This window comes from Paraburkholderia fungorum, from assembly GCF_902833645.1.
In the GTDB taxonomy this organism is placed as follows: domain Bacteria; phylum Pseudomonadota; class Gammaproteobacteria; order Burkholderiales; family Burkholderiaceae; genus Paraburkholderia; species Paraburkholderia fungorum.
In genome coordinates this window covers 1-115,343 of sequence record NZ_CADFGE010000017.1, presented here as the reverse complement: position 1 = coordinate 115,343, position 115,343 = coordinate 1, and the positions used below count along the sequence as shown (strand labels likewise).

At 62.5% G+C, this 115,343-nt stretch carries 94 protein-coding genes, 2 tRNA genes and 1 pseudogene (1 of these 97 running past the window's edge); 35 read left to right on the top strand and 62 right to left on the bottom strand.

Going from position 1 to position 115,343, the window contains the following annotated elements:
• The 5 genes from HWX91_RS36590 to HWX91_RS36570 all read right to left on the bottom strand — a co-directional run.
• On the bottom strand, positions 1-2,255 hold the 5' portion of the coding sequence (locus HWX91_RS36590) for a DNA internalization-related competence protein ComEC/Rec2 (protein WP_028199508.1). It extends 466 nt beyond the left edge of the window; the window shows 2,255 of its 2,721 coding nt (coding positions 1-2,255); its start codon is at positions 2,253-2,255; its stop codon lies beyond the left edge, outside the window.
• Positions 2,256-2,376: 121 nt separating this feature from the next.
• Positions 2,377-3,165: a TatD family hydrolase gene (locus tag HWX91_RS36585; RefSeq protein ID WP_028199507.1), complete on the bottom strand. Its 789-nt coding sequence runs from the start codon at positions 3,163-3,165 to the stop codon at positions 2,377-2,379.
• A 49-nt stretch (positions 3,166-3,214) separates the two neighbouring features.
• Positions 3,215-3,958: a lipoprotein-releasing ABC transporter ATP-binding protein LolD gene (gene lolD / locus HWX91_RS36580; RefSeq protein ID WP_028199506.1), complete on the bottom strand. Its 744-nt coding sequence runs from the start codon at positions 3,956-3,958 to the stop codon at positions 3,215-3,217.
• Positions 3,951-5,204: a lipoprotein-releasing ABC transporter permease subunit gene (locus tag HWX91_RS36575; RefSeq protein ID WP_028199505.1), complete on the bottom strand. Its 1,254-nt coding sequence runs from the start codon at positions 5,202-5,204 to the stop codon at positions 3,951-3,953. The genes lolD and HWX91_RS36575 overlap by 8 nt, the downstream gene beginning before the upstream one ends.
• A gap of 298 nt (positions 5,205-5,502) precedes the next feature.
• A complete protein-coding gene (locus HWX91_RS36570) occupies positions 5,503-5,799 on the bottom strand; it encodes a hypothetical protein (RefSeq protein WP_028199504.1) in 297 nt (98 codons plus the stop codon).
• Between the two features lie 68 nt (positions 5,800-5,867).
• Between HWX91_RS36570 and HWX91_RS36565 the strand changes: the two genes are divergently transcribed.
• The 5 genes from HWX91_RS36565 to HWX91_RS36545 all read left to right on the top strand — a co-directional run bounded on the left by HWX91_RS36565 (position 5,868) and on the right by HWX91_RS36545 (position 12,736).
• Positions 5,868-7,007 carry a hypothetical protein gene (locus HWX91_RS36565; protein ID WP_028199503.1) on the top strand — a complete coding sequence of 380 codons (1,140 nt, stop codon included), beginning with the start codon at positions 5,868-5,870 and terminating at the stop codon, positions 7,005-7,007.
• A gap of 52 nt (positions 7,008-7,059) precedes the next feature.
• Positions 7,060-8,766, top strand: a complete 1,707-nt coding sequence (gene recJ, locus HWX91_RS36560; RefSeq protein ID WP_028199502.1) for a single-stranded-DNA-specific exonuclease RecJ — start codon at positions 7,060-7,062, stop codon at positions 8,764-8,766.
• 148 nt (positions 8,767-8,914) lie between these two features.
• A protein-coding gene (gene prfB / locus HWX91_RS36555; RefSeq protein WP_096335780.1) for a peptide chain release factor 2 occupies positions 8,915-10,019 on the top strand; the annotation gives its coding sequence in 2 pieces (ribosomal slippage) (positions 8,915-8,995 and positions 8,997-10,019; 1,104 coding nt in all).
• A 141-nt stretch (positions 10,020-10,160) separates the two neighbouring features.
• Entirely contained in the window at positions 10,161-11,699 is a 1,539-nt protein-coding gene (gene lysS / locus HWX91_RS36550) for a lysine--tRNA ligase (protein ID WP_028199500.1), read from the top strand.
• A 329-nt stretch (positions 11,700-12,028) separates the two neighbouring features.
• Positions 12,029-12,736: a glycine zipper 2TM domain-containing protein gene (locus HWX91_RS36545; RefSeq protein WP_028199499.1), complete on the top strand. Its 708-nt coding sequence runs from the start codon at positions 12,029-12,031 to the stop codon at positions 12,734-12,736.
• A 126-nt stretch (positions 12,737-12,862) separates the two neighbouring features.
• Here the strand turns inward: HWX91_RS36545 and iscX are convergent, their stop codons facing one another.
• From iscX to HWX91_RS36495, 10 genes are all read right to left on the bottom strand, one after another.
• Positions 12,863-13,060, bottom strand: coding sequence for a Fe-S cluster assembly protein IscX (iscX, locus tag HWX91_RS36540; RefSeq protein WP_028199498.1), 198 nt, complete (start codon positions 13,058-13,060; stop codon positions 12,863-12,865).
• 15 nt (positions 13,061-13,075) lie between these two features.
• Positions 13,076-13,417: an ISC system 2Fe-2S type ferredoxin gene (gene fdx / locus HWX91_RS36535; protein WP_028199497.1), complete on the bottom strand. Its 342-nt coding sequence runs from the start codon at positions 13,415-13,417 to the stop codon at positions 13,076-13,078.
• A gap of 143 nt (positions 13,418-13,560) precedes the next feature.
• Entirely contained in the window at positions 13,561-15,432 is a 1,872-nt protein-coding gene (gene hscA / locus HWX91_RS36530; RefSeq protein WP_028199496.1) for a Fe-S protein assembly chaperone HscA, read from the bottom strand.
• Between the two features lie 139 nt (positions 15,433-15,571).
• Entirely contained in the window at positions 15,572-16,099 is a 528-nt protein-coding gene (gene hscB / locus HWX91_RS36525) for a Fe-S protein assembly co-chaperone HscB (RefSeq protein WP_028199495.1), read from the bottom strand.
• A gap of 114 nt (positions 16,100-16,213) precedes the next feature.
• Positions 16,214-16,537, bottom strand: a complete 324-nt coding sequence (iscA, locus tag HWX91_RS36520; RefSeq protein WP_028199494.1) for an iron-sulfur cluster assembly protein IscA — start codon at positions 16,535-16,537, stop codon at positions 16,214-16,216.
• A gap of 137 nt (positions 16,538-16,674) precedes the next feature.
• Entirely contained in the window at positions 16,675-17,088 is a 414-nt protein-coding gene (iscU, locus tag HWX91_RS36515; RefSeq protein ID WP_028199493.1) for a Fe-S cluster assembly scaffold IscU, read from the bottom strand.
• Positions 17,089-17,160: 72 nt separating this feature from the next.
• Entirely contained in the window at positions 17,161-18,384 is a 1,224-nt protein-coding gene (locus HWX91_RS36510) for an IscS subfamily cysteine desulfurase (protein WP_028199492.1), read from the bottom strand.
• Positions 18,385-18,457: 73 nt separating this feature from the next.
• Positions 18,458-18,988, bottom strand: coding sequence for a Fe-S cluster assembly transcriptional regulator IscR (iscR, locus tag HWX91_RS36505; RefSeq protein ID WP_028199491.1), 531 nt, complete (start codon positions 18,986-18,988; stop codon positions 18,458-18,460).
• Positions 18,989-19,128: 140 nt separating this feature from the next.
• Positions 19,129-19,626, bottom strand: coding sequence for a low molecular weight protein-tyrosine-phosphatase (locus HWX91_RS36500; protein WP_028199490.1), 498 nt, complete (start codon positions 19,624-19,626; stop codon positions 19,129-19,131).
• A 112-nt stretch (positions 19,627-19,738) separates the two neighbouring features.
• Positions 19,739-19,978 carry a hypothetical protein gene (locus HWX91_RS36495; protein WP_028199489.1) on the bottom strand — a complete coding sequence of 80 codons (240 nt, stop codon included), beginning with the start codon at positions 19,976-19,978 and terminating at the stop codon, positions 19,739-19,741.
• 268 nt (positions 19,979-20,246) lie between these two features.
• Between HWX91_RS36495 and HWX91_RS36490 the strand changes: the two genes are divergently transcribed.
• Positions 20,247-20,825, top strand: a complete 579-nt coding sequence (locus HWX91_RS36490; RefSeq protein ID WP_081833214.1) for a hypothetical protein — start codon at positions 20,247-20,249, stop codon at positions 20,823-20,825.
• A 54-nt stretch (positions 20,826-20,879) separates the two neighbouring features.
• On the opposite strand, the gene HWX91_RS36485 is transcribed toward HWX91_RS36490, so the two are convergent.
• Positions 20,880-22,304: a lactate utilization protein B gene (locus tag HWX91_RS36485; RefSeq protein ID WP_028199488.1), complete on the bottom strand. Its 1,425-nt coding sequence runs from the start codon at positions 22,302-22,304 to the stop codon at positions 20,880-20,882.
• Positions 22,305-22,398: 94 nt separating this feature from the next.
• The gene (locus HWX91_RS36480) at positions 22,399-23,121 is read right to left on the bottom strand and encodes a (Fe-S)-binding protein (protein WP_028199487.1); all 723 of its coding nucleotides are present in this window, start codon (positions 23,119-23,121) and stop codon (positions 22,399-22,401) included.
• Between the two features lie 179 nt (positions 23,122-23,300).
• On the opposite strand from HWX91_RS36480, the gene HWX91_RS36475 reads away from it, so the two are divergent.
• Entirely contained in the window at positions 23,301-24,101 is an 801-nt protein-coding gene (locus tag HWX91_RS36475; RefSeq protein ID WP_028199486.1) for an IclR family transcriptional regulator, read from the top strand.
• Between the two features lie 104 nt (positions 24,102-24,205).
• Here the strand turns inward: HWX91_RS36475 and pbpG are convergent, their stop codons facing one another.
• Positions 24,206-25,399: a D-alanyl-D-alanine endopeptidase gene (gene pbpG, locus HWX91_RS36470; protein WP_028199485.1), complete on the bottom strand. Its 1,194-nt coding sequence runs from the start codon at positions 25,397-25,399 to the stop codon at positions 24,206-24,208.
• Positions 25,400-26,202: 803 nt separating this feature from the next.
• Here pbpG and HWX91_RS36465 point away from each other — a divergent pair.
• The gene (locus tag HWX91_RS36465; RefSeq protein ID WP_028199484.1) at positions 26,203-26,775 is read left to right on the top strand and encodes a phasin family protein; all 573 of its coding nucleotides are present in this window, start codon (positions 26,203-26,205) and stop codon (positions 26,773-26,775) included.
• A 316-nt stretch (positions 26,776-27,091) separates the two neighbouring features.
• On the opposite strand, the gene lpdA is transcribed toward HWX91_RS36465, so the two are convergent.
• From lpdA to aceE, 3 genes are all read right to left on the bottom strand, one after another.
• Complete coding sequence (gene lpdA / locus HWX91_RS36460; protein ID WP_028199483.1) at positions 27,092-28,882, bottom strand: dihydrolipoyl dehydrogenase; 1,791 nt, start codon at positions 28,880-28,882, stop codon at positions 27,092-27,094.
• Positions 28,883-29,144: 262 nt separating this feature from the next.
• Entirely contained in the window at positions 29,145-30,812 is a 1,668-nt protein-coding gene (aceF, locus tag HWX91_RS36455) for a dihydrolipoyllysine-residue acetyltransferase (RefSeq protein ID WP_028199482.1), read from the bottom strand.
• An 86-nt stretch (positions 30,813-30,898) separates the two neighbouring features.
• A complete protein-coding gene (gene aceE, locus HWX91_RS36450; protein ID WP_028199481.1) occupies positions 30,899-33,595 on the bottom strand; it encodes a pyruvate dehydrogenase (acetyl-transferring), homodimeric type in 2,697 nt (898 codons plus the stop codon).
• A 275-nt stretch (positions 33,596-33,870) separates the two neighbouring features.
• Here aceE and fixL point away from each other — a divergent pair, with 275 nt between their 5' ends.
• The 6 genes from fixL to HWX91_RS36420 all read left to right on the top strand — a co-directional run bounded on the left by fixL (position 33,871) and on the right by HWX91_RS36420 (position 43,547).
• Positions 33,871-36,387, top strand: coding sequence for an oxygen sensor histidine kinase FixL (fixL, locus tag HWX91_RS36445; protein ID WP_035520180.1), 2,517 nt, complete (start codon positions 33,871-33,873; stop codon positions 36,385-36,387).
• Positions 36,384-37,028, top strand: a complete 645-nt coding sequence (fixJ, locus tag HWX91_RS36440) for an oxygen response regulator transcription factor FixJ (protein ID WP_028199479.1) — start codon at positions 36,384-36,386, stop codon at positions 37,026-37,028. The genes fixL and fixJ overlap by 4 nt, the downstream gene beginning before the upstream one ends.
• A 549-nt stretch (positions 37,029-37,577) precedes the next feature.
• Complete coding sequence (locus HWX91_RS36435; protein ID WP_028199478.1) at positions 37,578-38,888, top strand: DUF3300 domain-containing protein; 1,311 nt, start codon at positions 37,578-37,580, stop codon at positions 38,886-38,888.
• 20 nt (positions 38,889-38,908) lie between these two features.
• On the top strand, positions 38,909-39,850 hold the full coding sequence (locus HWX91_RS36430) for a DUF2950 domain-containing protein (RefSeq protein WP_028199477.1): 942 nt from the start codon (positions 38,909-38,911) through the stop codon (positions 39,848-39,850).
• 393 nt (positions 39,851-40,243) lie between these two features.
• A complete protein-coding gene (gene folD / locus HWX91_RS36425; protein ID WP_028199475.1) occupies positions 40,244-41,104 on the top strand; it encodes a bifunctional methylenetetrahydrofolate dehydrogenase/methenyltetrahydrofolate cyclohydrolase FolD in 861 nt (286 codons plus the stop codon).
• A gap of 334 nt (positions 41,105-41,438) precedes the next feature.
• Entirely contained in the window at positions 41,439-43,547 is a 2,109-nt protein-coding gene (locus HWX91_RS36420; RefSeq protein WP_028199474.1) for a M3 family metallopeptidase, read from the top strand.
• 126 nt (positions 43,548-43,673) lie between these two features.
• On the opposite strand, the gene HWX91_RS36415 is transcribed toward HWX91_RS36420, so the two are convergent.
• Positions 43,674-44,966 carry an amidohydrolase family protein gene (locus tag HWX91_RS36415; RefSeq protein ID WP_028199473.1) on the bottom strand — a complete coding sequence of 431 codons (1,293 nt, stop codon included), beginning with the start codon at positions 44,964-44,966 and terminating at the stop codon, positions 43,674-43,676.
• A 201-nt stretch (positions 44,967-45,167) separates the two neighbouring features.
• Between HWX91_RS36415 and HWX91_RS36410 the strand changes: the two genes are divergently transcribed.
• Complete coding sequence (locus tag HWX91_RS36410) at positions 45,168-45,866, top strand: aspartate/glutamate racemase family protein (protein ID WP_028199472.1); 699 nt, start codon at positions 45,168-45,170, stop codon at positions 45,864-45,866.
• A gap of 101 nt (positions 45,867-45,967) precedes the next feature.
• Here the strand turns inward: HWX91_RS36410 and HWX91_RS36405 are convergent.
• Positions 45,968-46,044, bottom strand: a tRNA-Met gene (locus HWX91_RS36405).
• A 136-nt stretch (positions 46,045-46,180) separates the two neighbouring features.
• Positions 46,181-46,468 carry a hypothetical protein gene (locus HWX91_RS36400; protein WP_028199471.1) on the bottom strand — a complete coding sequence of 96 codons (288 nt, stop codon included), beginning with the start codon at positions 46,466-46,468 and terminating at the stop codon, positions 46,181-46,183.
• Positions 46,469-46,731: 263 nt separating this feature from the next.
• On the opposite strand from HWX91_RS36400, the gene xth reads away from it, so the two are divergent.
• A complete protein-coding gene (gene xth, locus HWX91_RS36395; RefSeq protein WP_028199470.1) occupies positions 46,732-47,508 on the top strand; it encodes an exodeoxyribonuclease III in 777 nt (258 codons plus the stop codon).
• Positions 47,509-47,548: 40 nt separating this feature from the next.
• Here xth and HWX91_RS36390 read toward each other — a convergent pair whose 3' ends face one another.
• From HWX91_RS36390 to glnA, 4 genes are all read right to left on the bottom strand, one after another.
• On the bottom strand, positions 47,549-49,675 hold the full coding sequence (locus HWX91_RS36390; RefSeq protein ID WP_028199469.1) for a prolyl oligopeptidase family serine peptidase: 2,127 nt from the start codon (positions 49,673-49,675) through the stop codon (positions 47,549-47,551).
• A 106-nt stretch (positions 49,676-49,781) separates the two neighbouring features.
• On the bottom strand, positions 49,782-51,299 hold the full coding sequence (gene ntrC / locus HWX91_RS36385; protein ID WP_028199468.1) for a nitrogen regulation protein NR(I): 1,518 nt from the start codon (positions 51,297-51,299) through the stop codon (positions 49,782-49,784).
• A 112-nt stretch (positions 51,300-51,411) separates the two neighbouring features.
• A complete protein-coding gene (gene glnL, locus HWX91_RS36380) occupies positions 51,412-52,554 on the bottom strand; it encodes a nitrogen regulation protein NR(II) (protein ID WP_028199467.1) in 1,143 nt (380 codons plus the stop codon).
• A 200-nt stretch (positions 52,555-52,754) separates the two neighbouring features.
• Positions 52,755-54,170: a type I glutamate--ammonia ligase gene (gene glnA / locus HWX91_RS36375; RefSeq protein WP_028199466.1), complete on the bottom strand. Its 1,416-nt coding sequence runs from the start codon at positions 54,168-54,170 to the stop codon at positions 52,755-52,757.
• A 438-nt stretch (positions 54,171-54,608) separates the two neighbouring features.
• Here glnA and HWX91_RS36370 point away from each other — a divergent pair, with 438 nt between their 5' ends.
• Positions 54,609-55,073, top strand: coding sequence for a rhodanese-like domain-containing protein (locus tag HWX91_RS36370; protein ID WP_028199465.1), 465 nt, complete (start codon positions 54,609-54,611; stop codon positions 55,071-55,073).
• A gap of 155 nt (positions 55,074-55,228) precedes the next feature.
• Here the strand turns inward: HWX91_RS36370 and HWX91_RS36365 are convergent, their stop codons facing one another.
• The 4 genes from HWX91_RS36365 to HWX91_RS36350 form a co-directional block, all read right to left on the bottom strand.
• The gene (locus tag HWX91_RS36365) at positions 55,229-56,059 is read right to left on the bottom strand and encodes a competence/damage-inducible protein A (protein ID WP_028199464.1); all 831 of its coding nucleotides are present in this window, start codon (positions 56,057-56,059) and stop codon (positions 55,229-55,231) included.
• A gap of 19 nt (positions 56,060-56,078) precedes the next feature.
• Entirely contained in the window at positions 56,079-56,906 is an 828-nt protein-coding gene (locus HWX91_RS36360) for an EI24 domain-containing protein (RefSeq protein ID WP_028199463.1), read from the bottom strand.
• Between the two features lie 275 nt (positions 56,907-57,181).
• Entirely contained in the window at positions 57,182-58,180 is a 999-nt protein-coding gene (locus tag HWX91_RS36355) for a sterol desaturase family protein (RefSeq protein ID WP_028199462.1), read from the bottom strand.
• 40 nt (positions 58,181-58,220) lie between these two features.
• A complete protein-coding gene (locus tag HWX91_RS36350) occupies positions 58,221-59,240 on the bottom strand; it encodes a YVTN family beta-propeller repeat protein (protein ID WP_028199461.1) in 1,020 nt (339 codons plus the stop codon).
• 569 nt (positions 59,241-59,809) lie between these two features.
• On the opposite strand from HWX91_RS36350, the gene HWX91_RS36345 reads away from it, so the two are divergent.
• A complete protein-coding gene (locus HWX91_RS36345; protein ID WP_028199460.1) occupies positions 59,810-61,975 on the top strand; it encodes a YadA family autotransporter adhesin in 2,166 nt (721 codons plus the stop codon).
• Between the two features lie 217 nt (positions 61,976-62,192).
• Here HWX91_RS36345 and hrpA read toward each other — a convergent pair whose 3' ends face one another.
• Positions 62,193-66,461: an ATP-dependent RNA helicase HrpA gene (gene hrpA, locus HWX91_RS36340; RefSeq protein ID WP_028199459.1), complete on the bottom strand. Its 4,269-nt coding sequence runs from the start codon at positions 66,459-66,461 to the stop codon at positions 62,193-62,195.
• A gap of 23 nt (positions 66,462-66,484) precedes the next feature.
• On the opposite strand from hrpA, the gene argA reads away from it, so the two are divergent.
• The gene (argA, locus tag HWX91_RS36335; protein ID WP_028199458.1) at positions 66,485-67,873 is read left to right on the top strand and encodes an amino-acid N-acetyltransferase; all 1,389 of its coding nucleotides are present in this window, start codon (positions 66,485-66,487) and stop codon (positions 67,871-67,873) included.
• A gap of 100 nt (positions 67,874-67,973) precedes the next feature.
• A complete protein-coding gene (locus tag HWX91_RS36330; RefSeq protein ID WP_027775455.1) occupies positions 67,974-68,249 on the top strand; it encodes an oxidative damage protection protein in 276 nt (91 codons plus the stop codon).
• Between the two features lie 276 nt (positions 68,250-68,525).
• Here the strand turns inward: HWX91_RS36330 and HWX91_RS36325 are convergent, their stop codons facing one another.
• Positions 68,526-68,759, bottom strand: coding sequence for a hypothetical protein (locus tag HWX91_RS36325; RefSeq protein WP_127837937.1), 234 nt, complete (start codon positions 68,757-68,759; stop codon positions 68,526-68,528).
• Positions 68,760-68,967: 208 nt separating this feature from the next.
• Here HWX91_RS36325 and proP point away from each other — a divergent pair, with 208 nt between their 5' ends.
• A complete protein-coding gene (gene proP, locus HWX91_RS36320) occupies positions 68,968-70,470 on the top strand; it encodes a glycine betaine/L-proline transporter ProP (protein ID WP_244144184.1) in 1,503 nt (500 codons plus the stop codon).
• 87 nt (positions 70,471-70,557) lie between these two features.
• Here the strand turns inward: proP and HWX91_RS36315 are convergent, their stop codons facing one another.
• From HWX91_RS36315 to HWX91_RS36275, 9 genes are all read right to left on the bottom strand, one after another.
• Positions 70,558-71,046, bottom strand: a complete 489-nt coding sequence (locus HWX91_RS36315) for a metallophosphoesterase family protein (protein ID WP_028199456.1) — start codon at positions 71,044-71,046, stop codon at positions 70,558-70,560.
• Between the two features lie 28 nt (positions 71,047-71,074).
• On the bottom strand, positions 71,075-71,650 hold the full coding sequence (locus HWX91_RS36310; RefSeq protein WP_028199455.1) for a TMEM175 family protein: 576 nt from the start codon (positions 71,648-71,650) through the stop codon (positions 71,075-71,077).
• 112 nt (positions 71,651-71,762) lie between these two features.
• The gene (locus HWX91_RS36305; protein WP_028199454.1) at positions 71,763-72,149 is read right to left on the bottom strand and encodes a DUF488 domain-containing protein; all 387 of its coding nucleotides are present in this window, start codon (positions 72,147-72,149) and stop codon (positions 71,763-71,765) included.
• A gap of 158 nt (positions 72,150-72,307) precedes the next feature.
• On the bottom strand, positions 72,308-72,625 hold the full coding sequence (locus HWX91_RS36300; RefSeq protein WP_028199453.1) for a hypothetical protein: 318 nt from the start codon (positions 72,623-72,625) through the stop codon (positions 72,308-72,310).
• Between the two features lie 128 nt (positions 72,626-72,753).
• Positions 72,754-73,110 (bottom strand): cupin domain-containing protein, encoded by a 357-nt coding sequence (locus HWX91_RS36295; protein ID WP_028199452.1) that lies wholly within the window; start codon positions 73,108-73,110, stop codon positions 72,754-72,756.
• Positions 73,111-73,182: 72 nt separating this feature from the next.
• The gene (locus HWX91_RS36290) at positions 73,183-74,583 is read right to left on the bottom strand and encodes an FAD-containing oxidoreductase (protein WP_028199451.1); all 1,401 of its coding nucleotides are present in this window, start codon (positions 74,581-74,583) and stop codon (positions 73,183-73,185) included.
• A gap of 153 nt (positions 74,584-74,736) precedes the next feature.
• Positions 74,737-74,937, bottom strand: a complete 201-nt coding sequence (locus HWX91_RS36285; RefSeq protein WP_028199450.1) for a hypothetical protein — start codon at positions 74,935-74,937, stop codon at positions 74,737-74,739.
• Between the two features lie 238 nt (positions 74,938-75,175).
• The gene (locus HWX91_RS36280; RefSeq protein WP_028199449.1) at positions 75,176-77,485 is read right to left on the bottom strand and encodes a putative bifunctional diguanylate cyclase/phosphodiesterase; all 2,310 of its coding nucleotides are present in this window, start codon (positions 77,483-77,485) and stop codon (positions 75,176-75,178) included.
• A 348-nt stretch (positions 77,486-77,833) separates the two neighbouring features.
• The gene (locus HWX91_RS36275; protein ID WP_028199447.1) at positions 77,834-78,400 is read right to left on the bottom strand and encodes a DUF4865 family protein; all 567 of its coding nucleotides are present in this window, start codon (positions 78,398-78,400) and stop codon (positions 77,834-77,836) included.
• Positions 78,401-78,501: 101 nt separating this feature from the next.
• Between HWX91_RS36275 and HWX91_RS36270 the strand changes: the two genes are divergently transcribed.
• Positions 78,502-79,362: a LysR family transcriptional regulator gene (locus HWX91_RS36270; RefSeq protein WP_200898848.1), complete on the top strand. Its 861-nt coding sequence runs from the start codon at positions 78,502-78,504 to the stop codon at positions 79,360-79,362.
• A gap of 38 nt (positions 79,363-79,400) precedes the next feature.
• Here HWX91_RS36270 and HWX91_RS36265 read toward each other — a convergent pair whose 3' ends face one another.
• Positions 79,401-80,246 carry an SH3 domain-containing protein gene (locus HWX91_RS36265; RefSeq protein ID WP_042276591.1) on the bottom strand — a complete coding sequence of 282 codons (846 nt, stop codon included), beginning with the start codon at positions 80,244-80,246 and terminating at the stop codon, positions 79,401-79,403.
• Positions 80,247-80,417: 171 nt separating this feature from the next.
• Here HWX91_RS36265 and HWX91_RS36260 point away from each other — a divergent pair, with 171 nt between their 5' ends.
• Positions 80,418-80,972 carry a lysozyme inhibitor LprI family protein gene (locus HWX91_RS36260; RefSeq protein ID WP_028199444.1) on the top strand — a complete coding sequence of 185 codons (555 nt, stop codon included), beginning with the start codon at positions 80,418-80,420 and terminating at the stop codon, positions 80,970-80,972.
• Between the two features lie 2 nt (positions 80,973-80,974).
• Here HWX91_RS36260 and HWX91_RS36255 read toward each other — a convergent pair whose 3' ends face one another.
• The 4 genes from HWX91_RS36255 to HWX91_RS36240 form a co-directional block, all read right to left on the bottom strand.
• The gene (locus tag HWX91_RS36255; RefSeq protein ID WP_028199443.1) at positions 80,975-81,523 is read right to left on the bottom strand and encodes a nucleoside deaminase; all 549 of its coding nucleotides are present in this window, start codon (positions 81,521-81,523) and stop codon (positions 80,975-80,977) included.
• A 46-nt stretch (positions 81,524-81,569) separates the two neighbouring features.
• Positions 81,570-82,700 (bottom strand): BMP family ABC transporter substrate-binding protein, encoded by a 1,131-nt coding sequence (locus tag HWX91_RS36250; protein WP_028199442.1) that lies wholly within the window; start codon positions 82,698-82,700, stop codon positions 81,570-81,572.
• Between the two features lie 218 nt (positions 82,701-82,918).
• A complete protein-coding gene (locus HWX91_RS36245; RefSeq protein ID WP_028199441.1) occupies positions 82,919-83,257 on the bottom strand; it encodes a helix-turn-helix domain-containing protein in 339 nt (112 codons plus the stop codon).
• A 131-nt stretch (positions 83,258-83,388) separates the two neighbouring features.
• On the bottom strand, positions 83,389-84,825 hold the full coding sequence (locus HWX91_RS36240; protein WP_028199440.1) for an aminotransferase-like domain-containing protein: 1,437 nt from the start codon (positions 84,823-84,825) through the stop codon (positions 83,389-83,391).
• Between the two features lie 170 nt (positions 84,826-84,995).
• Between HWX91_RS36240 and HWX91_RS36235 the strand changes: the two genes are divergently transcribed.
• Entirely contained in the window at positions 84,996-87,314 is a 2,319-nt protein-coding gene (locus HWX91_RS36235; RefSeq protein ID WP_028199439.1) for an FdhF/YdeP family oxidoreductase, read from the top strand.
• Between the two features lie 71 nt (positions 87,315-87,385).
• Here the strand turns inward: HWX91_RS36235 and HWX91_RS36230 are convergent, their stop codons facing one another.
• From HWX91_RS36230 to HWX91_RS36190, 9 genes are all read right to left on the bottom strand, one after another.
• Complete coding sequence (locus tag HWX91_RS36230) at positions 87,386-87,889, bottom strand: M48 metallopeptidase family protein (RefSeq protein ID WP_028199438.1); 504 nt, start codon at positions 87,887-87,889, stop codon at positions 87,386-87,388.
• A 67-nt stretch (positions 87,890-87,956) separates the two neighbouring features.
• Positions 87,957-88,601 carry a hypothetical protein gene (locus tag HWX91_RS36225; RefSeq protein WP_028199437.1) on the bottom strand — a complete coding sequence of 215 codons (645 nt, stop codon included), beginning with the start codon at positions 88,599-88,601 and terminating at the stop codon, positions 87,957-87,959.
• A gap of 486 nt (positions 88,602-89,087) precedes the next feature.
• The gene (locus HWX91_RS36220; RefSeq protein ID WP_063627893.1) at positions 89,088-90,275 is read right to left on the bottom strand and encodes a glycosyltransferase; all 1,188 of its coding nucleotides are present in this window, start codon (positions 90,273-90,275) and stop codon (positions 89,088-89,090) included.
• Between the two features lie 81 nt (positions 90,276-90,356).
• Positions 90,357-91,565 (bottom strand): family 8 glycosyl hydrolase, encoded by a 1,209-nt coding sequence (locus HWX91_RS36215; protein WP_102857501.1) that lies wholly within the window; start codon positions 91,563-91,565, stop codon positions 90,357-90,359.
• A gap of 264 nt (positions 91,566-91,829) precedes the next feature.
• Positions 91,830-93,125 carry a sensor histidine kinase gene (locus HWX91_RS36210; protein WP_028199436.1) on the bottom strand — a complete coding sequence of 432 codons (1,296 nt, stop codon included), beginning with the start codon at positions 93,123-93,125 and terminating at the stop codon, positions 91,830-91,832.
• Positions 93,126-93,128: 3 nt separating this feature from the next.
• Entirely contained in the window at positions 93,129-93,827 is a 699-nt protein-coding gene (locus tag HWX91_RS36205) for a response regulator (RefSeq protein ID WP_028199435.1), read from the bottom strand.
• A 31-nt stretch (positions 93,828-93,858) separates the two neighbouring features.
• Entirely contained in the window at positions 93,859-94,719 is an 861-nt protein-coding gene (locus HWX91_RS36200) for a polysaccharide deacetylase family protein (RefSeq protein WP_028199434.1), read from the bottom strand.
• Positions 94,720-95,037: 318 nt separating this feature from the next.
• Positions 95,038-95,520, bottom strand: coding sequence for a MarR family winged helix-turn-helix transcriptional regulator (locus tag HWX91_RS36195; RefSeq protein WP_052660809.1), 483 nt, complete (start codon positions 95,518-95,520; stop codon positions 95,038-95,040).
• A 370-nt stretch (positions 95,521-95,890) separates the two neighbouring features.
• Positions 95,891-97,435, bottom strand: a complete 1,545-nt coding sequence (locus HWX91_RS36190; protein WP_028199433.1) for a tannase/feruloyl esterase family alpha/beta hydrolase — start codon at positions 97,433-97,435, stop codon at positions 95,891-95,893.
• Positions 97,436-98,549: 1,114 nt separating this feature from the next.
• Here HWX91_RS36190 and HWX91_RS36185 point away from each other — a divergent pair.
• Both HWX91_RS36185 and HWX91_RS36180 read left to right on the top strand, forming a co-directional pair.
• Positions 98,550-99,206 carry a peroxiredoxin gene (locus HWX91_RS36185; protein WP_028199432.1) on the top strand — a complete coding sequence of 219 codons (657 nt, stop codon included), beginning with the start codon at positions 98,550-98,552 and terminating at the stop codon, positions 99,204-99,206.
• A gap of 36 nt (positions 99,207-99,242) precedes the next feature.
• Positions 99,243-100,313, top strand: a complete 1,071-nt coding sequence (locus HWX91_RS36180; RefSeq protein ID WP_028199431.1) for a rhodanese-like domain-containing protein — start codon at positions 99,243-99,245, stop codon at positions 100,311-100,313.
• 101 nt (positions 100,314-100,414) lie between these two features.
• Here the strand turns inward: HWX91_RS36180 and HWX91_RS36175 are convergent, their stop codons facing one another.
• A complete protein-coding gene (locus tag HWX91_RS36175; protein WP_028199430.1) occupies positions 100,415-101,320 on the bottom strand; it encodes a LysR family transcriptional regulator in 906 nt (301 codons plus the stop codon).
• A gap of 97 nt (positions 101,321-101,417) precedes the next feature.
• Here HWX91_RS36175 and HWX91_RS36170 point away from each other — a divergent pair, with 97 nt between their 5' ends.
• Complete coding sequence (locus HWX91_RS36170) at positions 101,418-105,014, top strand: indolepyruvate ferredoxin oxidoreductase family protein (protein WP_028199429.1); 3,597 nt, start codon at positions 101,418-101,420, stop codon at positions 105,012-105,014.
• Here HWX91_RS36170 and HWX91_RS36165 read toward each other — a convergent pair.
• Positions 104,961-105,851 carry a LysR family transcriptional regulator gene (locus HWX91_RS36165; RefSeq protein ID WP_042276584.1) on the bottom strand — a complete coding sequence of 297 codons (891 nt, stop codon included), beginning with the start codon at positions 105,849-105,851 and terminating at the stop codon, positions 104,961-104,963. The genes HWX91_RS36170 and HWX91_RS36165 overlap by 54 nt on opposite strands.
• A gap of 8 nt (positions 105,852-105,859) precedes the next feature.
• The gene (locus HWX91_RS36160) at positions 105,860-106,015 is read right to left on the bottom strand and encodes a hypothetical protein (RefSeq protein WP_156034548.1); all 156 of its coding nucleotides are present in this window, start codon (positions 106,013-106,015) and stop codon (positions 105,860-105,862) included.
• A gap of 138 nt (positions 106,016-106,153) precedes the next feature.
• Here HWX91_RS36160 and HWX91_RS41005 point away from each other — a divergent pair.
• Positions 106,154-106,318, top strand: a pseudogene (locus tag HWX91_RS41005) (tyrosine-type recombinase/integrase); the annotation flags it as partial.
• Between the two features lie 216 nt (positions 106,319-106,534).
• Here the strand turns inward: HWX91_RS41005 and HWX91_RS36150 are convergent.
• A tRNA-Leu gene (locus HWX91_RS36150) sits at positions 106,535-106,619 on the bottom strand.
• A gap of 194 nt (positions 106,620-106,813) precedes the next feature.
• Between HWX91_RS36150 and HWX91_RS36145 the strand changes: the two genes are divergently transcribed.
• The 6 genes from HWX91_RS36145 (at position 106,814) to HWX91_RS36120 (ending at position 112,706) form a co-directional block, all read left to right on the top strand.
• Positions 106,814-107,863, top strand: coding sequence for a LacI family DNA-binding transcriptional regulator (locus tag HWX91_RS36145; RefSeq protein ID WP_028199428.1), 1,050 nt, complete (start codon positions 106,814-106,816; stop codon positions 107,861-107,863).
• Between the two features lie 80 nt (positions 107,864-107,943).
• The gene (locus HWX91_RS36140) at positions 107,944-109,023 is read left to right on the top strand and encodes an ABC transporter substrate-binding protein (protein WP_028199427.1); all 1,080 of its coding nucleotides are present in this window, start codon (positions 107,944-107,946) and stop codon (positions 109,021-109,023) included.
• Positions 109,020-109,844, top strand: coding sequence for an ABC transporter permease (locus HWX91_RS36135; protein ID WP_028199426.1), 825 nt, complete (start codon positions 109,020-109,022; stop codon positions 109,842-109,844). The genes HWX91_RS36140 and HWX91_RS36135 overlap by 4 nt, the downstream gene beginning before the upstream one ends.
• Before the next feature lie 32 nt (positions 109,845-109,876).
• On the top strand, positions 109,877-110,788 hold the full coding sequence (locus tag HWX91_RS36130) for an ABC transporter permease (protein ID WP_028199425.1): 912 nt from the start codon (positions 109,877-109,879) through the stop codon (positions 110,786-110,788).
• Positions 110,785-111,831 carry an ABC transporter ATP-binding protein gene (locus HWX91_RS36125; RefSeq protein WP_028199424.1) on the top strand — a complete coding sequence of 349 codons (1,047 nt, stop codon included), beginning with the start codon at positions 110,785-110,787 and terminating at the stop codon, positions 111,829-111,831. Before HWX91_RS36130 ends, HWX91_RS36125 begins: the two co-directional genes overlap by 4 nt.
• A 47-nt stretch (positions 111,832-111,878) precedes the next feature.
• Positions 111,879-112,706 carry a phosphodiesterase gene (locus tag HWX91_RS36120; protein ID WP_028199423.1) on the top strand — a complete coding sequence of 276 codons (828 nt, stop codon included), beginning with the start codon at positions 111,879-111,881 and terminating at the stop codon, positions 112,704-112,706.
• Between the two features lie 18 nt (positions 112,707-112,724).
• On the opposite strand, the gene HWX91_RS36115 is transcribed toward HWX91_RS36120, so the two are convergent.
• Positions 112,725-113,210 carry a DUF2569 domain-containing protein gene (locus HWX91_RS36115; RefSeq protein WP_028199422.1) on the bottom strand — a complete coding sequence of 162 codons (486 nt, stop codon included), beginning with the start codon at positions 113,208-113,210 and terminating at the stop codon, positions 112,725-112,727.
• A 281-nt stretch (positions 113,211-113,491) separates the two neighbouring features.
• On the opposite strand from HWX91_RS36115, the gene HWX91_RS36110 reads away from it, so the two are divergent.
• Entirely contained in the window at positions 113,492-114,685 is a 1,194-nt protein-coding gene (locus HWX91_RS36110) for an MFS transporter (protein WP_028199421.1), read from the top strand.
• The last annotated feature ends 658 nt before the right edge of the window (positions 114,686-115,343 follow it).

The following is a 115,343-nucleotide window of genomic DNA, read 5'->3' as shown; positions in this document are numbered from 1 at the left end:
GCCACGGTTTGAACATTAGCGGCCGGCGGGCTCGCCGCGGTCGGCAGATTCGTGCGGGCCGGCGCCGTACTCACCCGCAACACGCAGCAATGGGCATTCGGCTTGCCTTGCAGCGGTCCGGCATCCGGCCACAGTATCGCGAACTCCACGCCGTCCCATTGCCAACGCTGGCCAGCCGCACAGGGCAACGTAGCCGCGCCGCGCTCCCTCGCGTTCGACCACAACGGATTGGCGGGCGCCAATGCCGCCATCATTTGACGTACCTCGATCGCCTCCAGTACAGCCGGCGCGCCGCCCGAATGGTCGGAATCGGCATGGCTGATAAGCAGTGTATCGAGCGCTCTAACGCCGTGTGCCTGCAAAAACGGCACGACAACCCGTTCACCCGCATGCGTCGATTCCGGTCCCGGTCCGGCGTCGAATAACAGCGTGTGATGCGCGGTTTCGACCAGCACCGAGGTGCCTTGACCGATATCCAGCGCCGTCAGGCGAAAGCTGCCGTGCGGCGGCCCGGCTGGCGCCGGCATCAGCAGCGGCAGCCACGTGATCGGTGCGGCCCAGCGCAGCGGCCAGCCACGCGGCGCCAGACACCAGCAAACGCCAAGCGCCGCCGCGGTGAGCGCCCATGGGTCCGGCTGGGGCAGCCGCCAAAGCGTCCATGCCGGACCGGACAGCATTTGCAGGCCTGTCGCCAGCAGGTCGAGCAAGCTGTGCGCGGCGCGAAAAGCGTAGGCGTCGAACGGCGCGGGCAACACGACGCCTGCCAATACGGCCGGCGTCACCAGCAGACTCACCCACGGAATCGCGAAGGCATTCGCGAGCGGGCCGATCAACGGAATCTGGGCGAACCAATAGACGGTGAGCGGTGCAAGCGCGACGGTCACCGCGAACTGCACATGCGCGGCACCGCGCGCCCGTTCGCCGAAAGCCCGGGCGCGGCGGCATACGACAGACCACAGGCGCGCAAATCTCGTTGGCGTCACGCTGCCTTCACTCTCTTCGTCGCGGCGCTGCTCGTGGTCCTGCACCCGCGGCCGTCCCGACATCGCGAACAGAATCGCCGCCACCGCGCAGAACGACAGCCAGAATCCCGCCGCCACCACGGCCCACGGATCGATCAGCAGCACGAGGCCCAACGCCCACGCCAGCACCACCGATCGCGCGAGGTTGCGCCCGCTGATAAAGGCGAGCGCCACCACCCCCGCCATCCACAGCGCGCGCTGGGCCGGCACGTTGAAACCCGCCAAGGCTGCATGCAGCCCGGCGAACAACGCGCCACCCATCACCGCGACAACCTGCGCGGGCAGCAGCAGCGGCCAGTTGCGGCCGACGAATCCCGAGCGCCGCCACACTGCCCCGGTGAGCCACGCCGCGAGGCCGGCGGCAAAGCCGATGTGCAAACCCGAGATCGCCACCAGATGACTGGTGCCCGTGCCGCGCATCAACAGCCAGTCGGACGGGCTGACTTCGTCCTGCGCGCCGATGGCGAGCGCCACCACGATCCCGCGATGCGCCGCGTCGGCGAGCACGCTGTCAATGCGCGCACGCAGCGCGGCGCGCCAGCGATCGACCGTCACGCTTATGCCACGCGACATGCCATGCAGGCGCACAGCTTGAGCCGGCGCGCTCACATAGCCGGTGGCGCGCACATTGCGCGCCAGCAAACTGGCTTCCACATCGCGCACGCCGAAGTTCGCATTGCCATGCGGGCGTTTGAGCCGCACCGTCAGACGCCAGCGCGTGCCCGGTTCGAGCGGCGGCGCAGGCGCATCTGCGGCAATCCACGAGAGTTGAAGCACGCGCGGAAAAGCGGCGATCGGCGCATTCGCCGACTCGACTTCAAAAAGGAAGCGCGCACCCTTATCGTCGCGTGACGGCAGTCCCTTGATACTGCCTACAACCTCGATGTCGCGCCCTTCCCAGGCGTTCGGCAAGCTCACCGCGAGCCGGACTTCCGCACGCCAGGCGGCATAGCCGAAACCCACACAAAGAGCCGCGATCCACAGCGCGCCCCAGCCGACGCAAGAACGAGCGCGCGTGCCGGACAAGGCACGGCCAATGGATGATTTCGCGGCAGCGGCAGCCGCATGCGCATCGGCGGCTACTGAAACCGGCCAGCGCAAGCCCCACACCGCGACCAGAATCGCAACGCACCCAAGGGAAAGCAGCGCACACCACCCACGCCAATCCGGCAATGCCGCCTGCCGCTGCAGCCCAATCACCCCCAACGCAAACCCGCACCACCATGCCCGCATCCGCCCTCCGCGCCATCCGTTCAGCCTTCGCCTGACCACATGACGCTCAGCGAACAGACGTCAGCAGACCCGCCGGGCATGTGTTCCGCCCGACGCGAACCACTCAGACCATCGCGTTCAATTATGCAGAGGAAAGTGCCAGCCGCGGCAGCGCGGCGAGCGCGTTAGCCGTTGTGCCTAGGGCGGCTTCGTCGGCGCTCATGCCGCGCAGTTGCGCGAGGCCCGCGCCGATAGCCGGAATCTGATCCGGCGAGTTGCGCTGTTTGTAGATCCAGGATGGGGCGATGTCCGGCGCGTCGGTCTCGACGACCAGCGCCTCGAACGGCAGCTGTTCCGCCAGGCGCCGGATTTGCCGCGCCCGCTCGAAGGTCAGATTGCCGCCAAAACCGAGATGCATGCCCTGGTCGATATACGCCTCGGCCTGCTGAAAACTACCGTTGAAGGCGTGCGCGATGCCGCGATGAATCTGATGCCGCCGCAGCCCTTTGATCACCTGATCCTGCGATTTGCGCACGTGGCAAATCACCGGCAGATCGAATTCGCGCGCCAGTTGAAGTTGACCGTTGTAGAAGAACTGCTGGCGCGCATCGTCGAGACCCTCGACGAAATAGTCGAGGCCGATTTCGCCTATGCCGACAAACCGTGGATCGTCGAGACTCGCCTCGATTTCCATGCGCAGCAGTTCGAGATCGCTCTCCTGCGCACCCGGCGTGAAGAGCGGATGAATGCCGAGCGCATACGCGCCGCCGTCGATACGGTGCGCGAGCTCACGCACCGCCGTAAAGTTCTCGCGGCCGATCGCCGGAATCACGATACGCCCGACACCGGCCTGACGCGCCGCATCGGCGACCGCCTCGCGGTCGGCGTTGAATTCGGAAGCGTCGAGATGGCAGTGCGTATCGATCCACATGGCGCGCTCCTCGTTAGCGGCAGAGCCTCGCTCGCGTTGTGCGCGGCGCTTAAACCGGCACGGGTGGCTCTTCGTGCAAGACGCCGTCGCGCAGCCGCATGATCCGGTCGCAACGTCCGGCCAGCTCCGGATCGTGCGTGACGATCACGAAGCTGGTGTCGAGTGTTTGCGAAAGTTCGAGCATCAGGTTGAAGACCGTGTCGGCCGTGCCGCCGTCCAGATTGCCCGTGGGTTCGTCGGCGAGCACGCAAGCGGGCTTGGTCACCAGCGCCCGGGCGATGGCCACGCGCTGACGCTCGCCGCCCGACAGCTCACCTGGACGATGCTTCGCGCGATGCCCCATGCCGACCCGTTCCAGCACCGCGAGCGCCTCGCGCCGCGCGGCTTCGGTGGTCATGCGGCGAATCCGCAGCGGCATCGCGACATTGTCGAGCGCGGTGAATTCCGGCAACAGATGGTGAAACTGGTACACGAAACCGAGCGCGCGATTGCGCAGGTCGTTACGTTTGCGCTCGGAGAGTTTCGTAAACGGCTTGCCCATCACCGAGACATGACCCGCGCTCGGATCGTCGAGCCCGCCGAGCACATGCAGCAGCGTGCTCTTGCCGGAACCCGACGCGCCGACGATCGCCAGCTTTTCACCGCGCCGCACGCTCAATTGCGCGTTGTTGAGCACCTGCACATTGAGACCGCCCTGCACGAACGACTTCGAAATGCCGGTTGCTTCCAGCACATAGGGATGCAACGCGTTGTCGCCAGAAACCATGGATACGCTAGTGGAACGGTCATTCATAGCGCAGTGCCTCCGCAGGACGGACTTTCGCACCACGCCAGCTCGGATAAAGGGTCGCCAGCGCCGACATCAGGAACGCGATGATGCCGATCCGCGCCACGTCGGCGGGAATCAGTTCGGACGGCAGTTCGCTGATGAAATACACCGACGGCGGCAGGAACTGCACACCGAGCAGATGCTCGATCATCGGCACGAGCCACGGAATGCTCCACGCAATCAGGCAACCGAGCGCCACGCCGGTCGCCGTGCCGATAAAGCCGATCGTCACGCCCTGCACCACGAAAATCTTCATGATCGAGCCGGGCTGCGCGCCGAGCGTGCGCAGAATCGCGATGTCAGCCTGTTTGTTGGTCACAGTCATTACCAGCGACGACACCAGATTGAACGCCGCCACCGCGATGATCAGCGTGAGGATGATGAACATCATGCGTTTTTCGATCTGCACCGCCGAGAACCACGTCTTGTTCTGCTGGGTCCAGTCGCGGATATACAGATCGCCCGACAACGTGCGCGCCAACTGATGCGCGACCTCCGGCGCGCGCTGCATGTCGGTGACGCGCAGCCGCACTCCCGTCGGCGCGGACAGCCGGAACAGCGCCTCGGCGTCCTTGATGTTGATCAGCGCGAGCGTGCTGTCGTACTCGTAATGCCCGGACTCGAAGATGCCCACCACCGTGAACTGTTTCAGCCGTGGCAGCATGCCGGCGGGCGTGATGGTGCCTTCGGGCGCGACCAGCGTGATCTTGTCGTTGACCGTCACGCCGAGATTGGAGGCGAGGTCCGCCCCCAGCACGATACCGAAGTCGCCCGGCACGAGGTCGGTCAGCTTGCCGCCCTTCATTTCCTTGCCGATATCGGACACTTCAGGTTCCAGCGACGGTTCGACGCCGCGCAGTGCCACGCCGCTCACGGCGTCCTGGCGCGTGAGCAGCGCCTGCGCGTCGACGTACGGCGCCGCGCCGATCACTTCCTTGTTCTGGCGCGCTTCCTGGGCGGTCAGTTGCCAGTTGGGCATCGAACCGGTCGGCGAAAAGATCTCGACGTGCGCCAGCACCGACAGCATCCGGTCGCGCACCTCTTTCTGGAAACCGTTCATCACGGACAACACGACGATCAGCGCCGCGACGCCGAGCGCGATGCCCGACATCGACACGAGTGCGATGAAGGAAATGAAGCCGTTACCGGTCGTGCGTTTGCCGGCGCGGGTGTAGCGCCAGCCAATCTGCCATTCGTAGGGAAATTTCAAGCGAATCCTTTTCTGCGTTCTTCGTCTGCTTCCGGCCTTCTGCTGCACACGACGGCGCCAACCTGCCTCCGTCGCGCCTGTCATGCGGCCTGAGCGTCGTGATCTATTGGTGTCGCGGCAACCCGGATGGTTCCGGTAAAACGTTCCGGTGCCGTCCGGCGCGCCCCTCGCAAACCCCCGCGCCGCCGAAGCCGGCGCCCCGTCGCTGCTGCTACCGCCGTCAATCAAGCGCGAAGTTTGCCATACAATGCCGCGCATTCGCGCAATGACCCGGTGCACGGGGCGCGCGGCCCCGCCCCTAACGCAGGTTGTAGCGGCTCCTCAGCCCATTGATGATCCCGGCCGCCTGGCTGACCGCCATGTCGCGCAGTTCCGCGTCCTTGCGGTCCCGATGCAGATGGGTGATATCCCAGTTGCAACCGTCTTCGTCGTCGACGGTCTCGTGGAACCCGGTTGGAATCCAGCCGGCCGTGGCCGGATTGGCGTCGAGCGCTTTCACGACCAGTTCCAGCAACTCCTGCTCGGTTTTCAGTTCACGCGACATGTCGGTCTCCGGCGTCATGGGCGCGGTGCCGCCGCGCTCGGCTGCTGCCATCGGCGGGATCCGGGCACGCTGCCCGAATCCGCCGATATGGTCTGAATACTCGCACTCTTTGCCCTACAATGCGCAGCATCATGCACGCCAACCGTCTTCATCTTCTCCTGCCCTTCGCGCTGCCCGCCGCAGCGGACGCCTCCACCGCTCTACACGACATCCGAAGTCCGGCCCTCGACCGGCTGATCGCGCGCGCGACGCTGGTCGAACGGGTGATCGGCGAAGATTTTCAGCGCACGCTGCCGCATGAGCGCTGGGTGGCGCGCCAGTTCGGCGCACTGCCGGGCGGCGCGGCGGCCGCCGATGAAGCACCGCTCGCGCCGTATATGCTGCGTGCCGACGGCGGCGACCCCGGCAACGCCACGTGGGCCTGCGTGCAACCGGTGCACGTGCGCATCGCGCATGACCATCTGGTGCTGATCGATCCGGCCTCGCTCGAGCTATCCGACGACGAAGCCAGCGTCCTGCTGGCGGTCGCCCGGCCCTTGATCGAAGAACTCGGCGTGCGGATCGAAGCGCCCAGGCCCGCGCGCTGGTACTTGTCGGGAGACGGTTTCGGCACGCTGGCGGGGGCGTCGCCGTTGCGTGCGAGCGGTCGCAACATCGAAATCTGGCTGCCGCACGAAGCGCATTCCGGCGAGCGCTCGCGCGCCTGGATGAAATTGCAGAACGAAGTGCAAATGGCGTGGTTCGAGCATCCGGTCAACGAAGCGCGCGAGGCGCGTGGTCTGCCGGCCGTCAACTCGATCTGGTTTCACGCGCAGGGAACGGCGCAGGCAGTGACGAGCCCGTTCGCGCGGGTATTGTCCGACGCGGCAGCCACGCGCGGTCTCGCGATGACCGCAGGCGTCGAGACCGGCGCACCGCCGGCGTCCTTCGCCGCACTGACAGCGCGTGGCGCTGCGGGCGGCACGCAAGCCGGCGCGTCCGCCGGCACGAATGCCCATGCCAACGGCACTACGCTGGTCGAACTCGATCCGTTCTCCGCACCCTACATCGAGCAGGACTGGGCACGCTGGAACGACGCCTTCGCCGCGTTGCAAACCGACTGGTTCGAACCGGCGTTGGCCGCGCTGCAAGCGGGCCGGCTCGATGAACTCGGCATGACGCTATGCGGTGACACCGGCTCGGTGACGCTCACGGTGACACGCGGCGACCTGCGCAAATTCTGGCGGCGGCGCGTGTTCGCCTCGCTGTTTATCGAATGACACACCGAATGATCCACCGAATGAAACATCGAATGACCCACGGCCTTTCCGAATGACTCGAATCGTTACGCGCGCCGCGTCACCTGTCGACGCCGAAATCCTCACCCGCCACGGCCTGCATCCGGTGCTCGCGCGCCTGTATGCCGCGCGCGGCGTGTGCATGCCCGACGAAATCGAAACCGGCCTCGCGCGGCTCGTGCCGCCTGCGGCGCTCAAGGGCTGCGAAGACGCGGCGGTGCTGCTCGCCGATGCGATCCAGAACCAGCGCCGCATGCTGGTCGTAGCCGACTACGACTGCGACGGCGCTACCGCCTGCGCGGTCGCGGTGCGCGGCCTGCGCATGTTCGGCGGCCGGATCGAGTATCTGGTGCCGAACCGCTTCGAGTACGGCTATGGCCTCACGCCCGAGATCGTGGCGCTGGCCGCCCGCAGCGCGTCGGGCAAGCCGGAACTGCTGATTACAGTCGATAACGGCATCGCCAGCGTCGACGGCGTGGAAGCGGCCAATGCGCTCGGCATCGACGTGCTGGTCACCGACCATCACCTCCCCGGCGACGAACTGCCGGCTGCCCGCGCCATCGTCAATCCAAACCAGCCGGGCTGCACGTTTCCGAGCAAGTGCATCGCCGGGGTCGGCGTGATGTTTTATGTGCTGCTGGCGTTGCGCGCGGAATTGCGCCGCCGCGGCGCTTTCAGCGACGATTTCCCCGAACCTCGTCTGGACGGCCTGCTCGATCTGGTCGCGCTCGGCACGGTCGCCGACGTGGTCAAGCTCGACGGCAATAACCGCGTGCTGGTCGCGCAGGGCTTGCAGCGGATTCGCAAAGGCAAGATGCAACCGGGCATCGCCGCCCTGTTCCGCGCCGCCGCACGCGACGCTCGCAGCGCGTCGGGTTTCGACCTCGGGTTCGCGCTCGGCCCGCGCCTGAATGCGGCCGGCCGCCTGTCGGATATGTCGCTCGGCATCGAGTGCCTGACCACCGACGACATCGGCCGCGCATGGGATCTCGCGCAACAACTCGACACGATGAACCGCGAGCGCCGCGAAATCGAAGCCGGCATGCAGCAGCAGGCGCTGGAAGACCTGTCGGCAATCGATCCGGAGGGCGCGAGCACCATCACGCTGTTCAACCCGAGCTGGCATCAAGGTGTGATCGGTATCGTCGCCGGACGGCTGAAGGAGAAATTCCACCGGCCGTCGTTCACCTTCGCGCTCGCCGACGACAGCGGCCAGCTCGTCAAAGGCTCGGGCCGTTCGATTCCGGGCTTCCACCTGCGTGACGCGCTCGATCTGATCTCGAAGCGCGAGCCGGGCCTGATCGTCAAATTTGGCGGCCACGCGATGGCCGCGGGCCTGACGATCGCCGCGGCCGACGTGCCGCGCTTCACCGCCGCGTTCGAGGCGGTGGGCCGCGAATGGCTCTCCGAAGAGGCGTTGTCGCGCACGGTCGAAACCGACGGCGAACTCGAAGACGCCTATTTCACGCCGCAATTCGTCGAAATGCTCGACGCCGCCGTGTGGGGCCAGGGTTTTCCGGCTCCGGTGTTTTCCGGCGAATTCGACATCGCGTCGCAGGCGCTGGTCAAAGACAAACATCTGAAACTGCAACTGGTGCGCGGCCGTCAGCGCTTCAACGCGATCTGGTTCAATCACACCGACACGCTGCCCGCGCGGACCACCGTCGCCTACCGTCTGGCGAGCGACACGTGGAATGGCGTGTCGCGGGTGCAATTGATCGTCGAGCACGCGGCGAGCTGAAACGGCCCGCGGGTCGCGAAGCGCGCGACAAGCGCCAAAAATCACCGCAAAATCAGTCCCAAACCCGCGCCGGATCGCTCAAGAGCCTCCGGCGCGGGGCGCCGATCGGCTATAATTTCTCCTTTTTACGAAGCTATAAAAGATCGACATGGAAGCGGAACGTCTCAACGCGATCGAAGCCTCACTGGCGGACCTGCGCACGCGCGCGGACTCGCTACGGGGGTATCTTTGACTACGACGACAAAGCACTGCGTCTAATCGAAGTCAACCGGGAACTCGAAGACCCGGACGTCTGGAACGACTCGAAGCACGCCCAGGCCCTCGGCCGGGAAAAGAAGCTGCTCGACGACACCGTCGGCAAACTCACGTCGCTCGATAACGACCTGCGCGACGCGCAGGACCTGTTCGACATGGCCCGCGAAGAAGGCGACGAGGAAACCCTCATCGCCTGCGAAGCAGACGCGCAAGGCATCGAACAACGCGTGGCGGACATGGAATTCCGCCGTATGTTCGCGAATCCAGCCGATCCGAACAACGCCTTCCTGGACATCCAGGCCGGCGCCGGCGGCACCGAGGCGTGCGACTGGGCGTCCATGCTGCTGCGCCAGTACCTGCGCTACTGCGAGCGCAAGGGCTTCAAGACCGAAGTGCTGGAACAGACCGACGGCGACGTCGCGGGCATCAAGAACGCCACGATCAAGATCGAAGGCGAATACGCGTACGGCTTTCTGCGTACCGAAACCGGCGTGCACCGCCTCGTGCGCAAGTCGCCGTTCGATTCGTCGGGCGGCCGCCATACGTCGTTCTCGTCGGTGTTCGTGTACCCGGAAATCGACGATTCGATCGAAGTCGACATCAACCCGGCCGATCTGCGTATCGACACCTACCGCGCGTCCGGCGCGGGCGGTCAGCACATCAACAAGACCGATTCGGCCGTGCGGATTACGCACATTCCGTCGGGCATCGTCGTGCAGTGCCAGAACGACCGTTCGCAGCACCGCAACCGTGCCGAAGCCATGGCCATGCTGAAATCGCGCCTGTACGAAGCGGAAATCCGCAAACGTCAGGAAGAGCAGGACAAGCTCGAAGCCGGCAAGACCGATGTGGGCTGGGGTCATCAGATCCGCTCGTACGTGCTGGACAACAGCCGTATCAAGGACCTGCGCACCAACGTCGAAATCAGCAATACCAAGAGCGTGCTCGACGGCGACCTCGACCCGTTCATCAGCGCGAGCCTGAAACAGGGCGTCTAAGCGCAACCGGCGCGGCATGCCTGACAGCGCCGCGCCGTATCTTTGCATCTTGTGCATCTTTGTTATAGCGCCTGAGGTTTTTACTGACTGGCCACCCGCATGCGGACCATCCTGGTGCGGGCCACCGAATACCAAACCATCATGACCGAACCGACCCAGCCTAATGCGGCCCAGAATGTCGCGCCCGAGGTAGACGACAACAAGATCATGGCCGAACGCCGCGAAAAGCTGCGCGAGCTGCGTGAGCAAGGCGTCGCCTATCCGAACGATTTCCGCCCCACGCATCACGCCGAAGATCTGCAAACGCAGTACGCCGGAACCGACAAGGAAGCACTCGAAGCCAATCCGCTCGAAGTCGCGATCGCCGGCCGCATGATGCTCAAGCGCGTGATGGGCAAGGCAAGCTTTGCGACCGTGCGCGACGGGTCGGGTCAGATCCAGTTCTTCATCACGCCCGCAGACGTCGGCCAGGAAACGTACGACGCCTTCAAGAAGTGGGACATGGGCGACATCGTCGCCGCGCGCGGCGTGCTGTTCCGTACCAACAAGGGTGAACTCTCGGTGCGCTGTACCGAGCTGCGTTTGCTGTCGAAGTCGCTGCGCCCGCTGCCGGACAAGTTCCATGGTCTCGCCGATCAGGAAATGAAGTACCGCCAGCGCTACGTCGACCTGATCGTCACGCCGGAAACGCGCAAGACCTTCATCGCGCGCACCAAGGCGATGTCGTCGATCCGCAAGTTCATGGCGGACGCCGATTTCATGGAAGTCGAAACGCCGATGCTGCACCCGATTCCGGGCGGCGCGGCGGCCAAGCCCTTCACCACGCACCACAACGCGCTCGACATGCAGATGTTCCTGCGCATCGCGCCGGAACTGTATCTGAAGCGCCTCGTGGTCGGCGGCTTCGAGCGTGTGTTCGAGATCAACCGTAACTTCCGCAATGAGGGCGTGTCGGTACGCCACAATCCGGAATTCACGATGATCGAGTTCTACGCGGCGTACACCGATTACAAGTGGATCATGGACTTCACCGAGCAGTTGATCCGCCAGGCGGCGGTCGACGCGCTCGGCAGCGCCACGATCACCTATCAGGGCCGTGAACTCGATCTGGCCAAGCCGTTCCATCGTCTGACGATCAGCCAGGCGATTCAGAAATACGCACCACAATACACGGACGCACAACTCAGCGACGACGCATTCCTGCGCACGGAACTGAAGAAGTTCGGCGTGGATGCATCGCAGCCGCAGTTCCTGAACGCGGGCGTGGGCGCACTGCAACTGGCGCTGTTCGAAGAGACCGCCGAATCGCAGCTGTGGGAGCCGACTTTCATCATCGATTACCCGATCGAAGTGTCGCCGCTGGCGCGCGCGTCGGACAAGTTCGATGGCATCACCGAGCGCTTCGAGTTGTTCATCACGGGCCGTGAAATCGCCAACGGCTTCTCCGAGCTGAACGATCCGGAAGACCAGGCTGCCCGCTTCAAGAAGCAGGTCGACCAGAAAGACGCCGGCGACGAAGAAGCGATGTTCTACGACGCCGACTACATCCGCGCGCTGGAATACGGCATGCCGCCGGCCGGCGGTTGCGGCATCGGCATCGACCGGCTGGTGATGATGCTGACCGACAGCCCGAGCATTCGCGACGTGATCCTGTTCCCGCATCTGCGCCGCGAAGACTGATCGCCGCGTCGTTCGCGGTAACGGCTCGCAAAAGAGAAACGCCCGGCTCGATACCGGGCGTTTTTTATTGCAGCTGCGAAAAAACGTAGGGCCGTAACCTGACAGTTTGTAACCGTCGGTAAAAGGTGCGTATGCTCTACCAGTCCGCCGCTTTTCCAGCCTCCCGCGGACCCGCAAGAAATCAGGCACGCCGCCGTACTGGGCGGACTTTGACGCGTACGGGACGCGATGATTGCCCGGAAATCGTTACAAATTGAAACCCTCCGGGGATCGATTTGCCCGACACTAAGTCTCAATAACAGTCGACTCTGCTCCAGACGGAGGCCAATATGGATAATCCAGATACCAAATCCACGCAACAACGTCGTCTTCACCCGCTCGTCGCCACCGCTGCCGGTGCGGTGATCATCGCCAGTCTGGCCGCGACCGCGGCCGTCACGGGCTTGTTCCCGAAAGCGTCGAGCACCAGCGCGCAAACGGATCAAACCCAGGCGGCGCAAGTGGCCACCCAGCCGGGCGTGGTCGATTCGGCTGCGCCGGCAAACACGGCCGCTCAACAGGTGGCCGCGCAGGCCGCAGCACAACAGGCAGCGCAGCAGGCGCCGCAACGCGCCCCGGCGCCGACGCAGCAACAGTACGCTCAGCAACAACAAGCTCAGCCGGCACCGCAGTACGCCCAGCAACAGCCGTCGCAACCGGCCTACTGCTCGACCTGCGGCACGGTCGAGGGCATCTCGGCGGTACGTCAGGAAGGCCATGGCACGGGTATCGGCGCAGTCGGCGGCGCGGTGGCCGGCGGCGTAGTCGGCAACCAGTTCGGCAGTGGCAACGGCCGTACCGCGATGACGGTGCTGGGCGCCCTCGGCGGTGGCCTGGCCGGTAACTCGGTTGAAAAACACATCCGCAGCACGACGTCCTATTCAGTGCGAGTGCGGATGGAAAACGGCAAGACGCGCTACTTCACGTATCACGAAGCGCCGCCGTTCCAGCAAGGCCAGCGTGTGCGGGTCGAAAACGGCACGCTCGTAGCAAGCTGACCGCTGACAGCCTGAAGATTCTCCAGGCGTTAAAAAAGGCGATGCCAATGGAATCGCCTTTTTCTTTGCCGCAGCCGGAGCAGAATCAATCGCGCCCCGCCGCCCGCGGAAAACCCAGCCCCGTGCTCAGTAATCCGCGTCTTCAATCCATGCAGCCTGAATCGCTTCCAGGATCTTTTCGTTCGACCGGTTAGGGTCGTCGTCGAAACCCTCCAGCTCGGTAACCCAGCGGTGCAAATCAGTGAAGCGCACCTGTTGCGGGTCTATGCCCTGGTGCTTGTCAGTCAGGGCCATCGCGATGTCTTGCGTATCGGTCCACTTCATGGCTGCATCCTCCAGTTAGTGATTTTCCTTCGCGTGATTGATCGAGTAACGCGGGATTTCGACGACCAGATCCTGCTCAGCCGGCACCATGGCCTGGCACGACAGGCGTGACGCCGGTTCGAGCCCCCACGCCTTGTCCAGCAGATCGTCCTCGTCTTCCTCGGATGGCGTCAAGGCGGCGAAACCCTCACGCACGATCACGTGGCAAGTCGTGCACGCGCAGGACTTCTCGCAGGCGTGCTCGATTTCGATGCCGTTATCGAGCAGATTGTCGCAGATGCTCTTGCCGGGCACGGCATCGATCACCGCGCCTTCCGGGCACAGTTCGACGTGGGGCAGCACAACGATTTGAGGCATACATTTTCCGTTTGGGTCTGCGGCACGGCGGCCGCAAACAAGGCTCCGTACCATTTTACTGACGCTGCACGGACTTTTTAAGTCCACGCGGCGCGGTTCATTGCCGGCGGGCCGCGCATCGCGCGACACACGCCGCAAGGCGCTCAGATCTCGTCGAGCTTGCGGCCGGCCAGCGCGCGGCGAATGCCCTTGTTCATGCGGCGGGCAGCGAATTCGTCGGTGCCTTCGGCGAGCGTTTTTGTCGCGGTTTCGATCGCGTCGGCGTCGTCGCTTTCAGCGATGTTGCGCAACGCGGTGAGCAGCGCGTCGAGTTCGGCGCGTTCGCTGTCGTCGAGCAATTCGGCGTCGGCGGCGAGCGCCGCGTCGGTTGCTTCCACCAGACGGCGCGCTTCGACTTGCGCTTCACGCAAGGCGCGCGCGCGCATGTCGACTTCAGCGGTCGAAAAGCTTTCCTCGAGCATCCTCGCGACGTCGTCGTCGGCCAGACCGTAGGACGGCTTGACCACCACGGACGCTTCCACGCCGGAGCCCTGCTCGCGCGCGAATACCGACAGCAAACCGTCCGCGTCGACCTGATACGTGACGCGAATCCGCGCCGCGCCGGCCGCCATCGGCGGAATGCCGCGCAGCTCGAAACGCGCGAGCGAACGGCAATCGCTGACGAGCTCGCGCTCGCCTTGCACGACATGGATCGCCATCGCCGTCTGGCCGTCCTTGAAGGTCGTGAAATCCTGCGCGCGGGCGACCGGAATGGTCGAATTGCGCGGGATGATTTTCTCCGTCAAACCGCCCATGGTTTCGACGCCGAGCGACAGCGGAATCACGTCGAGCAACAGCCAGTCGTCGCCATCGGCGCCGCGATTGCCCGCGAGCAGATCGGCCTGGATCGCCGCGCCGAGCGCGACGACCTGATCCGGGTCCAGATTGACGAGCGGCGGCTGGCCGAAGAACGACTCGACCGCGCGGCGAATCACCGGCATGCGCGTCGCACCGCCCACCAGCACCACGCCCTTGACCTCTTGGGTCGTCACCTTGGCATCGCGCAGCGCTTTCTTCGTGGGTCCCAGCGTGCGTTGAACCAGCGCCTGAGTAATCGCCTCGAAAGTGGCCTCGTCGACCGTCAGATCGATCTGGGTGCCGTTCGAGAGCGTGGCCTGTACCTTTGCATCCGGCGCATCCGACAAAGCCTCCTTGGTCACGCGTACTGTGTCGAGCAACAGGCGGACGTCTTCAGGCGCGAGCGTTTGCGGCGCAATGCCCGCCTGTTCCAGCACGTGGCGATACAGGGCGTGGTCGAAATCGTCGCCGCCGAGCGCGGAATCGCCGCCCGCCGCGAGCACTTCGAAGACACCCTTGGTGAGCTTCAGGATCGACAGATCGAAGGTGCCGCCGCCGAGGTCGTAGACCGCGTAGAGGCCTTCGGAGCCGTTATCGAGGCCGTAGGCGATCGCGGCCGCGGTCGGCTCGTTCAACAGACGCAGCACGTTCAGGCCGGCCAGACGCGCGGCATCTTTGGTCGCCTGGCGCTGAGCTTCGTCGAAATACGCGGGCACGGTGATCACCGCGCCGACCAGTTCGTCGCCCAGCGTGTCTTCGGCACGCTGGCGCAGCGTCGCGAGAATTTCCGCCGACACTTCGACCGGGCTCTTCACGCCGTCGACGGTGCGGATCTGCACCATGCCGGGCGCGTCGACGAAATCGTAGGGCGCATTTTCGGCGCCCTCCACTTCCGCCTTGCCGCGGCCCATGAAGCGCTTGACCGACACGATCGTGTTGCGCGGATCGGTGGCGGCTTCAGCCTTGGCCTTGCGGCCGATACGGCGGCCGCCCTTTTCCAGGTAACGCACCACCGAGGGCAGCAGTACGTGGCCGTCTTCGTCGGGCAGCACGTCGGGCACGCCGCTGCGCACGGCGGCGACGAGGGAATTGGTGGTGCCGAGATCGATGCCGACCGCGAGGCGCCGCTGATGGGGCGCCGGCGCCATGCCGGGTTCGGAGATTTGCAGTAAGGCCATCTGGATCTTCTCGGAGCTGCTTGGCCCCGTCCTGAATTTTCGCGTTGCTGGATGCGTTGCTTGAAGCGTTGCTTGATGCGTTGCTAAATGCGTTTGCTACGTCTGCTTTGGCTGCGTATTCATGCGCGACGCTGCAGCGCTAATTTTCGAGCCGCTCGATCTGCGTACCGATTTCCGACGCCACCCGCTCGATGAACATCAACTGCCGCACCGCCTCGCCCGCCGCCTGATTCGCACCGCTGTCGAGCAGCGCGCCGAGCTTGTCAAAGCGCATGCGCTCTTCGTCGCGCAGTTCGGTCAGCAACGCATCGAGCGCGTCGACGTTTTTCGCCGCGGCCGCGTCTTCGATACCTTCGCGCCACTCCATCTGCTGCATCAGGAACGCCGGCTCCATCGCCGTGTTGTTCTCCGCGCCGACGTCGATGCCGCGCAGGTGCAGCAGATAGGTCGCGCGCTTCAACGGATCGCGCAGCGTCTGATAGGCCTCGTTGGTGCGCGTCGCCCATTGCATTGCGATCCGCTTCTGGGCGTCGCCGGCCGCCGCGAAGCGGTCCGGATGCACCTGTGCCTGCACCGTGCGGTAGGCGTGATCGAGTGCCGCTGCGTCGAGCGCGAATTGCGCCGGCAGATCGAACAGGTCGAAGTGGCTGTCGTTCAGCGATGCCATCAGATAAAAGGAGTCCGTTCAGGAAAGCGCACCGGAGTGCAGGCTAAACACGCGGATAAAACTAAAAAGGCGGCACGCGCCGCCTTTGATCCGCTGCACGCGGAGTGAACCGATCTACACGCGGAACGATTCGCCGCAGCCGCACTCGTCCTTCACGTTCGGGTTGTTGAACTTGAAGCCTTCGTTCAACCCTTCGCGTGCGAAGTCGAGTTCGGTGCCGTCGATGTAAGCGAGGCTCTTCGGGTCGACAATGATCTTCACGCCGTTGCAGTCGAACACTTCGTCTTCGGGCGCGAGTTCATCCACGTACTCGAGCTTGTAGGCCAAACCCGAGCAGCCGGTCGTGCGCACGCCTACGCGCAGCCCGACACCCTTGCCGCGGCGAGTCAGATACTTCTGGACGTGCTGTGCTGCCTTTTCGGTCAACGTAATTGCCATAGCGTTTCTCATTGCGCGGCGCGTGTTCGTCACTCTTGTGACTACTTCCGCGCTGCTACCCTGCCTGCATCAAATATCGCTCATGCCGGGCCGTGCACTGCTAGCCGCACCGCCCGCTTCGATTCACTCCAACACGCTTACGCGTGTTGCTTGTCGCCTTCGACGACCGCTTCGCCGTGACGCTGCTTGTAATCGGCGACCGCTGCCTTGATCGCGTCTTCCGCGAGGATCGAGCAGTGGATCTTTACCGGCGGCAGCGCCAGTTCTTCGGCGATCTGCGTGTTCTTGATCGACATTGCCTGATCGAGCGTCTTGCCCTTCACCCATTCGGTGACGAGCGAGCTCGATGCGATTGCTGAACCGCAGCCGTACGTCTTGAACTTCGCGTCTTCGATGATGCCGTCCGCGCCCACGCGAATCTGCAGCTTCATCACGTCGCCGCATGCCGGCGCGCCGACCATGCCGGTACCGACTGCATCGTCGTCCTTCGCGAAGGAACCGACGTTGCGCGGGTTTTCGTAGTGGTCCAGAACCTTGTCGCTATAAGCCATGATTACACTCCTTGATCCGTTTCAACCTGCAAATTGCAATTCGATAAATTCGACGTTGTCCGAACTGGCGCGTCAGTGCGCTGCCCATTGGATCGTCGAAATATCGATCCCGTCCTTGTGCATTTCCCACAGCGGCGACAAATCGCGCAGCTTCGAAATCTTGGTCTTCAGCAGGTTGATCACGTAATCGACGTCCTGCTCGGTCGTGAAGCGGCCCACCGTGAAACGAATCGAGCTATGCGCCAGCTCGTCGTTGCGGCCGAGTGCGCGCAGCACGTACGACGGCTCCAGCGAAGCCGACGTGCAAGCCGAACCCGACGACACCGCCACGTCCTTCACCGCCATGATCAGCGATTCGCCTTCGACGAAATTGAAGCTGATGTTCAGGTTGTGCGGGACACGCTTTTCCATGTCGCCGTTCACATACGTTTCTTCCATCTCCGACAGGCCGCGCAGCAAACGGTCGCGCAACATGCGGATACGCTCGTTTTCCGTCGCCATTTCTTCACGTGCGATACGGAACGCTTCGCCCATACCGACGATCTGGTGCGTAGCCAGCGTGCCCGAACGCATACCGCGCTCGTGACCGCCGCCGTGCATTTGCGCTTCGATGCGGATACGCGGCTTGCGACGCACGTACAGCGCGCCGATGCCCTTCGGACCATACGTCTTGTGCGCCGAGAACGACATCAGGTCGACCTTCAGCTTTTGCAGATCGATCTCGATCTTGCCGGTGGCTTGCGCCGCGTCGACGTGGAAAACAATGCCCTTTTCCCGGGTAATCTCGCCGATTGCCTCGATGTCCTGGATCACGCCGATCTCGTTGTTGACCGACATGACCGACACCAGAATCGTGTCCGGGCGCAAAGCGGCCTTGAACTTCTCGAGGTCGATCAGACCGTCTTCCTTGACATCCAGATACGTAACTTCGAAGCCTTCGCGCTCGAGTTCGCGGCAGGTATCGAGCACGGCCTTGTGCTCGGTCTTCACCGTGATGATGTGCTTGCCCTTGCTCTTGTAGAAGTGCGCCGCACCCTTGATCGCGAGGTTGTCCGACTCCGTTGCGCCCGAGGTCCAGATAATTTCGCGCGGGTCGGCATTCACCAGTGCGGCGACGTTCTCGCGCGCTTCCTCGACCGCACGTTCCGCGTCCCACCCATATTGGTGGCTGCGCGACGCGGGGTTGCCGAACTGCTCGCGCAGGTACGGAATCATCTTGTCCACCACGCGCGGATCGATCGGCGTCGTCGCGCTGTAGTCCATGTAAATGGGCAGGTGGAGAGTGTCGTTATTCATCAATTGCTCCGGGGACGTCATTGCTCTGGCTTCTGGGTTTCTGATCAGGCTGCGGTGTGCTTAGCTGCCGCGCCTAGGAACCGGCCATGTTGAAAACTGAATTAGGCCCTTTCGGCACGACGCGAGCAGGTTCGACCGCCGGCGCCTCATTGCGGCGATCACGCAACACCGCCGGCGCACCTTCGCGCGAACGCTGCTGATCGACCAGATCTTTCAGGGAAACCGAATCCAGGTACTCGACCATTTTCTGGTTCAGCGTCGACCACAATTCGTGCGTCATGCAATGGCCGTCGTGCTGCTTGGTACCCTCGCACGAGCCCTTGCCGCCGCACTGGGTGGCGTCGAGCGGCTCATCGACAGCAATGATGATGTCGGCGACGGTCACGTCTTCAGCGCGGCGGGCCAGATTGTAGCCGCCGCCGGGTCCGCGCACGGATTCGACGATTTCGTGACGACGCAGCTTGCCAAACAGCTGCTCGAGATAAGACAGGGAGATATGTTGGCGCTGGCTGATACCCGCAAGCGTCACCGGGCCCTGCTCCTGGCGCAGTGCCAGGTCAATCATCGCCGTGACGGCGAAACGGCCTTTCGTGGTGAGTCTCATATGGTGTGGGAACCGCAATTCTCGACAAGTTTGGTCAAGTATAAATACATGAGTGAATTAGTCAAGTATCCCTATCGCAAATTGGGTCATTTGCTTAATTGCTGGATTGCGCAGCCGACGCATGCCGGCCACCAGCAGACTTATGCAATCAGTTGGGGCCGCAACGCTGCGATCAACCCACGGCAGGCCGCTTCGCATTGATCCAGCACCTGCTCGAAGCCCTCGGCGCCGCCGAAATAGGGGTCGGCCACTTCTCGCGCGCCGGACCAGCGGCCGTCCGCTTCTGGCACGAACTCCATCAGCAGGCGGATTTTGTCGCGCTGCTGCGCCGGACAAACTTGGCGCAGCGCGGCGACGTTTTTGTCATCCATCGCGATCAACAGATCGAAGCGCTCGAAGTCGGCTGCCGCAATCTGACGCCCGCGCAACGCAGCAAGCTGATAACCGCGCCGGCCGGCGGCGGCTTGCGCGCGCTCGTCCGGCGGCTGGCCGATGTGCCAGTCACCCGTGCCGGCGGAATCGATCAGAATCTGCTCCGCAAGCTTCGCCTCCTCGACCAAACGGCGCATCACGCCTTCCGCGGTTGGCGAACGGCAAATGTTCCCCAGGCAGACAAAGCAGATGGACACGGTTTTCATCAGAGGCTTTCGGACGCTGAACGCCCGCGGATCGACGGTTAAGAAACGGTGGCGCGATTATACAAAGCCGCGCCGAATCGCGCCGGAAGGCGGCCGCCTGGTTACTTGAGACTTAAGACGCTTCAGCTAGCGGCATTGCCGTGACGGCGCGCATGGGTTTGGCCGGCAGCGTCGCCGTGCTGTCGACCATGCCGTACGAGACGGCACGAGCCAGTTCCGCGGTCAGTTGATCGGCCGCGAGCGGCGCTTGCGACGAACGCATAGCCTCATTGCCGCAAATGTGCAGATAGGCTGCCGCAGCAAGCGGCACAACGATGGCGAGGGGCCAGTACACCGATATTATCTTTTTCATGATGTTTGTTTCTCCGATTGGGGCTCGTACGCTCGTGACGCACTATGCCCAGTCGAAATGCTATAGGAATTCACAATCGGGAAAAACCCATAGGGACGAGATACAGCGTTGCGCTGGATGGAACAGTCCGTTGACCGGCTTGCCGTGCACAACGTTGACGTACGTCGTGGCGTAAAAGAGAAGTCCTTACAAACGCATACAAAGCTAGTGCGACGGTTGGCGATAATAGCTGTCTTACGGAAATGAAAACTTCGCACTGGTCGTCCAAATGAAACCTATTGCTCCACTCGCAGGTCTGGCCGTCGCTGCCGCATTGCTAGGCGGCTGTGCCGTCTATCCTGACGGCACAGCCATGAACGGCAACGGCTATGGCGGCGGCTACAACGACTATGGCAGTTACGACGGCTACGCCACGGGTGTGCCGGTTGTGCCGCAAACCAGTGTCTACATGGGCTACGGCAATTACTCAGGGCCGGGTTACTACGACGGACCGGGCCGCTATTACGGACCGGGGCCAGGACCCGGATATCGGGGCTACCCGGGTTATCCGGATCGGGGCCGGCCGAATAACGGCAACTATGGAAACAGCGGAAATCGCGGCGATAACGGCGGCTGGCATGGTCAGCCAAATGGCGCCGGTCCACGCGGGGGGCCGCCGCCTCAAGGCGCCGTGGGTGGTCCGAGAGGACCGAGCGGGTCGAATGCGCCACGCCCCGGCGCAGGCAGTCCGCCGTCGCCTCCACCCCAGCAGGCAGGTAACGGAGGTAATGGCGGCGGGCGCGGCAACGGCGGCAATGCCTCGGCTAGAGGTTCTTACGGCCGCCAGCCCGGCATGTCGGACCACTGACCCGGCAACGCGGCGGGCAGGCGTTGGCGCAATCCAGCCGCACGCCTTGCCCGCTCAGCCAATATGGCTGCGTTGTGCGGCGTAAAGTTCTCTGAAGGTACGGCCAACCGGCGCCGGCATGTCGCGCGTATTGGTCCAACCCGCACCACCCAACGGCAGTTTGGCGATCGAACGATTCCGGCCGCCCATTTGTTCCAGCACACGAACCGCCAGCTTGGTGAGAAGCGCATAAGCATCCGGGTGCAGCGCGAGGAAACCCCACACGGCAAACCCTAGCCGCTCGCGCCACGGTCGCAGCCGGCGCTCGACCTGCTTCTCGCGCAGCTTGCGCAGCTTGCGCAGCAAATCGGACAAGGGAATGCCCACCGGACATACGCTGTTGCATTCACCGCACAACGTTGCCGCCTGAGGCAGATCCAGCGCCTTGTCGATCCCGACGTAGCTCGGCGTCAACACCGAGCCCATCGGCCCCGGATAAACCCAACCGTAGGCATGACCACCCACCTTCTGATACACCGGGCAGTGGTTCATGCAGGCGCCGCAGCGGATACAGCGGAGCATGTCCTGGAAATCGCCGCCGATCAGCCCCGTGCGGCCGCCGTCGACCAGCACCACGTACATATGCTCGGGACCGTCCTGATCGCCCGCGCCACGCGGCCCGGTCAGCAATGAAAAATAATTCGAGCTTGCCTGGCCGGTGGCCGAACGCGGCAAGAGGCGCATCGCCGTCGCCAGATCTTCCAGCGTTGGCAACACTTTCTCGATGCCGGTCACGGCCACATGCACGCGCGGCATCACCGTGCACATGCCTTCGTTGCCCTCGTTCGTGACCAGCACGACCGAACCCGTCTCGGCCACTACGAAGTTGCCACCTGTTACGCCCATATCCGCGCTCATGAAGTGCGGGCGCAGCATCTCGCGCGCTTCGCGGGTCATGTCCGTGATCTCGGTCAGGCGCGGCCGGTCGTGCGTTTTCGCGAAAAGATCGGCGATCTCGTCCTTATCTTTATGGACGACCGGCGCAATGATGTGGCTGGGAGGCTCGTTGTCGTTGATCTGCAGAATGTATTCGCCCAGATCGGTTTCGATCGACTGCACGCCCATCTGCCCCAACACCTCGTTCAGGCGCATTTCCTCGGTGACCATCGACTTGGTCTTGATCACCTTCTTCACCTCGTGCCGGCGCGCAATATCGCCGACGAGGCGCGCGGCCTCCTGCGTCGTCTCGGCGAACAACACCGTTACGCCGCGCCGGGCCGCTTCGCGTTCGAAGGTCTCGAGCCAGACATCGAGATTTTCCAGCGCGCGATTGCGGCGCTCCTTGAGCGCGGCACGGGTGGCGGAAAAATCGATCGCGGTCATGGACGCGGCGCGCGCCGACACGAACTTGGTCGACAGCTTGCTGAGGTTCTGCTGCAAACGCTGGTCGGCGAGTTTTTGGCCCGCGCGGGCCTTGAAATGCATCGATTGGACTTGCATGGCAGCCTTGAGCGAATTCGACTGGGGTGCGCGAATGACGCGCCTGAAATGGCGTGTCTCGAATCAAGCGCGTACTGGGGCGCCGCGACGCTTCTTACGCGTCGCCCGCCAGCACCTGGGCGATGTGCAGCACGCGGGTGGTGGTGTCGCCCGTGCGCCGCAGGCGGCCTTCAATATTGAGCATGCAGCCGAGGTCGCCGAGCACCACCGTGCCGGCGCCGCTCGCACCGATATTCGCGCATTTCTCGTCGACGATCGCGGTCGAGATGTCGCCGTACTTGATTGCGAAGGTGCCACCAAAGCCGCAACAGTGCTCGCAATCCTTCATTTCGGTCACCGCCACGCCCACCTGCGCCAGCAACGCGCGCGGCTGCGCCTTGACGCCGAGTTCGCGCAGCCCCGAACAGGAATCGTGATAAGTCACATGGCCCGAGAACTCGCCTGGCTGCAATTGCACCCTAGCCACATTGACGAGGAAATCGGTCAGCTCGAACACCTTGGCCCGCAAGCGGCCAAAGCGGTTCATCAACTCGGGATCGTCCGCGAACAGATCGCCGTAATGCACACGGATCATGCCGCCGCAGGAGCCGGAGGGCACCACGATGTAGTCGAATTGTTCGAACTCGCGCATGGTCTTCTCGGCCAGATCGCGTGCGATGCGCCGCTCACCCGAGTTGTATGCAGGCTGCCCACAGCAGGTTTGCGCAGGCGGCACCATCACCTCGAAACCGGCGCCTTCGATCAGCTTGATGACCGAAAAACCGATCTCCGGACGCATCAGGTCAATCAGGCAGGTGACGAACAATCCGACTCGCATGAGCCCTCCTTCGGGAAAACGTCCCTGATTATCCGCTGTTTAGCGCACAATACCAACGGCCGGAAGGCATAGGACGAATGCCACGTTAAATTGGAATAGCGCTTCCAACCGCTTTCCTTCTTTTCACAATACGGGATACAATCAATTTCCGCTGTTTGACGCGTCAACCGATTCCTCCCATGAGCGATACGAACCCGGATCCCAAAACGTCGATCCAGGTGATCGAACGCATGATGCGCTTGCTCGATGCTCTTGCTGCGCATAGCGACCCGGTCAGCCTGAAAGAACTTGCCATCCGTACGGAGCTGCATCCGTCCACCGCGCACCGCATCCTGAACGACATGGTGATGTGCCGGCTGGTCGACCGGTCGGACCCCGGCACCTACCGCCTCGGCATGCGCCTGCTCGAACTGGGCAACCTGGTGAAGGCGCGGCTCTCGGTACGCGACGCGGCGCTCACGCCGATGCGCGAACTGCACCGCCAAACCGGGCAGACGGTGAACCTGTCGGTGCGCCAGGGCGACGAAATCGTCTATATAGAACGGGCCTACTCCGAGCGCTCCGGCATGCAGGTGGTACGGGCGATCGGCGGTCGCGCGCCGCTGCATCTGACCTCGGTGGGCAAGCTGTTCCTCGCTGCGGACGAATCGACCCGCGTGCGGGCTTATGCCACGCGTACCGGCCTGTCCGGCCATACGCAGAACAGCATCACCGATCTGACCAAACTCGAACGCGAACTGTCGCACGTGCGTCAACAGGCGTGTGCGCGCGATAACGAAGAACTGGAGCTGGGCGTGCGCTGTATCGCAGCGGGGATTTACGACGACACCGGCAAGCTGGTTGCCGGCCTGTCGCTGTCCGCCCCGGCGGATCGCTTACAGGATTCGTGGCTGGCACAACTCAGCCAGACGGCGTTGCTGATTTCCGCGTCGCTCGGTTATCGCCCGCAGATACAGCAGGAGCGTCCACAGCACGCATAAGCGTGCGGTTGTGGCGCTCCTGCGGTTCAATAAAAAAGCCTCGCGAATGCGAGGCTTTTTTTCTAGCCGGTTCGAAAACCGGCTGCCAGAAGATGTAAGCGGCTTCAGGTACCCGCGCCGCCGGCATCCGCACTGGTGATGCGTGGCTGATCGCCACCGTTGTCGAGCCACGTGCGCAGACGCGTCGCGTCCGCAAAGCGCGAATACTTACCCGACGAGTCGAGCAACACCATGATCATCGGACGGCCGTGAATGGTCGCCTGCATCACGAGGCACTCGCCCGCTTCGTTGATGAAACCGGTCTTTTGCAGGCCGATGTCCCACGTCGGGTTGCGCACCAATGCATTGGTGCTGTTGTACGCCAGCGAACGCTTGCCCGTGTAGACCTCGTAGCTATGATCGGTCGAGAACTTGCGGATCAGCGGATATTGATACGCCGCGTTGACCATCTTCACGAGGTCGCGTGCGCTCGACACGTTCTGGCTCGTCAAACCCGTGGGGTTCTCGAAGTGCGTGTCGGTCATGCCGAGTTGCTTGGCCTTCGCATTCATTGCCGCGAGGAAGGCCGGACGGCCGCCCGGGAAATAACGCGACAGCGCAGCGGCCGCGCGGTTTTCCGAAGCCATCAGCGCGATGTGCAGCATGTCTTCACGCGAGAGTACCGAACCCACTGACAGACGCGAGCCGGTGTTCTTCTCGTAGTCGCGGTCTTCGTCGGTGACTTCGATCTGGTCGGTCATCGGCTCTTTCGAATCGAGCACCACCATCGCGGTCATCAGCTTGGTGATCGATGCGATCGGCACCACGGCGCGCGAATTCTTGTCGAACAGCGACTCGCCGCTATTCTGGTCGACCACGTAGGCAACGCTTGAGCGCAGCATCAGCGCGTCCGGCGTTTCGTGCAGACCGAAAGCCTGGCCGACGGTAGGCGGACGCGGTTCGTACGCGACGCGACGCACCACCGAATGGTGGCGGCCGTTCGACGTGTACGTCACGCGCTTGCGCTTGACACTCGCGCGCGGAGCATCGTCGCCCGCGGCGGCCACGGTCTTCGCGGCAGCGCCGTTCACGGCCTTCTTGCCTGACACCTTGCTGGCAGTGGCCACGGCAGGCTTTTTGGCTGCTTTCGCGTGTTTGGAAGTTTTCGCCTTGGTGGCGGGTGTAGCGGGCGTGGCGGCAAAAGTGCTGACGGGCGTGGCGAACGCCGCCGCGATGACCATGGAGGCGGCCACCGACAGAGCGGTGCTACGGGCCGCGCCGTGGATCACTTTTAGCGACGAAAACATGTCGGTTTTCATGGATGTTCGGTAGGGAGCGGCAAGAGGTTTCCGCAAGTGTAGTAAAACAACGAAAAATTAGCAATTTGAAGCACTTATACGCGCTCCTTAAACCGGCTTGTAAGCTCCGATCGCAAAAACACAAATAAGTGCCGCGTTTCGATCGAAAAAAACGATCGTCAACGCGTCGCGCCTCGCCTTTGCCGCCAGATGCCGGAATCGAGACGATCCTTTCAGCATAACGGCAATTTCGAGACAACCTTGATCAGGGGAAATACGGTCGGAGCGCCAGCGTACACAGCTTTGCCGGCGCCACGTGCCGGCACAGTGTGCCGGTCCACCGGACATCGCAGGAGTCTCGCTGACGGCTGTTAAACGCCTGCTGCAGACCGCCAACGCGCATTCGACCAGCATAGAGCATTAACGTTCCGTGACACTTTCTGGTTTACATCGAGATGGACGGTTATGGATTTTTTGTCAAACGCCCGCGTTGCGTTCTCGCCAATGCAGCGCGTCATCAAGGGTCAAAATCTCTCCTGGAATCGGTAACAAATGCGGATTCTTCCCGCACCAGCATGGTGCGGCGGACAAATCAACCCGCACCATATGAATGTCATGCCTACTGCATAACGCATTGTTTTATCAGCAATTTATTAACATTGTGCAACGCACAAAAAACGCTTGACATTCGTTGCGACCATCCTAAAATGGGAACCATTGCTGCGATGCACAATACATCGTAGTCCGGGGAGACGATCTTAAAGCGTCTTGCCACTAACCCAATGCGGTCCGCACAGACAGGCCGCGACCCAGGAGCGTAAACCATGACTCTGCTGACCCCTGAGCAATTTGCTGCAGCCCAGAAAGCCAACTTTGAAACGTTGTTCGGCCTGACGACCAAAGCATTCGAAGGCGTCGAGAAGCTGGTTGAACTGAACCTGCAAGTCGTGAAATCGACGCTCGCAGAAAGCCAGGAAAATGCCCAACGCGCGCTGTCGGTGAAAGACGCGCAGGAACTGCTGGCACTGCAGGCAAGCCTTGCACAGCCGGTGGCTGAAAAGGCGCTGTCGTACGGCCGTCACGTGTATGAGATCGTTTCGGCAACGCAAGGTGAATTCACCCGCGTCGCGGAAGCTCAATTCGAAGAGCAAAACCGCAAGGTCCAGTCGCTCGTCGAAAACGTTGCGAAGAATGCACCGGCCGGTTCGGAAACCGCTGTCGCCGTGATCAAGTCGGCTATCACCGCCGCCAACACCACGTACGAAACGGTCCACAAGGCAACCAAGCAAGCTGTCGAAATCGCCGAAAGCAACTTCAATGCAGCCGCAACGGCCGCATCGAAGGCAGCATCGCAAGCCGCTGCACAAGCATCGCGCTCGGCAAAGAAGGCAGTCTAAGTTTCAGGCATCACATTGCGCCGGCTCAGCCTCAGGGTTGAGCCGGCGTTACCGCAAGCAACAGCGTCGTGCCGTTGCCGCTCACACGGTTTTATCTGGCCGAACGCTCCGATACGTTGAATGACGTATCGTTTGCCCGGCGCCAAGCCGGGATTTTTTTGCCCGTTGTCTGAGATGCACGACGCATGTTTCATGCGTCGCTTCACGGCAAACGCTGCTTGCTGCAAAAGAAAACGGCGCGCCCCGCAAAGGGCGCGCCGTTTTCTTTTGCCTCCGCCTTATCGGGTCCGCCCGCATGCAGGCGGACCCCATAGCATTACTTCTTTTTCTGCGGCGGCAGGTCGGTACAAACGCCTTCGTACAACTCGGCGGCCATGCCGATCGATTCGCCAAGTGTCGGATGCGGGTGAATCGTCTTACCGATATCCGTTGCGTCCGCACCCATTTCGACTGCCAGACAGACTTCGCTGATCAGATCGCCGGCATTCAGACCCACGATACCGCCGCCGATCACGCGATGGGTCTCTTCGTCGAACAGCAGCTTGGTAAAGCCTTCATCGCGACCGTTGGCGATCGCGCGGCCCGAAGCGGCCCACGGGAACACCGCCTTGCCGTACTTGATGCCTGCGGCTTTCAGCTGGTCTTCCGTCTTGCCGGCCCATGCGACTTCCGGATCGGTGTAGGCCACCGACGGAATCTGCAGCGCGTCGAAGTAGGCCTTTTCGCCATGAGCGGCTTCAGCGGCGACGTGACCTTCATGCACGGCTTTGTGCGCGAGCATCGGCTGGCCGACGATATCGCCGATCGCGAAGATGTGCGGCACATTGGTGCGCATCTGCTTGTCGACGTCGATAAAGCCGCGATCCGTGACCGCCACACCCGCCTTGTCCGCACCGATCTTCTTGCCATTCGGCGTACGGCCGACGGCAACCAGCACGAGGTCGTAGCGCTGCGCTTCGGCCGGGGCCTTTTCGCCTTCGAACGACACGTAGATGCCGTCGTCTTTCGCTTCCGCGCCGGTGGTCTTGGTCTTCAGCATGACATTCGCAAAACGCTTGCTGTTGTACTTTTCCCAGACCTTGACCAGATCCCGATCCGCGCCGGCCATCAGACCGTCGAGCATTTCGACCACGTCGATCTGCGCGCCGAGCGTGGCGTACACCGTCGCCATTTCGAGACCGATAATGCCGCCGCCGATCACCAGCATGCGCTGCGGAATCTGACGCAGTTCGAGCGCGCCGGTCGAATCGACCACACGCGGATCTTCCGGAATGAACGGCAGCTTCACCGCTTCCGAGCCCGCGGCGATGATCGCCTGCTTGAACTTGACGACCTTCTTGCCGCCTTCGGTCTGCACTTCCATGTGATACGGATCGACGAACGAACCGGTGCCCGTCACGACTTCGACCTTGCGCATCTTGGCCATGCCGGCGAGACCGCCGGTGAGCTTCTTGACGACGCCCGACTTGAAGTCGCGCAGCTTGTCGAGATCGATTTGCGGCTTACCGAACGTGATGCCATGCGAGCCGAGCGCTTCGGCTTCGTCGATCACGAGCGCCGTGTGCAGCAGCGCCTTCGACGGAATACAGCCGACATTCAGACAGACGCCGCCGAGCGTTGAATAACGTTCGACGAGCACCGTCTTCATGCCGAGGTCGGCCGAGCGGAACGCGGCCGAATAACCGCCGGGGCCCGAACCGAGCACGAGCATGTCGCACTCGATATCCGCGCTGCCGGAGAAGCTACCGGCTTGCGGCGCGGGCGCGGGCGCGGCAGCCTTCGGCGCAGCGGCAGGCGCTTGCGCTGCAGGCGCCGGTGCGGGCGCCGGTGCCGGCGCTTTCTCAGGCGCCTTAGCCGCTCCCGCATCTGCCGACGTTTCGACGAGCGCGATGATCGTGCCTTGCGAGACTTTGTCGCCGGCTTTGACGCGTACTTCCTTGACTGTACCGGCGGTATCGCTCGGCACTTCGATGGAGGCCTTATCGGACTCGAGCGTCATCAGCGCCTGTTCGTTCTCGATGACATCGCCCGGTTTGATATTGACTTCGATGACATCGACGTCCTTGAAGTCACCGATATCCGGCACTTTTACTTCGACGAGACTCATAGTGTCCCCTTCTCGTATTGATCGTAATGAAGCGAAGAACCAGCAACATGCAGCCCAAAAGCTGGCGGCGCGGCGAACAGAAACATCCTTTGCAGTCCGCCCAAGGACGCGCCTTTCTTTTGCTTGCTTTTCTTTGGAAGACAAAGAAAAGTAAGTGCCGCCCCGCACAGGGGCGACGCTAATAGACCACTAAGAAAGCAGGTTCTACAGAGAGACGCGGATAACCAACAAAAACCAACCCAGCGCCCCGCGCACCATCAGATCAAAGAATCACACGCCGAAAATCGGCAAGAATCGCACCCAGATACGCATTGAACCGCGCCGCCGCAGCCCCATCGATCACGCGATGGTCATACGACAACGACAGCGGCAGAATCAGACGCGGCACAAACTGCTTGCCATCCCACACCGGCTTCATCGCGCCACGCGACAAACCGAGAATGGCGACTTCAGGCGCATTGATAATCGGCGTGAAGTTAGTCCCGCCAATCCCACCCAGCGAAGAAATCGAGAAGCAGCCACCTTGCATCTGATCCGGCTTCAGCTTGCCATCACGCGCGGCCTTCGAAAGCTCGGTCATTTCCTTCGCGATATCGATCAAACCCTTCTTGTCCGCATCGCGAATCACCGGAACGACCAGACCGTTCGGCGTATCGGCGGCAAAGCCGATATGGAAGTACTGCTTGAACACCAGGTTGTCGCCGTCGAGGCTGGCATTGAACGTCGGGAACTGCTTCAGGGCGGCAACCACTGCCTTGATCACGAACGCCAGCATCGTGACTTTCACGCCGGCCTTTTCGTTTTCCTTGTTCAACTGCACGCGCAGCGCTTCGAGATCGGTGATGTCCGCTTCATCGTTGTTCGTGACGTGCGGAATCATCACCCAGTTGCGATGCAGATTCGCGCCCGAGATCTTCTTGATGCGCGACAGCGGCTTTGCATCGACCGGGCCGAACTTGGTGAAGTCGACCTTCGGCCACGGCAGCAGATTCAGTTCGCCACCGCCCGCGGCAGCCGGCGCAGCGCCAGCAGGTGCGGCACGCTGACCGGTCATCACGCCCTTGATGAAGGCGGTCACGTCGGCTTGCGTGATGCGGCCCTTCGGACCGGTGCCCTGCACTTGCACCACGTCGACGCCGAGTTCGCGCGCGAACTTGCGCACGGACGGTGAAGCGTGGCTCGCCTTGCGCGCACCGCCCTCGCCCGCCTGGATCACCGGCGCTTGCGCCAGTGCGGACGGTTGAGCGGGTGCCGGCGACGGAGCAGCCGGCGCGTCCGACGGCTTTTCGGCCGTCTGCTTCGGCGCGGGTGCCGGTGCCGGCGCGGCAGCGCCACCTTCGGCTTCCACCACGACGATGACCGAGCCTTCCGACACGGTATCGCCGACCTTGACCTTCACTTCCTTGACGACGCCGGCGGCCGAGCTCGGCACGTCCATGGTCGCCTTGTCGGATTCCAGCGTCACCAGCGACTGCTCTTTCTCGACGCGATCGCCGACCTTCACCGCGACTTCGATCACGGGGATGTCTTTGTAGTCGCCGATATCCGGCACTTTGACTTCCTGCAGACCGCCGCCGCTGGCAGCGGGCGCCGGCGCAGGCGCGGATGCCTGAACAGCAGCGGGGGCCGCTGCGGGAGCCGGTGCTGCGGCAGGCGCCGGAGCGGGAGCCGGTGCCGGCGCAGCAGCGCCCGCTCCATCCAGCACGACGATCAGCGAACCTTCCGACACGTTGTCGCCAACCTTGACCTTCACTTCCTTGACGACGCCGGCGGCCGAGCTCGGCACGTCCATGGTCGCCTTGTCGGATTCCAGCGTAACGAGCGATTGCTCTTTCTCGACGGTATCACCCGCCTTCACCAGCACCTCGATCACAGGAATGTCCTTGTAATCGCCGATGTCCGGCACCTTGATTTCGATCGCTTGACTCATTGTTAGTGTCTCCTGGGCCGCGCACGCCACCCGCCCCTGGCGATCAGGGGCAGGCGCGCACGCCACGGCACACGGGGAATGATGCCTTAGACGGTCATCGGGTTGGGTTTGGCGGGATCAAGGTTGTACTTCTTGAGCGCCTCGGCGACCACCTTGCGTTCGATCGTGCCTTCGTCTGCCAGTGCATTCAACGCGGCAACCGTGACCCAGTAGCGATCGACTTCGAAGAAGTGGCGCAGCTTCTCACGCGTGTCCGAACGGCCGTAGCCATCCGTGCCCAGCACGACGAATTTCTGCGGCACGAACGCGCGGATCTGCTCGGTCAGCGCGCGCACGTAGTCGGTCGAAGCGATGACCGGACCCTGTGCGTCCTTCAGCAGTTTCTCGACGTGCGAGACCTTCTTCTCTTCCGTCGGGTGCAGCAGGTTCCAGCGCTGCACTTCGTGGCCTTCGCGCGCGAGTTCGGTGAAACTCGGCACGCTCCACAGGTCGGCCGCGACGCCCCAGTCGTTCTTCAGAAGATCCGCAGCGGCGATCACTTCGTTGAAGATCGTGCCCGCGCCCATCAGTTGAACGCGCGGCGCCTTCTGATTCGCGTCAGCCTTTCTGAACGAATACATACCCTTGATGATGTCGGCCGCTACAGCGTCGCCCTGCGGAATCGCCGGGTGCTCGTAGTTCTCGTTCATCACCGTGATGTAGTAGTACACGTCTTCCTGGTCGGCAACCATGCGACGCAGACCGTCCTGCATGATGACGGCGAGTTCGTAACCGAACGTCGGGTCGTAGCTGATGCAGTTCGGCACCGATGCCGCCCACAGGAGCGAGTGCCCGTCTTCGTGCTGCAGACCTTCGCCGTTCAGCGTGGTGCGGCCAGCGGTACCGCCCAGCAGGAAGCCGCGCGAACGCATATCGCCCGCCGCCCATGCCAGATCGCCGATACGCTGGAAGCCGAACATCGAATAGAAGATGTAGAACGGGATCATGATCTCGCCGTGCGTCGAGTACGACGTCGCGGCTGCGATCCAGTCACACATGCCACCGGCTTCGTTGATGCCTTCCTGCAGGATCTGACCGGATTCCGATTCGCGATAGAACATCAGCTGATCGGAGTCTTCCGGAATGTACTTCTGGCCGTCCTGATTCCAGATACCGATCTGACGGAACAGGCCTTCCATACCGAAAGTACGCGACTCGTCCGGCACGATCGGCACGATGCGCTTGCCGAGTGCCTTGTCTTTCAGCAGGATGTTCAGGATCCGCACGAACGCCATGGTCGTGGAGATTTCACGGCCTTCGCCCGTGCCCTTCAGCAGCGGCTCGAATGCGTCCAGCGCCGGCACCGGCAGCGACTCGGCCTTCTGGCGACGCGCCGGCAGATAGCCGCCGAGCTCCTGGCGGCGAGCGCGCATGTACTCGAGTTCCTTCGAACCTTCTTCGAACTTGAGGTACGGCACGTTGACGATATCTTCGTCGGAAATCGGCAGGCGGAACTGGTCGCGGAATTTCTTCAGCTGATCCACGTGCAGCTTCTTCTGCTGGTGGGTGATGTTCATCGCCTGACCGGCTTCACCCATGCCGTAGCCCTTGATCGTCTTCGCGAGAATGACGGTCGGCTGGCCCTTGGTGTTGCTCGCCTCGCTGAACGCGGCATAGATCTTGTGCGGATCGTGGCCGCCGCGGTTCAGGTTCCACACGTCTTCGTCGGACCAGTCGGCGACCAGCGCCTTCAGTTCCGGCGTATTGAAGAAGTGTTCGCGAACAAACGCGCCCGACTCCGACTTGTACGTCTGATATTCGCCGTCGACGACTTCCATCATCCGGCGCATCAGCGCGCCCGACTTGTCGCGTTGGAACAGTGCATCCCAGCGGCTGCCCCAGACGACCTTGATGACGTTCCAGCCGGCGCCGCGGAATTCGCTTTCGAGTTCCTGGATGATCTTGCCGTTACCGCGCACCGGGCCATCCAGGCGCTGCAGGTTACAGTTGATCACGAACACCAGGTTGTCGAGACGTTCGCGACCGGCCATGCCGATTGCGCCGAGCGATTCCGGTTCATCCGTTTCGCCGTCGCCGAGGAACGCCCAGACCTTGCGGCCTTCTGTCTTCGCAATGCCGCGCGCCTGCATGTACTTCATGAAGCGCGCCTGGTAGATCGCCATGATCGGGCCAAGGCCCATCGAGACGGTCGGGAATTGCCAGAAGTCCGGCATCAGCCACGGATGCGGATACGACGAGATGCCCTCGCCGCCCACTTCCTGACGGAAGTTGTCGAGCTGGTTTTCGCTCAGACGGCCGAGCAGGAACGCGCGCGAGTACACACCCGGCGACGAATGGCCCTGCACGAACACGAGGTCGCCGCCATGTTCAGCCGACGGCGCGTGCCAGAAATGGTTATAGCCGACGTCGTACAGCGTGGCGGCCGACGCAAACGAGGCGATGTGGCCGCCGACGTTCGTGTCCTTGCCCGCGCGCAGCACCATGGCAATGGCGTTCCAGCGCGTGTACGAGCGGATGCGGTGTTCGAGGTCCTGATCGCCGGGAATCGGCGCCTGACGCGACACAGGAATCGTATTGATGTACGGGGTGTTTGCGGAGAACGGCAGATGTTCGCCGTGTACGCGGGCGAATTCGATCTGTTTCTCGATGAGGTAGTGAGCGCGATCGGGGCCCACAGCAGAAATCACGCCATCCAGCGCTTCCAGCCATTCGCCGGTTTCCTGGGGATCGTCGTCTTTTTCAGCGGCGACATATTTCATGACTTCGTCGGGTACAGCGGACATGCTCGTCTCCTGGATATAGAGGAACGCTCTTTGAACAGACGACGCGGACGAAGCACGGCCGCGGCAGCTTCGGCCGATTGTAAAAGGGGTCCCGACGTCCGCGCAACAAAATTTTCGAATTACGAGATCAGATCTCATAATGCGGAAAATTGTTGCGGCGCAACCTGATTTGACTGCCGATCGACGGATACGTCGGCTAGTTTGCGCCGAATAACGGTTCTTTCAGCGCTTTTTTGCGCCATTTGCTAGCGACTTGCTGCGCTACAATGCCACGCATGTTGACCGAACGGCTTTTCGCTCGCTCGGCGCGCACCGCTGGTTCGCCGGCGGATTCGACGCCGTCCTCCCGCTGGCACCACGGACCGTGGTGGTCGAACTCCTATTTGCTCACGCCGCTGCTGTCGATCCTGGTTTTTCTGGTCGTCATGAGCCTGATTCTGTGGAGCCTCAACCGGCGCGAACAGCAGCAGCAGGAAGACACGCTCTACCGTAATGTCGCGTGGGCGCAGCAACAGATCCGCCTGTCCATGACCGGCGCGCAGGAACAGATTCAGGCCCTCGCCCGCGATCTCGTCGCCGGCCACGCCGATCCGCATTCATTCCAGGTGTCCACTACGGACATCATGCAGGGGCATCCCGAGATCCTCTACATGAACTGGTATACGAGCCAGCAGCAACCGCGCTGGCCCAATACCGCCCTCCCCGTGTTCGGCCAGCGCCTTGCCAAGCCGAACGACGCGCAGATGGACGAGGCCGTCAAAGCCGCCTTCGCCGAGGCGCGCAACACGCGCCGCCAGGTGTATTCGCCGCTGATCTACGACGACCTCGGCAATGGCTACATCACGCTGCAGACGCCGGTCTACCGCGACCGCGACTTCCTCGGCACGATTGCCGCCGTGTTCTCGGTGGAAGGCATCCTCAAGCACGACATTCCGCCCGAGCTGTCGGCCAAGTACAAAATCTCGATCATCGACGTGAATAACCGCGAGTTGACCACCACGTCGACCCGCCCGCGCCTGCCGCGCGACATGTTCTACGATCTGCCGCTCGACCCGCCGGGCCAGGGCGTCTCGGTACGCGTCTACGCGTTCCCGCAGATGACCAACTTCACCAACAACACGCTGGTATGGCTGGTGGCCGGCCTGTCGTGCTTCGTGCTGTGGAGTCTGTGGAGTTTGTGGAAGCACACGCGGCAACGTTTCGAGGCCCAGCAGGCGCTCTACGCCGAAGCCTTCTTTCGCCGCGCAATGGAAAACTCGGTGCTGATCGGTATGCGCGTGCTCGACATGCACGGCCGTATCACGCACGTAAATCCCGCTTTCTGCCGGATGACCGGCTGGGACGAAAGCGATCTGGTCGGCAAGAACGCGCCGTTCGCCTACTGGCCGCGCGACGCCTACCCCGAAATGCAACGCCAGCTCGACATGACGCTGCGCGGCAAGGCACCGTCTTCAGGTTTCGAATTGCGGGTGCGCCGCAAGGACGGTTCGTCGTTCCACGCGCGGCTCTACGTGTCGCCGCTGATCGACAGTTCGGGCCGCCAGACCGGCTGGATGTCGTCGATGACCGACATCACCGAGCCCAAGCGCGCGCGCGAGGAACTCGCCGCCGCGCATGAACGCTTCACGACCGTGCTCGAAAGCCTGGACGCCGCCGTCTCCGTGCTGGCCGCCGACGAAGCCGAATTGCTGTTCGCCAACCGCTACTACCGCCACCTGTTCGGCATTCGCCCGGACGGCCATCTGGAACTGGCGGGCGGCGGATTCGATAGCGCGCAGGCGTCGTCCGATTCGATCGACATGGTGGACACCTACGCGGGCCTGCCTGCCGCGGCCCTGACCGAAAGTACGGCCGATGCGCAGGAAGTCTATGTGCAAAGCATCCAGAAATGGTTCGAAGTGCGCCGTCAGTACATTCAGTGGGTGGACGGCCACCTCGCGCAGATGCAGATCGCGACCGACATCACCACCCGCAAGCAGGCTCAGGAACTCTCGCGTCAGCAGGACGAGAAGCTGCAGTTCACCAGCCGCCTGATGACGATGGGCGAAATGGCCTCGTCGCTCGCGCACGAACTGAACCAGCCGCTCGCCGCGATCAATAACTATTGCTCGGGAACCGTCGCACTGGTTAAATCCGGTCGAACGACGCCCGACAATCTCCTGCCCGTGCTCGAAAAAACCGCTCAGCAGGCGGTGCGGGCCGGCATGATCATCAAGCGCATTCGCGAGTTCGTGAAACGCAGCGAGCCGAAACGCCAGGCCACGCGCGTGGCCGATATCGTCGCCGACGCGGTGGGTCTCGCGGAACTCGAAGCGCGCAAGCGCAAGATTCGCATCGTGACCGACCTGCGCTCGCGCTTGCCGGTAATCTACGTCGACCCGGTGCTGATCGAGCAGGTGCTGGTGAACCTGCTGAAGAACGGCGTGGAAGCCATGCACGATGCACGCCCGAATGCGGTCGACCCCGTGATTCGCGTGGTCGTGCGGCTCGACAGCGGATTTGTCTGCATCAGCGTTGTGGATCAGGGCCCGGGGGTCGACGAGGCAACCGCCGAGCGTCTGTTTGAACCGTTTTACAGCACCAAGTCCGACGGTATGGGCATGGGGCTGAACATTTGCCGTTCGATTATCGAATCGCACCGCGGTCGTCTGTGGGTGGTGAACAACGTCGAGTCTGACGGCCACATCACGGGCGCCACGTTCCATTGCAGTCTGCCTATTGGAGAGCCTGACGGCCCGAGCAACGGCGGGTCAGAGGCGCCGACACCACAAACCGTTACGGGAGAGCTATGAACAGCCCAGTCACCACACAGGAAACAGTCTTTGTCGTCGACGACGACGAGGCCGTGCGAGATTCGCTGCGCTGGCTGCTGGAGGCGAACGGCTACCGCGTGCAATGCTTCTCCAGCGCCGAGCAGTTCATCGACGCGTGGCAGCCGCATACGCATCCGGGCCAGATCGCGTGTCTGATTCTCGATGTGCGGATGTCCGGCATGAGCGGGCTCGAGTTGCAGGAACGCCTGATCGCCGACAACTCCGTGCTGCCGATCATCTTCGTGACGGGTCACGGCGACGTGCCGATGGCCGTGTCGACGATGAAAAAAGGCGCGATGGACTTCATCGAAAAACCGTTCGACGAAGCGGAACTGCGCAAGCTGGTCGAGCGCATGCTCGACAAGGCGCGCAGCGAAAGCACCAGCGTGCAGCAACAGCGCGCCGCCGCCGAACGTCTCGGCAAGCTGACCGCGCGTGAACACCAGGTGCTCGAGCGCATCATCGCCGGCCGTCTGAACAAGCAGATCGCCGACGACCTCGGCATCAGCATCAAGACGGTTGAAGCGCATCGCGCGAACATCATGGAAAAGCTCAACGTCAACACGGTCGCCGATCTGCTGCGTCTCGCGCTGTCGAACAAGCCGCAACCGGCGCAATAAATATAACAAGCGCGATAACGACCGCGGCCCAGTCCGCGGATCGCGATTAAGTTTCAACGGCCGGACTGGCGACACGTCCGGCCCACCCACTTCCTCGCACGCCCCCGCTTTCTTCCCCGGCTCTCTCTTCGCTTTTTGATCGAGCGCAATGACGATGAGCCGCATAGCTCGGCGCGTCAGTATCTATTCAGCATTACTGCGTATTAGTCAGCGTCCGCTTACGTCAAACGTCATCAACTTCTTTCCTCCGACACGATTGACAAGCACGGCTGTGTCCCCTAATTTACACAGAACTCCTTAGCAGGAATCGCTGATGCCCGATGAGCACAGGACAGATGCACTGCAGTTGTCATACCCGGCGTCAGGCAATGCAAAACAGGTGAAGTGGCCTGACTGCTTCGCCGGTGCCTGTGTCATATCGATCGGTTCGGCCACATCTGGGCCATCCGCCCCTCTCTTCATCACGCTCCACATCTCATTGCGCCCGGGCAACGCAGCATGCGCTGCGCATCAGTCTCGCGCGTCTAACCCAGCCGGGAGGATTTCATCGTGAAACGATCCGGAACACACTGTTCGCGTGTGTTGCTTATCTGCGCCGCATTCGCGGGTGCGCCGTTCGTCATGGGTCTCGCCGCGCCGACTGCCGCTTACGCACAAAGCGCCGCAAAGATATCGAACCAGCAGCTCGATTCGCTGACCGCGCCCATCGCGCTCTATCCCGACGCGCTGCTTGCGCAGGTTCTGATGGCAGCCACCTTCCCGCAAGACGTGCAGGCCGCGGCCGCATGGTCGAAAGCGAACGCGAAGCTACAAGGCGATGACGCCGTCAAAGCAGTCGCGTCCGAGCCCTGGGATCCGAGCGTGCAATCGCTGGTCGCTTTCCCGCAGGTCCTCGCGACGATGGCGTCGAAACCCGACTGGGTCTCGCAACTGGGCGATGCCTTTCTTGCCCAGCCCAACGACGTGATGGATTCCGTGCAACGCCTGCGCAAACAGGCGCAGGCCGCCGGCAATCTGAAGACCAGTTCACAGCAGAAGGTCGTGGTCGAGCAAAGCACGATTCAGATCGTGCCGGCCAATCCGCAAGTGGTGTACGTGCCGACGTATAACCCGACTGTCGTCTACGGTACGTGGCCCTATCCCGCCTATCCGCCCGTGTATGTTCCACCGCCGCCCGGTTACGCAATCGCAACCGGTTTCGCTACCGGCCTCGCGTTCGGCGCCGGCGTAGCCGTAGCCAACTCGTTGTGGGGCGGCTTCAACTGGAACACGCATGACGTCAACATCAACGTGAACCGGTACAACAACATCAATGTGAACAACCGGCTCAACGTGAACAGCAGCACGACGAACTGGAACCGCAACACCAACGTCAATCGCAACGTCAACAACGCGAACCTCAACCGCAACGTCAACAACAACCTCGGCGGTGCACAACGCGACGCCTACCGCGGCCGTGACGACGCTGCCCGTGCTCAGGCGCAGCAAACCCTGCAGAACCGCACCGGCCAGAACCTGAGCGGCAACGCGAGCCAGCGCGTGCAAGGGATTCATCAGGGAGGCACCGCCAACGCCGATCTGCAAAACCGCGCACAGAACGTCAATCGCGATAACGCGTTGCGCGGCGCCGGTGACGGCAATACCGCCCGGCAGGACATGCAGCGTGGCCAGGCGAGCCGCAATGCTGCCAGTAACCGTTCCGGCGGCTTCGGCGCCAACGGTGGCGGCCAGCAACGCAGCGGCGGCGGTCTCGGCGCAAACGGCGGTGGGGTCCAGCGCGGCGGCGGAGGTGGCAGCTTCGGTGGCGGCGGCAGACTGGGCGGTGGCGGCGGTGAACGCCACCTCGGCCGCAACCGTTGAACGATCACGAGGAGTTTCTAATGATTCGCTTATTTCCACGCGGCGCTTTGCGCGCCCACGTTCGGACACTCGCCGCCGCCCTCGGCACGACCGGCAGCCTGCTGATGGCGCCGGTACTGCTGCTCGGCACAACTGCCGCACACGCCCAGGCGGTCTATCCCACGGCCGACGCAGCCGCCAATGCGTTCGTCGACGCCCTCGCCCGCAACGACGAGGATGCGCTCAAACACGTGCTCGGCAACGATTTCCATCGCTTCATTCCTGCCGAAGGAATCGGCGAAGACGACATCTACCAGTTCCTCGGCGCATGGTCGAAGGGGCATCAGATCGTCGAGGACCCGGTGAAGAACAACGGACGCGCAACCGCGCATCTGGCGGTCGGCGACAGTGGCTGGACGCTGCCGATTCCGCTGGTGCAGGCCGCGCACGGCTGGCGTTTCGATCCGCCCGCCGCGCAGGACGAAATGCTTACACGCCGCATCGGCCGTAACGAACGCGCCGCGATCCTGACCTCGCTCGCCTACCTCGACGCGCAATACGACTATCACAACCTGACCCAGCACTACGCCCAGCGCTTCGTCAGTACGCCAGGCCAGCATGACGGCCTCTATTGGATCACCGCGCCCGGCGAAACGGAAAGCCCGCTCGGACCGCTCGCCGCCACCATGCCCGACGGCACGCTGCCGACCGAGGCCTATCACGGCTATCACTACCGGATCCTGACGGCACAAGGTCCGCACGCGAAAGGTGGCGCGCAGAACTATGTGGAGAACGGCGTGCTGAGCAAAGGGTTTGGGCTGATCGCCTCGCCGGCCGAGTATGGCAAGACTGGCGTGATGAGCTTTATCGTCAATCAGGAAGGTCAGGTCTATCAGAAGAACCTGGGCCCGCAAACCGCACGTGCCGCGGCCGCCATCAAATCGTTCGATCCGGACGACAGTTGGCAACCCGTGCAGCCATGAGAATCGTGGTGTTCGACGGCCGCGGCGGCGCATCAGGCCGTTCGCGGCCGGTCTGTTTCCGGATCCGCGCCGCCGCCCGGCGCCGGCATCCATGCTGAGGTTCGCGCCGGCGCCGGCACCTGCCGAACCGCCTTCGCCCCCGTTGCCAGCACGCCTCTGCGCAGCCCGAAGCTTCGCGAAGGCACCCTGTTCCCGCGCGGCAGCAATCCCTGCATGGGCCGCCGTGCAGGGTCGGTATAATGACGGACTTCGCAGCGCCGCTTATCCCTGATTCGCGCCGCGCGCTTTTCACGTGCCGCCCCGTTTCCGACGAAAAGCGCCATCGCATGTGCCGCCCATGTCACGCGCGCCGGCGCTCTGTCCCGCTTTCCAAACTGCCCATCTCGACCGACCATGACTGCCAAACTGATCGACGGCCTAGCCCTTTCCAAGACCCTGCGCGCCGAAGTCGCCACGCGTGCCGCCGCCCTCACCGCTCGCGGCCATCAGCCGGGCCTCGCCGTGGTGCTGGTCGGCGACAATCCGGCCAGCGAAGTCTATGTGCGCAACAAGGTCAAGGCGTGCCATGACAACGGCCTCGGTTCGTCGTTCGACCGCTATCCGGCCGATCTGCCGGAAGCCGAGCTGCTGGCGCGCATCGACGAACTGAATCGCGACCCGCTGATCCACGGCATTCTGGTGCAACTGCCATTGCCGCCGCATATCGACAGCCACAAGGTGATCGAAGCTATCGCCCCGGAAAAGGACGTGGACGGTTTTCACGTCGCCAATGCCGGCGCGCTGATGACCGGCCGGCCGTTGTTCCGCCCGTGCACGCCGTACGGTGTGATGAAAATGCTGGCGGCTTACGAAATTCCGCTGCAAGGCGCGAATGCGGTGGTGATCGGCCGCTCGAACATCGTCGGCAAGCCGATGGCGCTGCTGCTGCTCGAAGCCGGTGCGACCGTCACGATCTGCCACAGCAAGACGCGCGATCTGGCCGCCCACACCCGTAACGCCGACGTGGTGGTCGCCGCCACCGGTCTGCGCAACATTCTCACCGCGGATATGGTGAAGCCGGGCGCAGCCGTGATCGACGTGGGCATGAATCGCGACGAAGCCGGCAAGCTGTGCGGCGACGTCGATTTCGCCGGCGTCAAGGAAGTGGCCGGCTACATCACGCCGGTGCCGGGCGGCGTCGGTCCGATGACCATTACGATGCTGCTCGTCAATACGATCGAAGCCGCCGAGCGCGAAGCGGCGGCCAAGGCTTAAACACGCCCGCGCGTGCCGCCGGGGCGTCGAGGCGTCCTCCCCGGCACGCAAAAAGCCTTTCATGCCGTGCGGCCCGCTCTGCCAATGCCGCATGGCAGCAATTCCTCTTGCCCACTTTCCCACCGCGCGCAGCGACGCATCGGCGTCGATTCGACCGCGTGCGGCATTCGCGCTCCCGCGCACAGTCGCGCGACATCTGATAATTTGTCTGCCGACGGATTGGAATCGGCGCGCCCTGCCCCAATAATGCCTCTATAGAGCGTCATCGGGGCGTTGCAGCGCGCGCCCGTCGATGCACCGATTACCCGTTCACCCGCGTCAGACAGGAAGCCTTATGTCCACTACCCCCTCGAAGCACGACAATCCGCTCCTCGATTTCTCCGACCTGCCGCGCTTTGGCGAAATTCGCCCCGAACACGTCACGCCCGCCCTCGACGTGCTGCTCGCCGATGCGGCCGCCGCCGTCGAGCGCGCCGCCCAGCCGAGTACGCCCGCCTCGTGGGCCGACGTGGTCGAGCCGGTGGAGCGCGCCACCGAACCGTTATCGCGCGCCTGGAGCGTGGTCGGCCATCTGAACGCGGTGGCGGATACGCCGGAACTGCGCGCCGTCTACGGTGAAAATCTGCCGCGCGTGACCGAATTCTGGTCGAGCGTCGGTCAGAATCTCGCGTTGTATGAGAAATACAAGGCACTGAACGCCAGCAGCGATTTCGCATCGCTGACCGGCGAGCGTAAGAAGATCCTCGGCAATGCGCTGCGCGATTTCCGCCTTTCGGGCGCGGAATTGCCGGAAGACCAGAAGCCGCATTTCGCCGAATTGCAGGAACGCCAGGCAGGGTTGTCGAAAGCGTTTTCGGATCACGTGCTCGATGCGACGAACGCGTACGCTTACATCGTCGAGGCCGGCGATGAGGCGCAACTGGCCGGCCTGCCCGAAGACGTGATCGAAGCCGCGAAAGAAGCGGCCGAACGCGAAGGCAAGACCGGCTACAAATTCACGCTGCATTTCCCGTCGTATTTCCCGGTCATGCAGTACTCGGAAAACCGTGCGATGCGCGAAGCGATCTACCGCGCGTATGTCACGCGCGCCTCCGAACTCGGCCCGCAATACGGCGGCGGCAAGCCCGAATGGGACAACACCCAGGTGCTCGCCGAGCAGTTGAAACTGCGCGCCGAAGAAGCACACATGCTCGGCTACAACAACTTCGCCGAAGTCTCGCTCGCGCCGAAGATGGCCGAATCGCCGGCACAGGTGATGGCATTCCTCGAAGATCTCGCCACGCGCGCGCGTCCGCATGCCGAACAGGACTGGAAGGAACTGCGCGAATTCGCTGCGAGCGAACTCGGCATGAGCGACCTGCAGCCATGGGACATGACCTTCGCCGCCGAACGTCTGCGTCAGAAGCGCTATTCCTTCTCCGAGAACGAGGTCAAACAGTACTTTCCAGAAGACGCCGTATTCAAGGGCCTGTTCAAGGTCACCGAAACGCTGTTCAGCGTGCGCATCCGTCGCGACGAAGCAGCCGTCTGGCATCCCGACGTGCGCTTTTTCCGCGTCGAGAATCAGGACGGCGGGCTCGTTGCCCAGTTCTATCTCGATCTGTATGCACGTGAAGGCAAACGCGGCGGCGCATGGATGGACGACGCACGCGGCCGTCACAAGCACACACACGGCGGGGTGCAAACGCCCGTGGCCTATCTGACCTGTAACTTCTCGGCACCGGTTGGCGGCAAGCCCGCCTGCTTCACGCATGACGAAGTAATCACGCTGTTCCACGAGTTCGGCCACGGACTGCATCACATGCTCACGAAGGTGGATGAACTGGGCGTGTCGGGTATCAACGGCGTCGAGTGGGACGCGGTTGAATTGCCGTCGCAATTCATGGAGAACTTCTGCTGGGAATGGGACGTGCTGAGCGACATGACCTCGCACGTCGACACCGCCAAACCGTTGCCGCGCGATCTGTTCGACAAGATGCTCGCCGCGAAGAATTTCCAGAGCGGTCTCGGCACCTTGCGTCAGATCGTGTTCTCGATGTTCGACATGCAGCTTCATACCGGTTTCGATGCGTCCGGTACGAAGAACGCGACCGAACTCGCGAGCGAGATCAACGAGCGTTTCCACGTGGTGCCGCAAGCTTCGTTCTCGCGTTGGCCAAATACGTTCAGCCACATTTTCGCGGGCGGTTATGCGGCGGGCTACTACAGCTACAAGTGGGCTGAAGTGCTCTCTGCCGATGCGTACGCCGCGTTCGAAGAAGCCGCGCAGGCAGCCAGCGGCAGCGTGCTCGATCAGACAACCGGCAAGCGCTATCGCAAGGAGATTCTGGAAGTGGGCGGCAGCCGTCCCGCGATGGAATCGTTCAAGGCGTTCCGCGGCCGCGAGCCGAATATCGATGCCTTGCTGCGGCACAACGGCATGACGCCTGGCGCGGCGCATTGAGCTTGCGTTAATGGCTCGATAGTCGGCGTCGTAAATGGCGTCGACTTCACGACAAAAGCCGGTGACCTGCATGAGCAGGCACCGGCTTTTTCTTTTCTCGCGCCGGCATGCCCTGCGCTCTGAGCGCTAGGCGCGATGCAGCTTGAAATCCACTTGCGCCGGGCGCCCCTCCAGCGATAACGCGGCGCGCGCCGCAGGCGCACGGCTCACAACCTTGCCGCGGCTCACCACCGCGAGCCGCGCGGCGCGCAGGCGGATCGCTTCGACCGGATCGCGTGCGTCGAGCAGCACGAGATTGGCCGCGCTTCCCGGCGCGATGCCATAGCCTTCCAGACCGAGGATGCGCGCGGCGTTCACCGTGACAGCGTCGAAACACGCATGCATGCCGTCGACACCCGTCATCTGCGCAACATGCAAACCCATGTGAGCAACTTCGAGCATGTCGCCCGAGCCGAGGCTGTACCACGGGTCCATCACGCAATCGTGACCGAACGCCACGTTGATGCCCGCCGCCATCATCTCCGGCACACGGGTCATGCCACGCCGTTTCGGATACGTGTCGCTGCGGCCTTGCAGGGTGATGTTGATCAACGGATTGGCGATCGCCGCGACGCCCGAGTCGCGCATCAGCGGCAGGAGCTTGCTGACGTAGTAGTTGTCCATTGAATGCATCGAGGTCAGGTGCGAACCGGCGACGCGCCCATGCAAACCGAGCCGGTGCGTTTCGGCCGCGAGCGTCTCGATGTGGCGTGACATCGGATCGTCCGATTCGTCGCAATGCATGTCGACGCGCAGGCCCTGCTCCGCCGCGAACTCGCACAACATCCGCACGGACTGCGCGCCGTCGGCCATCGTGCGCTCGAAATGGGGAATTCCGCCGACCACGTCGACGCCCATTGCGATCGCACGTTTGAGGTTTTCGAATGCGCCGGCGCTCCGCAACACGCCGTCCTGCGGAAATGCGACCAGTTGCAGGTCGAGATACGGCGCGACGCGACGCTTCACTTCGACTAGCGCCTCGACCGCGAGCAGGCGTGGATCGCATACATCCACGTGGCTGCGAATCGCCAGCAGACCACGCGCGACCGCCCAATCGCAGTACTGCAGCGCGCGCTCGATCAGCGCCTCCTGCGTCAGGTGCGGCTTCAGTTCGCCCCACAGCGCGATGCCTTCCAGCAAGGTACCCGATGCATTCACGCGCGGCAGACCGTACGAGAGCGTCGCGTCCATGTGGAAATGCGGATCGACGAATGGCGGCGTAACGAGCGAACCGGCGGCGTCGATATCTTCACGTGCACTCGCGGCCAGATTCGGTTCGACGGCGACGATGCGACCCGCTTCGATACCGATGTCGACCGGCTGCTTCTGCTGCGGCGCGGCGCTCGGTGGCAGCATTGCGTGGCGGATGATCAGATCCATGGTTCGCTCCCTGTTGCTGGTTGACCGCTATTCGAGTGACTACGATTCTATCGGCGTCAGAAAGTGCGTGCCGGCGTTTTAACGCGACGCCGTACCGGCGAGCAGAAGGGAATCCGTACCGGCTGCCGGCACGGGTGGCCGCCTATACTCGATTTTTCGAACGCTCGATGCCTCACATCCACCCATCCACGGAGCAAGACCATGAAAACCATCGGCGTGATCGGCGGCATGAGCTGGGAATCGTCCACCGAGTACTACAAGCTTCTGAACCGTCATGCGAAGGCGCGTCTTGGCGGCCATCACAACGCTCGCAGCCTGATGCTGACGCTCGACTTCGCGCCGATCGAGGCCAGCCAGCGCGCCGGCGACTGGAGCGCGCTCGGCGCCCAACTGGCCGATGCCGCGCGTCAACTCGAACGAGGCGGCGCCGATCTGGTGATACTCGCAACCAACACGATGCATCGCGTGTATGAATCGATCGAGCAGGCGATCGAGGTACCGTTCCTGCACATCGCCGATCCGACCGGCGACGCGCTGCGCGCCGCGGGAATCGAGCGGGTTGGGCTGCTCGGTACGCGCTATACGATGGAGCAGACGTTCTACACCGGCCGCCTGAACGAGCGTTACGGCCTCGATACACTGGTGCCCGATGAAGCGGGACGCGCGGATGTGCATCGCATCATCTACGACGAGCTGTGCCACGGGAACGTGAACGACGCTTCGCGTGCGGTGTATCAGCGCGTGATCGAAGGGCTCGCTGCGCGCGGTGCGCAGGCGGTGATTCTCGGCTGCACGGAAATCACCCTGCTGATCAAGCCGGAAGATTCCGCGTTACCCGTGTTCGACACGACTGCGTTGCATGCGCAAGCTGCGGTGGAATGGGCGATCGGGGCAGACTGAACGCAAGCGCGTGCGCATGCATGAGAGGCGCTGAGGGACGTGACGGACGTTGGAAGTTAAAAAGCCCGCGTAACTTGCGTTAGCGGGCTTTCAACAATACTTGGTTGCGGGGGTAGGATTTGAACCTACGACCTTCGGGTTATGAGCCCGACGAGCTGCCAGACTGCTCCACCCCGCGTCAGAGAAAAAGAGTATATCGGGTCGTGTGCGAGACGTCAAACAATCCGGCGAAATAAGACTGAAATAATTGCCGACGAAGCTTGGCGCGTGTTCGTTTTCATGCAGCATAGGGATGCTGCACGTAAGCGGACCACTCACAGATCCTGGACCGTCGCGCCTTCCACCTTGCCGTCGATGATGTCCGCGCCATACTGACTCGCGCTACGTTTCGCCACGCCGAAATCGGAGAACGTGGACGCGAGGACGAGACGGAATACGCGGCTCGCCTTCGAGCCGCTGATCGCGCCCGGCCGGCAGACGCGTACCGCAACGTCGTAACCTTCGGCATGACGCTTGTGACCGTCGAACTTGTCGAACTCCCGCGAAAACACCAACGGATGCACTTCGAAGTCCTTATAAAGGGCTGGATAAGTTTGAGCCATGATGGATCCTCGGTGCGCGTAGATGTGAGCCCACTATACGCCGGGGCGTGACGTGGGCGCGCTTTTATTTTTTGCGGCCGCCGAGGCAATTTTCACGGTCGCCCGTCTCGCGCGATAAGATGCGGAACTATTGGAATCGACCCGCTCCCGCCAACCCGAATCCGGGCCGCCGGATGGAGACGGGGTAGCCGTTAAAGCGGAAAAACGCAAAAATGCCGGGGCAGCATGCCACAAGCCTCGCTCAGCAAGAATGTGAGAACCTCATGAAAATCGCCACGTGGAACGTCAACTCCCTGAAAGTGCGTCTGCAACACGTCGTCGACTGGCTCGAAACCAGCCAGACGGATGTGTTGTGCCTGCAGGAACTGAAACTGACCGACGACAAATTCCCTCGCGCCGAGCTCGAAGAAAAAGGCTATCGCAGCTGGTTCGCGGGCCAGAAGACCTATAACGGCGTCGGCATCCTGGTGCGCGACGGCCTGAGCGTCGACGAAACCGGCATCGTGCGTAATATCCCCGGGTTCGACGATCCGCAGCAACGCGTGATCGCCGCGACTGTCGAAGGCGTGCGCGTCATCTCCGCGTATTTCCCGAACGGCCAGGCGCCGGGAACCGACAAATTCGCCTACAAGCTGAACTGGCTCGCCGCACTGCACGACTGGGTCGCGAGTGAAATGGCGCTGCATCCGAAACTCGCGCTGCTCGGCGACTACAACATCGCGCCGGAAGATCGCGACGTGCACGATCCGAAAGCGTGGGAAGGTCAGAATCTGGTGTCGCCCGAAGAGCGCGCCGAGTTCGCGCGGCTGATCGATCTCGGTCTCGTCGATGCCTTCCGCCAGTTCGAGCAGCCGGAAAAGATCTACTCGTGGTGGGATTACCGGATGATGGCGTTCCGCCGCAATGCGGGGCTGCGTATCGACCACATTCTGCTCTCGAAAGCGCTCGCCCCGCTATGCTCGTCGTGCGATGTCGACAAGGTGCCGCGCAAATGGGATCAGCCGTCGGATCACGCACCGGTCGTCGCGCAGCTTGGCTGAACATCGGCTGAGGATCGGCTGAACTCACGACCGGCGAGACCTACGCCGGCCCGTTCAGACAGCGCCACAGGAACTCGAACACCATCGCGTCATGTTCGGCCTGCTCCAGTTCATCGGAGCCGCCGTGGCCCCCTTCCGTGTTCTCGCGATACCAGACCCTTTGCGCACCCAGCGCCTGCATGCGCGCGGCCATCTTGCGCGCGTGTCCCGGATGCACACGGTCGTCTGCCGTCGACGTAGTGAACAGCACCGGCGGATACGCCACGTCCGCGCTCACACGGTGATAGGGCGAGTAAGCCGCCAGCACGCGCGCCTCGCCGGGCTCGTCCGGATCGCCGTATTCATCGATCCACGACGCGCCTGCGTGCAGCAGGTGATAGCGGCTCATGTCGAGCAGCGGCACCTCGCAGACTACCGCGCCGAACAACTCGGGCCGCTGCACCATGCACGCCGCGACCAGCAGGCCACCGTTGCTGCCACCCTGAATGCCGAGTTGCGCCGCGCTGGTCACGCCTGTGCTGATGAGCGCCTCGGCCACCGCGATGAAATCGTCGAACGCGCGCTGCCGATGCTCGCCTTGCGCCGCCGTATGCCAGCGCGTGCCGAACTCGCCACCGCCGCGAATATGCGCGACCACATAGACGCCGCCGCGCGCGAGCCAGCCAATGCCCTGCCCGGTCAGATAGCCCGGAAGCAGCGGAATCGCGAAACCGCCGTAGCCGTTGAGCAGGCATGGGCGCGGCGGCTGCGCAGCGTCTTGTGCAACCCGCGGCCCGATCACGGTATACGGCACTCGTGTACCGTCCGCCGACACCGCATGCCCACGCGTCACCGCGAACGGTGCCGCGTCGAACTGAGTCGGCCAGCGGTCAACCAAGGTCCAATCACTCAGGTCGTCCTGCGCGAGATCGGTGAGCCAGTATGCAGGCGGCTGCAAATAATCGTCGGTATCGACGAATACTTCATCGTTCAGCGTCGGCTCGACGGGCGAGATATCGGCTTGCACGTCGTCACGCGACGGAAAGAGGCGCTGCTGCCAATGCCAGGTCTCATCCGCCGCTTGCGACGGAATCCACAGCGAGGTTTTGCTCTGTACATCTTCCAGGTACGACACGATCAGGTAATTGCGCGTGTGCGTCCACTCGCAGGCGGAGGTTTGCGCGGTCGGCGTGAAAAGTGGCACCACGTCGCGCTCGCCACGCAGGAACGCGGCTTCACGAATCGCCAGCAGCGCGCCGCCCGGATAGCGCACACCGTTGCAGTCCCAATCGAGGCGCGGCTCGAGCAGCAGCCAGCCTTCCCAGCCGCCTGCAGCGACGTGCGACGGCAAGTCGTACTGTCGCCAGACATCGGCACCGTTCGCCGCGCCCTCAGCCCTCTCGAGGTAATACGTGTGCGAGTCGAAGAAATCGACGCTGCGCACCACCGTGTGGCGCTGCTCGAGCGGATCGTAGTGCGCCTCCACGCCGATGTCGCCGAACGCGCCCTTGAAGACCACCGGCGCATCCGCCAGCGCACTGCCCCGCGCCCAACGCCGCACTTCGCGCGGATAGCCGGAGCGCGTCAGCGTCTTGCGGCCATTGTCCCAGCCGACATACAGCGTATCCCGATCGATCCACGACGCCGTGTGCTTGCCGGCCTTCGCAATCACGAACCCGTCGTCGACAAAACGTTGCGCGTCGATGTCGAACTCGCGTACCACCAACGCATCCGAGCCGCCCGGCGACAGTGTGATCAGCGCCCGATCGCCATCCGGATAAAGAATGTCGAGTTCGGCACAGACCCACGGCGTGCCTTCGGCCGCACCGAGCGCGTCGAAGTCGAGCAGGTTCTGCCAGACCGGCGCGCCACTACGCCAGGCCGCCCACGTCGTGCGTCGCCAGATGCCCTTGGGATTGCGTTCGTCCTGCCACAGATCGTAGGCCCAGTCCTTCCAGCGATCGGGAATGACCGGACGCTCACGCGGCAGATAAGCATCGGCAAGCCGCTGTTTGAGCGACTCGAATTCCGCGCCGCTGCACCATGCGGCACGCGTGCGCGCATTCTGTGCCTCGACCCACGCGAGCGCGCCGGGGTCGTCGAGCGCCTCGAGCGACAGAAAGGGATCGGGGGAAAGCGGCCAGGGGAAAGGACCGGGAGGACCGGGAGGAACGCGAGAATCAGGCATCGTCAGCTGTCGAATGAAAACAGCGTCGATTATGCCTTGCGTGCGCCTGAACGCCTTTGATGCGACGAGCGGGAGCGGCTGGCGCCGCCCCGCTCACTCGCAAGCCTCAGGGCTCGAGATTGAGTTCCTGAATCTTGCGCGTAATCGTATTGCGACCGATGCCGAGGCGCTCCGCCGCCTCCACCTTGCGTCCGCGCGTGAAGTCCAGCGCCTCGCGAATCACCGCCGCTTCGAAACGGCGCGCAAGTTCGTCCATGACGTCGGCCGCATTCTCGCGCAGCATCCGCGCGACTTCCGTGCGCAAGCCGCCTTCCCAGGCGGCGACGGCGCTCGCGACAGGCATGCCGGCAGCGCCGGCCGGATGGGCGAGCGCGTTGCCGCCGTTGATCGGCGCGCCGCCGGCAACGCCCGCTTCACCCGTGCCGGCCACGCCACTGCCGCTGCCCGCGAACTCGCTTGCACCGGACTGCGCGGGCCCCAGATCGGGCGGCAAGTCCTTGATCTCGACGGTCTGCGCCGGCGCCATTACCGTGAGCCAGTTGGCGAGATTCTCCAGTTGACGCACGTTGCCCGGAAACGGCAGCGAGGCCAGATAAGCGAGCGCATCTTCAGACACGCGCTTGGGCTCCACGCCCAGATCGCGCGCGCTCTTTTGCAGGAAATGCCGCGTGAGCAGCGGAATGTCTTCGCTGCGCTCGCGCAATGCGGGCAGACGCAAGCGGATCACATTGAGGCGGTGATACAAATCCTCGCGAAACAGGCCCTGCCGCACGCGCGATTCGAGATTCTGGTGCGTCGCCGCGATCACGCGCACGTTGGCGCGCAACGGATTGTGGCCACCGACGCGGTAGAACTGCCCGTCCGAGAGCACGCGCAACAGGCGCGTCTGCAAATCGAACGGCATGTCGCCGATTTCATCGAGAAACAGCGTACCGTTTTCGGCCTGCTCGAAGCGCCCCTGGCGCATCGCCTGTGCGCCGGTAAACGCACCGCGCTCGTGACCGAACAGTTCGGACTCCAGCAGATCCTTCGGGATCGCCGCGGTATTCAACGCGATGAACGGACCGTTCGCGCGTGGGCTATGTCGGTGCAACGCGCGCGCGACAAGTTCCTTCCCGGTGCCTGATTCGCCGGTAATGAGCACGGTAGCCGCGGAATGCGACAGCCGGCCGATCGCACGAAACATGTCCTGCATCGCCGGCGCCTGGCCGAGCATTTCTGGTGCATCGGCGACGCGGTCGTCCCAGGTCTGCTCGCCGCGCATACTTTCGTCCACCGCGCGGCGGATCAGCTCGACCGCCTTGTCGACGTCGAACGGTTTGGCGAGGTATTCAAACGCACCGCCCTGGAATGCGGCGACCGCGCTGTCCAGGTCCGAGAACGCAGTCATGATGATGACGGGCAAACCCGGCACCTTGTCACGCACGGTTTGCAGCAGTTCAAGGCCGGAGCCGCCAGGCATCCTGATGTCGGACACCAGCACCTGGGGGCTTTCGTGATCGAGCGCCGTGGAAGCCTCGCGCACGTTCGCGAAGCTGCGGGTCGCGAAGTTTTCGCGGGCGAGCGCTTTTTCGAGCACCCAGCGAATCGATTGATCGTCGTCTACTATCCAGATCGGCTTCATATAGGTCGTTCAGAAGTCTTGAAGGAGCCCCCAAACCTGTCGTTTTGCGCCAGGCCCCGAGGGGGTGAGAAAACTTGGGGCGGCCCGGCGTTTTCTCACTGGGTCTGTGGTGTTAGCAGTCGAGCGGCAGCAGAATCTGAAACTCGGTATGACCCGGCCGGCTTTCCACTTCGATCAGTCCGTCGTGTTGTTGCACGAAGGTCTGCGCGAGCGTCAAGCCGAGACCGCTGCCATCCTCGCGCCCCGAAACGAGCGGGTAGAAAATGCGGTCACGGATTTCCTCGGGAATGCCTGGGCCGTTGTCAGTGATATGCAAGTCCAGTGCCAGCTTACATAAGCGTTTCGACACAGTGATCTTGCGTGCAATGCGCGTGCGCAATTCGATGCGCGCGTCGCCTTGCGAGATGCGTTCACGCAATGCTTCCGCCGCGTTGCGCACGATATTCAGCAGCGCCTGGATCAGTTGCTCCTTGTCGCCGCGCAGGTCCGGCACGCTCACGTCGTAATCGCGTTCGATCGTGAGACCGCGCGGAAACTCCGCGAGAATCACCTGGCGCACGCGCTCACATACCTCGTGAATATTCACGTCGCCGACGATATGCGGATGACGGTGCGGCTCCAGCAGGCGATCGACCAGCGTTTGCAGCCGGTCCGATTCCTTGATGATCACCTGCGTGTACTCGCGCAACTCGTCGCGCTCACGCTCGCCGAGTTCGAACTCGAGCAGTTGCGCCGCGCCGCGAATCCCGCCGAGCGGATTCTTGATCTCGTGCGCGAGATTCCGGATCAATTGTTTGTTGACCGCCGTGAGGTCATTGATGCGCTCCTCACGATCGGAGCGTAAATGCCGCTCGTTTTCGAACAGTTCGAGCAGCACGTAGTCTTGCGCGCTTTCCAGAAAACCGACGATCGCATGCACATGCAGCGGCTCGTGGCCAGGGCGCTCGAGTATGGCGTCCAGATGGGTCGCGTGAAAACGGTTGGCAGCGATCGCGGAGATGGTCTCGACCAGTTCGCTGGCATTCGAGAAGATGTCCTGCCACGCCATCTGCGTCAGTTGCCTGCGCGACAACTCGAGCATCGACTCCGCCGATGGGTTCGCAAACACCACCCGCAGCGTGCGCTTTTCGAGCACCAGCACAACCGTGGGCAATGCCTCGAAGCCCGGCAGCAAGCCGGAACTCACTAGCTGAGCATCCTCAGAGAGCGTCTGCTCGTGCCCTTTCCTTGCCTTCATCAGATTCTTCAGAACCATCTTGCAGTCTGGCCGATAGGAGATGGTGATAAATCAGGTGTACCGCTTATTGCCTGCTTCCATTGCTTTCACGCCGCGCACGTCGAAAGTAGACGGATTCGGGTCCAACAAAAAAGGGACGGCGCCGCCGTCCCTTCGTGACCGATCGCGAGCGTCGGGCAAAACGCCTCGCCGTTTGAAGGGCGAAGCGCCATTGCCGCTTACAGCGAGTAGTACATTTCGAATTCGATCGGGTGCACCGACTGACGATAGCGTTGCAGCTCGCCCGTCTTCAGTTCGATGTACGCGTCGAGCATCGAATCCGTGAACACGCCACCGCGCGTCAGGAACTCACGATCTGCGTCGAGTGCGTCGAGCGCCTGATCGAGGCCGGCACACACGGTCGGGATCTTTGCATCCTCTTCCGGCGGCAGGTCGTACAGGTTCTTGTCGGCCGCTTCGCCCGGGTGAATCTTGTTCTGCACGCCGTCCAGACCCGCCATCATCAGCGCGGAGAAGCACAGATACGGATTCGCCATCGGATCCGGGAAACGCGTTTCGATACGGCGGCCCTTCGGATTCGACACGTGCGGAATGCGGATCGAAGCCGAACGGTTACGTGCCGAGTAAGCCAGCTTGACCGGTGCTTCGAAGTGCGGCACGAGACGCTTGTACGAGTTCGTCGACGGGTTCGTGATCGCGTTCAGCGCGCGAGCATGCTTGATGATGCCGCCGATGTAGAACAGCGCGAATTCCGACAGACCTGCGTAACCATTGCCCGCGAACAGGTTCTGGCCGTCTTTCCAGATCGACTGGTGAACGTGCATGCCCGAACCGTTATCGCCAACCACCGGCTTCGGCATGAACGTAGCCGTCTTGCCGTACGTGTGCGCGACGTTGTGGATGATGTACTTCATTTGCTGCAGCCAGTCGGCGCGTTGCACCAGCGTCGAGAACTTCGTGCCGATTTCATTCTGGCCCTGACCCGCCACTTCGTGGTGGTGCACTTCGACCGGGATGCCGATCTGTTCGAGCAGCAGGCACATTTCCGAACGGATGTCCTGGAACGTGTCGACCGGAGCGACCGGGAAGTAGCCGCCCTTCGTGCCCGGACGGTGGCCGGTGTTGCCGCCTTCGAATTCCTTGGCCGACGACCAGGGTGCTTCTTCCGAACCGATCTTGATGAAGCAGCCCGACTGATCCGTATTCCACTGGACCGAGTCGAAAATGAAGAATTCCGGCTCCGGACCGAAGAAGGCCGTGTCGCCGAGGCCGGTGCTCTTCAGATACGCCTCAGCGCGCTTTGCCAGCGAACGCGGGTCGCGTTCGTAGCCCTTGCCGTCAGCCGGTTCGACGACGTCGCAGGTCAACACGAGGGTCGACTCTTCATAGAACGGGTCGATGAAGGCGGTGTTCGCGTCCGGGACCAGCAACATGTCCGAGGCTTCGATACCCTTCCAGCCGGCAATCGACGAACCGTCAAACGCATGGCCGCTTTCGAACTTGTCTTCATCGAATGCCGACACCGGCACCGAAACGTGTTGCTCTTTGCCGCGCGTGTCGGTGAAACGGAAGTCGACAAACTTGACGTCTTCGTCTTTGACGAGTTGAACGACGTCGGCCACGGATTTACTCATAACCTATCTCCTGATTAACGAATTCGGCGGATTCAGCCGCCGCCCAATCTAGCTGACCCATCCCGGCGCGTCCACCCCTGGATCGTTGAGGATGAACATAAAAGCCTGCTGGCATAAATCGATCGGCACCAATAAAGCAGCTTCTGTGCCATGTATGCGCCAACCCGGCGCAAAACCGCACGGCGCGCGCGTTTGCAGGGAATGGACGCACCGAACAACATGCAATCGTGAAATCTTTACGCCATGCAACGCACCGAACCAGTGCATCAGACAAATAAGCGACGAGCGGCATCTCCATTTTGGTGCATTTCCTGAAGTATGCACCACAACGGGGTGTTTGCTCATTGGCCGAGGCCGGGCCGGATGCGGGATCCGAACCGCATGCGCGCCACACGCCGCGCGCTAGAATGATCATTTGGTCCGAAGGAGGTTGCGCTCATGAGCACGCTCGAACAGTTGTACGCCCAGGCGGAAAAACGCCGCGCCGAGAACCAGTTGCCCTATGCGGGCGCGGTGTCGCCGGCCGAGGCGTTCGAACTGCTGCAACTCGATCCGCGCACGCGTCTCGTCGACGTGCGCACCCGTGCCGAACTCGATTGGGTCGGCCGGCCGGTTATCGGCGACGGGCAATACGCGCATGTTGAATGGACACGCTATCCGGGCGCCGTGCCGAACCAGGAATTCCTTCAGCAACTCAGCCAGGTGGCGTCGCCCGACACGCCCGTGCTGTTTTTGTGCCGCAGCGCCGCGCGCTCCAAGCTCGCCGCCATTGCCGCCACCCAGGCGGGCTATGCCAAGGCGTACGACCTGCTGGAAGGCTTCGAAGGCGACAAGGACGGCCAGGGGCATCGGAAGACGGTATCGGGCTGGTGTTTTCGCGGCTTGCCCTGGATCGGCGCCTGATCGTACGGGCGACCGGCGGGACAATTAGACGCATCGTCGGCGCTGCATATGACAGGCCGATGATGCATGGAGTCTTATCAGCTCAGCCCGATGAGGAATGGGCGCGAGCGCGCCCGGACTACGTTCGCTGTATACGGCGGCGAATCGGCTGCCGATTAGCCCTGCGCCTTACTCGCAGCCGCCTCGGGCTCGACAATATCGCCGCCCAGCAGGTGCACACCCTCGCGCAGCTTGACGAAGGCCGCCGCCACCGCTTCTGGCTCGCCCTTCACGCCCAGATCGATGTGATGCCGCGCATACACGCCGCCGCGCTCCGCATCGCCGACGCTCGGCAGGCTGAACACTCGCACGCCCGGAAAGTCTCGCTCGATCTTTTCCATCAACGGCGTGAGGCGCGACTCCGGCAGTTCGAACACCAGCAGCGACTTTTCCGCGTGCGGCATGGTGTGATGCAGATGTGCATACTGGGTATCCAGCACCCACTCGATCATCGGCCACGCCATCACCGGGAAACCCGGCACGAAGTAATGCTCCTTGATCGAGAAGCCCGGAATCTTGTTGTAGCCGTTCGGAATGATCGACGCGCCCTGAGGAAACGTGCCCATATTCAGACGATGCCGGTTCTCCGGCGTGTCCAGATCCAGCGGTGTAGCCGAGTTCGCCGGATGCATGTCGCGGATGCGCTCCTGAATCAGCTTCGCGGCTTCCGGATGCAGGGTGAGCGGCACGCCTAACGCCGCTGCCGCGCATTGACGCGTGTGGTCGTCCGGGGTGGCGCCGATGCCGCCCGTCGAGAACACGATATCGCCCGATGCAAACGTGCGCCGCAGCGTCGCGGTGATGCGCGCCGGATCGTCGCCGATGTACTCCGCCCAGCCGAGCGACAGCCCGCGCGCGCCCAGCAATTCGATGACCTTCGGCAAATGCTTGTCGATACGCCTGCCCGACAGGATTTCATCGCCGATGATGATGACGCCAAATGCCATTGCCGCCTCTTTCATTTAATCAGTAAGGAACCGGCGCGTGCCGTGCGCCGTGCTCTTCCGCGCGCATGCGTTGAAGCGCGCGCAGACAGTAATGACTGAACCACAATGCCGAAAACACGAGGATGAACGCGTAGATCCAGATCGTCACCGCAGTGATCACCGGGAACAGCACGATCAACCACACCGACGAAGCCCATAGCAGCGTCGGCAGCGAACCCAGCAGTCCACTGGCGATGCCGATCAGCAGCAGCGGCAGCCGAAAGCGCCGTACCAGTGCACGCCGTTCGTCGCGCGTCGCATGCAGCGCGAGCGCGTCGTAGCTCATCACGCGATACGTCAGCCAGCCCCACAGCAGCGGCGGAATCAGCGCGAAAAACGGTGGCACCAGCCAGAGCGGCAGCGTGACGATCAACAGCACCAGACACACCAGCGTGGTCCACACCGCCTGACCGAGGCTACCGTACCACGTTCCGCCGCGACGCATTTCAAGGCTCGCGAATTGCCGCGCCGACAGAAAGCGGACCACCGCTGGCATCGACAGCGTAGCAATCAGCAGCAACACGCTGACAACGATCAACGGAATCGCCACCGCGATCACAATGAAAGGCGCAACGGCCGCGTGCAACGCCGAAAAGCCGAGCCAATCGAACAGCCGATACAGCGTGGCCGTGAACGACCAGGTGTCGAGCCACGAACGGGTCGCGCCGATCAGCGACTGCCAGGAAAACCACAGAATCACGCCCCACCCGACCGTTGCCGCGAGAAACGGCATGAAGGTCAGCCAGAGCATGCGCGGGTGGAGCGCGTTGGTGAGCGCGCGTCCGAACGAGCGCAACAAATCATTCATGCGAGCCAGTGCCGGTGAACGAAACCATGGAACAAAGAAAATAGCGACGAACCGGGATACGGACCAGGACGCGGACCGAAGTACGGACCAGAAACAGGTCCGGCAACTGGCCCAGCAAGAAGCCCGAAAGCGAACCACGGAACGCACGCGCGAACGTGCACAGGATAAACCACGCGGCGCGCCGCCGGGGAAACCGGCCGCGAGAAGAAGCGAGAAGAAGCGGGAGGAAGCTGGAGGAAGCCGGAGAACCCGCCGCCGAGCGGGCGAAAGAATGTTCAGACTGCGGCCGCGTCGTTGCCTTTGGCACGCCGTTTCGCTGAAAGCCGCCCGGCGATGCGCACAAAAGCAAGCCAGTGTTGCGCCCAGAAGCCGTTGCCATAACGGCGCCCTTCGAGTTGATCGCGAATGCCGGTCGGCTCCATTTCACGGCTCCACGACACGCTGCGGAACATCATGTCCCACCACGGGAACAGCACGCCAAAGTTGCAGCCATACCTGAGCCCTTCATGACCATAGCCGATCGCGTGATGCCGGCGATGGAAGGTCGGACTGACCAGCAGACGCTCGCCAAGCCAGCCGAAGTACAGACGGACGTTCGCGTGCTGCACGCTCTGCGCGAGGTTGGTGATCGCCACCAGCACGACAAATTGCGACGGCGGCACGCCGATCACCAGCGCGATCGTCGCGAAAAACGACGCCTGCAACAGGTCGTCGAGCAAATGGTTACGGTCGTCGGACCACAGCGACATCTGCTGCTGGCTGTGATGCACCGCGTGCAGTTCCCACCACACACCGATCCGATGTTGCCAGCGGTGATACCAGTAACCGGCGAAATCGAGCACCAGCAGGTACATCACGAAGGTGACGAGCGGCTGCGTGGTGACGCCTGGCCACAGATTGTCGAAATTGACGTTTGCGATGTCGTGCAGCCGCAGCCAGGCCTGTACGTTGTCGAAGAGCGGTTGCAGCGCAAAGAAGAAGAACAGGTTGAGAATGCCGAGCTTGGCGATCCAGGTGTAGATCACGTCGACTCGCACCGCCTTGCGGCTCTCCCACTGCTCGACCGGGCGCAGCGCCTCGAGCGGGCGCAGCACCGCGTACATCGCCAGTACTTCGAGTACGCCGACGATCACCCAATACAGGCTGTCGAAAGTGTCCTCGTCGTAATCCATCAGATCGAAACGGAACAGCAGCGGCTGCACCACGTCGACGTACAGCAGCGTCTGCAAGGCCGAGACGAAACTGTCGAGAGACGAAAAAATCGATTGGAACATGGTGCTGGCCTGGTTACTTCATTCGTGGCGGCTTTCCGCGTTACGCGCCGTTCGGCGCCGTAACCGGCGCGCGATTGAAGAAATAGATACCGTGCGGCGAACGGCCGACGGCAATCGTCTGGATCAGCTTACGCGTAGTCAGGTCGATGATGCCGATGTGCTTCGCGAAACGGAATGTCACCCACAGGTAGCGTTTGTCGGCGGAAAGCTCCATGTCGTCCGGGCCCGGCATCAGACCGGTGATGTCGCCGACGTTGGTGAGCGTGTCTTCGTCGATGATGCTGATCGTGCTCGCGACGCGGTTCGACACCGCCACGTGCCTGCCGTCGGCGAGCGAACGGAAGTTATGCGCGCCCTTGCCGGTCTGGATCGTCTTGACGACCTTCTGGTTACGCCAGTCGACCACCGCGACGTAATCGGCGCCGGTCATGCCGACCAGCAGGTACTTCTCGCCCGGCGTCATCCACAGGCCGGCCGGCACCTTGCCGACCTTCATTTTCCACTTGACGGTTTGCGTGGCCAGATCGATCGCGGCCAGTTCGCCCGATACCTGCAGCGTGACGAATACCGTTTTACTGTCATTCGTGAACGCCATGTGGCTCGGCATGACCGCGAGCGGCAGCCGCGACGCCAGCGTCATCTGGTTTGTCGCGTTGTCGTAGTGGTAAATGTCGAGGCGATCGAGACGCAGCCCGGTGGTCACGAGCCACTTGCGGTCGGGCGAAAAACCGATCTGATACGGATCCTCGATGTTCTCGACCCAGCGCTGCACCTTGCCCGATTTCGGATCGACGAACATCAGATTGTTCGACACCGAATTCGCGACGATCAGCGACGAATTGTCCGGCGTGGCCATCAGGTGATGCGGTTCCTTGCCCGTCGGCACGGTGCCGACGACCTGACGGGTTGTCTCGTCGATCAGGCTCAGCGTGGCTTCGCCGGAATTGAGCACGATCACGTTGTTGGCGTGGGCCGCCGGAGAAAAAAAGCCTGCGGCGGCAACCACGGCCGCACCCGCGGCGAACGTGGCAGTCAAGCCGGGAAGAAAAAATTTACGCATGAAAACTCACTTCGGAGAACAGCCGACATTGTAGAACGATTGCCGTGACCAGCGGTTGATGTGGATGCGGGTGGATGCGGCTAACGGATGAGAAAGAAACACCAGACTTGAACACGGGTTCGTCCATCGACTAACGACCCATGCCTTGACGCACTTCCGGCATTTTCAGATTTAACAGACGCGGATTATTTTTTCTTAATTAACCACCGCCCGCATCAAGACAAAAAAAGACCATTCCTTAATTAACTCAATTGACGATAAATTCATCAGAATTAAATCCACAATAATTACGGACTTTTGATTCAATTAGGAATTGGCTTATTCCGCCGTTTCCCGCCCGCACCGGACAATTCCGCCGTTCATCGCCTAACACTCAATCTCCACGAACATCAAGACATGAGGCCGGCGACTCGACGCGCAGCCACTTTTTAAAGCACGAAAATGAATAACAGAGATATGTTATTCGCAGTGCTTTATTGCGCGTAATAAACAAGGGCGATGATGCCTTTCGAATCGCCCTCATTTCACGCGATGTTCACGTTCGTCATTCCGAGGAGCGATTTAAGAATATGAATAAGGCTTACCAATCAGGCAGGTGGTGTGAAACGTCAGGAACGAGAGTCGCCGTCGCCGCGGCCGTGCTATGGGCAAGTGTGCCCACCGCCCACGCCGCGGGCAACGCCGCCACACTATATTTCGACGCCAGCGGCTCCGGCCCCTCGCAATTCGAAGCCTATGCGGCGCCGAACATGTCGGCGCTCGCAGCCGGCATGAAGGCTTACGCCAGCGGCCCGAACTCGGTCGCGTTGGGGGTGCTGGCAAGCGCCACGGGCCTGAGCGCGGTCGCGCTCGGCCACGAGGCGCTTGCGCAGCTGTCTGGCGCCTTCGCCGGCGGCATGCGCGCGTCAGCCATTGCGGTCAACAGCACGGCCCTCGGCGCGCTGGCTTCGGCAACTGACACCGGTGCGACCTCGCTGGGCGCGCAAGCCAACGCCTCGGCCCAGGCAGCCACCGCAATCGGCTTCGGCGCCGTAGCCAACGCGCGCGGCGCGACGGCGTTCGGCAGCAGCGCCAGCGCCGCCGGCAGGTCCGCGGTCGCGCTCGGGGACAGCGCCCGGGCCAGCGCGGCCACCAGCGCCGCGCTCGGCGCAAACGCATGGGCCCTGCACGACAACAGTGTCGCGCTCGGCGCCGGCTCCGTCACCCTGTTCGGCGCGCAAACCGGTTACCACGCGTTCGGCCTCGCGGCTACGCAAGATTCGAACGGCGAAGTGAACATCGGCAATCGCACCCTGAGCGGCCTCGCCGCCGGCTCGGCCGATCAGGACGCCGTCAACGTCGGCCAGCTGAAGGCGCTCGCCGATGCCGGCAAGCCGCACTACTTCAAGGCCGACGGCGCGGACAACGGCACCGACGACGCATCCGCTCTCGCCGGCACGAATGCGCTTGCAGCCGGCAGACTCGCGTCCGCCACGGCGACGGAAGCGGTCGCGATAGGCGCGGGCGCGACCGCGAGCATGGGCGGCGCCGTCGCGCTCGGCAGCAACGCCGGCGCCACGGGCGTCGCCGCCATCGCAATCGGTAACGCCGCCCGCGCCACCGGAACAGACAGCCTCGCGCTGGGCGACAACGCGTGGGCCATCCACGGCAACAGTGTGGCGCTCGGCGCCAGTTCCGTGACCCGATTCGGCGCGCAGACGGGCTATACCGCATATGGCCTGGCGGTTCCGCAGAATTCGATGGGGGAAGTCAACGTCGGCAACCGCACGATCAGCAGTCTCGCCCCGGGCCGCGACGATCGCGACGCGGTCAATGTCGCGCAGCTCAAAGCGGTCGCAGCCCAGGCGGATGCGGCTGCCGTCAAGGTCGACGGCGCCCTCATGTACGACACCAACGCCGACGGCACGGTGAATCGGAACAGCGTCACGCTGGGTGGCGATGCCGCAAGCGGCGCCACCGTGCTCCATAACGTCGCGAACGGCGTGGACGCTACCGACGCCGTCAATCTCGGCCAACTGAATGCGGCCATCAGCGGCGCCGTCAGCAACATCGCCGTCAATACGGCCGATCCGTTCTTCGGCGCGCAAGGCGATAGCACTACGGAAGGCGCGCTGGCCAGCGGCACGCATAGCGTCGCTGCGGGCGCGAATGCGCAAGCCACGGGTGCCAACGCGGTAGCGGCGGGCGCGAGCGCGCAAGCGACGGGCACCAACGCGGTGGCAATGGGCGCGAACTCCGTTGCGAGCGGCAATAACGCCACCGCGCTCGGCGCCTCGGCGAACGCCGGCGCCGACAACTCGGTCGCGTTGGGTCAAGGCTCGGTCGCGGAGCGGGCGAATACGGTATCGGTCGGCGCGGCGGGACAGGAGCGGCAGATCACCAACGTCGCGGCCGGCGTGCAAGGCACGGATGCGGTCAACGTCAATCAGCTGCAACAAAGTGTGAGCGGCGCCGTCGGTCAGGCCAACCGCTATACCGACGACCAGATCCGCTCGGCCCGCCGCGATGCGTACGGCGGCACGGCCGCGGCACTGGCCGTCGCGGGCCTGCCGCAGGCGGTGCTGCCGGGGCGCGGCATGATTGCAATGGCCGGTGGCACCTATGGGGGCCAATCGGCAGTGGCAATCGGTGTGTCGCAACTGTCTGAAACGGGCAAGTGGGTCTACAAGGTGCAAGGCACGTCCGACTCGCGCGGCCAATTCGGCGCGTCGCTCGGCGCCGGCATGCATTGGTAAGCCGCACACGCAGGAAGCAGGACCGGCTCGATCCGAACCGGTCACGGTGATGCCTTTAGCGTTGTCGTTATGTAGCGAGCTGGCGCGGGTCCCGAAGGGCCCGCGCCTTTACGCGCGATGTCATTCTCACAAGGAGTGGTATTGCGCGCTTTTTTGCGCACGATACCGCGCGCGCCCCGCCGCCAGCGATGGCGCACATGCATGCCGCCAGGCGCCCTCAGCGCTGCATCGATTCCCACACCTTATAGAGACGCTTCACCGATACCGGCATTGGCGTGCGCAACTCCTGAGCGAACAGCGAAATCCGCAATTCCTCGAGCAGCCAGCGAAACTCCGACAAGCGCGTATCCAGCACCCCACCGCGTTGCGCAAGCGCACGCTGGTAGTTCTGCAAGAGCGGCTGGAATTCGGCGAACTGCCTTGCATCGCGCGCGGAGTCCGCCTTCAGCTTGTCGATGCGCAGCGCAATGCCCTTCAGATAGCGCGGGAAATGCGCCAGTTGCGGATACGGCGTATCGACGACAAAGCGCTTGCCGATCAGCCCGTCGAGCTGATTCTGCATGTCCGAATGCGCGGCGGTGAAGGACCTGGCCTGCACCAGCTTCTTTGTCACGGTCGCATATTCGCTCAGGATCTGCCCCACCAGCCGCGCAATCTCCTGCGCCAGCAAAGTCAACCGGCTGCGGCCCTCGTCGCGGCGCGTGTGGAAGCTGACGTCGTCGTCGGGCAGCGGGTCCTGCAGACACGCGCGATCGAGCGCGGTGTCGATCAGTTGATCGCGCAGTTCTTCCTGGGTGCCGCGCGGCATGAACTGCATCGCCATTTCGCGCAGCCCCGGGAGGTTCCTTTCCAGGTATTTGATCGGCTCTTTCAACTGCAGCGCAAACAATCGACGCAGCCCGGCGCGATGGATACGCGCGGCTTCATCGGGTGAATCGAACACTTCGACATCGCAGTGCGTGCCACGATCGACGAGTGCCGGATAGCCGAACAACGTCTGGCCACCGCGGCGAATTTCCAGCAACTCGGGGAGTTTGCCGAAATTCCACGTCGTCAGCTTTTCGTACAGCGCGGTGCCTTGCGTGCCGTCTTGCGACGCGGTTTGCGGACCAGGTACGGCAGCGCTCTTACCGCGCGATCCCGCGCGATCCGCACCACCCGAACCGCCGGCTTGCACAGCAGCGGCCACCCCGCCACCGCCGCCCGCATCCGCCAACGCTATCCCGGCCGCCCCCGACGCGATCTTCTGGAAATGCTGCTGCGCCTGGCCGCCGAGTTCGGCGCGCAGTTGCGACAGGTTGCGGCCCATCGCGAGCTGGCGGCCATGCTCGTCGATCACCTTGAAGTTCATGAACAGATGCGGTGTCAGGGTCTCGAGCTTGAAATCCGATTGCTTCATCGCGACCTGGGTCTGCTCGCGAATATCCGCAATCAGAGACTCGAGCAAACCGCCCGCGCCGAAGCGCGGGCCGCTGTGCCGCTCGACGAAACCCGCCGCGAACTCGGGCAGAGGCACGCAATGACGCCGCAGCTTCTGCGGCAGCGATTTCAGCAGCAGTTGCGTCTTCTCTTTCAGCATACCGGGCACAAGCCATTCGCAGCGTCGCGCGTCGACCTGATTCAACGCATAGAGCGGCACCGCGAGCGTCACGCCGTCGCGCGGCGAACCGGGTTCGAAGTGATAGCTGAGCGTCATCTCGACGCCCGCCATCGTCATCCGCTTCGGGAACAGATCGGTCGTCACCCCGGCGGCTTCGTGCCGCATCAGATCGTCGCGCGACAGATACAACAGCCGCAGCTTGTCTTCCTGCTGGCCGCTCTTTTTCAGCTCGTCGCGATACCAGCGCTCGAACGATGCCCCGGTGTATATGCCTTGCGGAATCGCCTGATCGTAGAAGCCGAAGATCAGCTCGTCGTCGACCAGCACGTCCTGACGGCGCGACTTGTGTTCCAGTTGCTCGATGTCGGCGAGCAACTTGCGGTTATGCGCGAAAAACGCCAGCTTCGTATCGAATTCGCCTTCCACCAGCGCGCCGCGAATGAACAGCTCGCGTGCCCGCGACGGGTCCTGCTTGCCGAAGCTCACGCGCCGCCGGTGATAGATCGGCAGGCCGTACAGCGTCGCGCGCTCGAACGCCGACACCTGCGCCGCGCGCTTCTCCCAATGTGGCTCCGAGAGCGATTTTTTCAGCAGATGCGAGCCGATCTTCTCGATCCACTCCGGCTCGATCTTCGCGATACAGCGTGCGTACAGCCGGCTCGTTTCGACCAGTTCCGCGGCCATCACCCACTTGCCCGCCTTCTTCACCAGCGCGGACCCGGGCCACAGATAGAACTTGATGCCGCGCGCACCGAGGTAATACGGTTCGTCCTCGGCTTTCAGGCCGATGTTGCCGAGCAGGCCGGTCAACAGCGCCAGATGAATCTGCTCGAAGGTCGCTTCGGCTTCGTTCAGACGCCAGCCGTGTTCGCGCACCACCGTCAGCAGTTGCGAATGCACATCGCGCCATTCGCGCAGCCGCAGTTGCGACAGGAAGTTCTTGCGGCACTCGTCGTGCAACTGCTTGTTCGACTTCTTGTGCGCGATCGCCTCTTCGAACCAGTTCCAGATTTTCAGCCACTGGAGGAATTCGGAGCGCTCGTCGGCGAAACGGCGATGTGCCTGATCAGCCTGCTCCTGCGCTTCGATCGGCCGGTCGCGCGGGTCCTGCACCGACAACGCGCTAGCAATGATGAGCACTTCCTTGAGCGCCTGCTGGTCGCGCGCGGCGAGAATCATCCGGCCGATACGCGGATCGAGCGGCAAGCGCGCGAGCTCTCGCCCAAGCGGCGTGAGCTGGTTGTCGTCGTCAACCGCGCCGAGTTCGTTGAGCAGCTGGTAACCATCGGCGATCGCGCGGCCCGGCGGCGGCTCGATGAACGGAAACGTTTCGATCGCCGTCAGGTGCAGCGACTTCATCCGCAAAATCACCGACGCCAGCGACGAGCGCAAGATTTCCGGATCGGTGAAGCGCACTCGGCCCTGAAAGTCACTTTCCTCATACAGACGAATGCAGACGCCGTCGGCCACCCGGCCGCAACGCCCTGCCCGCTGATTCGCGGCCGCTTGCGAAATCGACTCGACCTGCAATTGTTCAACCTTGTTGCGGTACGAGTAGCGCTTCACGCGCGCCAGACCCGTGTCGACCACGTAGCGAATCCCGGGCACCGTCAGCGAGGTTTCGGCGACGTTGGTGGCCAGCACGATACGGCGCGCGTTCGACGTGCGGAATACACGTTCCTGTTCCGCGGCCGAGAGGCGCGCGAAGAGCGGCAGAATTTCCGTGTGCGGCGGATGATGCTTGCGCAGCGCTTCAGCGGCATCGCGAATTTCGCGCTCGCCCGGCAGGAACACCAGCACATCGCCGGGACCTTCGCGGCACAGTTCGTCGACGGCGTCGACGATCGCTTCCATCAGATCGCGGTCTGTCTCGCGCTGGGTTTTCGGCCGCTCGCGCGCCTCGCGCGACGCTGTCGAGGACGAGGTCCCTTGTGCCGCCTTCACCGCCGGACTGTCTTCCACGACTGGCCGGTAACGCACTTCGACCGGATAGAGCCGGCCGCTGACTTCGATGACCGGCGCGGGTTTCTCGTCGCTGCCGAAATGGCGCGCGAAACGGTCGGCGTCGATCGTCGCCGAGGTCACGATCAGCTTCAGATCGGGACGCTTGACGAGAATTTCCTTCAGATAGCCGAGCAGAAAATCGATGTTCAGGCTGCGCTCGTGCGCCTCGTCGATGATCAGCGTGTCGTACGCCTTGAGCAGCGGATCGGTCTGCGTTTCGGCGAGCAGAATGCCGTCGGTCATCAGTTTGACCGACGCGCCGGGCGACAGGTTATCGGTGAAACGCACCTTGTAGCCGACCACTTCGCCGAACGGCGTGCCGAGTTCTTCCGCGATCCGCCGGCCCGTTGCCGATGCCGCGATCCGGCGCGGCTGCGTATGGCCGATCAGACCGGTGCCGCCCGCGCCGAGACCGCGCCCGAGTTCGAGGCAGATTTTCGGCAACTGGGTCGTCTTGCCCGAACCGGTCTCACCGCAGACGATCACGACCTGATTCTGTGCGATCGCGCGTGCAATCTCTTCGCGGCGGCCGGAGACCGGCAGCGCTTCGGGGAACGTGATCGGTGGAATCGGATTCGGCTCGACGACGCGCTGCGGGCGTGGCGGGCGCGCTTCACGGCGTGCATTGCGCCCGGCATCGTCCGTTTGCGGCGCTTTTTGCGCGGCCACGGCGGCCTCGCGACGGCCGCCCTGAGGGGGATTTTTGCTGGGCGCGGGCGCCTGCGCGTCATCCGCGCCACGACGCGGCTCGCGCGCCGTTTTCGGCGCGTTGCGGTTCGCGTCCTGCGCATGGCGGCGCTGCGTGTCGCCGGCGTTCTTCGGATCGGCGGCCGGCGCTGAATTCTCGTTCGCCGTAGCGGGACTTTTGGGTACATTCGACATGGGGGCGCATTATAATCCCCGGCATGAATTCCCAAACCGACCTCGTCCCCGCGCCCGCGAGCGTTCCGGCCCCCGCCGGAGCAACGGAAGATCTCGCCCAGCATGCGCAATTCGTCGACTGGATGCGCTCAGTCGCCCCTTACATCCATGCGTTCCGTAACAAGACATTTGTCGTCGGTTTCGGCGGCGAAGTGGTGCACCAGGGGCTCCTGAATGCGCTCGTGTCCGATATCGCGCTGCTGCAGGCCATGGGCATCCAGATCGTGCTGGTGCACGGCTCGCGGCCGCAGGTCGAAGAGCAGATGAGCCTGCACGGCGTGGAGTCCGAGTTCTCGCACGGCATGCGCATTACCGACGCGCGCGCGCTCGAATCGGCGAAAGAAGCGGCCGGCGAAGTGCGTCTGGATATCGAGGCGGCGATCAGCCAGGGTCTGCCGAATACGCCGATGGCGCACGCGCACATCAGCGTGGTGTCCGGCAACTTCGTGACGGCGCGCCCGGTCGGCATTCTCGACGGGGTCGATTTCCAGCACACCGGCGTGGTGCGCAAGATCGACGCGGATTCGATCCGTCATTCGCTCGCGAGCCGCAAACTGGTGCTGCTCTCGCCGCTCGGCTTCTCGCCCACCGGCGAAGCCTTCAATCTGTCGATGGAAGACGTCGCCTCGGCCGCCGCGATCGCGCTGCGCGCCGACAAGATCGTGTTCCTGACCGAAACGCCAGGCCTGATGGAGGCCGGCGAAGACGGCCCCGAACTGGTGCGCGAGCTGTCGCTGGACGACGCCTACAAGCTGCATGAAAGCGGCGAAGTCACCGGCGACGCGGGCTTCTACCTGAAACATTCGATCCGCGCCTGCCGCGGCGGCGTGGCGCGGGCGCATATCATCCCCTACGCGCTCGACGGCAGCCTGCTGCTCGAACTGTTCCTGCACGACGGCGTGGGCACGATGATCTCGTACGAGAACCTCGAAAGCCTGCGCGAAGCCACACCGGACGACGTCGGCGGCATTCTCTCGCTGATCGAACCGCTCGAATCCGACGGCACGCTGGTGCGGCGCGGGCGCCACCAGATCGAACGCGACATCGACCATTTCTCGGTGATCGAGCACGATGGCGTGCTGTTCGGCTGCGCGGCGCTGTACCCGTACCCGCAGGAGCGCATCGGCGAAATGGCCTGTCTCACGGTCGCGCCTGAAGCGCAAGGCACCGGCGACGGCGAGCGTCTGCTCAAACGCATCGAACAACGCGCACGGGCGCGTGGCTTGACGCGGATTTTCGTGCTCACCACACGTACCGAACACTGGTTCCTCAAGCGCGGCTTCGTCAAGGTCACGGTCGACGACCTGCCGGAAGACCGTCGCCGGCTCTATAACTGGCAGCGCAAGTCGCTCGTACTGATGAAACAGCTCTGAACGTCCCTATATAAAGCGGCTGGGCGCCGTAACTATTTTTTATGAGACCGGAGAGCAAGCGCTGAAGCACTCACTCCGGTCGACAAAGGAGAAACACAGCATGACTCGTATGGTTCAATGCGCGAAACTCGGCAAGGAAGCCGAAGGCCTCGATTTCCCGCCGCTGCCGGGAGAACTCGGCAAGCGGATCTACGAAAGCATTTCGAAGGAAGCGTGGCAAGCCTGGTTGAAGCAGCAAACCATGCTGATCAACGAAAACCGCCTGAACATGGCCGATCCGCGCGCACGCCAATATCTGATGAAGCAGACGGAAAAGTTCTTCTTCGGCGAAGGCGCGGATACGGCGCAGGGTTATGTGCCGCCGCCGGCTGAATAATTGCCTGCCCCCGGCATCCGGCCTCGCTCGCCGAACTGAAGCGGGTCAGACAAAAAATCCGCGCCAGGTGCGCGGATTTTTTTCGTCTGTTTTCCGTTCACCGGTCTTTCTTAGGGACGCCTCCGGCTTCACCAGTCAGTACATTTTCAGGCCGTTTTTAAGCCGCTTTTCCATACCTTCGCGATCCGCTGAATCCCCCACCCGGCAAGGGATTGAGCGCCTTTCCGGGGACGGCCCGCGCGCACCGGGTTTGCACGATCCTCCGTCATCGTGCTATCATGTGCCTCGTTCCAACAGCATTTCACCTTCATTCGCGTTCTTTTCAGAGTGATTTACGCGTGCCATTTTGCGGTGCGCTGCCCCCTGAATCGGACAGTTTTTATACAAGAAGGCTTGTCGGTCGTTTCCCCGCTTGAACTCTGCATAAGCGGCAAATAAAGCACCGGCCTTTTTCGTTTCAAGCCTTCCAGCGGCGCGTGGGCCAGCTTTCAGCCACCCCAGCGTCCTCATGCATCTGCCCCCCTTCCACGGCCACGCAGATGCAACAGTCAGCACAATCTAGACGAGTGTTTTTTCGCGATTCGTTCGCGAGGCACGGGCGTTTTATTTTCTTTTCCACGCCCTCTTCTATCGCCTGCCGGCGAGGGAGACGCCATCGCGCTGCTCGCGAAACTGCACTTCCCCCAGCACCCGTGGCGGAACGTTCATGTGCGTTTGCATGAGTTTCGTCGCAGTCATTGGAGTTTTCACCTTGACCGCTTCCAGCAACGGCTTCTGGCGACACCACAAAGAAGAACAACGCCTCTCCCTCGACGACATCACCGTCGTCGACAAATCCCTCCTCAAGCGCGCCGTCGCCGCCATGGCGCTCGGCAACGCGATGGAATGGTTCGATTTCGGCGTGTACAGCTACATCGCTGTCACGCTCGGCAAAGTATTCTTCCCGTCGTCGAATCCATCCGCCCAGTTGCTCGCTACCTTCGGCACGTTTGCCGCGGCGTTCCTGGTGCGGCCGCTCGGCGGCATGGTGTTCGGGCCGCTGGGCGACCGCATCGGCCGTCAGCGCGTGCTGGCGATGACCATGATCATGATGGCGGCCGGCACCCTCGCGATCGGCCTGATTCCGAGCTATGCGAGCATCGGTATTTTCGCGCCGGTGTTGCTGCTGGTCGCGCGTCTCGTGCAGGGCTTCTCGACGGGTGGTGAGTACGGCGGCGCCGCGACTTTCATCGCCGAGTTCTCGACGGACAAGCGCCGCGGCTTCATGGGCAGCTTCCTCGAATTCGGCACGCTGATCGGCTACGTGCTCGGCGCGGGTACCGTCACACTCCTGACGGCGACGCTGTCGAGCGAGGCCCTGCTTTCCTGGGGCTGGCGTGTGCCGTTCCTGATCGCGGGTCCGCTGGGTCTGATTGGTCTGTATATCCGGATGAAGCTCGAAGAAACGCCCGCGTTCAAGAAGCAGGCTGAGCAACGCGAAGCCGAAGACAAGGCGCTCCCGAAGCAGTCTTTCCGCGAATTGCTGATGCAGCAATGGAAGCCGCTTCTGCTGTGCGTCGGCCTCGTGCTGATCTTCAACGTCACCGATTACATGGCGCTCTCGTATCTGCCGAGCTATCTGTCGGCCACGCTGCACTTCAACGAAACGCACGGCCTGTTCCTCGTGCTGCTCGTGATGGTGCTGATGATGCCGATGACGCTCGCAGCCGGCCGCCTGTCCGACACGATCGGCCGCAAGCCGGTGATGCTGTTCGGTTGCGTGGGTCTGTTCGCGCTGTCGATTCCCGCGCTGCTGCTGATTCGCATGGGCACGATGCTGCCGGTGTTCAGCGGCCTGATGATTCTCGGCGTGCTGCTGTCGTGCTTTACCGGCGTGATGCCGTCGGCGCTGCCGGCGTTGTTCCCGACGAAGATCCGCTATGGCGCGCTCGCCATCGGCTTCAACATTTCGGTATCGCTGTTCGGCGGAACCACGCCGCTCGTGACGGCCTGGCTGGTCGACAGCACCGGCAATCTGATGATGCCCGCCTACTACCTGATGGCTGCTTCGGTGATCGGTATCGTCTCGGTGCTGGCGCTGCGTGAAACGGCTCGCAAGCCGCTGCTTGGCTCGGGTCCGTGCGTGGCCACGCGTGCGGAAGCGCATGCGGTGCTGCGCGGCGAGCGTGAGGCGCAGGAGATGGACGAACGCTACGCAGCCACGGCTACGGCACGCGCCTGATCCTGGGTTGTGCGGCAGCCGATAGCCGGTTGCCGAACCAGTCACGCATGTCCCCAAACGGGTCGGCAGATTTGCCGGCCCGTTTTGTTATGTCACCAGCAAATCGAATGTCGCGCTTGCGTGCGCGCCTTCGATAACGAGCATGCCGGCGGAAATCGGCAACTTGAAACGCCTCGGCCCGGCACTCCCCGGGTTGATGAACAGCACGCCGTCGCGCTCGCTGATCGCGGGCTTATGCGAGTGTCCCGTCACGACCACGCCGATGCCTTCACCGCGCGGATCGTCGCCTACCTCGGCGATATCGTGCACGACGAGGATCGTCACCTGTTGCACAGTCAGCTTGACGTGTGTCGGCAACGAGGCGACCGGCCCGGCGATGTCGTTATTGCCGCGCACGGCGGTAAGCGGCGCGATCCTCGCGAGTGCATCGAGCACCGCCTGATTGCAGATATCGCCCGCGTGGATGATCGCATCGCACCCGGCGAGATATTGCAGAGCCTCGGGACGCACGAGGTTGTGCGTGTCGGAGATCAGGCCGATTCGGGTGGCGGTGGCGCTGCGGGTACGCGAAGTCATGATGCGAGTTCGAGCGCCGGCCACATGATCAAGCTTCCATCATGTGTTCGATACGCCGGTCGGGCACCAGCCACCACGCCGCGGCCAGTGCGTAGAGCGCGGCCGAGAGCCACGGCTGCACGAATGCCAGCACCATGCCCGCCAGATAAATGACGACCGAAACCTTGCCCTTGAAGTCGCTGCCGACCGCCTTGGCGATCGTCGACTCCGTGCCGTGCTCGCGGATCAGCGCACGCGTCAGAATGAAATACGCAATCGCCGACATGAACAGCACTCCGCCGTACATTGCGGCCGGCCACGCGGCGAGATGGCTTTCGCCGATCCAGTGCGTGACGGCCGGCAGCAGCGACAACCAGAACAGCAGATGCAGATTGGCCCAGAGCACCGCGCCGTTGACCTTCTGCACGGCATGGAACATGTGGTGGTGATTGTTCCAGTAGATGCCGACATAAATGAAGCTCAGCACGTATGCGCAAAACACGGGAATCACGGGGTGCAGCGCGGCGAGATCGTGACCCTCCGGCACCTTCAACTCGAGCACCATGATAGTGATGATGATGGCGATCACGCCATCGCTGAAGGCTTCGACGCGTCCCTTGCCCATCGGTCGGTTCCTGATTGTGTAGTCGAGATTGGAAGCCCGGTCAGGCTTCGTACGCCGCCGATTATCGGCGATGACAACCGGACTTGTCGAATACCGGCCACAGCGGCACGCGTCAGCGGATCAGCGCGCCGCGCTCGTTTAACAATTGACGAAGAATGCTGCGATGGCACCGATTTTCGTCCTCGCAGTAGCAGCCGACAGAAAAGTGCGTCGTTTGTGACAGTGCGGCAAGCAGGTCCAACACCTTACTGGCGTCGCCATCGTTCATCTGCGCGCGGAATTTTTTCGCAAATGCGCGCCACTCGGCGTCGCTCGCGGCCGCCTTCGCGTCTTTGATCAATTCCGCAGCGGGCGACAGATTAGGCAGCCACACGTCGTAATAGTCACGAGTCGCGAATTCCGTCCTGGGCACGCCGCGCGGCGGTCGCCGAACGGTGCCGATACGCAGCCCTTCGTCAGCGGCTCTCGGCGACCCGAGCTGGACGATGCTAATGCTCATGTTTTTTTCCTGATTCGTGGTGGAATCACAAGCGCCACGCCACGCTGCCTCGACCTCGGACCGGCACAGGGCCGATCCAGGGCCAACCGCAGGGCCAAACCCAAGCCCAAACCCAAAATCAATAAGCGCCGCTCGCCAGTGGTTCAGGTCACGCGAGCCTAGCGCTTCGTGCCTTTCATCGCCTCGATTTCCATGGCGGCTTGCCGCTCTTCGCTCGCCTCGATCGGATCCATCGACTCGTCGATCGAGGCCGCCGCACGTTCCGCGACATCTTTCGTTTCGTCGAAAACGGGATCGAATTCGTCGTCGTCATCGCCCGGCGGCTCCAGCATATCGTGCAGCATAGCCGCCAGTTCCGGCGTATCCCACTGCGCGCCCTGCTGCTTCTGCTTTTTTATGTAATGTCTCACCTCCGCGTCCTGCTCCGGGGTCAGCGGAAGTCCGCGAAACGTGCTTTGAGGGTCGGCATCATGCATGATCTCGCTCCAGGATACGTGCCAGTTCGAGTGTAATCCCGTTATGGTGACGTAATCTTCGTTATCGGTCACTGCCCATCAACCTGTCCGGCGACGCCTGACGCCGCCGGGCTGCGTCTGAACGCCGGTCAGCGGGGAACTTCCGGGGTGTAGACCGCCAGCCATACACTCGGCTCGGTGTCGCTGGTCCACGCCACCCGGTGCCGGCAATGCGCTTCGATCAGCACGTAGTCACCCGATTTCATCGGATGCGGCTCACGTTCGCCTTCGAATTCGAGGGTAGCCGCGCCGCTCAGCAGCGCGACCCACTCGGCGCGCGGACTGTCATACCAGAAGTCCGGCGGACTTGCGTGCCCTCTGGAGACGATCCGCTCGATGCTCACGCCGGCGTCTTCCACAAGCGCGTCGACTTGCTCGTCAGAGCTTGCCGGCGCGCCGAACTCGAAGAGATTGCCGCTGCCTGGACCGCTGCTTATGCATTTCATCGCTTGTGCTCCGGCTTGGTCTGCCACCTGCCACCTGCCGCCTGGGTCCGCGGTTGCGGCCGGGCGCACCGCTCATTTCAGTGGCTTGAGCCCGTCGAGCAAAGTCGGCACCAGTTCGCTGATGGTCGGGTGAATATGCATCGCGTATTGCAAGGTCGGATACGGCGCGCCGGCGGTCATGATGTCGATAAACGTGTGCAGCGCTTCGTCGCCTTCGATGCCGTGGATCGCGGCGCCAAGAATCTGCTTGCTCCCGGCGTCGACCAGCACCTTCATGAAACCGTCGGTCTCGCCGCGCTCACGCGCGCGGCCTACCCGCGTCATCGGCATGGTGGCGATCAGCGCATCGCGGCCGGCCTTGCGCACATCGGCCTCGGAGAGCCCGACACGCGCAAGCGGCGGGTCGACGAATACCGCATACGCCATGATGCGTGTGTCGACGCTGCGTGTGGCCCCGTCGAGCAGATTGCCTGCAACGATATGAAAATCATCGTAGGACGTGTGGGTAAACGCGCCACGTCCGTTGACGTCGCCGATTGCCCAGATGCCCGGCACGTTGGTGCGCAACTGGCCGTCGACGGGAATCGTGCCGTGCTTGTCCCGCGCGATACCGGCGGCGTCAAGGCCGAGATCGTCGGTATTCGGTTCACGCCCGGTGGCGAACAGCACGTGCGACGCTTCGAGCGCGGGAATGTTCTGCTCGAAGCCGATGCATATCTCGTTCTCATGATGCGGATGCGGCTCGACCCGCGAAGGTTGAGCGCCGAACATAAACTCGACGCCTTCGCGCGCCAGCACCTTCTGCACGGAATCGGCGAAGTCGGCATCCTCGCGCGTGAGTATGCGTTCACCGCGCACCAGCACCGTCACCCGGCTGCCGAAACGGCGAAAAATCTGCGCGAATTCGAGCGCGATATAGCTGCTGCCGACAATCGCCAGATGGTCCGGCAATTCCGTCAGTTCGAGCAGATTGGAGTTGGTGTAGTAGCGAATTCGCTCGATCCCGTCGAGCGGCGGCACAACTGCGCGCGTGCCGGTATTGATGAAGATTTCGTCGGCGCTGAGTTCGTGGAGCACGGCGCCATCCGGGCCGCTGACGGTAAGCGTATGTGCGCCGGTGAAGCGTGCGTGGCCGTTGAAGACGGTGACATTGTCGGCGCCGCGCAGCCATTTCTCGACGCCGTCGCGCGACTCGCCGATGATCCTGTCCTTGCGTGCCTTGACCGCCGCCAGATCGACGCTCACCGCGCCGCCCACCTGTACGCCCAACTCCGCGGCATGACGCGCCACGTGGGCCGCGCGAGCGCTCGCCACATACGATTTGGTCGGCGTGCAACCGACATTCACACAGGTCCCGCCGAAAGCCGCCCGTTCGATGACCGCGGTTTTACGCCCGCTTTGCCCAAGGCGCACGGCGAGCGGCGCACCGCCTTGTCCGGTGCCGATCACGACTGCGTCGAAATGCTGTGGCATGGCAAATCTCCCGAGGCTGGGATGCTGGTCGTAGCATCTTACGCTCAGCGCCTCGACTTGCCTTTATCGTCGTTTCGATCGTTTTCGTTGCGCGGTGCGGGTCTGGTGGCGCGCGCGTGCCGATTGACAGAGATTGCGTCTGACGGAGGGTATTCAGGCGTGGCAGTGCACCGCGCAGATCAATTCGCGCGAACGTTGCAGCGCGGCTTGCGCACCGCGCGTCGCGACAACCCAACCGACCTGCCCGAGGTTGAAATCCTGCGACACCATCACCTGCATGAGGGCGACCATCGGCAGCACCACCGATGGCCGGTAAAGCTGGTTCTTGATCAAGGCGGGTAGAACGGGTCCCATTGCGGCTCCCATCGCGCGAGGCCGCTTCGGCACGGCGCGGAAATAACATTCGATGGGAGGATTGTAGGGAGACCGGACGCGCGGATAAATACCGGGAACGCGAAGGCACTTGTTCGTCAATCTGAACAATCGGATCGGGGCGCGCGTGGCAGCAAGGTTGTTGTATAGCCCGCCGTATTACCCCGCCCGCCGGCGTGGTTTTCAGCGTTTGCAGCCATGGCCGCAAACGCCAGAACAGTCATGACGCGCCGGCCATCCCCACTTGCGCGTCACATAAACTACGCGCATAAGCACTCGCGCCGACCGGCCGGCTGTAAAAATACCCCTGCTGCTTGTCGCAAGCGATCCCTCGCAAAAACGCCGCCTGCTCCGCGGTCTCCACACCCTCGGCAGTGACATTCATGCCGAGCGAATGAGCCATCGCCACCACCGCCTGGGTGATCGCGATCGAATCGCGATGATCCGGCAACCCGGCGACGAAGGAGCGGTCGATCTTCAGGTTATGCAGCGGAAACCGCTTCAGGTACGACAGCGACGAATAACCGGTGCCGAAATCGTCGACGGAAATCCGCACGCCCATCGCGCTCAACGCACTGAGCATCGGCAGGACAGCATCGCTGTCGCTCATCAGAAGCCGCTCGGTGATCTCCAGCTCCAGCGCGCCCGGCTCGAGTCCGGACTGCTCGAGACAGCGCTCGATCCGCTCCACCAGCCCGCCTTTGAACTGCCGGGGCGAGAGATTCACTGCAACGATCAAATCCGGCGCGAGCGTGCGCCGCCACTGCGCGGCCTGCTCGCAGGCGCGGGCCAGCACCCAGGCGCCGATCTCGACGATCAGGCCGGCATCCTCGGCCACGGGGATGAATTCCACCGGCGAAACATTGCCCAGGTCGCTGTTGTACCAGCGCAGCAGCGCTTCGGCGCCGATCGTGCGGCCGCACTGACTATCGACGATCGGCTGATACACGAGGCTCAGTTCGTCGGTAGCGAGCGCGCGCCGCAAGGCCTGCTCGATCATGAAGCGGCGTTGCAGGCGCTGATTCAATTCGGCCGTGAAGAACTGAAAATTGTTACGGCCGCATTGTTTCGCGTGATACATCGCGGAGTCGGCGTTACGCATCAGCGTGGGCACGTCCTGGCCGTCTTCGGGAAACAGACTGATGCCGATCGACGCGCCCATGTAGTACTCGTTGTCCGCCACCGCGAACGGCACCGCGATCGTGTCGAGAATGCGCTGGGCGAGCGCGATCAGCTGAGCGGTGTTTTCGTATGCGCTGACCACGATCACGAACTCGTCGCCGCCCACGCGGGCGAGCGTGTCACCGAAAGCGACACACGCCGACAACCGCTGCGCCACGCTGCACAGCAACGCATCCCCCGCCTCGTGACCCGCGGTGTCGTTGACCTTCTTGAAGCCATCCAGATCGACGAACAGCACGGCCACGCGCGCCAGTTCGCCCATCCCGGCCATGCCCGCCGGCGCGAACAGATCGCGCATCCGCTCGGCGAGATAGGCGCGGTTGTAGAGCCCGGTCAGCGGGTCGCGGGTGGCCAGAAACTTGAGCTGACGTTGTGCTTCGCGCACCGGGCCGATGTCCGTAAACGAAATCAACACCGAACTGGGTTCGCTATCGCCCGGTTTGATGATCGGTACGACATTCTCAGTAATCCAGATGACATCGCCGCCGATCAGTTCAAGGCCGATCGTGACGCCGAGCAGAGGCTTACCGCTTGCCAGCACCCGGCTAGTGGGACGAGCGGCCTCGGTGACGATGGAGCCATCCTCGTGATACGCCCGCACCATCACCGTCAGAATGTCGCGGCCGATCAGTTCGGTGCTTGCCCGCAGAATACGTCGCGCACTCGGATTGCAGGCCAGCACCACGCCGTCGCGCGCCTGCACGATGATCCCCTCGTTCAGATGGTCCACGACCAGCCGGTGATGCTCCTCGCTGCGTGCAAGGCGTTGCGCCATGGCGTCCTGGTGAACGGCGAGACCGACGCTGTGGCTGATGTCATAGAGTATTGCCGCCTCTTCGGCGCTCGGCCGGCGCGGCGTGCGGTGATAGACCGCGAACGCGCCCAGCACGGTGCCGGAATCGTTTTCAAATGGCACCGACCAGCACGCGCGCAAGCCGAGCGGTAACGCGAGGTGCCGGAAATCGTCCCACAGCGGATCGGTTTCGATGTTCTCGACGGTCACCATGCGCCGCTCGAACATCGCAGTGCCGCACGAGCCTGCCCCCGGACCAATCGCGACGCCGTCGATCGCGGCACTGAAATGTGCCGGCAGCGAAGGCGCGCCGCCCACGCGTGCGCGCACGCCGTCCGCATCCAGTAGCAGGATCGAACAGACTGCGCCTTCGCCAAGCAGCGTTTCCGCGCGGCGGCATACTTCATCGAGCAATTCCGGCAGCGGAGTATTGCGGGTAATCAGCCGCAACACCGTCCGCTCCGAAGCCAGCACACCCTCGGCCCGATCCGGCCCGTAGCGGGTGCTCTCAGGCGTTGCTCCCATCGCGTAATCTGATGTCGCTTCGCGTGTCATTTGTGCGCCCCCTAACCCGACATCGGCAAGTTAGTGTACGCGGCGCACCGGGGTTTACGCGAGGGCAGCGCACTTTAATCGCGGTGCATAGCGCGAAATACTTCGCGCCGGGCGGCTACCTCGCCAGCCAATGCAGCAACGGCGCCACCAACACGGTGAATCCAGTGATCGAGCCCGCCGTCAACGCCAGCCCTGCCAGATGGGCGGACAGCACTGCACGGGCATCGAGCGGAGTGGCTCGCGCGTGTGAATCGCGCACAACAGGCGCGGCCGTCGAACCGCTTTCAGCCGCCCTACTGTTGGCGCCGCCACGGTTGAACGTGCCGTGGCCTGATGTGCCATACGCACTCACTTCAGACTCGCGACGCCCGGCCGCGCGAGATGCAGCACCTCGTAGACCGTGCGGCCCGCGGTGGAGACCGGCGCCGCCGACGACAACGTGAGACGGATCAGCTTCCAGTTGGCGACATCGAGCGCGGAGACCACGGCGACCGTATCGTCCTGCTCCGCGATGCGGCGATTCTCCTCAGTCAGCGCGGCACGCAACTCGGCGCGGTTGTCCTGCTCGCCGATCGGCTGTTCGTCGCGATACAAGGCGAGCGCCCGCTGCGCCGGCCCCTTGCGGGCGTCGAGCGGCAACCAGGTTTCGACCTCGGGCCGGCCGAAATCGTCGATCACGTTCTGAAAGCGCGAGCCCATGAAAAAGTCGGCGGTTTGTCCGGCGTCGAGCCACAGGTACACCGCGGAATAGACGTTCGCCGTAGCGCCATAGCGGCCCCGCTCACGGACGACGAAGGCCTTGAAACCCAGACCTTCGGTGTCGTCCCACAGCGGGCCGCGCCGCGTCGCGCGTTCGCGGATGATTCCCATGTCATAGGTGGACGGCAGACGGTGCGAATATTGTTTGGCAAGCATGGCGAACTCCTCTTCGTTTCGACTGGTAAGGAGCTTGCGCCGCCGCGATCATTACAGCAAGATATGGTGATTTATATCTGCAATAAAGTTTCAATATGTCAATCCTCTCCCGTCCTCTCGATCTGGATGCGATCCAGGCCTTCGTGCTGGTGGCGGATCTCGGCAGTTTCACGCGCGCGGCCGAAGTCATGGACACCTCACAAGCCGCGATGAGCCTCAAGCTCAAAAGGCTCGAAGAGCGTCTGGGCTACCGCTTGCTGGAGCGCACACCGCGGGTGGTCAGGCTCTCGCCGCGCGGCGATGTGTTCATCGGCGCCGCCCGGCAATTGCTGCTGGCTCATGAACGCGCCCTGGCGGGAAGCGCCGCCGACACGCCGGAACGCCGGCTCAAGCTGGGCATCAGCGATCACGTGGCCGGACCGAATCTGCCGGCCTTGCTGGGACGGCTCGCGGCTTACGATCCGCTGCTCGTCATCGAGGTACGCATTGCCGCGTCGCGCGACGTGCTGGCGTGGTTCGAGCGGGGTGAAGTGGACGCGGCAATCGGCCGCCGCGAGGGCGACCGCAGCGATGGACAACTGCTGGCCGAGGAGCGGCTTGGCTGGTTCGCCGCGCCGGGCTGGCAACATCGCGAGGGGCAGCCGCTGAGGCTAGCGACGCTCGCTGCGCCGTGCGGGATTCGCGCGATTGCGACGGATGCGCTCGATACGGCCGGGATCGCGTGGACCGAGGTATTCGTCGGCGGTGGCGTGATGGCGGTGGGCGCCGCCGTCAGCGCGGGACTTGCCGTCGCCGCACTGGCGCAGCGCGTGGCGCCGGCAGGTGCGATCGAGGTCGGCGAGCAACTCGGCCTGCCGCCGCTGCCGACCTCGAAGGTGGTATTGCATACGCGGCTGAGCGATCCGCGCTCGCAGGAAACCTTGCGAGCCGTCAGCTCGGCGTTTCTGAACGCGGCGTACTGAGGAGCACGTGTGGGCCGGATAGACCGGCCCCGGATACCTCAGCCGTTTCCACCTCCAGGGGGTCTGCCTCCGCCGCCCTGTGACGGCCCACTTGGGCGATTATTCCCGCCGCCTTGCTGGCCACCCGGTGGACGCCCGCCTGGCGGACGGCCACCTGCGTTGCCCGGCGGCTGACCACCCGGTGGACGGCCTCCCGCATTGCCCGGTGGCTGACCACCCGGCGGACGGCCACCTGCATTACCCGGTGGCTGACCACCCGGCGGGCGGCCTCCCGCATTACCCGGTGGCTGACCACCCGGCGGACGGCCACCTGCATTGCCCGGTGGACGGCCACCCGCGTTGCCCGGCGGCCGATTACCTGGCGGGCGACCGCCAACATTCCCGGGTGGCGGACGGCCCCCCGCATTCCCCGGCGGCGGTCCGCCTGGCGGACGGCCTCCTGGCGGCCGTCCCGCACCGGGCCTTGGCGGCGGAGGCGGCGGATGATTCGCCCAACGCGAGCGCTGGTTGTACCACGGCCGGCCGCGATAATAATTGCCCCAATAAGTCCCGATCGAGAAGGTCACGATCGGCAGGCCGATCACCGTGCCGTAGCTCATCACCGGCACATTGCTGCCCTGATAGGGATAGCTGAGCCGCCCTGCGTAGACCCAGCCACGCAGATTCGGCGCGGCGACGTCACACCATTGGTAACCGCTGATACAACCCATCACGGTCACGGGCACCCCACCCGGCAACTGCGTCACGACGGGGTAGTCTCTGGCAGGCCCGGCGCGCACATTGACGCTGCTGTTCGTGTAGGCCTGCGACTGCGCTGAAGCCACTGCGGGCAAGGCCAGCAGGCCGGCCGCCGCGTATAGCCATGGCATGAGGTGTTGTTTCATTGCTCCTCCCGTTTTTCGCGTCCCGCATTGGCGCGCATGACTTGGGGTGGCCCATGCAAGGCAAGATTTGGTAATCACCCACCCGAATTCACGCTGTTCTCGGGCATCTGTACTCCGGCGACCCGGTCGATCATCCATTGCATGAAAAACCCATGCGCTGCCGAGACCACGATGAAAATTTTCCGCCCCCTCCTTGTCGCCGCACTGATGCTCACGTATCTGCCCGCTCACGCTACCAGCTTCGACTGCAAGCGGGGACGCTCGCTCACCGAACGGATCATCTGCAACGACCCCGCGCTCTCGAAGCTCGACGACACGCTTGGACAACTGTACTGGAAAGCACGGCGACGGGTCACCGACCGTCGCGCGTTTCTCACCGACAGTGACAGCAAGTGGGCGTGGCGGGAAGCGAATTGCCGCGACGCCGGGTGTCTGGGGACGTGGTATGCGACGCGAATCGAGGAGTTGCAGCGGCTGATCGAAAGCATGCGAACCGGCGCACCGGATACCCCCGCGGAACCGGAGCTCCGGCGCAAAGCTGTCATGCCCGCGCTACAGCAAAGCGAAACCGCGATGCTGCGATGCACCGCGGCGAATCCGGGGATCGTCGTGAACGACCAGTGCTCCACCGTCATCAGGCAGAGCAGCGGCCGCTGGAAATATCAGCCGCACGGTAGCGACTGGTTCTGCGGACTGGCGATGCTCTCGTCGACGAACGAGCAATAACACTACCTCGCGCTCCAGAATCTCCGCTGCACCGCCATCACCTCGGCCTCCACCTCGGCCACCGGGCCGATCACCTCGACGGGTTTCTGGCAGTGGTCGAACACGTAGCGGCAATCCACGCTCATGGTCGGATTTTCGGCGTGATCGCCGGTCGCCTCCAGCAGGCGTTTCTCGGTCATGCCGAACACGACGCGGCCGATGTTGGCCCAATACATCGTGCCGGCGCACATGCAGCAAGGTTCGACCGATGTGTACAGCGTGCAGCTCCACAAGTACTCCGGCGTGAAGTTCAGCGCCGCCACGCGAGCCAGCACCGACTCGGCGTGATTCACCGTGTCGACATTGCCCTGCTCCATCAGCACGGTCTCCTGATCCGGGCCGATCAGCACCGCGCCGAACGGATGATGCCCCAGCAGCGTCGCCCGTTCGGCTACCCGGCTCGAATGCCGCAAATGCCGCACGATCTGCTCGTGGGTCGGCGTTAAACCCTGCGGCGGATAAGTCGGCGCCGCACCTGCGGCGCCGGCATCGGTCAGAACGGTAAGGCTCACGGGCGATCTCCCTTAATAATAATAGTTAGGCAACCGTATCAATCAATTACTTCGGCAACGAGCCGTCCACCCCTTGCACGAACCAGTTCAGGCGCAACAGTTCCGCATCGCTCAGCGACTTGCCCGCGGCGACCTTCACCGCGCCCGATTGATCCGTAATCGGACCCGCAAACGGATTGAACTTGCCCGAGATGATGTCGTCGCGCTTCTGGTTCAGCGCCTTTTGCGCCGCCGGCGATACCGCGTCCGTGTTGATGTCGGCCAGATCGATCGCCTTCTCTTTCAGCCCCCACCATACCGGCGAGTTGTTCCACGTACCCGACATCACCTGCTGCACCAGATGCGAGTAGTACACGCCCCAGTTGCTCACGCATGCACCCAGTTGCGCGTTCGGCCCGAACTTCTTCATGTCGGAGTCCCAACCGAATGCATGCACTTTCTTCTGCTCGGCCGTCTGCATCGTCGCCGTCGAATCGGTGTTCTGGATCAGCACGTCGGCACCCTGGCCGATCAGCGTCTCGGCGGCCTGCTTTTCGCGGCCCGGATCGAACCAGCTATTGATCCACACGACCTTCACGCGCGCATTCGGGTTGACCGAGCGTGCGCCCATGGTGAACGCGTTGATGTTGCGCACCACCTCCGGCACCGGTACCGAGCCGACAAACCCAAGTGTGTTCGACTTCGTCGTATAACCGGCGACCAGCCCGGCCAGGTAAGCGCTCTGATAGGTCCGCACGTCATAGGTGGCGAAGTTGGCGGCCTTCTTGTAGCCGGTCGCATGCTCGAATACCGCGTCCGGAAAATCCTTGGCGACCTTCAGCTCGAAATCCTGAAAGCCGAAGCTCGAGCCGACCACGATCTTGTTGCCCTTGGACGCCAGGTCGCGAAACACCCGCTCCGAATCCGCCGACTCCGGTACGTTCTCGACGCGCGTCACCTTGATCTTGTCGCCGAATTTCGCCTCGATCTCTTTCACGCCCTGCTCGTGCGCATAGGTCCAGCCGGCGTCGCCCGGATTGCCGAGGTAGACGAAGGCGATGCCAAGCGGCTGTGTGCTCGCGGCTGTCGCCGTCGCGGCGCTGAACGCGAGGGACGCGCCGAGCGCGGCGGCGAGAACGGTCCGGACGGTTTTGATGCGCAGTGAGTGATTCAGCACTCTCGCCAGCGTTGCTTTCATGAATTCTCCGAAAAGGGTTTCCAGGTGCCTGCCACAGCGCGGGTGTGTCCCGGGCAAGGCACCAGCATAAGGGGCCATATTCGAAGGTCAATTTCAGCACAAAAAATATTTCCCGTTATCTCGCCCATAACGGAATTCGTATCTTGATAAGCGCAAAACCCGTTTGGGATCGGCGTCCGAGCCTGCCGCGAAGTCCTCGCACCGAATTGCACTGCGATTCAATGAAGCTGCGGCGGCGGGTCAATGGGGTCAATGGGGTCAATGGGGTCAGCGGGGTCAGCGGGGTCAGCCTGATCACCGTCAGCGAACAGATCCGCGCATAAGCCCTGGCCAATCTCGCTCAGCCGCGCGGTTCCGGTGCCCTCCTCGTTGAACGTGGTGTCCACCAGACCGCCGTCGGTCAGCGCCGTCAACTGCCGCCGCAAGGCGCTCATGGGCACGTCGGCCTGCTTGGAAAGCTTGGCCAGCGACCACACGCCGCCCGGCGTTTCCTGATACGCGCGCCACAACTGCGCCAGGATGGCGAGCAGCACCGGATCGAGTTCGTTGTCTTCCATCGTGAATGTCTCCTCGTTTTTTCTGAAGCCCGTCTCAAACCTGCCTCAAACCTGCCTCAGCGCTGATCTGCCTCAGCGCTGATTCAAACCTCTTTCAAACCCTGGCGGCTCACGCCCACCATGACACGACGCTATCGCGCCATCTGCGCCACCAGTTCACCCAGCGTCTTCAATGCCGCCTCGGTCTGCGCCGTCCACGGATAGCTGTAGTTGAGCCGCATGAAATGGCGAAAATCGTCGCGCATCGAAAACATCATGCCCGGCCCGATCGTAATGCTGCGCGCGAGCGCCGCCTGATAAAGCCGCATCGAATCGACCCTTTCGGGCAACTCCACCCACAGCACGTAGCCGCCTTGCGGTGTCGACATGCGTGTGCCCGCCGGAAAAAACCGCTGCACCATCGCCATCATGATGCTCGCCTGTTGCCGGTAGAGCTTGCGCACGTGCCGCAGATGCCGGTCGTAACCGTCCTGCCGAAGATAATCGGCGACGGCGACTTGCGGCACCGAAGGCGTGGTCAGCGTGTTCAGAAACTTCAGCTTCTCGACCTGCGCACGATAGCGCCCGGGCATCGCCCAACCGATCCGGTACGACGCGGTCAGGCTCTTCGAAAACGACGCGCAATGCAGCACCAGCCCTTTCGTATCGAAGTTCTTCAGGGTCGACGGCCGCGCCTCGCCGAAGTACAGCTCCTGATAGACGTCGTTCTCGATGGCGGGGATCTCATGCGCGGCGAGCAGTTCGACCAGTTGCCGCTTGCGCGCGTCCGGCATCTGGAAGCCGAGGGGATTCTGAAAGTTCGGCATCACCATGCACGCAGCGATCTTCTGCCGGCTGATGATCTCGGCCAACGCCTCGATATCGATGCCGTGAACCGGATGCGTCGCCACTTCGATGGCACGCATGCCCAGACGCTCGATGGCGTGCAGCATCGCGTAATAAGTCGGTGACTCGACGGCAACCGTATCGCCTGGCCTCGCGACCGCCTGCAAGCTGAGATTGATGGCCTCTGTCGCGCCGAGCGTAATGACGATTTCGTCCGGGTCGACCGGCACACCGTTCTCGGCATAGCGCCGCGCGATCTGGCGAATCAGCTCGGGATTGCCGGGCGGCAGGTCGTCGATCAGATTCCAGCTCGCGTGGCGCCGGGCGATCGCATTCGCGTACTGGTTGATGCGCCGCCACGGGAATAGCGACGGATCGGGGTACGGCGAGCCGAGCGGCACGGCGTCGTGCGCACGGATGCTGCGCAGGGTCGACAGCACGAGACGACTCACGTCGACCGTGGCGGCGACCGGTGGCGTAAGGGCTGCCGGCTGGCGGTTCAGGCGCGGCTCGTCGAGCGCGGCCGTCGTCGCTACCGCGTCACGCACGAAATAGCCCGACTGCGGCCGGGTCTCGACAATCCCCCGGCTTTCCAGCAACGCGTAAGCGTGCAGCACGGTCTTGATGCTGACGCCGTGCTGCAGGCTCGCCTGCCGCACCGACGGAATCCGCTCGCCCGCCGCGAAGACACCGCGGCGCACGGCTTCGGTCATTTCATCAGCGAGTTTTTCGTACAGTTTCAAGGACCTGGCTCAAACAAACGCGTGCGCGGGAACGCCAGTCTATGACAAATATCAAACAACTGTATCCCTCTCCTTTCCGATTTTCTGTATGCTGCGGCGCTTTTGGAACACAGTAGGCTTCCATGCATCGGCATAAAAGCCTCGTCCAGGCCACATCAGGCCGCAAGATCATGAAGAAACCCGAAGCTCGCATCGAACCGTATACCCACCCCGCCGCCGGCTGGGGCGCCCTCAAATACGTCGCCCTCAACCTGCTCAAGGAAAAAGTGACGGGCGGCGACTACCGCATGCTGTTCAAGCAGAACCAGCCGGACGGCTTCGACTGCCCGGGTTGCGCGTGGCCGGACCGCGAGCATGCGTCGACCTTCGAGTTCTGCGAAAACGGCGTCAAGGCCGTGGCGGCTGAGGCCACCAGCAAGCGCGTGACGCCGGCTTTTTTCGAGGCGCACACGGTTGAAGAACTGATGGCGCAGTCGGATTACGAGCTCGAACAGCACGGCCGCCTGACCGACCCGCTCGTCTACGACGCCGCGCGCGACCGCTATGTGCCGATCGGCTGGGACGAAGCGTTCGATCTGATCGCCGATCATCTCAAGCGCCTCGACAATCCCGACAGCGCCGCCTTCTACACGTCGGGCCGCGCCAGCAACGAAGCCGCCTTCCTGTACCAGTTGTTCGTGCGCATGTACGGCACCAACAACTTCCCCGATTGCTCGAACATGTGCCACGAAGCGACCAGCCGCGGTTTGCCGCACACGGTCGGCATCGGTAAGGGTACGGTCACGCTCGACGATTTCGAGCACGCCGATACGCTGCTGATTTTCGGCCAGAATCCGGCCACCAACCATCCGCGCATGCTCGGCGAGCTGCGCGAGTGCGCGAAGCGCGGCGCGACCATCGTGTCGATCAATCCGCTGAAGGAACGTGGGCTCGAGCGCTTTGCCAGCCCGCAGCATCCGGTCGAGATGATCACGATGGGCAGCACGAAGATCAGCTCCGTGTTCATCCGGCCGAAAGTCGGCGGTGATTTCGCGCTGATCAAGGGCGTTGCCAAACGCGTGATCGAACTCGACGACGAAGCGCTGGCCTCGGGCCTCGAACGTGTGCTCGACGTCGCGTTCATTGCCGAACACACGGTGGGCTTCGATGCCTTCGCCGACGACTTGCGCGCCGAAAGCTGGGACACCATCGTCGCGGAATCGGGCGTGCCGTTTGAAGACGTGCTGAAGCTCGCCGATATCTACGTAAAGGGCCGCGCGGTGATTTCGACGTGGGGCATGGGCCTAACGCAGCACAAGAATTCCGTGCCGACAGTGCAGATCCTCTCGAACCTGATGATGATGCGCGGCAATATCGGCCGCCGCGGCGCCGGCCTGTGCCCGGTGCGCGGTCACTCGAACGTGCAGGGCGACCGCACGGTCGGCATCGAGGAAAGGCCGACTCAGGCGTTTCTCGACCGGCTCGGCGAAGTCTACGATTTCGAGCCGCCGCGCGAGCACGGCCTCGATGTCGTCAACACGATTCAGGCGATGCTCGACGGCAAGGTGAAGGTGTTCATCGGCCTCGGCGGCAATTTCTCGATCGCGACGCCGGACACGCCGCGCACATGGGAAGCCATGCGCTCATGCGAGCTGACCGTGCACATCACGACCAAGCTGAACCGCAGCCACCTCATACACGGACGCGATGCGCTGATTCTGCCGACGCTCGGACGCACCGAAATCGATCTGCAAAATGGTGTGGCGCAAGGCGTGAGCGTCGAGGATTCGATGAGCATGGTGCACATCTCGTACGGCATGAACAAGCCGGCTTCGGAGAATCTGCTCTCGGAAATTGCGATCGTCGCGCGCATGGCGCACGCCACGCTCGGCAGCGGCAAGGTCGACTGGCTCGCTCAGGCAGCCGACTATGCGTTGATTCGCGACGGCATCGCGCAGGTGATCGAGGGCTTCCAGGATTACAACGAACGCCTGAAGCGCCCGGGCGGTTTTCACCTGGGCGTGGCGTCGCGCGAGCGGATCTGGAAAACGCCGAGCGGCAAGGCACAATTCCTCGTGCACGCCATCGACGTCGACACGCCGATTCATCAGGCGCGCGCGGAACACGGCGAGCGTCTGATGACCTTGATGACGACGCGTTCACACGATCAGTACAACACGACGATCTACGGCCTCGACGACCGTTACCGCGGCGTATATGGACAGCGGCGCGTGCTGTTCGCCAACAAGGACGATCTGGCGATGCTGGGTTTCGCTGCGGGCCAGCGCGTGGATATCACGAGCGTGTGGGCCGACGGAATCGAGCGCCACGCGGCCGGTTTCCTGCTGGTGGAATACGACATTCCGCGTGGGTGTCTTGGCGCTTACTATCCGGAAACGAATCCGTTGGTGCCGCTCTCTTCAGTTGCCGATGGCGCGGGGACGCCGACTTCGAAGTCGATTCCGGTGTTGTTGACGGCGTCGGCGGTCGTTGAAGCGGTTGCTGCCTGATGCTCCTGATGCGGAGCTTCGGACGACCGTTCGTACGCGCCGCCCGACATTGCGCATCTTAAGCCTGGCGCTCAAGTCTGGTTTTTCGTCAGATCGCGATACGTGAGATACAGACGCAGATCGAATTCGATCTGGTGGTAGCCCGGTTGCATGAATTCGCAGAGGCGGTAGAACGCCTTGTTGTGGTCGCTTTCCTTCAAGTGAGCAAGTTCGTGCACGACAATCATTTTCAGGAATTCCGGCGCAGCCTCCCTGAATAGCGAAGCGATGCGGATTTCTTTTTTCGCCTTCAGCTTGCCGCCCTGCACGCGCGAGATGCTCGTGTGCAGGCCGAGTGCGTGGCGCACAACGTCGAGCTTGCTATCGTAAATGACTTTGTCGATTTGCGCGCCGTTGCGAAGGTGATCGCGCTTGAGCTCCGAGCAGTATTCGTACAGGGCCCGGTCTGTCTGCACCTGATGCGTGTCGGGGTACCGCTTCGCGAGGTAAGCGCCGAGTTGTTCGTCGGCGATCAGCTTTTTGACTTTTTCCTGCAGCCCGGCTGGGTAGCCTGTCAGGTATTTCAGGTGTTGCATGGTAATGGTGTATGGGTGTTCGCTTGTGACGACGGCCTCGCGGCGACGGACCTTTGTTGAGCCGAATTCAACCGCGATTAGCTTCGCAATCCGTCCACAGGCGCAGCGGATCCCGGTGAAGCGGATATTGCGTGTCGAGCCACGCCGACAGTCGTGCCCAGTCAGGGTGGTTGGTCCCGGTCTTCGCGGACCACGTCGACGACCTCTCGAGAATCTGTCCGCTCTCGCGATCACGGACAAGCAGACTGCCAAGACCGCTCGAACTGTTCTCCTGCGTTTCGACACGATATCGTGGCAGAAGTCTCACTTCAGCATCTCCTGCCCAGCCGTATACAGCCCGGACCACGCCAGTTGCGTCCTTTAACTCCACTGCACCGCTGGGTGGCCGCGCAGCCGCCCAGCCTTCGGGAAATTCCGCCACAACCTCATTGCCGCTTTCCCGGACCCATTTCATACGCCAGGCGCGCTCCATTGCATCGCGCACGTGCGACGCCGATTCGTAGCCCGGCGGCAACTCGATCGCGGCAGGCAAGGTAACGAGGTTATCTTTCCAAAGCTTTGCCTCGCCGCGATCGCGTCGATCGGTTGGTCTGGATACGTCTTCTCCGAACGGGTTATCAGGCCGGCTAGCGAGACGGGCGCCGCCTTGCTGCAGGTCGGGGAAAAGACCGTCGGCATCACGACGCGTTAGTTTTGGTTTTCCGTTTTTCATGGTGTTCCGCTAAAAGGCGCTCTCGAGAACGACCAATTTACCTTAAACATGGGGACGCTCCGCGTAACGGCAACACCGATACGTCGAGGTCCGCCTGAGCGAGGACGGAGGAAAAGGAATCCTTGTCCAGCCAGTTCCGGCTCGACGCGATCGAAGTCGAACGACAAATTGCAGTTTCGACAGGTCCCCATAGGGCGGCCTCCATCGGTATCTGCGAGGAATTCTCGTATGAAGGATACTAGCCCCTGGCCGACAGTCCGGCGCAAGAGGATCAGTGCTGCCCCGCATTCAGGAGCAGCCCGATCTGTCGCGTGGGCGCGCCTGCGAGAATGCGTGCAATCCTGTCCCACATGGCTGTCTCCATTGTGACCGTTCGTGATCGTCGATGAATCGTAGCATGCAGCAGCCGATCGATGCGGATCTCGCTCCCGACACGACTACGCAGCCGCTCCGCAGCGGTCACGGGTATTCAGCACACTCACTAAATTACGACGCGCTTGAGGCGGTGCGTCCCCGCGCCGCCCGTTGAGCGAGACCTTTTTCTGCGGCCAACGGCGAGACTCTTGATAAGCACTCGACGTAAACCGCCTCGGTACGGGCCGCGAAAGTCTGCAATGAAAACTCCGCCTCGCTTTTGGCACGTGCAGCGGCGCCAGCGCGCTCGACCTCGGACGGATTGCACAGCAGCAGCATGAGAAGCTGCGCGATGTAGCCGTGCCCGCCTGGCGGGACCAGCCACCCATCCTCGCCAGGGGTCACGTTCTCGGGCAAGCCACCGGTGTCGGAGACTATCACCGGCTTGCCCATCGCCATCATTTCCCGGCACGCGAACGACAGCGTTTCCCGCTGCGAGAGCACGAAGCCCACGTCCATAAGCGCTACCGCCGGCCGAACGTCCCGAAGCATTCCGGTGTAGGTCACCTGCCTCGTCATCCCCAGTGCGGCCACCCTCGAGCGCTGGGTTGCATCGGGTAATTGCCCCGCGAGAACAATATGGACGCGCTTGCGTAGTGAATCGGGCAACATGGCCACCGCGGTCACCATGTCCAGCCAGCCTTTGTTGTCATCCATGCCTGCAACGCTGCCGACCACCAGCGCATCCTCTGGAATCCCAGGCAAAAAGCGGCTTCGAATCCTGCTAACGGCGGCAGCACTCACAGGGGCGAAGCGCCCGAGATCGATACCGTGCCTTACAACCCGATTGACCTTGCGTCCATAGACTGTTTGCGCCAACCGGCGACGTGTGTACGCTGAAACGCAAATGACCGAATCGGTCCCCAACTTACCCTTGAACCAGGTGGTCACCCCCCGCGCAGGAAGATCATTGTGTTTTGTAAAGACGATACACGGGCTGTCTCTACCCAATCCCATCGTAGCGAGCATCGCGATGCGATGATCTGCCGAGCCATTGACGTGGACGATATCGAAACCGTGCTTTTCGATCAGACGACGCAGCGCCAGCCCGGTTCCGATCATCGACGTCAACGTATTGCGAAATCCCATCGCGACGACTTCGACGCCGGGAATCTGCCTCGCGTACAGATAGAGCCGGCTTGAGCGGGGCGCCGCAATTGTCACACGGTGGCGCGGCCCTAGTGCTGCTGCCAGATTCAGGATATAGGTGGTATGACCGCCGCCGTCGCCCGTATGAAAATTGGTGTAGAGAATCTTCATAACCGCATGTCGCCTCAAAAATTTCCGAATGGTTCGAGCCAGTCGTACCCTGGCCCACACTGCGTGCTGATAACGCAGTGTCTACGCACCGGCTCCGCTCGCAACGTCAGGCCGCAGCCAGGCGCCCGACATGACAATCATCGACAGCAGCTTGAGCGTATTGCCGTAGTAGTCGTTGTTTTCCAGGCTCTGGTCGCGCAGGTTTTGCCAGATCGCGTTCAGCCATTGCTGGTTGTCCGCATGAATCATCGCCGACACACCTAACGCGGAAACAAATGCCAGGCTGTTCTTGCCCTCAGCCGTGACAGGCACGCCATTCAGATGGTAGGTGCTGGCGAACGACGCGGGGTCGTCACCCGTGGTGGATCGCGCCCAACGGTTGAACGTGCCGAGTACATCGAACGCACGCGGTTCGCCGTATAGCAGATAATCCATCCCGACCCGCCACGGATAGCGAGCCGCGTTCCACGAATACTCGCCGTCCCTCCGGTCTCCAACCAGACCTGGCTTCGCCGGCTTGGGCTGTCCGTCGAGGTGGGCGACAAAGTCCGGCATCAACGCGGTATTCGGGCTGTAGCGCTGCTGGATATCGCCGACGATCACATAGGTTCGATCCCGGACCGCGAGCCATCTTGCATCGCCGCTGTCGGAGAAGAATGCCTTCAGATGCGACTGCATGAAATCGGATGACCGTGTCGTGTACTCGATCGCCCGATCGCCATCCGTCCCGGCCCAATCACCGATCATCAGATGTTTGCCTGTGGGGTGCACTTCATACTGCAGAATGGCTTGCATCACTGCCCGCGCTTCCTCGCGATAGTTGATGGCGCCATCGCTACCCCATTGCCGGTCGGCCAGCAACAATGCATACGCGATGTCCAGATCACCGTCGGTCGCGCTGATTTTCCCGCGGAACCTTCCTCCCGCGTCGACGCAACCCTCCACCTGATTCCAGGCCATCAGATGCGGGCTCGACTGGGCCGGGTGGTCGTGGAAATACCGGACCATACCGTCGAAGACGTTGCGAGCGTCGTCGTCATGTGCCGCCATCATGACGGTGATCAACATGCCGTAACCGTGAGCTTCCGATACGGTTATTGTCTTAGGCGCCGTATCGCCGCCAACGGGTCGGTGATCCGCATTGACCTTGACGAAATAGCGCCCGTCTCCGCATTCCTGCACCACGTACCTGGCTTTCCAGGCTTTGTAGAATGCCTGCAACTGGCTATCGCGCTCAGCCGCTGAAATGTGGTCGGGCAGAATCGAGCCCGTGACATAGGGTTGTGCCATCAAGCCTTTCTGCACGCTGCGCTTTCCCGCTTCGGATCTGGCAGTGGCATCTTCCCCGCCGCCGCAGGCACCGAGGCACACTGTTGCACAAAGGATCATGAGCTTTGATTTGATATCCCGCATGAGCTTCCTGGTCGGTTCGTTGCAGATAAATTGTGCGAGCGTGGCGTCAACATCTCAGCCAGCGCACAACGTCTGAAACGAGCATAAATGACAGTCACACGCGGTGTTGTCACCGCGAGTAACAGCGCACGCACCGCGGGGTCATGCGGGCGACGGCAGGGCCACGCGGAAGCACGCACCGCCCAACGCACTGGTTGAAATGCCAATGCTGCCGCCTTGCAAAAAGACTGCCCGCCGCACGAGGGCAAGTCCAAGCCCGAATCCCCCTCTCTCCTCGCCACCATGAGCGAGCCTGACGAAAGGTTCGAACACGCGTTCGCGATCTTCCGCGGCAATGCCGGGGCCATCGTCCTCGACCTCCAGGATCATCTGCCGGGTCGCGTCGAGGCAAGCGCTCACCAGGACGTGAGAACGACCGTGCGCAACCGCGTTCTCGAGCAGATTGCGGGCGATCAGATGCAGCAGATCCCTGTCGCCCGTGAACTGGAGATTTTCAGGTTGTGCGGTGACTTCGATCACGAACCCTTTGTCCTCGACATTCATGCGCTCTTCGCGCAGCCATGTCAGAACCGCGATCGGTTCACGGGCGATGCGCGCCGGTGCATCGTTCAGTCTGGCGAAACGCAGACTCGCACGTATGAGCGATTCGAGTCGGTCGACATCCAGTTGCAGTCGTTCTTGCAAACGGCTCCGGGTCGCCACGTCCTCGCTCCTGCCAAGCAGCATCATGGCAAAGCGCATTCTTGCGAGAGGGGTACGCAGCTCATGCGAGACCGCTTGCGACACCTCCTTGTGACGCTCGTTCATCGCAGACAGGTCTTCGACGTGCCTGCGCATGGCGAGCATCAGCGGCATCCATTCCCTGTCGACGGCGGGCAGCATCACGGCCGGCGACCGCACCATGTCGGCAAGACAGCCAGCGATCGCCTGCAAGTCGCGGCACCATCGTCGCTTGCGCCGCCAGGCAGCGAGCGAAAAACCCACGATGGGAGCACTCGCGGCTACCGCGGTCAAAAGAAAAACCGGAGAACGTAAAACATCCGCCAGCGCAGCGCTGCCCCACATCGGTCCGAACTGGATCAGCGTGTCGTTGTCGAGTGCGAAGTACGCGATCTCCTCGTCGCTGGTCTGCGCGGCCTGCTGATGCAGGAGCATGGTGCGCGCTTGCGGCGAAAGTTCAACGCTGTCGGTCGCGACCAGCTCGACCGGATACTGGAAGTGTTGACGTAGCTGTATCAACCGCTGCTCGCGCTGCGCCGCCGACAGCGGTCGAAGTTGCTCCGCAAGCAGGTAGCCGGGACCGGCCATCAACTGGCGGAAACTGTATTCGCTGATGCCGACCGCAGTGGAGGCCGACAGCCACAACAAACCAAGGATCGAGCCAGTCCATCCGATGCCGATCACAATGATCGACCAGCGCCTCAGTGACAACCTCATGGACTACTCCTCGCCCGATATCTCGGCAAACAGATAGCCCTGCGTAGTGATGGTGCGGATCGACACCGGGCAATGCAGGTTCGCCAACTTTTTCCGCAGCCGGGACACGCGCATATCGATTGATCGATTGAGACCGTCGTACTCCACGCCGCGGAGGTTCTGCAGCAATTGGTCCCGATTGAGCGGCGTGCCGGCATGGCGAGCGAAAATCGCCAGGAGGTCGAACTCCGCCGCCGAAAACGCGACGGCTTTATCGTCCAGCCAGGCCCTGCGAGCACGGAGATCAAGCCGGAAACGCCCAAACGTGTGATCGAACACCTGGCCGGGCCTGGGACGGCGAACGTCCCTTCGCAACAGGGCGCGAATGCGGGCCACGAGCAATAGAGGCTCGATCGGTTTGACGACAAAGTCGTCGGCGCCGACATGGAAGCCCATCAGCTGTTCAACGTCCTCGTCCAGTGCCGTCATCATGAGAATCCGCCCCGAATAGGAGGACCGAATCTCGCGGCACAGGGAGAATCCATCCATGCCCGGCAGCATGACGTCCATCACGAGCAGATCCGGGCGTACGGCATCGATCATCTTCACCGCCACATCACCGCGGTGAGCAATCGCAACCTCGAAATTTTCGGAGCGCAAAAACTCAGCCGTCAGTGCTGCGAGCGGAAGGTCGTCTTCGATCAACAGGAGCGTGTCTGGCATAGCGGCGCAGCGTCCATGGTGCAGAGAATCCTCATAGACGCACGCTCTTTCCGAATTCCCTTAGTTGCTTGAACCAGTAGTAAGCGGCGCCCCACTGCGGATGTTGATAGCGGCGTACTTTCCGCGCCAGCCACTCCCCGTTCTTGCCGTTGTCCGCCATGCGATGTATCTCGTATGGATTGCTACCCGGACTATTGCGACGAGTATTCCTCGTTGTGTACAGGTATTCGAAACCGGCGGCTCGTGCAGCCTCGATATAGTCGTCGTCGTAATAGCCTTCAGGCCAGCAAAGATGCGTCGATACCGTACCCGTGCGCTCGGTCAGAATACATCTGGATATCTCGATGTCCTCTGCGATGCGATGCCGCTTGCTGACCGGATCACCGCACTGTATGTCCCAGCGCACATGAGTGTGCGTGTGGCTGTGGAACTCGAACGTTCCGGCCTTTCGCATGAGTTCGATCTCGCTCCAGCGCACCGTGACATCGTCCGCGCGACCGTCCAGGACGCGTTGCTCACACTCTGCGTGCGACATGCTCTTTGCCACGCCTGTGGTCATGGCGGATCGAACAGGACCGTCGTGTATGCGACCAGTCACGAGAAACATGACGGCATTGAAGCCGTAGCGCTCGAGACAAGGATGCGCATGAATATAGTTGTCCAGGTATCCGTCGTCGAATGTCAAAAGAATCGACCTATCAGGCATGGGCTCACCGTGCAGGAAGCGCGCGAATTCGTCCGCGGTGAGCGTGACATATCCATTGCGTGCCAGCCAGTTCATCTGTGATTCGAAACACTCGGGTGAGATGTTCAGCGCGCCATTCGACTCTGAAACATGGTGATACATCAGTACCGGCAGCGAGCGCGCGAACGATTCGATCGACGATTTCATCTACTATGAAATTCCAGATTTTCAGAGCGATTACCAGGCGGAAATCCAGACCTCTTTGTTGATGAGATCAGGCAAATCGACTATGAATGTCTTCGGTGTATTACCGATTTTTACAAGAACGGGCGAATGTTAAGCGGAAGTATTTCTTCCGTCCACGGCCGGTTTGTCTGGATTTGTGTACTTTTGTCGAGCGCTATTCGCTTGATGCGGCATGGACGCAAAGTCGTCCAGATTTGACGCGGTGTGTGTTACGGCGATTGGCACCAGCTCTCCCAAGCGGCCCGACGATTTATCGCTTATGAGTGCGTTTCCTCAGCTTTAGCGACGCGGCTGAGGTTTACTCGGACGGGCTCCTCGCTCTACTTCAGAAGGGATCACATACGGCTCGAGTTCCAGCAGAATCTCGTCGAGCCTGATACGCAGCTCCTTTGGCACCTGCGCCATCATCTCAGCGTAGGCCTCAGTTGTTACCTGACGCATGGCCTCGATTTTTTTCAGGCCAGCAGGTGTCAATTCAACACACTTCTGCCTGCGATCCTCGGCCGCCTCCCGACGATCCACCACGCCTTCCCGATACAACCCGTCGACCATACGGCTCGCCGCGGCATGACTTAAGCCAGTTGCCTCGGCCAATTCAGCAATGGTCTGTGAATCGTGATGATGGAGGTGAAACAGGGAGATGACGCGCGCGAAGGTTACGTCGCCGCTCAACATCGTCGACGCGTGGTGAAATACCCGCGAGGCAACCAGTCCATACAGGAGTTCGAGTTTGCGCCCGATGCCGGTTGCACTACCTTTCATGCGCCTGCCCATTTCCGACGAATATTTGCATTGCGATACCCTGTATTTACAGATTCCTCACCACGGCCGGCCGCGCGAAGGCAGCGGGAAGGCAGCGGGAAGGCCTGCATGCCGGCAGACCTTCGGTGCGTGGGGACTGTTCAGGTTGGATTCTCGCAGATATTCGCAGAAAGGACGTTAGTTGTATGAACGCACACATCTAGTGCAGTCGGCCTGTTCCCGCAGACCGGCATTTCGCGCGACATGAGTTGAACTGGCACCGCGGGCTCGTTCTCAAGCGCCGCCCGCAACGCTTCGCGGAACTCGGGCGGGCGTGCCTGGCTGGGCCTTTTTCAAGGCCTCGGGATTATGGGCAGATATTCACGCGTATCTAGCTTGTGGCACAGGTGTAGCTGGCCGCGGCGCTCACGCTGCCGGAGCCCGAATAGTGCGGCACAGTTGGGTACGGGCAGTCCGGCAGGGACGACGTCGCATTGCCATTGGAATCGAATTTCGTCAGCACCAGTTGGCCGGGGGCGGTACCCTGTTCGACCCACGCGATCATCGCGCCGAGATAGTCAGTCTGATCTGGACCGTTGCCACCGAGTACATGGCCTACTCCTGGTTCGAGATAGAAGCGTGCGTTGCTGCCAGCGGACCCGGCGAGCTGTACGACGGTTTGCCAGTTACGCAGATGGTCGCGCGGCGAAATCAGCGGGTCGGCTGCGCCGTTGAACGAGATCAGCTTCTTGCCTGCCATCAGATATTGCGCAATGGCCTGCAAATTGTGGTCCGCTCCCACGTTTTGCAGCCCTGCGGCAATGACGGGATACGAAGTGTCCACATTGAAGTTCGCTTGCAGACTGCCCGGCACCGTGGCGGGCAGCAGCCAATTCGCATTGCCCGTGCCGAGCGCCGCGAAGCCGCCGCCCAACCCGCCGTATGAACCAACCCCGAACATGGAGCCGAAGTCCGCCCAGTTATATCCGGAAAACAGTAACTGGCCGCCGCTCGTCGACAATGGCGCGACTATCCGCTGCACGGTTTGCAACTGCGCGGGCGAAAGACAGGTTGCCGCGGGCGCACCGGACGCGCCACACTGCAGAGTCGCTGGATCAAAAGTGCAGGCAGCGGGATTCAGAATCACGCCGTTGGCATTCCCGCACTGCGCGACTGCTGCGGAATACGCGGCTGTCCACTGAGCATTTGAGGGCATCGCAGCGGAACCGGCAAGCGTTGCAATATTGAGCATCGCCGCTACCTGGGTTCCCATGTTCATGCTCTCGTCGCCGGCAATGATGCCGTCGTAGTCCCCCGGCTGATTCTGGGCGGCAAGATAGGCCTCACGGCCGCCGTTCGACGCGCCGCTGAAGTACGTGTATTTCGGCGCGGAACCGTAAAAGGCAGCAACCACCGCCTTGGCGAAATGAACCGTGATACCCGTCGATGCATACGCGTAGTCCTTCTGTGCCGTTGCATTCGTCAGCAGATCCGCCGGATTACCGGTGCGATTCCCGCCATTCGAAGCGGTATAGGCAATTCCCCGCGCCAAGGGCTTGATGAGCGGGAACTGTGCGGAAGTGGCTTCGACGGTTGGGATGCTTCCGTCGAAGCCGCCGCCACCCTGCTGGAGTAGCCGCTTCGACCAGTTGTCGGGAAGATCGACCTCGATGTCGAGTGTGGTACTGGCTGCTCCGGTTGCACTGACCTTGCAATAACCCGGGTTGCCACCCGCGGCCGCGATGCGTGAGGTTGCCGTCACGGTAATGCCATTGAACTGTTGACCGTTTATCTTCGTGCACAGCGCTGCGTAGTCGACCGGCGCCGGCGACGCGACATTGTCCGAACTGCCGCACCCCGAAAGTGCGAGGACGCACCCTCCCACCGCCAGTGCGACAACGAGTCGCCTGGCATTGCATTCAATCCAGCTCTTCACGTTGATATCTCCAGATATAGGTGTCGTATTTATTGCCGCTGTGGCCGGAGAGTCGGGTTCTTCGCTTTCGTCGGGACGAGCAGGATCGCTGCCCGGCAACGGGAAGTAGATGGGTAATCTGAGGGAACACATCCGCCTGATTGACCCGGCCGGATATTAATAAACCGTCCGGTCGTTCAATCAATGTGTGTAACGTTAGGATCGTTTGGACTCGACGCCAAGCGGGGTTAACCCGCTTGGCGCCGAAATACGCGACTGGCGCAGGAATAGCGCGTGGCAAAGAAGCCTGGCCTTGCTGAATAATGCTCATGCACATGTACCTACAGTATGCATAATATGCGTGTACGCATCTAATTGACGCAACATATACGGCGTAGGTAGGGATCTTCCCAGCGCGGGTGTCGCGCCAGGATTTGTGCCCGATCTTTTTTGCTTGACTGCAGCGACGACCCGCTCGCGCATATGCGACCCGACAACACTCACACGGCGTGGTCTTTGTCATCGATATCGACAGCAGCGACCCAGTCGGCCTCCTCCTTCCATATCACCGCTCGAACTGATGTCCGAACTGATCGCCGCCGCGATGTTTTACGCAGCGAGGTACGCAGCCAGCAAACTATATGATCTGGCTACGCGCGATTTTTGACGGGGTTGCCGAATCGCGCGCTGTTTTACGACCGGCCGCGGCAGGCGATTCAATCGGAATCAGTCGGAAGAATCTTTGGCGCCGGGGACCGGACTCGAACCGGCAAGCCGTGAAGCGGCGGATTTTAAGTCCGCTATGCTTACCAATCATTCTCGCGATCGCGAACCACCAGACTGCCGCGACAGGTCGGGAAAAAGACCGTCCGCAACCCGGCGCGTCAGCTTGAGTTTTCCGTTCTGCATGGGTCAATCCGTTTAAAAACAGGCTCAAAGACGACCAATTTGCATGAATCGTGAGCCTCGCGTAGCGCTTTTGGCGTGCCGCTCGCCAGGACGGCGGTTTCGTCCTACTGTCTGCCTGGGGCTAGGGCTTTTTTTGTTCTACGCTATATAGGCGCTCCGCCGCATCGTGGCCGTTGCCACGGCTGCGGCACGAGTGCCATGACACACCTATTCATGGAGACTGATGATGTCAATTCGACTAGGACAGGACGCTCCGGATTTCACTGCTGAAACCACTGAAGGGACGATCCGCTTTCACGAATGGATCGGCGACCATTGGGCGGTCCTGTTTTCGCATCCCAAGGATTTCACGCCCGTTTGCACCACGGAACTCGGCTATCTGGCGGGCCTGCAACCCGAATTCGAGAAGCGCAACACAAAAATTATCGGGCTCAGTGTCGATCCCGTTAGCGACCACAAGGAATGGGTCAAGGACATCGCGGAGACGCAGGGCCACGCGGTTGGCTATCCACTGATCGGCGACCCTGACCTGACGGTCGCAAAGCTCTACGATATGATTCATCCCGAGGCGAGCGGTAGCGGCGCACGTACCGCGGCGGACAATGCGACGGTACGCTCGGTGTTTATCATCGGGCCGGACAAGAAAGTCAAAGCCATGCTCGTCTACCCCATGAGCGCAGGCCGCAATTTTGACGAAGTGCTGCGCCTGCTCGACGCGCTGCAGCTCAACGCGAAGCATTCGGTGGCAACGCCGGTGAACTGGAAACCGGGTGAAGACGTGATCATCCCAACCTCCGTTTCCGACGACGCTGCAATGCAAAAATATCCGCAAGGTTTCAAAACCGTAAAGCCTTATCTGCGGTACGTGACGCAACCCAAGTAAGGCGCTCGCAGCAGCGAGCCTTGGAGCAAACCAGTGTTGATCTTCCGGCAGCTATTCGACCAGCAGTCGTCAACCTACACGTATCTTCTTGCCGATAGCACAACGCGAGAAGCGGTGCTGGTCGATCCAGTCTTTGAACAGGTGCGCCGGGATGCCGCCCTGATCGAAGAGCTGGGACTGCATCTGCTTTGCACAATCGATACCCACGTCCACGCCGATCATGTGACCGGCGCATGGATGCTGAACCGCCGTACAGGTAGCAGGATTGCGATATCGGCAGCGAGCGGCGCCGAAGGTGCGGACCGTTATCTGAAGCATGGCGACAAGATCGAGTTCGGCGCGCGGTACCTGACGATCCGTGCGACACCGGGTCATACCGACGGATGCATCACACTCGTGCTCGACAACGAAACCATGGCGTTTACCGGCGATTGCCTGTTGATCCGCGGCACGGGCCGCACGGATTTTCAGCGCGGCGACGCGCACGCGATGTTTCGCGCGATCCACAACCACATTTTCACGCTGCCCGCCGCGTGCCTGCTATACCCCGCTCACGACTATCGCGGTTTGACGGTCACGAGCGTGGACGAGGAACGGCGCTTCAATCCGCGCCTTGGCGGTGAACTGTGTGAAGACGATTTCGCCGGTTACATGACAAATCTGCGTTTGCCCCATCCGAAGCAGATCGACATAGCGGTGCCCGCGAACCTGAAATGCGGCCTCGCGACGCTCTCCCCCGCGCAAACGACCGAACCCGATTGGGCGCCGCTGACATGCAGTTTCGCGGGTATCTGGGAAATCAATGCCCAGTGGCTCGAGGAAAATCTGCAGGCGGTCGAAATCGTCGACGTACGTGAACCCGGCGAATTCGACGGACCATTGGGACGCATTCCGTCAGCCAGGCTCATTCCATTGGGCGAGCTGGCCGGGCGCGCCGCCGAACTGGCGAAGGAACGCCCAACCGTGACCGTCTGCCGGGCCGGCGGACGGTCGGCCCAGGCCACAGTCATTCTGCGGCAGGCCGGATTCGAGCGGGTGGCCAACCTTGCCGGCGGCATGCTCCGCTGGCGCGCGGAAGGCCGCGTCGTCGAAAACGGCAGCATGTAGCGGTGTCGGCTCCGGTATGCGAAAAACAGATACATACCCGGCGCCGCCGCTGTGACAGCGCGTTGAATTCGAAACTGGCCTGAAGGCCCCCCACCCTGCCGTCAACTTCCACACGCATGAATCAGGAACTGTTGAAACGCGACGGCCGGTGTATCCAACGTCGCGCCCTTGCGCCACAGCATGCCCGCATCCATCTGCGGAATCGCGTTGAGAATAGGCCGCGCTTCGATCCGCTTGCCCTCCAGCGACCACGGGCGAAATACCATGTCGGACAGAATCGTCACACCGAAACCATACGCGACGAGACCGCGCAGCGCTTCCATTGAACTGGTGCGAAACGCGATATTCGGCTCGATTTCGTTGCGCCTCCAGTAGCGCAGTGTGGACTCCTCGCCTTCGTCTACGGTAATCAGGATATACGGGTACTTCGCGATATCCGCGAGCGAAGGCGCGTTGAGTTGCGTGAGCGGATGCGTGGGCGAGGTCCACAACTGCCGGCGCGAGCGAATCAGCGTGTGGTGCTGAAAACGCCGGATATTCTCCACATTCGACAACAGAGCAATGCCAAGATCGACATCGCCGTCGAGCACCGCCTGCTCGATCGACGCACGGTCCGTGTCATGCAGATCGATCTCGATGTCGGGGTAAGTCGCACGAAAGCGCGCCATCAGCTCCGGCAGAAAGTAGCCGAGCAACGTATAGGACGCCGCGATGCGCACCGTCCCCCTCAGATCGTGCGAACGAAAAGGCGCCTTGTAGACCGCGTCGCGCACTGAATCGAGTATGTGCCGCGCGTGATTCAGGAAGTCCTGCCCATCCGGCGTCAGCGCGACGCCCTGCGGCAGGCGTTCGAACAGGCGCGTACCCAGGGTTTCCTCTAATGCGAGTACCGCGTTGGTAATCGCGGATTGCGACACATGTTCGACCGTCGCGGCCATGGAAAACTGCCCGCTTTGCGCGGCAGCCACGAAGTAGCGCATCTGCCGCAGGGTGATGTCTTTTGACATGTGTTTTTCGAATAGCAGGATTCGGTATTCGTGATTTTACGATGGAAATTCCGCTTCCTATACTCGGGCTCAAATAAAGCCATCGGAGACATGGACCATGAATGCCCCGCTATCGCCCGAGCTACGCGACGCACTCGCCACCGTATCGCTCGACGACAAATACACCCTCGAAAAGGGCCGTGTCTACATGAGCGGCACGCAGGCGCTGGTCCGTCTGCCGATGTTGCAGAAGGCGCGCGATCGGCGTGCCGGTCTCAATACCGCGGGCTATGTATCCGGCTATCGCGGTTCTCCACTCGGCGCGCTGGACCAGGGACTGTGGAAAGCGAAGAAGCATCTCAAGGAACATGACGTGGTGTTCCAGCCAGGGGTCAACGAGGATCTGGCGGCCACCGCCGTATGGGGCACGCAACAGCTCAACCTGTGGCCCGGCGCCAAGGTCGATGGCGTATTCGGCATGTGGTACGGCAAAGGGCCGGGCGTCGACCGTACAGGGGATGTTTTCAAGCACGCGAATTCAGCCGGCACGGATCCGAACGGTGGCGTGCTGGTTCTCGCGGGCGACGATCATGCGGCGAAGTCGTCGTCGGTCGCGCACCAGTCCGAGCATATGTTCGTCGCGAGCGGCATTCCGGTGCTCTATCCGGCGAGCGTGCAGGAGTATCTCGACTACGGATTGCACGGCTGGGCAATGAGCCGCTATTCCGGTCTGTGGGTCGCGATGAAATGCGTGACCGACGTGGTCGAATCGAGCGCGTCGATCGATATCGATCCGGACCGTTTGCAGATCGTCTTGCCCGACGACTTCGACATGCCCGAGGGCGGACTCAATATCCGCTGGCCCGATCCGCCGCTCGCCCAGGAAGCCCGCCTGCTCAATCACAAGTGGTACGCGGCGCTAGCCTACGTTCGCGCGAACAAACTCAACCGCGTGGTGATCGACAGCCCCACGCCGCGTCTGGGCATCATGACCGCGGGCAAAGCCTATCTCGACGTACGCCAGGCGCTTGCCGATCTGTCGCTCGACGACGAGACCTGCGCGCGCATCGGCATTCGCGTACTGAAAGTGGGCTGCGTATGGCCGCTCGACGCGCAGAACGCGCGTGACTTCGCCACCGGCCTCGACGAAATCCTCGTTGTCGAAGAGAAGCGCCAGATTCTCGAATATGCGCTGAAGGAAGAGCTGTACAACTGGCGCGACGATGTGCGCCCCAAGGTATTCGGCAAGTTCGATCAGCGCGACAACGCCGGCGGGGAGTGGTCCGTGCCGCGCGGACAGACGCTGCTGCCGGCGCATTACGAGCTCTCGCCTGCCCTGATCGCGAAGGCGATCGCGCGGCGCCTCGCGCAGGCCGACCTGCCGGCCGACGTGCGGGCGCGGATCGAAGCGCGTGTTGCGATCATCGAGGCAAAAGAGCGTGAAGCCGCCACGCCGCGTTCCGTCGCCGAACGGCAGCCGTGGTTTTGCTCCGGCTGTCCGCACAACACGTCGACCCGGGTGCCCGAGGGTTCCCGCGCGCTGGCGGGCATCGGCTGCCACTACATGTCGATGTGGATGGACCGCAATACGGAGACGTTCAGCCAGATGGGCGGCGAAGGCGTCGCGTGGACCGGGCAGATGCATTTCACGAACGAGCGGCATGTGTTCGTCAATCTCGGTGACGGCACCTACTTTCACTCAGGTCTCCTCGCGATTCGTGCATCGATCGCAGCGGGTGCGAATGTCACTTACAAGGTGCTCTACAACGACGCGGTCGCGATGACCGGCGGCCAGCCGGTCGACGGCGTGCTCACGGTTCCGCAGATCGCGTTTCAGGTAGTCGCCGAGGGCGCGAAGCGCGTGCTGATAGTCACCGACGAGCCGCAGAAATACGACGCGAAGGTACGTCTTCCCGACGATGTGAAGGTCTATCACCGCGATGAACTCGATCGATTGCAGCGCGAGTTGCGCGACGCGGCGGGCACCTCGATCCTGATCTACGACCAGACCTGCGCCACCGAAAAACGCCGGCGCCGCAAACGCGGCACGTATCCCGATCCCGCCAAACGCGCCTTCATTAACGATGCGGTATGCGAAGGTTGCGGCGATTGCTCGGTGCAATCGAACTGCCTCTCGGTCGAACCCTTGCAAACAGCGCTCGGCACCAAGCGCAAGATCAACCAGTCCTCGTGCAATAAGGATTTCTCGTGCGTGAACGGCTTTTGCCCGAGCTTCGTGACGGCGGAAGGCGCGCAGGTGAAGAAGCCGGGCAACGCTGGTTCGGACGCCACGCTGCCGGATTTCGCGGCCCTGCCCCGGCCGGTGATTGCTGCCCTGACGAAGCCCTACGGCGTGCTGGTGACGGGCGTTGGCGGCACGGGCGTGGTGACGATCGGCGGCCTGCTGGGCATGGCCGCTCACCTCGAGAACAAGGGCGTCACCGTACTCGACATGGCCGGCCTCGCACAAAAAGGCGGCGCGGTGCTCAGCCACGTGCAGATCGCGGCGACGCCCCAGCAATTGCACGCAACCCGCATTGCGACCGGTGAAGCGCGTCTGATTATCGGCTGCGATGCGATCGTCTCCGCTTCCGCCGAAGTGCTTTCCCGCACGCAACGCGGCGTGACCCGAGCTGCGATAAACAATAGCGCGACGCCGACCGCGCAATTCGTACGCGACCCGCAGTGGAGCTTCCCCGCCGATGAGACGCGGCATGACTTGCAGCAGAGTATCGGCGACGATTGCGATTTCATCGATGCGAATCGTCTTGCGCTCGATCTGCTCGGCGACACGCTGTACGCCAACCCGTTGCTGCTCGGTTTTGCGTGGCAACGCGGCTGGCTGCCCGTCGGCTACGAAAGCCTCGACCGGGCCATCGAGCTTAACGGTGTGGCGGTTGAAAAGAATCGACTCGCCTTCGAGTGGGGTCGCTATGTCGCGCAGCACGGCGAAGCCGCAGCAGGTGCGTTTGCACCGCATGCAAAAAAGCAGCAGGCGATTGTCGTGCAGATGCCGGAATCGCTCGAACGTCTAATCGAACGCAACGTCGAACGGCTTGGCCTCTATCAGAACGCACGCTATGCGGCGCGTTACGTGGACGTGGTCGAACGGATGCGCGCCGCCGAAACGAGGCTGGCAGCGGGTGCGAAGCTACGCCTCACGCCGGTGGTCGCGCGCAATCTCGCCAAGCTGATGACCTATAAAGACGAGTACGAAGTTGCCCGTCTTTACGCGGACCCAGCGTACCTCGACAAACTGCGCGCGCAATTCGAAGGCGAACCGGGCCGCGACTACAAACTCGCTTTCCATCTCGCCCCGCCGCTACTGGCTAAACGCGACGAACACGGCCACCTGAAAAAACAGCGCTTTGGCCAATGGACGCTCAGCCTGTTCCGTGTGCTCGCCAGACTCAAAGTTCTGCGCGGCACCGCGCTCGATGTGTTCGGCAAGACGGCCGAGCGCCGCAATGAACGCGAGTTGATTGAACAGTACGTCACGATGATCGACGAGTTCTGCACGACGCTCGACAGCACGCGATTCGATGTTGCGATGAAGCTCGCCAACCTGCCCGATGAAATCCGCGGTTTCGGTCACGTCAAGGAACGCAATGTTATTGCCGCAGCGCTAAAACGCGAGCAGTGGCTGCGCGACTATCGCGACTCAGCGCGTCTCGAACGCTTTGACCAGGTAGTCGACAAACGAAGCAATTCTTGAGGAAATGGCCGTGTTCCGATAATAGACGGCGTGAATCGGCTGCCGGATGTCCTGGGTCTGGCGGCTGAGAACCTGCACGAGCCGTCCTGATTCGCGATCCTGTCCGGTCATGAAGTCCGACAGGCAGGCAATGCCGACGCCATCCAGCGCCAGTTGCCTGAGCGTCTCGCCGCTGGACGAATAGACGGTCGGCTCGATGCGATGCAGTTCGCCGTCGGCGCCGGGTACCGGCCAGACGTTCAGCGACTCCGGCTGATTGAATCCCAGCAGCGCATGCTTGCCGAGGTCGTCGACCTTGCGCGGCTGGCCGTGCGCTTCCAGATAACCGGGGCTCGCCAGAATCCGCAGCCGGCTGTTGCCGATGAGCCGGCTATGCAGCGTCGAATCTTTCAGGCTGCCGATCCGGATCGCCACATCGGTGCGCCGTTCCAGCAGATCGATGATCCCCTCGTTGCTGTTCAGTTCCAGCTCGACATGGGGATAGCGCTCCCGATAGCCCCGCACGAGCGGCACGATCACGTGCAGCATGAACGGCGACGCGGCGTCGACGCGCAGGCGCCCGGACGGCTTGTCCCGCCGCGCCACCATCTGTTCCTCCGCGCTCTCCACCGATTCGAGAATCGCCCGCGCATTCTGCAGGAACGTCCGCCCCTCCTCGGTCAGTTCCAGCCGGCGCGTGGTTCGGCGCAGCAAGGTCGTTTTCAGCTTCTCCTCGAGCCGGCCCAAAGTCCGGCTCGCCGCCGAGACCGTCTGCTCGAGCTGCTGCGCGGCCGCCGTGATCGATCCCGTGTCGACCACCGTCGCGAAGGTTTGCAGCTCATCCAGCGTGATTTTCATTCTTGACTTTAGATCAAAATAATTCCCTTTATAGACTGGTTTTTCTGCAAAAGTAAAGCGTGCGCACTTTGCCCCGTCTTCTGGTCCTGACCCACGCCGCCTTTCGGCAGGTCTTCCAGTGAGGCGCGACCCGTGATCGCCGCGAACTCTTCGAGCGAAGCCATGTGCATTGGCGCGATGCTGGTGATTCCCGCCGTCAACAATGAGCGGCACCACTACCCGCAGGAGCAGAAGATGCTTGAAATCGCGCGCACAGGCATTGCGAGGTTGTCGGAACCACCCGGGTAGCGTTCTTTTCGGGGATGCGCATCATACCGATTCACCCGCGCGTCGCCGCCTTGGCTCGGCGCGTACGCTTTACCCCGACGGACAAGCTGATCGAAGAAGCATGGAAGCAATCGAGAATTGCAGCTGGCCACCCAGCCATCCGATTTCACGACTTGAGGCACGGCGCCGCGTGGGAAATGATGAATGCCGGCATAGACCCGTTCACGGCTGGCGGCGTCCTCGGGCACAAGTCGTGTCGTATCGACGAAGCGATATTCTCACCTGGTCATGGACCGGCTTGCGGCAGCCGTCGGCAAGACTGGGTACAAAAGGAGGAATCCGGTTTAAGGCAGAACAACCGATACCGCGAAGATTCGCCGGAGATAGCAAAAAACGCTAATCCTTTGCTGGGCAGATGGTGCCGGGGACCGGACTCGAACCGGCAAGCCGTGAAGCGGCGGATTTTAAGTCCGCTATGTTTACCAATTTCATCACCCCGGCAGGGGTAGAACCGCATGTGGACGCGAATTCTACCATTGCCCGGCGAGCGCACCAAACCGGCGCAATCCAGCCGCAGTCCGCCCCCACCCGCCCGCCACAACTCTCCATCCAGGGACAAAACCTGGAGTCATCCGCAAGTCACAAACGTTGCCGATAATCCGCTCACGAAAACGTTTACATGACGAGCGCAACCCATGATCCCAACGATCAAAGATGTCGCCGCCCACGCGGGCTTCTCCATCGCCACGGTCTCGCGCGCAATCAACGCGCCGCACACCGTGAACCCGGTCACGCTCGACAAAGTGCGTCAATCCATCGACGCCCTCAACTTCCGCCCCAGCCCGCTAGGACGGCAGCTACGCGGCGAGCGCACGCGCCTCATCGGCGTGGTCCTGCCGACGCTCGCCAACCCCGTGTTCGCCGAATGCCTGCAAGGCATCGACGAACTCGCCGCGGCGCAAGGCTACCGGCTCATGCTGATGACCACCCAGTACGACGCCGACCGCGAACGCCACGCCATTGAAACCCTGCGCGAGCATCGCGTGGAAGGCCTGATCCTGACGGTCGCCGATGCCGACACGCATCCGCTGCTCGACGAACTCGATCGCGACGGCCTGCTCTACGTGCTGATGCACAACGACACGGTACGGCGCCCGGCGGTCTCGGTCGACAACCGGCTCGCCGCGTTCGACGGCGTACGCATGCTGATCGCGCACGGCCATCGCCGCATCCTGATGCTCGCCGGCACACTCGCCGCCTCGGACCGCGCCCGCCAGCGGCATCTCGGCTACGCGCAGGCGATGCAGCAAGCCGGCCTCACCCCCGCGCCGGCACTCGAAGTCGATTTCAACGCCGACGAACTGTCGCCGTCCGTGCTCGCACATCTGACCAGCGGTCCGAACCGCCCGACCGCCCTCTTCTGCAGTAACGACCTGCTCGCGATGGTCGTGATGCGCGGCCTGCGCCGGGCTCGGCTGCAGATTCCGCACGACATGTCGATTCTCGGCTTTGACGGACTCGCGATGGGCGAATTGCTGTCGCCGCCGCTGGCCAGCGTCTGCGCGCCGAATCGCGAGATCGGCTGCGCTGCCTGGCAGCGTTTGCTGAGCCGTGTAACGGGCACCTATGAAGCGTCAGGCGAACTGTCGCTCACGTTGACGTTGCCGCACAGTTTGCGCGAAGGCGCCACCATCGCGGCAATTTCGAACCGCGCCGACAATCCGCCGGCGCATGCGTCGGCGTAAGCCGCAGAGCCGTTTGCATAAGCCCTAACCGCTACGTTGAACCTCAAACCACCCGCTCTCTTCTCTTCAGGAGACCCGCAGTGATCCGCTCGTCATCACGTTTTGCTTCATCGATCAAACCGCTCTGGCGCCGACTCGCCCGCACCACGGCCGGCGCGCTGTCGGCCGGCATGATGGTCACCGCCGCGCTCGCCGCTCTCGCACCGCAAGCGGCCCACGCCGACGAAACCGCGATCTGCTACAACTGCCCGCCCGAATGGGCCGACTGGGCGAGCCAGATCAAGGCGATCCAGCAGAAGACCGGCATCCGCGTGCCGTTCGACAACAAGAACTCCGGTCAATCGATCGCGCAACTGATGGCCGAGCAGAAGAGCCCGGTTGCGGACGTGGTGTATCTCGGCGTGTCGTCGGCGTTCCAGGCAAAAGACAAAGGCGTCATCCAGCCGTACAAACCCGCGCATTGGGACGACATTCCGGCGAACCTGAAGGACCCGCAAGGCTACTGGTTCTCGATCCACTCCGGTACGCTGGGCTTTTTCGTCAACAAGGACGCGCTCGAAGGCAAGCCGGTGCCGCGTTCGTGGGCCGATCTGCTGAAGCCTGAATACAAGGGCATGGTTGGCTACCTCGATCCGTCGAGCGCGTTTGTCGGCTATGCGGGCGCCGTCGCGGTGAATCAGGCGCTTGGCGGCACGCTCGACAACTTCGAGCCGGGCCTCGACTGGTTCCGCAAGCTGAAGGCCAACGCGCCGATCGTTCCGAAGCAAACCGCCTATGCGCGCGTGATGTCCGGCGAGATTCCGATTCTGCTCGACTACGATTTCGACGCTTACCGCGCAAAGTACAAGGATCACGCCAATGTCGAATTCGTGATCCCCGCGGAAGGCACGATCTCGGTTCCGTACGTGATGAGCCTCGTGAAGGGCGCGCCGCATGAAGCGAACGGCAAGAAGGTGCTCGACTTCGTGCTGTCGGACGAAGGTCAGAAACTGTGGGCCGAAGCCTATCTGCGCCCGGTACGCGCCAATGCAATGACGCCGGACATCGCCGCCAGATTCCTGCCCGCGAGCGATTACGCGCGTGCCAAGCCGGTCGACTTCGGCAAGATGGCTGAAAAGCAGTCCAGCTTCGGTGAGCGTTATCTACAGGTGATGCATTGAACGACGTCACGTTCCCGCTGCGCTGGCGCATCGCCCTGATCGCGCCGGCGCTGGTGGTTTTCATCGCATTCTGGCTGTTGCCGATGGGCGCGCTCGCGCAAATCAGCGGCGACGGTCACGCGTTCGCAACCTATCGCGCGATGCTGACGAATCCGCGTTACATGTCGAGCCTCGGCGCGACTGTCGTGCTGTCCGCGGCAGTCACGGCGGCAACCCTGGTGCTCTCGGTAATCGCCGGTTTGCTGCTGGCGCGCCGTGAGTTTCCGCTCAAGCGCACGTTGCTCGCGCTGTTGACGTTTCCATTGGCATTCCCAGGTGTCGTGGTCGGCTTCATGGTCATCATGCTGGCGGGGCGCCAGGGATTGATCGGCGCGCTGTCGTTGAAACTCACCGGCGACCGCTGGGTGTTCGCTTACTCGATGAGCGGCCTGTTTCTCGGCTACCTGTACTTCTCGATTCCCCGCGTGATCGTCACCGTGATGGCCTCGGCCACCAAGCTCGATGCGTCGCTCGAAGAGGCCGCGCGTTCGCTCGGCGCATCGCCGTGGCGTATCACACGCGACATCGTGTTGCCCGCGTTGTCGCCGGGTCTGATCGCGGCGGGCGCGGTATGTTTCGCGACCGCGATGGGCGCCTTCGGCACCGCCTTCGCACTGGCCACCGACATCGACGTATTGCCGATGACCATTTACACCGAGTTCACGCTCAACGCGAACATGGTGACGGCGGCGGGCCTGTCGATCGTGCTCGGCATCGTCACCTGGGCCGTGCTGGCATTCGCTCGCAGCGTGAGCGGCTCGGCAGTCGCGGCAAGCGCATGAGCGGCATGTCCAAACCCGATCACGAGACTTCGATGAATTCCATCAGCACTCCCCTTCAGCCGGCTGCGAAGCCGCGCGCGCGACGGCTCGGACTACCCACGTCGCGCACCTGGCTGGCAGCCGGCCAGTGGTTCGTTACGCTGCTGCTGTGCGCGTTTCTGATCGTGCCGGTCGTAATGTCGATCATGGCCGGACTCACGGTCAACTACTTCAAGGGTATATCGAGCGGACTCACGCTGCGCTGGCTCGGCGAAGTGTGGACGCAGTATCACGACTCGGTATTTCTCTCGCTCGAAGTGGCCGCGGCGACCCTGCTGATCACGCTGCTGACCGGCGTGCCCGCCGGCTATGTGCTGGCGCGCAGCAAGACGCGGCTCTCGCGCATCATCGAAGAGTTTCTGGTATTGCCGATCGCGCTGCCCGGCCTCGCTTCCGCGCTTGCGCTGCTGGTGGTCTACGGCGGCTTCACGATGTTTCGCATGAGCGTTGCGTTTATCGTCGTCGGCCACGTGGTGTTCACGCTGCCGTTCATGGTCCGCGCGGTTGCCGCCGTCTGCGCGAGCAGCGATCTGCGCACGCTCGAAGAAGGTGCGGCGAGCCTCGGCGCAAGTTTCCTGCAACGCTTCGTCACGATCGTGCTGCCGAATGCACGGCCGGGAATCGTTGCGGGCGCGCTGGCGGTGCTCACGCTCTCGATCGGCGAATTCAACCTGACGTGGATGCTGCACACGCCCGACACCAAGACGCTGCCAGTCGGCCTCGCCGACACCTACGCGTCATTGCGCATCGAAATCGGCAGCGCCTACACGATTCTGTTTTTCATCATGACGATGCCGCTGCTCGTCGCGATGCAATGGCTCGGCGTCGATGCGACCGGCCAGCGCAGCGCGGGGAAAAAACGCGCCGCCTCCCGTTCGAAGCCTTCACCGACGTCCACGCCATGAAACTCGACTCCGTTCCCATCACGCTCACGCAATGCGCAAAAACGTTTCGCGGCACACGTGTGCTCGAACCGCTCGATCTGCACATCGGCGCGGGCGAGACACTGGTCCTGCTCGGCCCGTCCGGTTGCGGCAAAACCACTACGCTGCGCATGATCGCGGGCCTCGAAACACCTGACACCGGCGGCAGGATCGCATTCGGCGACGAAGACGTCACCGCGTTGCCGATCGAAAAACGCCAGGTCGGCATGGTATTTCAGAGCTATGCGCTGTTTCCGAACCTGACCGTGCGCGGCAACATCGGCTACGGACTGAAGATCAAACGCGCGCCGGTTGAAACCGCACGGCAACGTGTCGACGAATTGCTCGCGATGATGCGTCTCACCGCTCACGCCGACAAGCCGATCGATCAGCTTTCGGGCGGACAGCGCCAGCGCGTTGCACTGGCGCGCGCGCTGGCCGTGCAACCCCGCGTGCTGCTGCTCGACGAACCGCTGACCGCGCTCGATGCGCGCTTGCGCGACACCTTGCGCAGCGAGATGAATACGCTGCTGCGCGAGTTAGGCATTACCACCGTCTACGTGACCCACGACCAGGCCGAAGCGATGGAACTCGGCGACCGTATCGTCGTGATGAGCGCCGGGCGCATCGAGCAGATCGGTTCGCCGCGCGATATTTACTACCGTCCGGCAAATCGCACGGTCGCGCAATTTGTCGGCACGATCAACCGGCTGGCGGGCGAGCGGCGCGAAGGCCTCCTGACCACGACCGGCGGAACCGTCCCGTTGCCGTCGGGCCCCGGGCATGCAAGCGCGGCACACGAATTCTTCTTCCGGCCCGAAGATGCATATCTGGCCGACCCAGCCACGGCGCAATTGCGCGGTAACATCGAAAGCACCGCGTTTCTCGGCGAGCGCACCCGCTTGACGATCGGCGGCGCCGCACCGGACGCCTTGCTGATCGACGTCGCGGGCCGGGTAGAACTCGCACGCGGCACACCGGTCGGGATTTCGATCGCGCAAGACGCGCTGATTGCGCTATCGTAAAGACACAGCGCTGCGATTCCGGCGCGCCATAAAAGAAGGACATCCCCATGCTGCTGGCTCAAATTAGCGACCTGCATATCAAACGACCCGGCGCGCTGGCGTATCGCCGCGTCGACACCGGCGCCTATCTCGCCCGCACGGTCGCCGCGCTCAATGCGTTGGAGCCGCGTCCCGACGCGGTGATCATGACCGGCGACCTCGTCGATCAGGGTGACCCGGAACAGTACGCGCACCTCAAAACGCTGCTGGCGCCGCTCCAAATCCCCTACTTCCTGCTGGTGGGCAATCACGACGAACGGACTGCGTTGCGCGCGGCGTTTGCCGATCGCGCCGAATTACACAGTGGCGGAGAGTTCGTGCACTACGCGGTCGATATCGGCGCGCTGCGGGTAATCGCGCTCGATTCGATGGTACCGGGCGCAAGCGCCGGCAATCTGTGCGACGCACGGCTCACCTGGCTCGCGACGCAACTCGATGCGGCACAAGGCAAGCCGACGGTGGTCGCGCTGCACCATCCGCCGTTCGTCTGCGGTATCGGACACATGGATGAATTGCGGCTCGATCCCGTTGCCGCCGACAGGCTCGCCGCCTTGATCGCTCGTTATCCGAACGTCGAGCGGGTGATCTGCGGCCATGTGCATCGGCCGATGTTCGTGCGGTTTGGCGGCACGATCGCATCGGCGGTGCCGGCGCCCGCGCACCAGGTCGGGCTCGATCTGCGCGAGGACGCGCCCTCGGCATTCGTGATGGAGCCGCCCGCGTATGCGCTGCATCGCTACGATCCGGCAACGGGCATCGTCACGCATCATGCGTATGTCGACAAGGCCGATGGCCCGTATCCGTTTTACGAGCCGGAAGGCGCGTTGATCGATTGACGGCGGCACCGCGCCGGATCAGACAGCGACAAAGGTTTGCCGCACACGCCGGGACAGCCTGAAATACGGTATCCCGAGCGCGGCGGCAGCGACGGCTTGCACGAAGCCGTCGAATGGAATGGCGATCGCGATGCCGATGGCGTGGGTCATGTGATCGCCCAGCAGGTAGGCGACGGTGCGCATGACGACGATCGCCAGCAGCCACGCCTGCACCTGCCCCGGAAACCGCGCCGATCTGCGCCGCACGAGCAGCGCCAGCCAGCCGGCACCGGCGACGATAAACAAGCCGATGATCACGTCGCAGCCCACCATTGCGATCACGGTGCGATACCAGCCGTGCGTTTCGGGACGCACGAATACGGCCAGCAACTCCCACTCGAGCATGAGCTTGAGCGGATCGCGCAAGGCGAACGCGGTTGAAAACGCCCATGCCGCGAGGCAGATCAGCGCGATGAGCAGGCAGCCGCCGATTCGTCGGGGTTCGGGTTTCGAGCTTATGGTCATGGAATCGGTTATTTGATAGATCTGATCGCGCGTGCTGCGCGCGCCGATTCTACGAACGAAAACCGAACGACCATCTCATTTTTGCTGCCCGGTGTTTAGAGCAGCTTGCGCGCCGCGCTTTATAGCCTCCGCTTTACAGCAACTGCTTCCCACCGGCGCAGCCTTTCCTTCAATCGTGCACACGGTGCGTCGCGGGGGCGGTCAGCACGATTGCGACCGCTCCGGTATGATCGGCACGCTTGAGGACCGTGCATGGGCCGGTCCGTCGATGGTTTGCTCACATGTCCACATCCGAAGCTTCCACTCCTGCTTCCACCGACCGGTCTTTGCGCGGTCTTCTGCTGCTCCTCGCGACGATTGCCGGCGTGGCGGTCGCGAACATCTATTACAACCAGCCGTTGCTCGACAATTTTCGGCAATCGTTTCCGAGCAGTGCGTCGTGGGTTGGCGCGGTGCCGGCTGTGACGCAGCTTGGCTACGCAGCCGGGATGCTCTTGCTGGCGCCGCTCGGCGACCGCTTCGATCGTCGTCGCCTGATTCTGTTGCAGATCGTGGGCATGTGCATAGCGCTGGTGGTGGCGGCCGCGGCGCCGACACTGTCGGTGCTGATTATCGCGAGCCTCGCGATCGGCGTGCTTGCCACTATTGCGCAGCAGGCCGTGCCGTTCGCGGCCGAACTCGCGCCCGCATCCGCGCGTGGCCATGCCGTGGGCACGGTGATGAGCGGATTGTTGCTGGGGATTCTGCTGGCCCGGACTGCGGCGGGACTCGTCGCCGAGTATTTTGGCTGGCGAGCCGTGTTTGGTGTTTCGGTGGTTGCGTTGCTGGTGCTGGCGGTGGTGATCATTCTGCGACTGCCGAAGAGCAAGCCGACGTCGACGTTGCCGTACGGCAAGCTGATGGTTTCGATGTGGCACCTGATCGTCGAGCATCGCGCGCTGCGTGAGGCCTCGCTGACCGGCGCGGCGATGTTCGCGGCGTTCAGCATTTTCTGGTCCGTGCTGGCGTTGTTGCTGGCGGGCGCGCCGTTTCATCTTGGGCCGCAGGCTGCGGGTCTGTTCGGGATCGTCGGTGCGGCGGGGGCGATGGCTGCGCCGCTGGCCGGCAAGTTTTCCGACCGACGCGGGCCGCGGGCGATTATCACCGTGTCGATTGTGCTGGTGGCGATTTCGTTTGTTGTTTTCGCGTTGTCGGCGAAGAGCATTGTTGGGTTGGTGATCGGCGTGATCGTCCTTGATATTGGTGTGCAGGCGGCGCAGATTTCCAATCAATCGCGGATTTACGCGCTGAAGCCGGAAGCGCGCAGCCGCGTGAATACTGTTTATATGGTGGCGTATTTTATTGGCGGCGCTGTCGGGTCGGGGGTCGGCGCGGTGGTTTGGCCGGCTTTTGGGTGGATTGGGGTTAGTGTTGCTGGGGTGGCTTTTGCCGGGCTGGCGGCGTGGAATCATTTGAGGCTTCCAGCCGAAGGGTGACGGGCCTGCCCGGCAGGAAGGGGCCTGCGCGGCGCTTTTCGTTGTTGATCTGGATTTTTGGGCGGTGCCTTGTAGTGATAGTGATTTATTTGGCGTTGCCCTACTGGTCTTTTGGCCTTTCCTTGTTTTGTTAGTGGTCTATTAGCGTTCCCCCTGTGCGGGGGGGCACCTACTTTTCTTTGCCTGCCGCAAAGAAAAGTAGGCAAAAGAAAGCGGCTCACACCGCTAATTTTTAAGCGGGTCCCCCGCACAGCCGCGGTAGTGGTGCATCTGGAATCCGTGCCCCCGCACACTCCGCGCCGTTGACAAAGGGCTCATCAGCTCCCACTCCGCACTACGTGCGTCGCGGACGGGTCTGCCAAGGAAACCGCGCTGATGCTTTGCATAGCTGATTGTTTTGAACTGGGTATCGGCGCGCGCAGCGCCGCCGGAGGTATGACTGCCTTGTCACTAAGTCTGAATGTGCGAGGCGACAGATTCCAGATGCACCACTACCGCGGCTGTGCGGGGGACCCGCTTATGAGCTAGCGGGGTGAGCCGCTTTCTTTTGCCTACTTTTCTTTGCGGCAGGCAAAGAAAAGTAGGTGCTGTAGTGGCCTAATAAAGCTGGACACCTCAAAAGGTAGACTTATATCCAGACAGAGAGGTGTCAGATGGG

Coding starts and splice junctions, on each gene's coding strand:
- HWX91_RS36585 (WP_028199507.1), bottom strand. CDS start 3,165: ATGTGGATCGATACGCACTGCCATCTCGACGCTTCCGAATTCAACGCC.
- lolD (WP_028199506.1), bottom strand. CDS start 3,958: ATGAATGACCGTTCCACTAGCGTATCCATGGTTTCTGGCGACAACGCG.
- HWX91_RS36570 (WP_028199504.1), bottom strand. CDS start 5,799: ATGGCAGCAGCCGAGCGCGGCGGCACCGCGCCCATGACGCCGGAGACC.
- HWX91_RS36565 (WP_028199503.1), top strand. CDS start 5,868: ATGCGCAGCATCATGCACGCCAACCGTCTTCATCTTCTCCTGCCCTTC.
- recJ (WP_028199502.1), top strand. CDS start 7,060: ATGACTCGAATCGTTACGCGCGCCGCGTCACCTGTCGACGCCGAAATC.
- lysS (WP_028199500.1), top strand. CDS start 10,161: ATGACCGAACCGACCCAGCCTAATGCGGCCCAGAATGTCGCGCCCGAG.
- HWX91_RS36545 (WP_028199499.1), top strand. CDS start 12,029: ATGGATAATCCAGATACCAAATCCACGCAACAACGTCGTCTTCACCCG.
- iscX (WP_028199498.1), bottom strand. CDS start 13,060: ATGAAGTGGACCGATACGCAAGACATCGCGATGGCCCTGACTGACAAG.
- fdx (WP_028199497.1), bottom strand. CDS start 13,417: ATGCCTCAAATCGTTGTGCTGCCCCACGTCGAACTGTGCCCGGAAGGC.
- hscA (WP_028199496.1), bottom strand. CDS start 15,432: ATGGCCTTACTGCAAATCTCCGAACCCGGCATGGCGCCGGCGCCCCAT.
- hscB (WP_028199495.1), bottom strand. CDS start 16,099: ATGGCATCGCTGAACGACAGCCACTTCGACCTGTTCGATCTGCCGGCG.
- iscA (WP_028199494.1), bottom strand. CDS start 16,537: ATGGCAATTACGTTGACCGAAAAGGCAGCACAGCACGTCCAGAAGTAT.
- iscU (WP_028199493.1), bottom strand. CDS start 17,088: ATGGCTTATAGCGACAAGGTTCTGGACCACTACGAAAACCCGCGCAAC.
- HWX91_RS36510 (WP_028199492.1), bottom strand. CDS start 18,384: ATGAATAACGACACTCTCCACCTGCCCATTTACATGGACTACAGCGCG.
- iscR (WP_028199491.1), bottom strand. CDS start 18,988: ATGAGACTCACCACGAAAGGCCGTTTCGCCGTCACGGCGATGATTGAC.
- HWX91_RS36500 (WP_028199490.1), bottom strand. CDS start 19,626: ATGAAAACCGTGTCCATCTGCTTTGTCTGCCTGGGGAACATTTGCCGT.
- HWX91_RS36495 (WP_028199489.1), bottom strand. CDS start 19,978: ATGAAAAAGATAATATCGGTGTACTGGCCCCTCGCCATCGTTGTGCCG.
- HWX91_RS36490 (WP_081833214.1), top strand. CDS start 20,247: ATGAAACCTATTGCTCCACTCGCAGGTCTGGCCGTCGCTGCCGCATTG.
- HWX91_RS36485 (WP_028199488.1), bottom strand. CDS start 22,304: ATGCAAGTCCAATCGATGCATTTCAAGGCCCGCGCGGGCCAAAAACTC.
- HWX91_RS36480 (WP_028199487.1), bottom strand. CDS start 23,121: ATGCGAGTCGGATTGTTCGTCACCTGCCTGATTGACCTGATGCGTCCG.
- HWX91_RS36475 (WP_028199486.1), top strand. CDS start 23,301: ATGAGCGATACGAACCCGGATCCCAAAACGTCGATCCAGGTGATCGAA.
- pbpG (WP_028199485.1), bottom strand. CDS start 25,399: ATGAAAACCGACATGTTTTCGTCGCTAAAAGTGATCCACGGCGCGGCC.
- HWX91_RS36465 (WP_028199484.1), top strand. CDS start 26,203: ATGACTCTGCTGACCCCTGAGCAATTTGCTGCAGCCCAGAAAGCCAAC.
- lpdA (WP_028199483.1), bottom strand. CDS start 28,882: ATGAGTCTCGTCGAAGTAAAAGTGCCGGATATCGGTGACTTCAAGGAC.
- aceF (WP_028199482.1), bottom strand. CDS start 30,812: ATGAGTCAAGCGATCGAAATCAAGGTGCCGGACATCGGCGATTACAAG.
- aceE (WP_028199481.1), bottom strand. CDS start 33,595: ATGTCCGCTGTACCCGACGAAGTCATGAAATATGTCGCCGCTGAAAAA.
- fixL (WP_035520180.1), top strand. CDS start 33,871: ATGTTGACCGAACGGCTTTTCGCTCGCTCGGCGCGCACCGCTGGTTCG.
- fixJ (WP_028199479.1), top strand. CDS start 36,384: ATGAACAGCCCAGTCACCACACAGGAAACAGTCTTTGTCGTCGACGAC.
- HWX91_RS36430 (WP_028199477.1), top strand. CDS start 38,909: ATGATTCGCTTATTTCCACGCGGCGCTTTGCGCGCCCACGTTCGGACA.
- folD (WP_028199475.1), top strand. CDS start 40,244: ATGACTGCCAAACTGATCGACGGCCTAGCCCTTTCCAAGACCCTGCGC.
- HWX91_RS36420 (WP_028199474.1), top strand. CDS start 41,439: ATGTCCACTACCCCCTCGAAGCACGACAATCCGCTCCTCGATTTCTCC.
- HWX91_RS36415 (WP_028199473.1), bottom strand. CDS start 44,966: ATGGATCTGATCATCCGCCACGCAATGCTGCCACCGAGCGCCGCGCCG.
- HWX91_RS36410 (WP_028199472.1), top strand. CDS start 45,168: ATGAAAACCATCGGCGTGATCGGCGGCATGAGCTGGGAATCGTCCACC.
- HWX91_RS36400 (WP_028199471.1), bottom strand. CDS start 46,468: ATGGCTCAAACTTATCCAGCCCTTTATAAGGACTTCGAAGTGCATCCG.
- xth (WP_028199470.1), top strand. CDS start 46,732: ATGAAAATCGCCACGTGGAACGTCAACTCCCTGAAAGTGCGTCTGCAA.
- HWX91_RS36390 (WP_028199469.1), bottom strand. CDS start 49,675: ATGCCTGATTCTCGCGTTCCTCCCGGTCCTCCCGGTCCTTTCCCCTGG.
- ntrC (WP_028199468.1), bottom strand. CDS start 51,299: ATGAAGCCGATCTGGATAGTAGACGACGATCAATCGATTCGCTGGGTG.
- glnL (WP_028199467.1), bottom strand. CDS start 52,554: ATGGTTCTGAAGAATCTGATGAAGGCAAGGAAAGGGCACGAGCAGACG.
- glnA (WP_028199466.1), bottom strand. CDS start 54,170: ATGAGTAAATCCGTGGCCGACGTCGTTCAACTCGTCAAAGACGAAGAC.
- HWX91_RS36370 (WP_028199465.1), top strand. CDS start 54,609: ATGAGCACGCTCGAACAGTTGTACGCCCAGGCGGAAAAACGCCGCGCC.
- HWX91_RS36365 (WP_028199464.1), bottom strand. CDS start 56,059: ATGGCATTTGGCGTCATCATCATCGGCGATGAAATCCTGTCGGGCAGG.
- HWX91_RS36360 (WP_028199463.1), bottom strand. CDS start 56,906: ATGAATGATTTGTTGCGCTCGTTCGGACGCGCGCTCACCAACGCGCTC.
- HWX91_RS36355 (WP_028199462.1), bottom strand. CDS start 58,180: ATGTTCCAATCGATTTTTTCGTCTCTCGACAGTTTCGTCTCGGCCTTG.
- HWX91_RS36350 (WP_028199461.1), bottom strand. CDS start 59,240: ATGCGTAAATTTTTTCTTCCCGGCTTGACTGCCACGTTCGCCGCGGGT.
- HWX91_RS36345 (WP_028199460.1), top strand. CDS start 59,810: ATGAATAAGGCTTACCAATCAGGCAGGTGGTGTGAAACGTCAGGAACG.
- hrpA (WP_028199459.1), bottom strand. CDS start 66,461: ATGTCGAATGTACCCAAAAGTCCCGCTACGGCGAACGAGAATTCAGCG.
- argA (WP_028199458.1), top strand. CDS start 66,485: ATGAATTCCCAAACCGACCTCGTCCCCGCGCCCGCGAGCGTTCCGGCC.
- HWX91_RS36330 (WP_027775455.1), top strand. CDS start 67,974: ATGACTCGTATGGTTCAATGCGCGAAACTCGGCAAGGAAGCCGAAGGC.
- HWX91_RS36325 (WP_127837937.1), bottom strand. CDS start 68,759: ATGAGGACGCTGGGGTGGCTGAAAGCTGGCCCACGCGCCGCTGGAAGG.
- proP (WP_244144184.1), top strand. CDS start 68,968: ATGAGTTTCGTCGCAGTCATTGGAGTTTTCACCTTGACCGCTTCCAGC.
- HWX91_RS36315 (WP_028199456.1), bottom strand. CDS start 71,046: ATGACTTCGCGTACCCGCAGCGCCACCGCCACCCGAATCGGCCTGATC.
- HWX91_RS36310 (WP_028199455.1), bottom strand. CDS start 71,650: ATGGGCAAGGGACGCGTCGAAGCCTTCAGCGATGGCGTGATCGCCATC.
- HWX91_RS36305 (WP_028199454.1), bottom strand. CDS start 72,149: ATGAGCATTAGCATCGTCCAGCTCGGGTCGCCGAGAGCCGCTGACGAA.
- HWX91_RS36300 (WP_028199453.1), bottom strand. CDS start 72,625: ATGCATGATGCCGACCCTCAAAGCACGTTTCGCGGACTTCCGCTGACC.
- HWX91_RS36295 (WP_028199452.1), bottom strand. CDS start 73,110: ATGAAATGCATAAGCAGCGGTCCAGGCAGCGGCAATCTCTTCGAGTTC.
- HWX91_RS36290 (WP_028199451.1), bottom strand. CDS start 74,583: ATGCCACAGCATTTCGACGCAGTCGTGATCGGCACCGGACAAGGCGGT.
- HWX91_RS36285 (WP_028199450.1), bottom strand. CDS start 74,937: ATGGGACCCGTTCTACCCGCCTTGATCAAGAACCAGCTTTACCGGCCA.
- HWX91_RS36280 (WP_028199449.1), bottom strand. CDS start 77,485: ATGACACGCGAAGCGACATCAGATTACGCGATGGGAGCAACGCCTGAG.
- HWX91_RS36275 (WP_028199447.1), bottom strand. CDS start 78,400: ATGCTTGCCAAACAATATTCGCACCGTCTGCCGTCCACCTATGACATG.
- HWX91_RS36265 (WP_042276591.1), bottom strand. CDS start 80,246: ATGAAACAACACCTCATGCCATGGCTATACGCGGCGGCCGGCCTGCTG.
- HWX91_RS36260 (WP_028199444.1), top strand. CDS start 80,418: ATGAAAATTTTCCGCCCCCTCCTTGTCGCCGCACTGATGCTCACGTAT.
- HWX91_RS36250 (WP_028199442.1), bottom strand. CDS start 82,700: ATGAAAGCAACGCTGGCGAGAGTGCTGAATCACTCACTGCGCATCAAA.
- HWX91_RS36245 (WP_028199441.1), bottom strand. CDS start 83,257: ATGGAAGACAACGAACTCGATCCGGTGCTGCTCGCCATCCTGGCGCAG.
- HWX91_RS36235 (WP_028199439.1), top strand. CDS start 84,996: ATGAAGAAACCCGAAGCTCGCATCGAACCGTATACCCACCCCGCCGCC.
- HWX91_RS36230 (WP_028199438.1), bottom strand. CDS start 87,889: ATGCAACACCTGAAATACCTGACAGGCTACCCAGCCGGGCTGCAGGAA.
- HWX91_RS36225 (WP_028199437.1), bottom strand. CDS start 88,601: ATGAAAAACGGAAAACCAAAACTAACGCGTCGTGATGCCGACGGTCTT.
- HWX91_RS36220 (WP_063627893.1), bottom strand. CDS start 90,275: ATGAAGATTCTCTACACCAATTTTCATACGGGCGACGGCGGCGGTCAT.
- HWX91_RS36215 (WP_102857501.1), bottom strand. CDS start 91,565: ATGGCACAACCCTATGTCACGGGCTCGATTCTGCCCGACCACATTTCA.
- HWX91_RS36210 (WP_028199436.1), bottom strand. CDS start 93,125: ATGAGGTTGTCACTGAGGCGCTGGTCGATCATTGTGATCGGCATCGGA.
- HWX91_RS36205 (WP_028199435.1), bottom strand. CDS start 93,827: ATGCCAGACACGCTCCTGTTGATCGAAGACGACCTTCCGCTCGCAGCA.
- HWX91_RS36200 (WP_028199434.1), bottom strand. CDS start 94,719: ATGAAATCGTCGATCGAATCGTTCGCGCGCTCGCTGCCGGTACTGATG.
- HWX91_RS36195 (WP_052660809.1), bottom strand. CDS start 95,520: ATGAAAGGTAGTGCAACCGGCATCGGGCGCAAACTCGAACTCCTGTAT.
- HWX91_RS36185 (WP_028199432.1), top strand. CDS start 98,550: ATGTCAATTCGACTAGGACAGGACGCTCCGGATTTCACTGCTGAAACC.
- HWX91_RS36175 (WP_028199430.1), bottom strand. CDS start 101,320: ATGTCAAAAGACATCACCCTGCGGCAGATGCGCTACTTCGTGGCTGCC.
- HWX91_RS36170 (WP_028199429.1), top strand. CDS start 101,418: ATGAATGCCCCGCTATCGCCCGAGCTACGCGACGCACTCGCCACCGTA.
- HWX91_RS36165 (WP_042276584.1), bottom strand. CDS start 105,851: ATGAAAATCACGCTGGATGAGCTGCAAACCTTCGCGACGGTGGTCGAC.
- HWX91_RS36160 (WP_156034548.1), bottom strand. CDS start 106,015: ATGGCTTCGCTCGAAGAGTTCGCGGCGATCACGGGTCGCGCCTCACTG.
- HWX91_RS36145 (WP_028199428.1), top strand. CDS start 106,814: ATGATCCCAACGATCAAAGATGTCGCCGCCCACGCGGGCTTCTCCATC.
- HWX91_RS36130 (WP_028199425.1), top strand. CDS start 109,877: ATGAATTCCATCAGCACTCCCCTTCAGCCGGCTGCGAAGCCGCGCGCG.
- HWX91_RS36125 (WP_028199424.1), top strand. CDS start 110,785: ATGAAACTCGACTCCGTTCCCATCACGCTCACGCAATGCGCAAAAACG.
- HWX91_RS36120 (WP_028199423.1), top strand. CDS start 111,879: ATGCTGCTGGCTCAAATTAGCGACCTGCATATCAAACGACCCGGCGCG.
- HWX91_RS36115 (WP_028199422.1), bottom strand. CDS start 113,210: ATGACCATAAGCTCGAAACCCGAACCCCGACGAATCGGCGGCTGCCTG.
- HWX91_RS36110 (WP_028199421.1), top strand. CDS start 113,492: ATGTCCACATCCGAAGCTTCCACTCCTGCTTCCACCGACCGGTCTTTG.